Genomic DNA, 113,476 nt, shown 5'->3' on the forward strand with positions numbered 1-113,476 from the left:
TTCCCTCCGCATCCCGATACGCCTCCGCCATCCGCCGCGGGGCGGAACTCGGCGCGAGCGACCTCGACGACGAAGCGGCAGTGGATGCGCTGCACGCGGAGTTCGGGCACCTCCACTGGGTGCACGTGCTCGGCAACTCCGCGCTGCTCGCGTTCGCGCTGACGCGCGGCGACGGCGACTTCGAGCGCACCATCACCCTCGCGGTGAGCGGCGGCTGGGACACGGACTCCGTCGGCGCGACGGCGGGCTCCATCGCGGGTGCGCTCACCGGCGCCCGCGAGCTCCCGGCACGCTGGATCGACCCGCTGCACGACACGCTCGCGACGAGCGTTCCCGGCTTCTCCGACGTGCGGTTCAGCGACCTCGCTGCGCGCACGCTCCGCCTGGCGGAGGGCGCGGGCGCCCAGCCGGTCGAGGCAGCGTCCCGATGAGCATCGTCGTGGTCGGCAGCGCCAACCTGGATCTCGTGTACCGGGTGGAGCGCATCCCGCCGCCGGGTGAGACCGTGCTGGCGGTCGGATCCGACTCCGCTCCCGGTGGAAAGGGCAACAACCAGGTGATCGCCGCGGCTCGCGCGGGCGCGCGGGCGACCTTCGTCGCGGCGCTCGGCAGGGATGCGGCGGCCGAGCGGTTGATCGCGAGCCTGGAGGACGCCGGGGTCGACCTGCGGATCAGGCGGGTGGACGAGCCGACGGGCACCGCGATCATCACGGTCGACGACTCCGCCGAGAACGCGATCGTCGTCGATTCCGGCGCCAACCGGATGCTCGACGGCCTCGACGATTCAGAGCGCGAAGTCGTCGCTGCGGCAGACGTGCTGCTGCTGCAGTTGGAGACGCCGCTCGCCACGGTGACGGAGGCGGCTGCCGTCGCGCACGCATCCGCGACCACGGTCGTGCTCAACGCCGCCCCCATCCAGTCGCTCTCCGCCGCGTTCCTCGCTGACGTGGATGTGCTGGTGGTGAACGAGCACGAGGCGGCGCACCTCGCAGCCGAGCTCACCGGCGAGGCCGTGCACGAGGCGAGCGGCGAAGATCTCGCCGCGATCCTGAGCAGGCTCGGCCTGGCGGTGATCGTGACGCTCGGCGCTGACGGCGCCGTCGTCCGGGTGCCGGACGAGCCGCCCGCGCACGTCGCGGGGCGGGTGGTCGACGCCGTCGACACGACCGGCGCAGGCGACACGTTCTGCGGCGCGCTCGTCGCAGAGCTCGACCGCCGCCGCGGTACGAACGGCAGCGCGGGCAGTGGCCGCCCCGACCTCGGCACGCTGGTGCGCGCCGCAGAGTTCGCGACTGTCGCCGCCGCCATCTCGGTGCAGCGCGCAGGCGCTGTGCCCTCCATCCCCAGTCTCGAGGAGATTCACGATTTCAACTCGGCCAGCTGACCAGGCTTCCGTCACCACGTTCGACCCGGACGAGGAGAACACCAACGACTTCGATCCCCTGGTGCCCAGGGCGATCGACCTGCCGACGGTGCTGCCGCGCGGCGGCGTCATCGATCCGGCTGCCGGCGACATCGCGAAGATCTTCGCCGCGCCGGAGGACCCGGCGGAGTGGCCGGCCTGGCGCGCCGACCTCGCGGCCTGGCGAGAGGAGGCGCGCGCTCGCCTGAACTACGACGGCGCCGTCTACGAGCGTGCGGAGACGGAGTGGGCGCGTGCGGCGTACAGCGTCGCCCAGATCTGGCTGTGGGATGAACGGCTGTTCGACCACGAGCGTCAGGAGTTCACCGTCGACGCCTTCCTCGACGCGACGGCCGACCACGGCGGCTTCGACGGCATCGTGCTCTGGCACGCATATCCGGTCATCGGGATCGACGATCGCAACCAGTTCGACTTCTACCGCGACGTCCCCGGCCTGGATGCGGTGGTCGCGGCCTTCCACGCCCGCGGAGTGCGCATCTTCATCGACTACAACCCGTGGGACACCGGCACCCGTCGCGCACCGGACGCGGACCCGGAGGAACTCGCAAAGGTCGTCGGAGAGCTCGGCGTCGACGGCGTCTTCCTCGACACGATGAAGGAGGGCGACGCCCGCCTGATCGACGCTCTGCTGCAGGCGACCCCGCCGCAGGTGCTCGAGGGGGAGTCCAGGGTGCCGAACCAGCGCATCCAGGACCACCAGCTGAGCTGGGCCCAGTGGTTCTCCGACTCGGCAGCGCCCGGCGTGATGCGGGCGCACTGGTTCGAGCGCAGACACATGATGCACTCGACGCGCCGCTGGAATCGCGACCACAGCGACGAGCTGCAGTCCGCGTGGATGAACGGCACCGGTCTGCTGGTCTGGGATGCGGTGTTCGGCGTCTGGGTCGGCTGGAACGAGCGGGACAAGGCGACGCTGCGACGGATGCTGCGGGTGCAGCGTGCGCTCTCCGACGTCCTGGTGGACGGGGAGTGGTCGCCGCTGCTCGGCGCGTCGGAGGAGGCGCTGGCAGCCGGGGTGTACGTCTCGCGGTTCGCGGCAGACGGAGCGACCCTGTGGACGGTCGTGAACCGGGGAGACCAGGACTGGACGGGAGACCCGCTGGCGGCACCCGCCGCCGACGGTGCACGCCGTCACGACGTGACCGATGGACGGGCGGACGTGACGGCGGTGCGCGTTCCCGCGCGTGGCGTCACGGGCATCCTCGAGGTGGTGGCCGGGGGAGCGCATCCCGCGTCGCTGCTGCGCGAGGCGGCGGACGACACAGCGGCGGACGACGCCCGGTTCCCCGCGCGGGAGGCCGTACGCACGGTGCCCCCGCGCACCCCGGCTGCGACCGCGCCGGTGGATGCGGTGGTCGTGGAACAGGGCGAGCGCGAGCTCGCTGTGACCTTCCGCCGTCGCGAGACGGGCTTCTACCAGGGCGCGCCGTACGTGGAGGAGTGGAAGCCGCTGCCTCCGCGGCTGCACGACGATCGGCGGGAGACGCTGACCGTCACGATCCGCGGGCGCGTCGCCGTAGCCGCACGGGAGGTCACCGCTGCCGAGTTCGCGGGCTTCGTGGCGGCCACGGGGTACCGGCCGGTCGCCGGAGCGCGCTTCCTGGTGGGCACCGCATCCGGTGACGCCCCGGCCGTCGGGGTCTCGCTCGCCGACGCGCGCGCATACGCGGCCTGGGCGGGGGCACGGCTGCCGGACGAGTTCGAGTGGCAGCTCGCCGCGGAACAGCCGGGCTTCGCCAGGTCGGAGCCCGCCGTCTGGAACTGGACGGAGAGCGAGCACAGCGACGGCGTCACCCGGTTCGTCATGCTCAAGGGTGGGAGCGACCATGTCGCCTCCGGCTCGGACTGGTACACGGACGGCGGACGGCGAGACGCGTCGTTCAGCCTGAAGTTCCTGCTTCCCGGACTGGGCGTCGAGCGGTCCAGCAGCATCGGCTTCCGGCTCGCATGGGACCTGTCGAGCGCGGACGAGCTGACTGTGGGAGAGCGGACCGCGGACACGCAGGCCGTGGACGGGGGAGTCCAGCGATGAGCGAGTCCGCCCTCCGCGGCATCCGGGTGCTGGATGTGTCGACCCTGTTCGCCGGGCCCCTCGCGGCGACCTTCCTCGGCGACTTCGGCGCCGACGTGATCAAGGTCGAGCATCCCACCCGGCCGGACGCGGCCCGCGGGCACGGACCGGCGAAAGACGGTGTGAACCTGTGGTGGAAGACGCTCGGACGCAACAAGCGCACGGTCACCATCGACCTCGGATCTCCGGACGGCGCAGAGCTGCTGCTCGCGCTCGCCGCGGACGCGGACGTGCTGATCGAGAACTTCCGCCCTGGCACCCTGGAACGCTGGGGGCTCGGGCCGGAGGCGCTGCACGCCGCCAATCCGCGCCTCGTGATCGCGCGCGTGACGGCGTTCGGCCAGTTCGGGCCGTACTCCGCGCGTCCCGGCTTCGGCAGCCTGGCCGAGGCGATGAGCGGATTCGCAGCGCTCACGGGCGAACCGGACGGGCCGCCGACGCTCCCGCCGTTCGGACTGGCGGACGGCATCGCCGCTCTGTCGACGGCATACGCTGTGATGGTCGCGCTGCGCGCAGCGGAGCGCGACGGGCACGGTCAGGTCATCGACCTCGCGATCATCGAGCCCATCCTGATGCTGCTCGGCGGCCAGATCACCGCGTACGACCAGCTCGGCGCCGTCCAGCCGCGCACAGGGAACCGCTCGGTCAACAACGCGCCGCGCAACGTCTATCGCACGGCGGACGGCGACTGGGTCGCGGTCTCCACCAGCTCGCAGTCCATCGCCGAACGGGTGATGCGCCTGGTCGGCAGACCCGATGTGATCGACGAGCCGTGGTTCGCGACAGGGCACAGCAGGGCAGAGCACGCCGACGAGCTGGATGCGGCGGTCGCGGCCTGGATCGCAGCTCGCCCCACCGAGGAGGTCGTCCGCGGGTTCGAGGACGCGCAGGCCGCCATCGCGCAGGTCTACGACGTGCGCGGCATTCTCGCCGACCCGCAGTACCAGGCGATCGGCACGGTGCAGACGGTCGACGACGACGAACTGGGGCCGGTGAAGATGCAGAACGTGCTGTTCCGTCTCTCCGACACCCCCGGTGCGATCCGCTGGGCCGGCCGGCCGCACGGACGGGACACGGACGACGTGCTCGCCGAGATCGGCGTCACTCAGGAGCAGGTCGAGGCGCTGCGGGCGAAGGGGGTCGTGCGATGAGCGCGATCGTGACAGGGCTCTACGTGCCGGGCGACCGCCCGGACCGGTTCGACAAGGCGGTCGCGACGGGCGCCGACCTGGTGATCCTCGACCTCGAGGACGCCGTGGCCCCTGAGGCGAAGGCCGGAGCCCTCTCTGACGTCGCGGGGTGGCTGAACGGGCGTGTGTCGAACGGCTCGGCATCTCGTGGCACGCTCATCCAGGTGCGCGTGAACGCGGGAGCGGACCACGAACTCGTCGCCCTCCGCGCGACGGGCGCCCCCATCGAACTGCGCGTGCCGAAGGTGGAGAGCGCAGCCGATGTCGAGCGGATCGTCGCTGTCGCTGGCGACCTTCCGATCACCGCCCTGGTCGAGTCCGCGCTGGGGGTGGAGAACGCCGCGGCCATCGCCGCGCATCCCGCTGTCGCACACATCGCGCTCGGCGAGTCCGACCTCGCAAGCGACCTCGGCAGCAGGGATGCGGTCGTCATCGACTACGCGCGCACGCGCCTGCTCTTCGCGGCACGCGCGGCAGGTCTCCCCGCGCCGATGCTGTCGGCGTACCCCGACATCCGCGACCTCGACGGTCTCCGAGCGGACACAGAACGCGGAGCGCGACTCGGCTGGTTCGGGCGGACGGCCGTGCACCCCAGCCAGCTCGCGGTGATCGCCGCCGTCTTCGCGCCCACTGATACGGAGACGGCCTGGGCGCGCGCGGTGCTCGCCGCGGTCGAAGGTGGTGGGGTGGCGACGCTGCCGTCCGGCGAGATGGTGGACCCGGCGATGCTCGGCCGAGCCCGCGCCATCCTCGCCGCCTGTGCTGATTGACGCGCTGGAGCCGGCCGACTGATGCTGGAGCAGCGATCATTCATCAGCAGGGCGATCGGCGACGACCTGCGCTACACCCTGATCGTGCCGGACGATGTGCCGGGGCCGCTGCCGGTCGTCTACCTGCTGCACGGCCGAGGCGACTCCGCTGCGTCGTGGGAGCCGGTGCTCGACGACCTGCGCGCGCTTCCGGTGATCGCGGTGCTTCCGGATGCGCCGTGGAGCGAGCGCGCGAGCTACTACGTCGACTCGGCGCACCGGGCCGGCCGCCAGGTCGAGACGGCGCTGACCGGCGACCTGGTGGATCACGTCGAGGCGCGGCTGCCAGAGGGGCGAGCTGCGGCGGGGCGCGCATCCCGCACCGTCGCGGGGTACTCGATGGGCGGGTACGGTGCGCTGCGGTTCGGGCTCGCGCATCCACAGTTGTTCGGCCAGGTCGTGGCGCTGAGCCCTGCGGCGTACGATCCTGAGCCGCCTGCCGGATCGTCGGCGCGCACGTTCGGCGCGTTCGGCGTCGGCGACACCGTCTACGAGGCCGACCGCTACCGCACGCTGAGCATCCGCGCGGCGCTCGACGGCTACGCAGGGATGCCGCTCAGCATCGACCTCGCCGTCGGCGACGCGGAGCAGCCGCACCCCGGCGCGCCGGACGCACTCTCCCTCGTCAGTCAGACCGCCGCCATCGCGCGCCTGGCAGCAGACACCCGCGGCATCACCGTCCGGGCGCGCACCTACCCCGGCGCTCACGACTTCACTGTCTGGCGTCCCGCTCTGCTCGACGCCCTGAGCGGACTGCTGCGCTAGGCCGGCGGCCGCCGCTCGGCTGCTCGTTGCTCGGCTACTCGCTGTTCGCCTACTCGCCTCTCGCCTGCTCCGCGGCGCGGCCCCTGGCGACGTGCTCGAGGCGACGCAGCGTCTCCACGTTCCGGATGTGCAGCATGAGGTCCGCGAGCGGCTTCGGGATGAGGCGGGCCGGGCCGCTGACGGGGTACTCCTCCATGCGCACGACGCAGCCGGCGCCGCGGGGCTTCACGTCGATGATGACGCGCTCCTTGCCCACCGGGCGGGTCTTCGCCTCGAGCACCATCCGCCGTGGCGGATCCCAGGTCTCGACAACGGTCTCGTCGTCGAGAACGAACGGCCAGACGCCGATGGAGTGGTGCAGCTTGGAGCCCGGCCGGGGGTAGCTCGGCTCCGCGGCGCGCAGCCGGGACGCCCCGACCACCCAGGTCGGGTAGACCCACGGGTCGGCGAGGGCGACGAAGACCTGCTCTGGCGTGCAATCCAGTTCGCGGACGGTCACGGACATGTGCTCACTGCTCCGGAAGGCCGTCGGGGCGCAGCGACGCCTCGGCCTGGTCGATGGATGGATGCGCGCCTGCGCCGGGGATGGCGCGCGCGTCCGCGTCCGGTGCGAGCGACGGCATCGCGCGCATCCCGAACTCGTGCCGCAGCGCGCTGCGCGCCGCGTAGTAGCCGACGAGCCCGTGCACTCCTGGGCCAGGCGCGGCGGAGGCAGAGGCGAGGTACAGTCCGCGGCCGGGCATCCGCCACGGGTCGGCGGACGCAACGGGTCGCGCGATGAGCTGACGGAGGCTGGGCGCCCCCGCCGAGATGTCGCCGCCGACGTAGTTGGGGTTGTACGCTGCCATCTCCACGGCCGTCTTGTGGGTGCTGGCGAGCACCACATCCCGGAAGCCGGGCGCGAAGCGTTCGATCTGCCGCGTGATCGCCTCCGTCTGGTCGACGGGGGAACCGGCCGGCACGTGCGTGTACGCCCACAGAACGTGCTTGCCTGCCGGTGCCCGCGTGCCGTCGAAGAGCGATGGCTGGGAGACGAGAACGTACGGATCGTCGCTGTGACGCCCAGCGGCGACCTCGCGCTCCGAGCGGGCGACGGCCGCTCGGGTGCCCCCGAGGTGCACGGTGCCGGCCTCCAGCAGTTCCGGATTCGACCACGGCACGGGGCCGGAGAGGGCGAAGTCGACCTTGGCGACCCCGTTCCCGTTCCGGAAGGCGGAGATCCGCCGCAGGTAGGAGGGCGGCAGCCGGTCCTCGCCGAGCCGGGCGGCGGCCTCGGCTCCCGTGTCGAACAGGATGACGCGCGCATCCGGCAGCTCCGCGAGGGAGGTGATCTCCGTCCCCGTCACCACTTCGCCGCCGTGCGCGACGATGTCGGCCACCATCGCGTCGGCGATGGCCTGGCTCCCGCCGACAGGGATCGGCCAGCCGCGGGCGTGTGCGTATGTGGCGAGGGTCAGTCCCGCCGCTGCCCCCGCGATGCTCGGCAGGGCGAGCGTGGTGTGCGCGAACACCCCGGTGAGCATGGCGCCCGGGGCCTCCGTGCGGAAGAACGCATCCCACCAGGGGCCGCCCTGGGCCAGCATGGTCGCCCCGAGCCGCGCCGCGACGAGCGGGTGCCGCGGCACCTGGAAGAGTTGCGAGCCGGTGAACTGGGCCACGGCGTCCGCGTTCCGCACGAGCGGACCGAGCATGCGGAGCCACGCCGGCCCGTCGACGCCGAGGGCGTCGGCCGTGCGGTCGAGGTCGCGGTAGGCGATCGCCGCTCTCCCGCCGTCCAGGGGATGCGCGTACGAGGCGGTCGGGACGACGAACGGCACCCGCTGCTCGATACCGAACCTCTGGAAGAACCCGGAGGCGAAGGCCAGGGGATGCACGGCGGAGCAGATGTCGTGACGGAACCCCGGCAGCGTCACCTCTTCTGTGCGGGTGCCGCCGCCGACGGTCGCGTTGCGCTCGTAGACGCGCACGGAGAGCCCCGCGCGGGCGAGGGTGACAGCGGCGGACAGCCCGTTGGGGCCGGAGCCGACGACGATCGCGTCCGGAGTGGTGGAGCTCATGCCTCCCTGTATACCCCGTTATCGTCCGATTCGACCGGGATGCTCAGAGCTGGGCGACGCTGTCGGAGAGAGCGCCTGCCCCGTGCAGGGCGGCGGCGATGGCGTTCGCGGTCTGCTGGAACGCGCTGTCGGTCTTGGCGGCTCCGATGGCTCCGCCCTTGAGCGCGGCTCCCGCCATGTTCCTGTTGAGGCGCGCGACGAGCCGTCCGTGCTGGTCGACCATGAAGTCGACGAGGAAGGTCTGCTGGAAGTTGTTGCCGGCCAGGCCGCCGAGCAGCACGGTCATGGCGGTGCTCCCGCGCTTGGCGAGCAACCCGCCCGCCGGGGTCGCTGTGACCGCGAACCCCTCGCTCTGGAGCGCCGACGCGACGATGCGCCTGCCGTTCTCGTGGTCGCCGATGATGAAGAAGTCGTGCGCTTTGGCCATGCGGTCAGCGTATCGCCTGAGGTTAACGAGTTGTGAACAGTTGTTTCATGACTCAAAAAAGTATGAACAGAGCGTTCATGAACGCATAGGCTGCACTCGTGAACGACCGCCAGACCTCCAGCAGACCGACCATCGTCCTCGACTTCGACGGGACCGTGTGCGTCGGCGACGCCCCCGTGTGGGAGTACGCGGAGGCGGTGATCGCCGGCATTCTCGACGCCGGATCGACAGGGCGGACCGACCTCGATGCGTCGCTCCGCGCCAGGCTCGGCGCGTTCCTCGACGGGGAGCCTGGCTCACCCGCATACATCGACGGCTACGCGGCCGTCGCAGCGCTCGCAGCAGGGCACGCAAGCGACGACCTGCTGCAGAGCGCGTACCAGACCAGCCGGCGGGCGCTCGCCGGGGGAACCGTCGCGGTGTCGGCGCCGGCCGGGCTCGCCGACTTCCTCGGCAGCCTGGGGGGAAGCGTCGAGCGCGTGCTCGTGACGAACGCGCCGCTCGACGGGGTGCGGGAGACGCTCGCGGCCATCGGGGTGGCCGACGCGATCGACCGCATCGTCACCGACGCGGACAAACCCGCCGGCTGGACCAGCCTTCTTCCCGTGCTGCTCGACGGCAGGGAGCCGTCGCAGCTGCTGTCGGTGGGCGACATCTGGGGCAACGACCTCGCCCAGCCGCTCGCGGCCGGGTGCGCCACCGCCCTGATCGACCGCTTCGGCCACCGCGCTGGTCCTGCGCACCTGGTCGCGGCGGACTTCCCCGGCCTGTACGACGGCATCCGCCGCTGGGCGGCCGACCCCGCCGGCTTCACCGCCGCGCACCAGCCGACGACGGCCGCGGCCAGCGCTCCGGCCTGACCAGCAGCCGACCTCACCCCTCCACACCCCCACCCCACGACCTCTCTCTCCACAGATCAGCACCACCCACCACTCGCAGTCCTCACCTCCGCACAGAATGGGAACGTCATGAAAATCCGGAAGATCGCCGTCGCGAGCGCCTCTGGCCTCGCCATCCTCGCCGCGCTCGCGTTGAGTGGATGCGGTGTGCAGCAGCAGACCGCATCCGGCTCCACCGCATCCGGCACGGCGGCCCCCTCCGCCTGCACGGGCACCTCGGACGACTCGGCCAAGGCTCCCACCTCGCTCACCCTCGCGCTCGTCCCCTCCGGCGACGCCGCCAAGCTCGTCGAGACGGTCAAGCCGCTCGAAGAGGCGCTCACCTCGCGTCTCGGCATCCCGGTGAAGGGTGTCATCACGCAGGACTACCAGGCCGCCGTCGAGGCGATCGGCAGCAACCAGGCCCAGATCGGCATGCTCCCGAGCCTCCAGATGAGCCAGGCCTGCGACAAGTACGGCGCCGTCCCCGCCCTGCAGACGCAGCGCAACGGCAAGAGCACGTACGCCGCTCAGTTCTTCACCAACGACCCCAAGAAGTACTGCTCAGACACTCCGGTGAAGGGCGCGAACGGGATGCTGTACTGCAACGGCACCGAGAAGGGCACCGGCCCTGCCGGGCTCGACAGCATCACGAAGATCAAGGGCGCGACGGTCTCGCTGCTCCAGGCCGCATCCCCTGCCGGCTACATCTTCCCCGTCGCGGCGATGAAGAAGGCAGGCCTCGATGTCGACAAGGACATCAAGACCGTCCAGGTCACCGCCAACGACGCCAGCGTGCTCGCCGTCTACAACGGCGACGCCGAGGTCGGCACCAGCTACTGGGATGCGCGCTCCGTCGTGCAGAAGGACACCCCGGATGTGGGTGAGAAGGTCGTGGTCTTCGCTCTGACCGACGAGATCCCGAACGACGGCGCCTCGATCAGCAGCAAGCTCAGCAAGACCTGGCAGACCAAGATCGCCGACGCGATGAAGGACTACGCGGGCACCCCGGAGGGCGTGAAGGCGCTCACCGCGATCTACCAGATCACCGGCCTGGTCGACGCCGACCCCGCGAGCCTGAAGAAGACGCAGGACGCGGCAGCATCCATCGGCCTCGGCTGATCGCACGACCATGAGCGGGGTGGCGGGCACAACATGCCTGCCGCCCCGCATCGACAGTATCGACGGCAAGGAAGGACAGACGAGATGACGGAGTCGTCAGGAGCGCGCATCCGATTCGAGAACGTGGGCGTCACGTACCCCAACGGATTCTCCGGGCTGCGGGACGTGAGCCTCACCATCGAGCCCGGCGAGATGGTCGCCGTCGTCGGGCTGTCCGGCGCAGGCAAGTCGACGCTCATCCGCACGATCAACGGGCTGGTCCCGATCACGTCCGGCGAGATCACCGTGGGCGACTACCAGCTCTCCGGGCTGCGCGGCAAGCGGCTGCGCACCCTGCGCAGCGAGGTCGGGATGGTGTTCCAGAGCTTCAATCTCGCCAAGCGCACCACGGTGCTCAACAACGTGCTGATGGGCCGTCTGCACCACACCTCGGCCTGGCGGACGCTGCTCGCGGCGTGGTCGGCCGACGACGTTGAACTCGCAATGCAGGCGCTCGAGCGCGTGGAGATCGTCTCGAAGGCGTACTCCAGCGCCTCCGAGCTGTCCGGCGGTCAGCAGCAGCGCGTCGCCATCGCGCGCACCCTGGCGCAGCGGCCGAAGGTGATCCTCGCCGACGAGCCCGTCGCCTCCCTCGACCCTCCGACCTCCCACGTGGTGATGCGCGACCTGCAGCGGATCAACGCCGAACTCGGCATCACCGTCGTCGTCAACCTGCACTTCCTCGACCTCGCCCGCCGCTACGGCACCCGCCTGATCGGGCTGCGCAACGGCGAGGTCGTCTACGACGGCCCTGGCGCCGGCGCGGACGAATCCGTGTTCGAGTCGATCTACGGCCGCTCCCTCACCGCGGAGGACGTGCTCGACGCCCCGGCGGTGCTGCCGTGACGAGCGTGACCACCGGTTCGGCGCAGAACGCCCGCCCCGTCAAACCGCGCTCGGCGTGGAAAGTCGTCGTCACCATCGCCGTGCTCGCCGCGATCACGGTCTGGTCGGCCATCGCCGTGCAGGTGGACGTCGGCGCACTCTTCGCCAACGCGCAGAACGCCTCCAACACCCTCATCCAGCTCTTCCAGCCGGACTACACGTTCTTCCCCGAGACGCTGCCGTGGCTGCTGCAGACCGTGCAGATGGCCGTGATCTCCACGGCCGTCAGCGTGATCATCGCGCTGCCGCTGTCGTTCCTCGCCTCCCGCGCCACCAACCCGAACAGCGTCGTCCTCGGCATCGTGCGGTTCGTGATGAACGTCGTCCGCAGCGTGCCGGACCTGCTCTACGCCTCCCTGTTCGTGACCGTGGTCGGCACGGGGGCGCTGTCCGGCATCCTGGCGCTCGTGCTCTTCAACGTCGGCATCATCGTGAAGCTCATCTCCGAAGCGCTCGACGGCCTCGACCGCGGTGGCCAGGAGGCGGCGCTCGCCGCGGGCGGCACCTGGTTCAAGGCCAACCGCGCCGCGATGGTGCCGGAGGTCGCGCCCACCTACCTGTCGCAGGCGATCTACGTGCTCGAGCTGAACATCCGCGCATCCACCGTCATCGGCCTGGTCGGCGCCGGCGGTCTCGGGATGCTCATCGACAAGGTGCGCACCTTCTACCAGTACCACTACCTCAGCATGATCATCTTCGAGATCCTCATCCTCGTCGTGCTGCTCGAGCTGCTCAGCTCATACACCAGGCGGAGGCTGATCCGATGACCGCGCCCACCATCGCCGACCGCACCAGCCCCGCCACGCGCATCCCGAGCCAGTTGCGGCCGCGCAAGCCGCTGCGGATCGCGCGCACGGTCGTGTGGGTGATCGTCACCGTCGTGGTGGTCGCCGCCTTCTGGGGCGTCGACATCTCCTGGGATGCACTGTGGCAGCTCCCGCAGAAGCTCGCCCACTACCTCGGCCTGATGTTCCTGCCTCCCGCCTGGGACAAGCTGCCGGATGCGCTCTCCGCGACCATGCTGTCCGTCGCGATGGCCTGGTTCGGCACCGTGATCGGCGTGATCGTCTCGTTCCCGCTGAGCCTGCTCGCCGCCAGAGGGCTGACCCCGGCGGTGGTGCGCTGGCCGCTCCGCGCGGTGTTCGCCGTGCTGCGCGCTGTGCCGGAGGTCGTGATCGCCGTGCTGATGCTGTCGGTCACCGGGCTCACCGCATACACCGGTGCGCTCGCCATCGCGATCGGCTCGATCGGCACGCTCGGCAAGTGGGGTTACGAGAGCTTCGAGTCCGTCGACCGCGGCGCCATCGAGGCGGCGACAGCCGCGGGCGGCTCGCGGGTGCAGATCATGCGCTGGGGCGTGTGGCCGAACGCGAAGCCGGACGTGCTCGCGTTCTGGCTGTACCGGTTCGAGATCAACGTGCGCGCGTCCGCCATCCTCGGCCTGATCGGTGCGGGCGGCATCGGCAAGATGCTGGTCGACAACATCCAGTTCCGCATCTGGGACGTGGTGGGGATGCTGATGATCGTGGTCATCGTCGTCACCATGATCATCGACCAGCTCTCGGGCCTGGTGCGCCACCGCATCATCTCCGGGCACTGGGAGCTGCCGGTGGTCACGGCCGTTCGGCGTCGTTCGGCGCGTCGGGTGCGCGCGGAGAGCATCGAGCTGAAGGCGACGGAATAGGGTGACGTCGTGAGCTTCCCTGCCGAGCGCGGCCTGCGCATCCTGCACATCTCCGACACCCACCTCTTCGGCGACGGCAGCCTGCACTACGGGATGGTCGACACGCTCGCCGCGCTCGACCGTGTCCTCGCCCGCGCGTCCTCGCTCGGTGTCGTCGACCTCGTCGCGGTGTCAGGCGACCTGTCGGACGACGGCAGCGCGGAGTCGTACAGGCTGCTCGCCGGGCGGATCGCTCCGTGGGCCTCCGAGCACGGAGCCGCCGTTGTCTACGCGATGGGCAACCACGACCTCCGCGACGGCTTCGAGAGCGTGCTCGGCGCCCGCGAGACGGTCGTGGAGGTCGCCGGTATCCGGGTGGTCACGGTCGACACCTCCGTGCCTGGCGCCGGTTACGGGGCGGTGGATGCGGCTGCTCTCGACCGCCTGCGCGGCGTCGTCGAATCCCCGTCCGCGCACGGCACCGTCGTGGTGTTGCATCATCCGCCCATCCCCGCCGCGAGTGCGCTGCTGGCCGCTCTGGAACTGCAGAACCCGTCCGGGGTGCTGGAGGCGTGCGCATCCGGCGATGTGCGGCTCGTGCTGGCAGGGCACTACCACCACGCCATGAGCACGGTCGCGGAGGGCATCCCGGTCGTCGTCGCCCCTGGCACGGCGAACAGCTCAGATCCCATCGCCGCCGCCGGAACGGAGCGCGCGACCGTCGGCTCCGGCTTCGCGGTGATCGACCTCCCGCTGGAGGGTGACCCGACCGTCATGTTCGTCGCCGCGCCCAGCGCGGAGGACGGCACGGAGATCTTCGACCTGGACGCGGCGGAGGTCGAGCGCATCGCCGCGGCGGCCGGCCCGAAGGAGCCACGATGACCGACCACCGTCCCGGCGAGGTCATCGCGACCATCCGCTCCGTCCTCCCCTCCCTGCTGCCGACGGAGCAGGCCGTCGCGGCCGTGCTGCTGGAGCGTTCGGCGGAGATCGTGGAGCTCAGCTCGCAGCAGGTCGCCGAGCTGGCCGGCGCCTCCCGTGCCACCGTGGTGCGCACCTGCCAGAGCCTCGGCTTCACCGGCTACCAGCAGTTGCGCGTGCTGCTCGCCAGGGACGCGGGCTACCGCCCCGTCGCAGCAGAGGCCGCCGCGCCCGTCGGGTCGGCCGGCATCGTCACGCAGACCTTCACCCACATCGCAGGCAGGGTGGACGACATGGTCGCCCTCCTCGACGCGGACGCGGTGGAGCGCGCCGTCGAGGCACTCGTCTCCGCCCGCCGCGTGGTCGCGGTGGGCAACGGACTCTCTGCCCCTCTTGCGCTGGATGCGGCCGCCCGCCTCACCAGCGTCGGCCGGGCAGCGGAGTCCCCGCTCGACGTGATCGGCCAGCAGATCACCGCGCGGCTGCTCTCGCCAGGCGACGTGCTGCTGGCGGTCAGCGGGAGCGGCTCGAACGCATCCACTCTCCGCACGGCCGGCGCGGCGACGGCGGCGGGCGCGACCGTGATCGCGGTGACCGCGTTCGTGCGCAGCCCGATCGCGCAGGCCGCCGACGTCGCACTGGTCGTGACCATGCCCGACCTGACCTTCCGCGACGAGATCACCCTCGCCTCCCGGCTTCCGCAGGCCATCCTCATCGAGGGGCTGGTCGCTGCGGTGACGCAGCGCCTCGGCGACGCTGCGACCACGGCGAAGTCGCTGGCGCTGGACGCGATCAGCGACAACCTGGCGGAGTAGGGCGCTGCCATCCCCTGGCGCGGCAGAATGAGGGGACCAGGACACGAGGAGGCTCACATGCCCGTGACAGGAATCGGCGGACTCTTCTTCCGCAGCGGCGACCCGGATGCGCGGGCCGCCTGGTACAAGGAGCACCTCGGCATCGACGCAGGGCAGGCATCCGTCTGGCAGCAGGAGGCAGGGATGACCGTGTTCGCCCCGTTCCCCGCCGACAGCGACTACTTCGCCGCCGACCAGGCGTTCATGCTCAACCTACGGGTCACCGAGCTGGATGCGCTGGCGGCGAGCCTCGAAGCGGCGGGCATCCAGGTGGAACGCAAAGACGAGTGGACGAACACGGAGTACGGGAGCTTCGCGCGCATCCACGATCCGGAGGGGCTCGCGATCGAGCTGTGGCAACCTCCGAACTGACCATTGCTCAACAGCGGGCCGAGGACTACCGTGCGACGGGCTGGGTCTTCGCCGACCAGCGTCCGTGTGCAACATCGACGTTCTAGGAGAGAACACCATGAGTGATACCACCCCACCGGCCAGCTACCCCGCGTCGTCGTCCCCGGCGGGAAGCGGCGCACCCGTCGCTCCGCCGCAGCAGGTGAACATCGCGTTCTGGCTGTACATCGTCGGCGCCGCGCTGAGCCTCATCGCGCTCATCGTCTCGCTCGCGACGGTCGGATCGCTCAAGGACGACGTGCAGAAGCAGCTCGCGAACCAGGGCCAGCAGATCTCCGACGCGACGCTCAACGCGACGGTCGGCGTGTCCGTCGCGCTCGCCGTGGTGTTCGGCATCCTCTACATCGCGGCGTACGTGCTGTTCGCGTTCTTCATGCGCCGCGGCGCGAACTGGGCGCGCATCGTGCTGCTGATCGTCACCGTGCTCTCGCTCTTCGGCATCCTCGGCGGCTATGGTCTCGGCGCGGCCCGCGTGGTCGTCGGCGTGATCGCCACCGTGCTGATCTTCCTCAAGCCGGCAAACGAGTACTTCGCCGCAGTGAAGGCGAGCAAGCGGGTCTGATCGCACCGATGAGCCTGAGCGTGGACGGTGGCGAAAAGTCACCGCCCACGCTCAGGCTTGTTCCTGTATCGTAGATAGGTCGGCTCTTGACACCGCACGTTCGTGCGGATGGGTTTGTAAGTCAGGTGGGCCGGTTTCGCCGCCGTTCGGCAGGCGAATGATCACTGTATGTGAACGGCCCCGGCCAAAGACTGCCCGGGTTCTCCTTTGAAGCGCGGTAACGATCCGCGTGCTTCGTCATGCATAACGAGAACAACCCAGGAAGACATCCATGCCCGGATTCAAGAAGCACGGAAACAACAGCGCTCCTGGCGCCCGCAAGGGTGCCCCCAAGGCAGGCAGCCGCAGCCCCAGCCACCGCGGATACCGCGCGGCGGAAGAGGGCGCAGCCCCGAAGAAGGCCCGCTGGTCGGAGGACGAGCGCGCGGCCCGCGGTCGCGCAACGTACGGAAGCCGCGATGGCGGAAGCCGCGATGGCGGGCGCGAAGGCGCAGGCTCGACCGGCGCCCGCAAGGAGCGCCCGAACTGGGAGCCCCGCGGCAAGGACGCACGCCGCACCTGGCAGCCGGACGGCGACCGCTCGCGCGGCCGTGACGACCGCGCTCCGCGTCGCGACTTCGACAACGACCGTCCGCGTCGTTCGTTCGATGGCGACCGCGCTCCGCGTCGCGACTTCGACAACGACCGTCCGCGTCGTTCGTTCGATGGCGACCGCGCTCCGCGTCGCGATTTCGACAACGACCGTCCGCGTCGTTCGTTCGATGGCGACCGCGCACCGCGCCGCGACTTCGACAACGACCGTCCGCGTCGTTCGTTCGACGGCGACCGCGCACCGCGTCGTTCGTTCGACGGCGACCGCGCACCGCGCCGCGACTTCGACAAGGACCGCGCTCCGCGTTCGTTCGACAAGGACCGCGCTCCGCGTTCGTTCGACAAGGATCGCGCTCCGCGTTCGTTCGACGGCGACCGTGGACCGCGTCGCGATTTCGACAACGACCGCCCGCGCCGTGGAAACGACGACCGCGCTCCCCGTCGCGACTTCGACAAGGACCGCGCTCCGCGCTCGTTCGACGGCGACCGTGGACCGCGTCGTGACTTCGACAACGACCGACCCCGTCGTTCGTTCGATGGCGACCGCGCTCCGCGTCGCGATTTCGACAACGACCGCCCGCGTCGCGGAAACGACGACCGCGCTCCCCGTCGCGACTTCGACAACGACCGTCCGCGTCGTTCGTTCGACAACGACCGTCCGCGTCGTGACTTCGACAACGACCGCGGCCCCCGCCGCTCGTTCGACGCCGACCGCGCACCGCGCCGCGACAGCTCGTCGTCGTTCTACCCGTCGCGCGACGAGAAGCCCGCGTTCACGGCGAATGACGACGTCGTGCTCGAGCGCCTCGAGGCAGACGCCATCGAGGCGAAGGACGTCGACGGCGTGACCTTCGGCGACCTCGGCCTCGGCGGCAACATCGTCCGCGCGCTCGCCGAGCTCGGCGCCGACCGGCCGTTCCCCATCCAGGCTGCGACGACCCCGGATGTGCTGGCAGGCAAGGACGTCCTCGGCCGCGGCCGCACGGGCTCCGGCAAGACCATCGCTTTCGGCGCCCCCATGGTGGAGCGACTGATGACCCTCTGGGCCGAATCGGGCAAGTCGGGCGGCAAGCGCCAGATGGGCCGCAAGCCGCGCGCCCTCATCCTGGCACCCACCCGCGAGCTCGCCCTGCAGATCGACCGCACCGTGCAGCCGATCGCCCGCAGCGTCGGCCTGTTCACCACGCAGATCTACGGCGGTGTGCCGCAGGCCCGTCAGGTGGGAGCGCTGCAGCGCGGCGTCGACATCGTGATCGGCACCCCCGGCCGCATCGAGGACCTCATCGAGCAGGGGCGTCTCGACCTCAGCGAGGTCGTCATCACCGTCCTGGACGAGGCGGACCACATGTGCGACCTCGGCTTCCTGGAGCCGGTGCAGCGCATCCTGCGCGAGACGTCGGAGGGCGGCCAGAAGCTGCTGTTCTCCGCGACCCTCGACAAGGGTGTCGCCCAGCTCGTCGACGAGTTCCTGGTGAACCCGACCGTGCACGAGGTCGCCGGCGAAGACCAGGCGTCCTCCACGATCGACCACCGCGTGCTGGTCATCGAGCACCGCGACAAGGCGGCGATCATCGAGCAGCTCGCCGACCGCGACGGCAAGACCCTGGTCTTCGCCCGCACCCGCGCGTTCGCCGAGATGCTCGCCGACCAGCTCGACGACGCCGGCATCCCGGCCGTCAGCCTGCACGGCGACCTCAACCAGTCCCGCCGCACCCGCAACCTCGGCCAGCTCACCAGCGGCCGGGTCAACGTGCTCGTCGCCACCGACGTCGCCGCCCGTGGCATCCACGTCGACGACATCGATCTGGTCATCCAGGCCGACGCGCCCGACGAGTACAAGACCTACCTGCACCGTTCCGGCCGCACCGGCCGCGCCGGCAAGCAGGGCACGGTCGTCACGCTCATCCCGCGTCAGCGTCAGCGCCGCATGACCGAGCTGCTCGGTCGCGCCGAGATCGAGGCCGAGTTCGTGCCGGCGATCCCCGGCGACCAGCTCATCACCGACCTGGCCCAGGCGGCAGCGCAGGCGTAACTCCGCGGCGAGCAGCACGACAGCGACGCACGACATGGCCGCACCGGATGCATCCGGTGCGGCCTTCGTCGTCTTCTGGCTCGATCGGGCCGGCGCGGGGTAGTGTCTGGCCATGACCAACGGTTCGCTCGTCTTCGCAGGCGGCGGGGTGGCGGGGATCGCGTGGGAGGTCGGCGTGATCGCCGGCATCGCCGACGCCGACCCGCAGCTCGCCGAACACCTCCTCGCGCCGGAGGTCACGTTCATCGGCACATCGGCGGGTTCGGCGGTGGCGGCGCAGCTCGCCAGCGGCGTCGACCTGGACACGCTGTACGCAGCGCAGGTCTCCGACGACACCGCAGAGTTCGACCCCCGCGTCGACCTCGCCGCCCTGATGGAGCGGTTCATGGCGGCGGCGCAACCGGACGCATCCACAGCGGAGAGCCTGCAGGCGATCGGCCGACTCGCTCTCGACACGCAGACCGTGGCCGAGGCGGAACGCATGGTGTCGATCGACGCGCGCCTGCCGTACGAGGAATGGCCGGACAGACGCCTGCTGATCACGGCAGTGGATGCGGTCAGTGGCGAGTTCCGCGTCTTCGACGCCGCGTCAGGGGTGCGCCTCGGCGCGGCCGTCGCTGCCAGCTGCGCCGTGCCGGGGGTGTGGCCGCCCGTGACCATCGGAGATCGTCGATACATGGACGGCGGGATGCGCTCGCTCGCGAACGCCGATCTCGCCGCCGGTTCGGACTGGGTGCTGGTGGTCGCGCCCATCCTGGACGGCGTTCCCGGCTTCGGCCAGATCCCTCCCGGTGAGCTGGAGTCGCTCGCTCCGGCTCCCGTGCACGTCGTCTACGCCGACGAAGCCTCCTTCGCCGCCTTCGGCGTCAACCCGCTCGACCCGGCGACCCGCCCGGCCTCCGCCGCGGCTGGGCGCTCCATCGGCGCTGCCTCCGCCCACCGCATCCGCGCCGCCCTCGACCGTACCCACTGACATCGAGTCCGAACCTCTTCAGGCGACACGCCGATTGAGGATGTGAACAACTTCGGACTCGATTATGCGGGGGTGAGCTGGGCGAGGGCGTGAGCTGCGAGGCCGGCCATGCGGGGGTTGTCGTCGGAGTTGGCGGCGAGGGCCGTGGCCATTGTGACCGCCCAGCCGCGGGCGCGGCGCCAGGCGGCGTCGTCGACGAGCGCAGCGGGGGAGAGACGGGTGAGCTCTGCGCGGAACACGGCGCGCGCATCCTGGTCGAAGGTCAGCCACGCGGTCGCGAGGTCGGTGGCCGGATCGCCGGCGGTCACGTCGCCGAAGTCGATCACCGCGGCGAGCCGGGCGAGGTCGGGCGTCAGCACCAGGTTGCCAGGGTGCAGGTCGCCGTGCAGCCAGATCGGCGGCCCATCCCACGCCGGCGCCTCGAGCGCATCCCGCCACGCGTCAGCGAGGTCGGCCACCTCCATCCGCTCCGACAGGTGGCGCAGCCGTTCCTGGACTGCCGCATCCCTGGTCGCCAGGGGTACGCCGCGCACGGGGTTGGCCGGGACGTCGCCGCTCGCCGGTTCGTGCAGTGCTGCGACGAACGCCGCCAGCGGCAGGGCGATGGATGCGCGCTCCTCCGCCGTCACCTCGGCCCCGTCGATCCCGTCGACCCACGGCACGATGCTCCACGCGAACGGGAACAGCTCCGACGGCACGCCGATACGCACGGGAGCGGGGATGCCGACCCCGACGCGCGCCGCGAACGCGGGCAGCACCTGCTGCTCGTGCTCGATCAGGTGCGCGGCGACCTCACGGCGCGGGATGCGCACCGCGTACGCATCGCCGAGCCGGTAGATCAGGTTGTCCCAGCCGTCGGAGACGAGCGTGAGCGGACCGGCGAGGTCGGGGTGCTGCGTGGCGATCAGCCGCGCGACGAGGTCGGCGTCGCTGGCGATGTCGGATTCCGGGGTGTTGTGCACTGCTCGACGCCCTGCTACGGCGTCCGGACGTACGACGACACGGCAGGTCCAGGGTGCAGGACGCCGTTCACTATCGCCTCGATGGCGAACTCGCTGGCCTTGGCGAGGTCGATCGCTGTCGGATCGAGCAGCCACTGAAGCTGCAGTCCGTCCATGACCGCGAGGATGGACGCCGCCGCCTTGTCGATCGTGTCCGGATCCGTCACGTTCTCCTGCGCGCAGAGCTCACGGAAGGCATCGTCGATCTCGAGCCGGAGCGTGTGGTAGCGGTCGAAGAAGTACGACTTCGCCGGGTGGTCGTCTGTCACGGACTCGGACGAGAGCACGGTGTACACCTGCACGATGCCCGGCCGCTGGGCGTTGCGCAGCGCCGTGTCGACGAGGTGGGCGAACAGTGCGGGACCGCCGGGGATGTGGCGGTCGGCCAAGTGGGCGACGTCGTCCTGGTCGCGGAACTCGAGCACTTCGAGCAGCAGGTTCTGCTTGGTTCCGAAGTGGTGCAGCACACCGGCGTGGGTCATCCCGACCTGCTCGGCGATGTCCGTCAGGGTGCCGTTTGCCGAGCCCTTCGTGCCGAAGGTCTCGATCGCCGCGCGGAGGATCTTCTTGCGTTTGCGCTCGGTCTCCGGGCGCGGACTGGTGCTGCCGCCCGTGGTGACCATTCGTGCCGTCCTCTGTCTCGTGCTGCTTGCATGCGAGCTTACCACTCAGTAACCTCGGACCGACTTGCTTTCTGACCAGTAAGCAAGTTATCGTCGGCCGACAACACGCACCAAGAGGGCACAGCGAATGTGCCCGTCATGAAGGAGAAGCAATGAGGCTTAGGAAAACCCTGATCACGGCATCCGCGATCATGGCCATCGGCGCACTCGCGCTCACTGGCTGCTCATCGAGCGGCTCATCAGGAGCGAACAGTGCGAGCGGAGGCTCGCTCACAGTCGCGAAGCCCGACGGCGCAGCCGTCCTCGCGACCCAGATCAACAACCCGTTCATCACCACAGGCTCCGGCATGTCGCTCGGATACGACCGGATGATCTACGAGCCCCTCGCGCTCGTCAACCCGGTCGGCAAGAACGAGACCACCCCGTGGCTCGCCTCGAAGGTCCAGTGGAACTCCGACTACACGCAGCTCACGGTCACCCCGCGCGCGAACGTCAAGTGGAGCGACGGCAAGCCCTTCACCGCGGACGACATCGTCTTCACGTACAACCTGATCAAGAGCACCCCGGCACTCGACCTGGGCGGCCTCAAGCTGACCGAGGTCAAGAAGGACGGGGACAACGTCGTCCTGAACTTCAGCGAGTCGAAGTTCGTCAAGCAGGGCGACGTGCTGCAGGTCGGCATCGTCCCGGAGCACCAGTGGAAGGGCATCGCAGACCCGACCAAGGATGCGGTCAAGGACGCGATCGGCACCGGCCCGTACACGGTCAAGACGTTCTCGTCGCAGGGCGTCGTGCTGAAGGCGCGCACCGACTACTGGGGCGGCAAGGTCCCGGTGGGCGAGCTGAAGTACCTCGAGTACAACGACAACACCGGCCTCCTCCGCGCACTGCAGAGCGGCGAGACCGACTGGGCGCAGATCTTCATCACGGACTACCAGAAGAACTACGTGGACAAGGACCCGAAGCACAACGTGTTCTGGGGCGCCAACGTCCTGAGCCCGGACATGATCCTGGTCAACAACACCAAGGCTCCGTTCAACGACGTGGCGTTCCGCAAGGCCGTCAACATGGTCATCGACCGCAAGGCGCACGCAGAGAAGGCGCGCAGCAACGCCGGCCCGGAGCTGACCAACGTGACGGGCATCCCGCAGCCGACCGGCGACCAGTACATCGCTCCCGAGTACAAGGACCAGACGTTCAAGATCGACGTCGACGGTGCCAAGAAGGTGCTCACCGACGCCGGGTACACCTGGAAGAGCGGCGCGCTGATCGACCCGTCTGGCAACCCTGTCTCCTTCACGCTGTCCGACCCTCAGGGCTGGAACGACTACGTCACCGGCATCCAGCTGGTCGCGACGCAGATCAAGAACACGCTCGGCGCCGACGCGAAGGTCGCCACCCCTGACGCCGACACCTGGACCGCGAACGTGGCCTCCGGCAACTTCGACGCCGTGCTGCACTGGACCGGCTCCGGCTCGAACCCGTGGCACATCTACGACGACGTCATGAACGGCGCATACCTCGAGCAGGCAGCGGACGGCAAGGTCGCGGACAACTTCGGTCGCTACAACAACCCGGAGGCGACGGCGCTGCTCAAGGAGTACGCCCAGTCCTCCGACGACTCCGCACGCACCGCTGCGCTGAACAAGCTGCAGAAGATCTTCGTGGAGGACGTCCCGGCGATCCCGATCGGAACGCACCCGCAGCTCGCCGAGTACAACACCCGCAAGTTCACGGGGTGGCCGAGCGAGAGCAACCAGTACGCGACTGCTGACCCCACCCAGCCGTCGGCCGTCCAGGTGCTCATGAACCTGAAGCCGGCAAGCAAGTAAGCAACCTGCGCGTCCGGGGTGGACGAGGGCTCTCCGAGCCCGAGTCCACCCCGGATCGTCCGCGGTCAGCGTGAAAGCGACATCCCTATGACAGACTCCCTTCTTTCCGTGCGCGATTTTTCGGTCGTGTACGACGTCGACCCGCCCGTCGAGGCGGTCAAGAACGTCACCATCGACATCAAACGTGGTGAAATCGTCGGCCTCGCCGGTGAGAGCGGGTGTGGGAAGACCACGCTCGCCTACGGCGTGCAGCGACTCCTCAAGCCCCCGGCCGTCATCAGCAGCGGCAGCGTCATCTTCCACGACGAAGGCGGCGACGACATCGACATCAACTCCCTCGACGCGGAGGAGATGCGCCGGTTCCGCTGGAACAAGGTCTCCATGGTCTTCCAGGGAGCCATGAACGCCCTCAACCCGGTGGCCACCATCGGCTCTCAGCTCGAGGACGTGTTCCTGGTGCACCGCCCGGGGATGAGCAAGGCCCAGCGACGCGCGGAGGCAGCCGAACTCCTCGAGATCGTGAAGGTGGGCGCTCAGCGCCTGCGCTCGTTCCCGCACGAGCTCTCCGGCGGTATGCGCCAGCGCGTGATGATCGCCATGGCCCTCGCGCTCCGCCCGCAGCTGATGGTGATGGACGAGCCCACCACCGCACTCGACGTGCTCGTGCAGCGTGAGATCCTCAAGCAGATCTCGCAGCTCCGCCACGACTTCGGCTTCTCCGTCGTCTTCATCACCCACGACCTCCCGCTGCTGCTGGAGATCAGCGACCGCATCGCGATCATGCGCGAAGGGGAGATCGTCGAGCTCGCAGACGCAGAACAGATCTGGACGAACCCCCAGCACGAATACACGCGCCAGCTGCTCCGATCGTTCCCACGCCTCACGGGCGAGAGAGGAGTGGTCGTCCGATGACCACGCTCGAGTTCAAGAACGTCACCAAGATCTACAACGTGCGCGGAGCGGGACAGCTCAAGGCGCTCGACGACGTCAGCTTCACCCTCGGCCCCGGCCAGACCATCGGTCTGGTCGGCCAGTCCGGCAGCGGCAAGTCGACCATCGCGAAGATCCTCACCCAGCTCGAGACGCCGACCAGCGGAGAGGTGCTGCTGGACGGCACCCCTGTTCCCCGCTCCGGCAAACGGCTGCGGAAGTACCGCCAGCAACTGCGGATGGTCTTCCAGGATCCCTTCGCCTCCCTGAACCCGTCGCACTCGATCCGCCACCACATCGAGCGCCCGTTGCGCCTGGACAACGTGGTCCCGAGCAAAGAGGTGGACGGAGAGGTGCGGCGGCTGCTGCAGCGCGTCCGGCTGGATGCGGACGCCGTGATCGACCGTCGCCCGCACGAGCTCTCCGGCGGTCAGCGTCAGCGCGTTGCCATCGCCCGCGCGCTCGCATCCCGCCCCGCACTGCTCGTCGCCGACGAGCCGGTGTCGATGCTCGACGTGTCGATCCGCCTCGGCGTCCTGAACCTGCTCGCCGAGCTGCAGAGCCAGGAAGGGCTCGGCGTCCTCTACATCACCCACGACCTGGCGACGGCCAGGCACTTCAGCGACGAGATCATCGTGCTCAACCAGGGCAGGATCGTCGAGCACGGAACGGCGGATGACGTCATCCTCCGGCCGAAAGACCCATACACGCGCGAGCTTCGCGCCGCGTCCCCCGACCCGGAGAAGCACTTCGGATCGCTGGCCGCACAGACGTCAGGAGGTGCGCTGTGAGCGTCGAGACTCCCGTTGATCCCACGCTTGTCGGCACGATGGCGGCCAGGGCGGAGCGCCGCGGCGTCCGCATCCCCTGGCGTTTCATCGGCGGACGAGCCGCCTTCTACGCGTTCACCCTGTGGGCGGCGATCACCATCAACTTCTTCCTGCCTCGCATGATGAAGGGCGACGCCGTCTCGTCGTATATGGCGCGCAGCCAGGGCCAGCTGACCCCGGATGCGGAGAAGGCGCTGAGGGCCATGTTCGGCCTGGACACGTCGGTGCCGCTCTGGCAGCAGTACCTCGACTACTGGAACATGCTGTTCCACGGCAACCTGGGCGTCTCCATCTCCACGGGCATGGCGCCGGTGGGAGAGGCGATCGCCTCCGCCCTGCCCTGGACGCTCGGCCTCGTCGGCTTCGCCACCGTGATCTCCTTCCTGATCGGCACGAGCCTGGGCGCGGTGATCGGCTGGAAACGCGGCGGACGACTGGATGTGTTCGTCCCGATCACGACGTTCCTCGGAACCGTTCCGTACTTCTGGGTCGGGCTGATCCTGATCGCGGTGTTCTCGACGACGCTCGGCTGGTTCCCCGCGGGGCACGCATACGAGTTGGGCGTCGAGCCGGGCTGGAACGCCGACTTCATCGGCGAGGTGATCTCCCACGCTGCGCTGCCGATGATCACCATCGTGATCGTCTCGATCGGCGGCTGGGTGCTCGGCATGCGCAACATGATGCTCACTGTCCTCGACGAGGACTACATCACCGTCGCGCAGGCCAAGGGGATGCCGAACCGCCGCGTGCTCTGGCGCTACGCCGCGCGCAACGCGGTGCTCCCGCAGATCCAGAGCTTCGCGCTCGCCCTCGGCTTCATCGTCAGCGGCACGATCGTAATGGAGATGGTCTTCTCCTACCCCGGCATCGGCCTGCTGCTGCTCAACGCCACCAGTGCGAAGGACTATGCACTGATGCAGGGCATCTTCCTCGTCCTGGTCCTGGCAGTGCTGGTGGCGAACATCCTCGCGGACATCGCCTACGCCATCCTCGACCCACGCACCCGTCAGACGGAGGCTTGATCATGACAACCCCCGCACAAGAATCGCAGACCGTCACGCAGGACGCGCAGACGCTCGCGCAGCCGGCAGGCGTCGGCGCTCCCGAGACCCTCGCGGTCGCGGTCGCCGACCGGCAGCGTCCGACGAAGGCCACCTTCTGGTCGCAGCTGAAGGCGTCGCTCGCGATGTTCAGCAACCCCAAGTCCGCGACCGGCCTGATCATCATGGCCGTGTTCATCCTCGTCGCGATCTTCGCCCCGTGGATCGCCCCGTACGACCCGAACGCGCAGAACCTGAACGAGACCCTTCAGCCGCCGTCGTTCGAGCACCTCCTCGGCACGACCCACATCGGTCAGGATGTGTTCAGCCAGCTCGTCTTCGGAACGCGCGGCGTGCTCGTGGTCGGGTTCCTGGCGACGATCATGGCCACCGTGGTCGCGATCATCGTCGGCGTGACCGCCGGCTACCTGCGCGGCTGGAAGAGCGAATCGCTGTCCGCGCTGTCGAACGTGTTCCTGGTCATCCCGGGACTGCCGCTGATGATCATCGTCGCCTCCCAGTTCGACGACCCTCCGCTGTGGCTCATCGCCGCCGTGCTCGGTCTGACCGGCTGGGCCTGGGGCGCACGCGTGCTGCGGGCGCAGACCATGTCGCTGCGCAACCGCGACTTCATCCAGGCGGCGCGGGCGAACGGTGAGCCGTTGCACCGCGTCATCCTGGTGGAGATGCTGCCGAACCTCCTCGCGATCATCGCGTCGAGCTTCGTCGGCACGATGACGGCAGCGGTGCTGGGGCTCACCACCCTCGCGTTCATCGGCGTCATCCCGGTGTCCAACCTCAACTGGGGCACCATCCTGTTCTGGGCGCAGCAGAACAACGCGTTCCCCGAGTACTGGTGGTGGTACGTCCCCGCCGGCCTGTGCATCGCACTGCTCGGCGTCGCCCTGTCGCTGATCAACTTCGGCATCGACGAGTACGTCAACCCCCGCCTCCGCTCGGCGGGCGAGCGCGCCCGTGCGATGAAGCGCAAGGGCATCAACATCAACAACGCCGTCACCCAGGTGCGCACGGATACCTCTGCCGCCGGTTCGGCCGAACACACACGGGAAGTCAAGACCGAATGACCTCAACACTGCCATCAGCATCCCCGGTTCTGGCATCGGGAACCCTTCCGTACCAGGACCCATCGCTGACGACAGCCGAACGTGTCGCTGATCTCCTCGCACGCATGAGCGTGGAGGAGAAGGTCGGGCAGATGCTGCAGCTCGACGCCCGCGACGACCTGCGCGACCACATCCTGCGACGCAACGTCGGCTCCATCCTGCACACCTCGCCCGAACGCATTCTGGAGGCCAACCGGCTCACGCAGGAGACCAGGCTGCGCATCCCCCTTCTCGTGGGGGAGGACTGCATCCACGGGCACTCGTTCTGGCCGGGGGCCACGATCTACCCGACCCAGCTCGGCATGGCGGCATCGTGGGATGCGGACCTGATCGCGCGGGTCGCCCGCGCCACAGCAGAAGAAGTCGCCGTGACCGGTGTGCACTGGACCTTCTCTCCTGTGCTGTGCATCGCCAGGGACCTCCGCTGGGGACGGATCAGCGAGACCTTCGGTGAGGACCCGTTCCTCATCGGAGAGCTGGCGAGCGCCATGGTGCGCGGTTACCAGGGCGACGGGCTCGACGATCCGACGGCGATCCTCGCGACCGCGAAGCACTTCGCCGGCTATTCGGAGACGCAGGGCGGCCGCGACGCGAGCGAGGCCGACATCTCCCGGCGCAAGCTCCGGAGCTGGTTCCTGCCGCCATTCGAGCGCGTGGCCCGTGAGGGCTGCCGCACCTTCATGCTCGGCTACCAGAGCACGGACGGCGTGCCGATCACGGTGAACGACTGGCTGCTCAGCGAGGTGCTGCGCGGCGAGTGGGGATACACGGGCACGCTCATCACCGACTGGGACAACGTCGGCCGCATGGTCTGGGAGCAGAAGGTCCAGCCCGACTACGCGCACGCCGCGGCCGCCGCGGTGAAGGCGGGCAACGACATGGTCATGACCACGCCGATGTTCTACGAGGGCGCGCTGGAGGCCGTCGAGAAGGGGATGCTCTCCGGCGACGACTTCGACGCCGCCGTCGCGCGCATCCTGACGCTGAAGTTCGACCTCGGACTGTTCGAGAACCCGCGCCTCCCCTCTGCGGAACTCGACGCCGTCGTCGGCAGCGCTGAGCACGCCGAGCTGAACCTGGAGATCGCGCGGCGCTCGATCGTGCTGTTGGAGAACGACGGGACGTTGCCGCTCGCCGCCGAGCCGCTCAGGGTCGCGCTCGTCGGCCCGCTCGCCGCCGACGCCCAGAGCCAGCTCGGCGACTGGGCGGGCGGATCGGGGCAGGCGGGCTGGCTGGACGGCCAGCCCCGCGAGATGATCACCACCGTGCTCGACGGCCTGAGCGCGATCGACGGCTGGAGCGTCCAGCACGCCAGGGGCGCGGAGATCCTCACGCTCGAGGACGACCCGCGCGGAAAGACGTTCCAGGACGGACAGCCGCGGCCCTCCGTGGTCGTGCCTGCCGCTCCGGACGCCGCGCTGATCGCCGAGGCCGTCGCGGCCGCAGAGGCATCCGACGTGGTGGTGGCCGTGGTCGGAGACAGGATCGAGCTCGTCGGCGAGGGGCGCTCGACCGCGACCCTCGAACTGATCGGCGGCCAGATCGCACTGCTCGACGCGATGATCGCGACGGGGAAGCCCGTCGTGGTGGTGCTCCTCGCCTCGAAGCCGCTCGTCCTCCCGCCGTCGGTCGCGAACGCCGCAGCCGTGATCTGGGCGGCCAACCCGGGGATGCTGGGCGGGCAGGCGCTCGCCGAGATCATCGCAGGCCGGATCGAGCCGTCCGGCCGCCTGCCGATCTCGTTCGCCAGGCACGTCGGCCAGCAGCCGACGTACTACAACCAGATCCGCGGGCAGCACGGCGACCGCTACGCCGACCTCACCCAGGAGTCCGCGTGGGCGTTCGGCCACGGGCTGTCGTACACGACGGTGGAGTACGCCGACCTGGCGCTCGTGCGCACCGAGCTCGGTGCGCACGACGACATCGTCGCCGAGGTCACCGTGAGCAACACCGGCGCACGTCCTGTCCGCGAGACGGTCCAGGTCTACGTGCGCGACACCGTCACGAGCGTGAGCTGGACGGACAGGGAGCTGAAGGCGTACCGCCAGCTCGACCTCGCCCCTGGCGAGTCGGTCAGGGTGCGCATCGAGCTCCCCGTCAGGGACTGCTCGATCGTGGACGCCGCGGGAGTCCGCCGCGTGGAAGCGGGGGACTTCGAGCTGCTCGTCGGTCCGTCTTCCCGTGAAGCTGCGCTGCTCTCGGCCGGGTTCGAGGTCGTCGCGACCTCCTGATCGCGTGCGCGGGCGGCGTGCGCGTCGCCCGCGTGCCGCGTGCCGCCCGCGTGCGCCTCAGGCGCGTTCTCGTGTCAGGTGCGGTCGTGGAGGGTGATCTGGTAACCGTCCGGGTCGGCGAAGGTGAAGGTGCGCCCGAAAGGACCGTCGATCGGCGCGGCGACGATGGTGTGACCGTCGGCGACGAGCGCGTCGTGGATGGCCTGGACGTCGGTGGCGTGCAGCCAGAGGGCGGCTCCGATGCCCGGCTGGGCGACGGCGTCGAGGTCGGTGCCTTGGACGACGTCGCGGAGGGCGAACGCGATCGGCGTCGTCTCGAAGACGACGGCGTGCGGCGGGCCGGCCTGCGAGCGGACCAGTCCGAGGTACTGCTCGTAGAACGCTCGCGAAGCGTCGAGATCGCGCGCCTGCAGGGAGATGAAGTCGGGGCCGGTGACGGGCATGGTGATGCTCCTTCGTGATGTGTCAGTTATCTGACACGCATCAACCTATGTCAGACTACTGACATGAGTCAAGACGGAGCGGGCGTGGACCTGGAGACCTCGCTGGGCTACCTGCTGAAAGAGGCGTCCAGCGCGCTCCGCGCCGCCATGGAGGCCGTGCTGCGCCCGCTCGGGATGACCATCACGCACTACTCGTGTCTCGAATTGCTTGCACAGCGCCCCGGCCTGTCCAACTCCGAGCTCGCCCGGGGAACCTTCGTGACCCGGCAGTCGATGAACGTGCTGCTCCAGAACCTCGAGCGCGACGGCTCCGTGGTGCGGCCGGCGGAGGCGTCGGTCGGGAAGGTGCTCCCCACGCGGCTCACGGAGCGCGGACGGCGAAGCCTCGAGGTGGCGACGGTCGCTGTCCGCGGTGTCGAGCTCAGGATGCTGGGCGACATGACGGAGGAAGAGCAGGCGAGTGCGTTCCGCATCCTGCACGGCATGATCGAGCGGCTGCGCTGAGCCGAGGCTCTGTGCCGCCGGCGGGGCTCGGTCAGCCCACCATCGCCAGGATCGCCTCGGCCACCTGCCTCGGCGACGCGCTGGTGGTGTCCACGGTCGGACCGGGGACGCCCGCGGAGGCGAGCACCGCATCCAACTCCCCGTGGCGGTGCAGGTGCCAGGCGAGACCCGCCGCGTCCTCGCGGTGCCTGGCGCGCAGCCTGGCCGCACCGACCTCTGGGTCGACGGTGAGCCGGACGACGGTCAGCGGGATGCTGCCGACCGCGTCTTCGTAGAGCCGCACCGCCGCCGCGTCCTCGATCACCCCGGCGAGCACCAGGACGCGCGCCCCGGCTGCCAGGTGGTTCGCGGCGACAGCGCGGAGGTTCGCGAGCTCCAGCGCGTTGTTGAACGGATCGCCCGCCGGGGCGGGCCACGCGCTGCGGAGGGCGTCGAGGTCGACGATCGCGTGCGGGACCCCGCGCTCGATGAGGAGCGCGCTGAGGGCGTCGGCGGTAGCGGTCTTGCCGACGCCGACGGTACCGTTCACGAACAAGGCTTGGTCGCGCATCCGACCAGTCAACCGCACGAGGGTGCGGCGAAGTGTTGCGACAAGCTCGGTGGATGCGCGGGATCGTTGCGCGCAGCGGCGAAAGAATGCCGAAGTGTTGTGAGAGTCTGCTGTGGGCCCGAGAGGAAAACATGGATAACCGCAAAGCCGACGCCACGCCGACCAGGATGCACGCCGTCTCAGACGAGACCCGCGGTCTCGTCGACCTCGTGCTCGAATACTCGCGGCGGCGCATCCTGAGCACGGACACCCCGCTCGACAAGCCGCTGTCGGAGGCCGAACTGAACCGGCTGGCCGGGCAGACCGTGGTCGAGGGCGGGATCGGCGCCGAGCGCGCGCTGGCGCTGTTCGAGCACGTCCTCGCTCCCGCCTGCATCACCACGGACCACCCGCAGTATCTGTCGTTCATCCCGACGGCGCCGACCAAGGCGGCCACCGCGTTCGACCTGGTCGTGTCCGCGAGCGCCGTCTACGGCGGCTCCTGGCTGGAGGGGTCGGGGGCGGTGTTCGCCGAGAACCAGGTGCTCGCCTGGCTCGCCGCCGAGTTCGGTCTCCCGAAGACCACCGGCGGGGTGTTCGTGCAGGGCGGCACGCTCGGCAATCTCTCCGCCCTCGTCGCCGCCCGCGAGCATGCGCGCGCGGAGCGGGGCGACCAGCTCGGGCACGGCCGCTGGAAGATCGTCTGCAGCGCAGAGGCGCACTCCTCCATCGCGTCCGCGGCACAGGTGATGGATGTGGAGGTCGTGCCTGTGCGACCCGACGACAGCGGGATGCTCACCGGCGCGAACGTGAGGGAAGCACTCGACGAGCACGGCGCATCCGTGTTCGCCGTCGTCGCCACGGCAGGGTCGACCAACTTCGGCATCGTGGACGACATCGCATCCATCGCGGCACTGAAAGACGAGTACGAGTTCTGGCTGCACGTGGACGGCGCGTACGGCCTGGCCGGGATGCTGTCACCGGCCGCCAGGCACCGGTTCGCCGGGGTGGAACGAGCGGACTCGGCGATCGTCGACCCGCACAAGTGGCTGTTCGCGCCGTTCGACGCGTGTGCGCTGCTCTATCGCGACCCCGAGGCAGGACGCAGGGCGCACACCCAGCACGCTGAATACCTGGACACGCTCACGGAGACCACCGAGTGGAGTCCGTCAGACTACGCAGCGCACCTCACCAGGAGGGCGCGCGGCCTCCCGCTGTGGTTCTCGCTCGCCACTTATGGGGCGGCGGCGTACCGCGAGGCGGTGACAGCATCTCTGGACGTGGCGCAGCGGATCGCGCGCGAGATCGAGTCTCGCGACGGCTTCCGGCTGGTGCGCGAGCCTCAGCTGTCTGTGGTGGTCTTCGAGCGGGATGGCTGGACCCGCGACGACTACGCGCGCTGGTCGGCCAGGCTACTCGACGAGCAGCGTGCGTTCGTCACGCCCAGCTCGCACGACGGACGTCCGAACACCCGGTTCGCCATCGTGAACCCGACCACCACCTTCGCCCATCTCACGTCCATCCTCGACACCATGTAGACGCAAACGAGTCCGGAGTGATGCACGCGACGCGCCGGGCGCGAGCGTGCATGACTCCGGACTCGATTGTTCAGACGATGGGGTCGTCTGTGTCGCTGGTGCGACGGGTGACGCGCTCGCCTGAGGCGGGGTCGACAGCCGTGCGCGTCGTCGCAACCGACTGGCGGCGGCGGGTCAGCAGCACGATGCCGATGATGATGCCGATCGCGCCGGCGGCCATCAGGATGTAGCCGACCAGATGGAGGTCGATCCAGGCCACCTGCAGGTTCAACGCGAACGCCAGGATGGCGCCGATGACGAACAGGACGATTCCGGTTCCGAGACTCATGGTGTCTCCCTCCCGGTCAGACGCGTCGGCTGCCGGTGAGCATCCTCACGAGCCAGACGATCACGGCGATGACGAGCAGGACGATGCCGACCCAGAGCAGGAAGTTCAGAGACTGCACGAATCCGCCGGTCAGCAGAAGAATGATCGCAATGATGGCGATCACGATGAGCAGGATGTTCATGGCAGAGGTGTCCTTTCCTTGACGACACCACAGAACTACTAGTTCAGTTGCCTAGCAATCCCCTTGACTTGACGAAAATTCCTGCTTTACTCGCGCGCGCAGTTCGGGGGAGGAGAGTTCAGGAGTGCCGGGGCTTGGTCGAGATGCGGTCGACCGTCTCGCGCATCTTGGTGAGGAAGCGCGTGATCGTCGCGGCCTCCTCGGGGCTGAGCTCCGCGGTCGCCGCTTCGATCTGGGTCTGCGCGGCTTCGAGCATCGGCCCTGTGTCCCCGAGCGCGGCGGCGGTCGGCACGATCTCGATGGAGCGCTTGTCGACGGTGCTGGGCTTGCGCTCCACGAATCCGCCCTTCGCCAGCCGGTCGATGAGGGCGGTGGTGGATGCGCTGGAGATGCCGAGATACGCGCTGACGTCTTTGGAGGCTGTCACCCTTCCCACCGCGCGACGATCGAGGATGAACCGGAGCGCGAGCAGGTCGCTGTCTCCGATGCCCATCGCAGCGCCGGTGCGCCGACGCATCGCGGCCTCCGCGGCCCGGTAGACCTGCAGCGCCTCGAGGACGCCCGTCTCTGGGCGGTCCGGCACCTCGGTCTCGTCACTCACAGCACTCACTCAACCCACGTTCGCCGATCTGACAAGGGAGGAACCCGACACTTTCGGCTGATTCACGGCCAGGGCGACGACGACGAGGGCCGCGCGTATGCTCGCACGGTGGACGATCGTGTGCTGCTGGACCGCTACGAGCTGAAGGACGCGCTCGGTCGCGGAGGGATGGCGACGGTGTACCGCGCGTTCGACCGCCAGCTCGGCCGGTTCGTCGCCGTCAAGCTCTTCGCGCCGGGGACCGCCGTCGACGACGCGCGCCGCCGCGGAGAGGCGACGCTGCTCGCCCGGCTCAGTCACCCGAGCCTGGTGACCCTGCACGACGCGCACCTGGCCGTCGAGGGCGACGAGACGCCGAGCTTCCTCGTCATGGAGCTTGTCGCGGGAACCGACCTGCGCACCCGCCTGGACGACGGACCCCTGACCGGTCCGGAAGCGGCCGAGCTCGCCGCCGAGATCGCGGAGGGGCTGGTGGTGGTGCACGACGCGGGAATGGTGCATCGGGACCTCAAGCCCGCCAATATCCTGCTGCCGGACTCGACGGTGCCAGGAGGGCGGCTGCACGCCAAGCTCGCGGACTTCGGCATCGCCCACCTGATCGGTGCGGAACGTCTCACCACGGACGGGACGGTCATCGGAACGGCGGCGTACCTCAGCCCGGAACAGGTGGCGGGAGCCGAGCCAGGAGCGCCGGCCGACATCTACTCTCTCGGCCTTGTGCTGCTCGAAGCGCTCACCGGTCGACGTTCGTACCCCGGCACCCCCGTCGAGTCGGTGAGCGCCAGGGCGGCTCACGACCCGCGCATCCCGAGCACACTGCCGGAGGACTGGCGCGGGATGCTCGCCGCCATGACGGCGCGCGACCAGGCGCTGCGGCCGACAGCGATGGAGACAGCGGTGATGGCGAGGGAGCTCGCACCGCAACTGGCAGGGTGGGATGCGGGTGCGGCCGGTTTGGCGCCGGAGGATGAGCCAACGGTCGCGATGATTCGCCAGGACGCTCAGGTGCCGCCGGAGCCTCTGGCGCCGACCGTGGCGATGCACGGGAGCGCTGCCGCAGCGGACGCCGCCGACGCAGCCGACGCACCGACCACCGTGCTGACCCCCACGAAGCGTCGCCGCGGACTCGTCGCGGCGGTGATCGCCGTCGTGGTGGTGGTGCTGGTCGCCGGGGGCATCGGCCTCGGCGCGCTGCTCGCGCCGTCCGGAACGTCGCCAGGGACGGGCCCGGCCACGCACACCCCGGCGACGTCGACGACTCCGAGCCTCGCGCCGACCGTCGGGCCGGTCACCACCCCCGATCCGGCGTCCCCGCCTGCCACACCGACCACGCCTCCGCCGCCGACCACGTCCGCTCCAGCGACCACTCCTGCGCCGACGCCGAGCAACAACGGGAACGGCAACAAGGGCAAAGGCAACAACAACGGGAACGGCAATGGGAACGGCAAGAACAAGTAGCCGCTAGCCGGCCCGACGCCCGATCGAACCGCGTGCCGCTCAGCGCGGGCGGCAGACCAGGATGCTTGCCCTGCGTCGCCGCTCGAACCCGAGCGCTTCGTACACGCTGGTCGCGCGCTCATTCGTCGTCTCGACGTGCAGGAAGGGACGCTCGCCCCGCGCGATGATGCCGCGCATCACCTCGACCATCGCCGTCGCGGCGAACCCGCGCCCGCGGAAGTCCGGGTCGACGCACACCGCACTGACCTCGCACCACCCGTCCGGCCGCATCCGCTGCCCCGCCATCGCCGCAAGCCGTCCTCCGACGCGGATGCCGCGATACCCGCCGAACTCGATCGTGCGGGGGAGGAACGGCCCCGGCCTGGTGCGGTCGACCAGGTCGAGCGCATCCGGAACGTCGGCGTCGCCCAGCTCCACCAGCACGGCGTCGTCGCCGAGCGGCCGCAGCTCCGGCACGGTGTCGTGCTCGTAAGTCAGCTGCCAGCAGTCGTACACGCCGAGCGTCTCCCAGCCGTCCGGGCCTGTGGATGCGCCGAACACGCCGAGAGCGTCGTCTGCGTCCGCGTCGCTCGCTGCAGGCAAGATCAGGCCGGCCAGCGCATCCAGCGGCCCGTCAGGGTCGGCGACGGCCGCGAACGGTGAGACGTCGGGACGGAAGCGTTTCGCGTCAGCTGGTCCGATGGCCAGGGAGCGCTGCGCACCGGTGAGGGCGTGCCAGGCGGGATTGTCGAGAACGTGCATCCCCCCAGCTTTTCATGCCGTGGATGTGCCGTGCGCCGGTTCCGTCAGGCCCCGTGCGCCAGTAGTGTCTCGCGTGACCCGTGCATTCGGCGTGGCCCATTCGAGGAGGACTCCCTGAAGACCGCTGCCATCGTCGTGAATCCGATCAAGGTCGACCTGCCCGCCGTCCGCGCGGCCGTCGAGGAGGCCGAGTCCCGCTACGGCTGGGGGGAGACGATCTGGCTGGAGACGACGGAGGACGACCCGGGTACGGGGCAGGCGAAGCAGGCGCTGGAGCGCGGGGCGGATGTGGTGATCGCGGCGGGCGGCGACGGCACGGTCCGCACGGTCGCCGAGGTGCTGCAGGGCTCGGGGACGCCGCTCGCCCTGCTCCCGTCCGGCACGGGGAACCTGCTCGCCCGCAATCTGAGCCTCACCCTCGACGACGTGGAGAACGCCCTGCAGTCCGCGTTCGACGGCGACGACCGCCCGATCGACGTCGGTGTCGCCGACCTCCGGGATGCCGACGGTACGGTGAGCAGGCACTCGTACCTGGTGATGGCAGGTCTCGGCATCGACGCGAAGATGCTCGCCGCCACCGACGACGACCTCAAGGCGAAGGCCGGGTGGCTCGCGTACGTTCGGGCGATCGGCACCGTGCTGCGCGACAAGAACGAACTGCACCTGCGCTACCAGCTCGACGGCGGACGGGCGCGCTCGCTACGCGCGCACACCGTGATGATCGGCAACTGCGGCTCACTGCCTGGCAACATCCTTCTGCTGCCGGACGCCGCGGTCGACGACGGCGAGTTCGACATCGTGGTGCTGCGCCCGGAGGGTTTCATCGGCTGGGTGCAGATCCTCGCGAAGGTGTTTTGGGAGAACGGCGTGCTGCGCCGCACATCGGCAGGGCGGCGGCTGCTGAGCATGTCGAAGGAAGTGCGCGCCCTCAACTACCTGAAGGGCAGCGAGTTCGTGCTGCGCCTGAGCCGCCCGGAGGACGTGGAACTCGACGGCGACCTGTTCGGCCGCGCGGTCGCGATCAAGACCTGGATCGACCCGAAGAGCCTGATCGTGAAGGTGCCAGCGGCGGAGTGACGCTGCCGGCCTGCGCGGCTGTGGACCACCCAGGGCCGGCCCGCCCAGGCTCGGCCCGCCCCGACTCGGCCCGCCCCGGCTCGTCCCGCTCACCCCCGCTCGCCCACCGCCGCGACGATCTGCACCAGCGCGGCGCGCAACGCATCCGGATCGTCGACGGCCGGGAACACGTCCCGCTCCAGGTCCTTCGCCCCCGCGAACGCCTCGCGCCCGGCGTCGGTGATGCTGAGCGCGTGCCTGCGTCTGTCGCCCGGGTACGGGGAGCGCGTGACGAGTCCTTCGCGTTCGAGCCTGTCGACCGTGCGCGACATCGTCTGCGCCTCGACGCGCGCGAGCCGCGCGAGGTCGGCCTGCGAGGTGATGCCGGCATCCAGGAAGTGCAGCACGATCAGCCCGGCGTGGGTGAGTCCGCGCTGTTCGAGCGCCTGCGCCCAGGTCCGCTCGACCGCGCGCGACGCGACGCCGAGCAAACGGCCGATCGGCCAGTTCTCCGGACGCTGCTCGTCGGCGTTCACGGTCTGCTCGTCCATCGGTTCATCCTAAGCGCGCCGCCTGCGCCGCAGAGCCCCGATTCTCTCATCGTGCCAGTGGTTTCAGCGTGACGGAGGCCGGGCTCGACGGACACGCGGGGGTACGGTTGAGCCTGTTCGAACCGGATGGGAGCACGCATGGAGTACGTCAACCTCGGCAGCACAGGTCTGAAGATCTCGGCGGTCGTCCTCGGCTGCATGAGCTACGGCGTGCCGGAGCGGGGTGCGCATCCCTGGAGCCTCGACGAGGAGGCGAGCAGGCCGTTCATCCGGAGCGCTCTGGAGGCCGGGATCACGACGTTTGACACGGCAGACGTGTACTCCGACGGCACCAGCGAGGAGATCGTGGGGCGGGCGCTCGCCGACTTCGCGGAGCGCGACGACGTGGTCATCGCCACCAAGGTGCACGGCCGGATGGGGCAGAGCCCGAACCGTGCCGGCCTGTCGAGGGCGCACATCCTGTCGGCCATCGACGACAGTCTCCGCAGGCTCGGCACCGATCACGTCGACCTGTACCAGATCCACCGGTGGGACCCGTCGACGCCGATCGAGGAGACGATGGAGGCGCTGAACGACGTCGTCCGCTCCGGCAAGGCCCGCTACATCGGTGCGTCCTCGATGTGGGCGTGGCAGTTCGCGAAGGCCCAGGCCGTGGCCGAGGCCAATGGCTGGGCGCGGTTCGTCTCGATGCAGGACCAGTACAACCTGCTGCAGCGCGAGGAGGAGCGGGAGATGCATCCCCTGTGCGTCGACCAGGGCGTCGGTGTCATCCCGTGGTCGCCGCTCGCCCGCGGGGTGTTGACGCGCGACTGGGGCGAGACGACCGACCGTTCGGCGGGAGACGCGTTCGGCGCGACTCTGTACCGCGGCGACGATGAGTCCAACCGCGGCATCGTCGACGCCGTCGCCCTGGTCGCCGAGGCGCGCGGCGTCTCGCGTGCGCAGGTGGCGCTCGCCTGGGTGCGTCAGCAGAGCGCGGTGACGGCGCCGATCGTCGGCGCGACGAAGCAGCAGCACCTGGTGGATGCGGTCGCCTCGGTCGATCTGACGCTCGCGTCGGAGGAGTGCGCGCTGCTGGAGCGCCCGTACACGCCGCGACGGCCGGAAGGCTTCTAGACGAGGGAACTACCCTGCGGACCCCAGGAATGCCGTGAGCGCGTCGGTCACCTTCGTGCGGGCCTCGTCGTCGCTGATGCCGGGCGCGTTGTCGCCCGACTGCGTTCCGTAGTCGCCGAACTGGGCGTGGTTCATCCCTGCGATCTCGACCATTGTGGCGTCCGCCGGCAGCAGGTGCCTGGCCGCGTCGATCTTCGCGGGCGTGCTGAGGCCGTCGTCGCTGCCGCCGATCGAGAGCACCCGCAGGTCGGTTCCGCTGAGGTCGTTCGCGCAGTAGCTGCCGAACAGGATCAGTCCGTCGACGGCCGGGTCCGACGCGAGCTGGCACGCACGCACACCGCCGAGCGAGTGGCCGCCGGCGTACCACGAGGTCACGTCTGGGGCGTGCGCGGTGAACGTCGACAGCGGCCGCTGGTCGAAGAAGGCCAGGTTCAGCGTCGGCTTGGTGACGACGACCGTCAGCCCGGTCTCCTCCACGGCTCCGGCGAGCTTCGAGAGGTAGGCGTACGGGTCGACGAGCGCGCCGGGGATGAACACCAGGCCCTGCCCGGACGGGGTGCCTGTCGGCGCGAGCAGCACGGAGTCGCCCTCGTCGGTGATACTCACCGCCGGGTTCGTCCACACCTCGATCGCTGCGGCGCGGTCTCCCATCATCGGCGTGTTCGCCCAGGCGAGGAAGCCGACGAGCACGAGCACGAGGACGGCGACGATCGAGACCAGGATGCGCACGGTGCGGCGCCTTCCGCGGTGCGGTGGTCTGGGCATCGGGACTCCTCCGGTCGGCGCGGGTTGCACCGATTATAAGCAGGCTTACTATCCGCGCGTCCCGGTGGCAGGGTGTACAAAGCAGGAGTGACCAACGACGCGCAGAGCGCCCCACCCCGTCAGCAGGCGAACGCCGTCGTCACCGTCGACACCGGTTCCGGAGACACCACGTACCTCCTCGTCCACGGCATCGGGGTGAGCTCCCGGTCGTTCGAGCGGCTGGTCCCCGTCCTCGCCAGGAGCGCGAGGGTGGTCGCCGTGGATCTGCCGGGATTCGGCAGGAACCCGAAGCCGGGCCACCCGATGGGTGTCGAGGATTTCGCTGCGGCGGTGGCCGCGGTCGTCGACGACCTCGGCCTAGCGGGGTGCGTGGTGCTCGGCCACTCGATGGGTGCGCAGGTCGTGACCAGGCTGGCCATCGACCGGCCGGATGCAGTGAGCGCCGTCGCCCTGATGGGTCCCGTGATGGATCCCCGCGACCGCACCCCGTTCCGCGCTGCCGCCCTGCTGGCGCTGGACACCGTCGGCGAGAGCCCCAGGGCGAACGTCGTGGTGCTGACCGACTACATCCGGTGCGGTCTGCGCTGGTATCTGACGGTGCTGCCGTCGATGCTGACCTACCGCATCGAAGATGACGTGCCGCGCCTCGATCAGCCCGTGCTGGTACTGCGTGGTGAGCGCGACCCGATCGCACGCGTCGGCTGGGTGTCGGTGCTCGCCGCGTCGGCCAGGCGGGGCGGGGCTCGCTCCATCGGCGGGTCCCGCCACCTGGCGATGCATGCGAAGCCGGAGCAGACGGCTGCGCTGCTCGCGGCGCTCGCCGGTGTCGCGCGGTGAGCGAGCCCGGGTCCCGGTCGCCCCGCCGGGCGGAGGGCGTCCTCCGCAAGGCGGGGATCTGGGCGCTCGACTATCTGTACGCGGCACGTCACCAGGTGCGCGCGGCCTTCAGCCGAGACGACCCGGGGATGCTCGCGGCGGGTCGACCGGGCGCATCCACGGTGCTGCTGCTGCCCGGGATACTGGAGACCTGGCGGTTCATGCTCCCGCTCGCGCGGCACCTGCACGCGCGCGGCAACGCCGTGCACGTGGTGGCCGCTCTCGGCAGGAACGGCTCGACCATCGGAGACGGGGCAGACCGTGTCGCCGCGTATCTCGCGGAGCACGACCTGACAGGGGTGACCATCGTCGCCCACAGCAAGGGCGGCCTGATCGCAAAGCAGCTGATGGCGTCCAGTCTGGAGGGCGCCCGCGTGCGCCTGGCGGTCGCGGTCAGTACACCGTTCGCCGGGTCGGTCTACGCGCGCTATCTGCCGACGCGCAGCCTGCGCTCGCTCGCCCCGACCGATGCCGCCCTCCTGAGGCTGGCCGCGGAGAGCGCGGCGAACGAGCGGATCGTGTCCGTCTTCGGCTGGTTCGACCCGCACATCCCCGGCGGGAGTGCGCTCGCCGGGGCGCGGAACGTGGAGCTTCCGGTCGGCGGCCACTTCCGGATCCTGGCGAGCAGGGAGCTGCTGGAGGTCGTGGACGCGTGCGTGGACGGCGGCTGAGCGGACGGGCGTGACGGCGTGCCGGACGCGGAGCAGCGTGTCGGTCACGCCGCGCGCGTCTGCGGGGGAGCGCGGCATGGTCATGAGCCGAGCGAATCAAAGAATTATGGGGAGCACCAGCGTCAGCTGCCGCTTGATGAAAATGATTTTGCACGCGTTGTGAATGAAAACCGGCTTGCAAATAAGTATCAAATTGGTCACGCAAACTCCCAGCCAGTGCAAATCATTTGACAAGCATCGGTAACGCATGCGACTCTCTACTCCAGCACCACGGCCCCCCGGCCCGCACGGATAGGACTCCCATGACGACGATGTCGAGCACGGCACCGACGACGACGCTGCAGACGCGTCGACGTCGGCCGCGCCGCTCTTGGATCGGCTGGGCCTTTGTCGCACCGTTCACGATCGCCTTCGCTTTCGTGCTCATCGCGCCACTGGCATACACGATCTACCTCAGCCTCTTCCAGCACAGACTGATCGGCGGCAATGCCTTCGTCGGATTCGGCAACTACGTCGAGCAACTCACCAGCCCGGACTTCTGGGATGCGCTCACCCGCGTATGCCTCTACCTCGTCGTGTTCGTCCCGGTCATGCTGGGGCTCGCACTGCTGACGGCACTGGCCCTCGACTCGGCCAGGCTGCACGCACCTCGACTCTTCCGCCTCACGATCTTCCTGCCGCACGCGGTGCCGGGAGTGGTCGCCGCCCTGCTCTGGGGATACATGTACGGCACCCATTTCGGGTTGGTGGGGAACATCAACCAGTTCTTCGGCATCACCATCCCGGACCCGCTCTCCAGCAATCTGGTGCTGCTCTCGATCGGCAACATCATGGTCTGGCTCACGATGGGCTACAACATGCTCGTCTTCTATTCAGCGCTGCGGGTGGTGCCGGGGGAGCTTTACGAAGCCGCCGAGATCGACGGGGCGGGAGCGTGGAGGGTGATCGCCGCGATCAAGCTTCCAGCCATCCGTCCCGCCCTGGTGGTGACCGTGATGTTCTCGACGATCGCGGCCTTCCAGCTGTTCAACGAGCCGAACATCCTCAAGGCGCTGGCGCCGAACGCCATCAGCTCCCACTTCACGCCCAACATGTACGCGTACAACCTCTCGTTCGCCGGCCAGCAGTTCAACTCGGCGGCGACGGTGGCGATCGTCATGGGGGTCATCACGATGATCGTCGCATACGTCATCCAGCGCGTCGGAAACCGAAAGGGCTGAATCATGGCCATCGCCACTCTCCCGCGCACGTCAGAGACCGGGACCCTCGCAACCGAGGACGGCCAGCGTCCCTCGCGCAGACGGAACGGACTCAAGCCCCGCAAGTCCTGGCTTCTCACGGCGCTGATGTCCGTGCTGTTCGCGTACAGCATGCTGCCCCTGTTCTGGCTGGTGATCAGCTCGACCAAGACTCAAGGCGCGCTGGTGTCGAGCTTCGGTCTGTGGTTCTCCGGCCCGTTCGCGTTCTGGGACAACGTCGTTCAGGTCTTCACCTACCAAGACGGCACCTTCGGCAGGTGGGTGCTCAACACCCTCCTCTACACGGTGGTCGGCGCGTTCGGCTCGACATTCCTCTCCACCCTCGGCGGCTACGGGCTCGCCAAGTTCGACTTCCCCGGCAAGCGCGTGTTGTTCGCCGTGATCATCGGCGCTGTCGCCGTTCCCGGCTCGGCGCTCGCGGTCCCCACCTTTCTGCTGTTCAGTCAGCTCGGGCTCACGAATACGCCCTGGGCGGTGTTCATCCCGTCGCTCGTCTCGTCGTTCGGGTTGTTCCTGATGTGGAGCTATTCGCGGGAAGCAGTGCCGAACGAACTCCTCGAGGCGGCACGCATGGACGGCGCAGGGGAGTTCCGCACCTTCTTCACGATCTCGTCGCGGCTCCTCGCCCCCGGTGTGGTCTCCGTGCTGCTGCTCGACATCGTCGGCACGTGGAACAACTACTTCCTTCCCCTGATCATGCTGAGCGACCCCAAATGGTACCCGCTCACGGTCGGGCTCAACCAGTGGAGCGAACAGGCCAACACCGCGGGCGGCGAGACGGTCTTCAACCTCGTCATCACCGGCTCGCTGCTCACCATCGTGCCGCTCATCGTCGCCTTCCTCTTCCTGCAGCGGTTCTGGCAGTCCGGCCTTGCGGCCGGAAGCGTGAAGGCCTGAAACGTCCGGTCTCTCCCCGGCAACCAAGAAAGGTGAACTCCCGAATGATCAAACACAGCCGCTGGCGACTTCGCGCGAAGAAGCTCGTCGTCGCCGCCTCCGTGGGCCTCGCCGTCACGGCCGGCCTCGCGGGCTGCTCCGGTGCATCCTCGGCCGGCGACACCCCCACCGCGAGCGTCACCCAGGCGCAGATCGACGCAGCCATGAAGAAGAAGACCACCATCACGATCTGGACATGGGCCACCACCCTGACCGGCATCGTCGACGCGTTCGAGAAGAAGTACCCGAACGTCACGGTGAAGCTGGTCAACGTCGGCACGGGTGCGGCGCACTACCAGAAGCTGGAGAACGCCATCAAGGCGGGCTCGGGCGCCCCCGATCTCGCGACCGTCGAATACCAGACGATCCCGCAGTTCGCTCTCGAGGGCAGCCTGGTCGATCTGAACACCTTCGGCTACGGGAAGTACAAAGATCTCTTCACGCCGGCGATCTGGAACTCGACGAATCTCAACGGCGGGCTGTACGAGTTGCCGCACAACGCGGGCCCCATCGCCATGTTCTACAACAAGACCGTCTTCGACAAGTACGGCCTCGATGTTCCGAAGACGTGGGCAGAGTACGCGGCGGACGCCAAGACGATCCACGACGCCGACCCGACTGCGTACATCGCAGCAGACACGGGAGACGCGGGGATGGTCTCCAGCATGCTCTGGCAGGCCGGCGCCAAGCCCTTCCAGGTGAAGGGAACGTCCGACGTATCTGTCGACTTCTCGGGCGCCGCCGCAGACACATTCACCGACTTCTATCAGCCGCTTCTGGACGGCAAGCTCCTCATGCCGGCCTCTGGATTCAGCAATGACTGGTACCAGGGCCTCGCCAACGGCAAGATCGCCACCGTCGTCAGCGGTGCGTGGATGGCCGGGTCGCTGAAGTCCAGCGTGCCGACGGGTGCGGGACAGTGGCGCGTCGCCGCAATGCCGCAGTACGAGGAGAGCCAGACGGCGAGCGCCATGAACGGCGGTGGCGGATACGCGATGCTCAAGCAGAGCTCGAAGCAGCACCAGCTCGTCGCGGCCGAGTTCTTGAAGTTCATGGAGACCGGCCCAGGAATCCAGCTCTCCATCGCGGCCGGCCAGTACCCCGCGACAGTGAAGGAACAGAACTCCAGTGAGTTCCTCGACGCCAAGAACGACTACTTCGGCGGCCAGCAGATCAACAAGATCTTCTCCCAGTCCGCTGCAGACGCCATCAAGGGCTGGCAGTACCTGCCGTACCAGTCGTACGCGAACTCGGTGTTCAGCGACACCGCCGGCCAGGCCTGGGTCGGCAAGACGACGCTGAAAGAGGGCCTGAAGGCGTGGGGCGACAAGCTCGTCACCTACGGCAAACAGCAAGGTTTCACCGTCAACTAGTGCGAAGGAGCGGCCGGTGCGCAAGCGCCGGCCGCTTCTCTCTGCCGCCACTCCACCCATTCCCTGCCCTTTTCGAGGAGTCCCATGACCACCTTTGCCATCGGCGAACGCGACTTCCTACTCGACGGTGAGCCGTTCCGCATCCTCGCGGGGGCGCTGCACTACTTCCGCGTGCATCCCGAGCAGTGGGAGGACCGCATCCTCGCTGCGAAAGAGATGGGGCTCAACACCATCGAGACGTATGTGGCGTGGAACGAGCACGAGCCCGAACGCGGATCCTTCCGCACCGATGGTGCACTCGACCTCGGGCGCTTCCTCGACCTGATCGCCGACGCAGGGATGCACGCAATCGTCCGTCCGGGCCCCTTCATCTGCGCGGAGTGGGACAACGGCGGTCTCCCCGGCTGGCTGACGCGTGAGTGCGGCAGCAACATCCGCTGCAGCGATCCGACCTTCCTGCGCGCGGTGGGCGACTACCTGGCCTCGGTCCTTCCGATCCTCGTCCCGCGTCAGGTGGATCGAGGGGGTCCCGTCATCCTGCTGCAGGTCGAGAACGAGTACGGGGCGTATGGCTCTGACAAGGAGTACCTGACCACCCTGGTGCGCTGGATGCGGGCCGGGGCCGTCACTGTTCCGCTGACCACCGTCGACCAGCCGGAAGACAGGATGCTCGAGAACGGCAGCGTCGCGGGAGCTCACCTCACCGCATCATTCGGGTCGAACGGGATCGAGCGCCTCGGCCGATTGAGGAAGCACCAACCGGATGGCCCGCTCATGTGTGCGGAGTTCTGGGACGGCTGGTTCGACCACTGGGGCGGCCGGCACAACACGACAGACGCCGCGACCGCCGCGCGCGAGCTCGACGAGATCCTCTCGACCGGGGCGTCGGTCAACATCTACATGTTCCACGGCGGCACCAACTTCGGCCTCACCAACGGGGCCAATCACAAGGGATACTACGAGCCGACGACGACCTCGTACGACTACGACGCCCCGCTCAGCGAGCACGGCGCGACCACGGCGAAGTATCTGGCGTTCCGCGAGGTCATCGGGCGGTACGCGCGCCTGCCGGAGCGCGTACGTCGCGAGCCGTCTGCCTCGCCGGCCTTCTCCTCCCCGTTCGACGCCGCTGCCCGCCTGCTGCCGGCCGTACCGCTCGAGAGGGGCAGCGAGTTCTCATCCGTTCCGAGCATGGACGATCTGGGCGTGTACCGGGGGCTCGTGCTCTATCGGGCGAGGGCGACCGCCGGCGTCCTGCGCGTCGGTGAGGTGCGCGATCGCGCGCAGGTGTTCGCAGACGGTCGTCCGATCGGCGTTCTCGAACGGGAGCACAACGATGTCGGGATCGAACTGCCGGACGGCATCCGGTTGCTCGAGATCCTCGTCGAGGATCAGGGACGTGTGAACTACGGGCAGAGGCTCGGCGAGCCCAAGGGGCTGATCGGGCTGGTCACGGTGAACGGGCGCGAGCTGCGGGGCTGGTCTGCGACCCCCATCGACCTCGACCGTCCCGACCGCTACCTGGACACCGAGCACGACGGCCGCACGGGGGCCCTCGGTCCTGTCGTCGCCCGATCCACATTCCTGCTCGACGAACCCGCGGACCTGCAGCTGGCCACGCGAGACCTGGGCAAGGGCTTCGCCTGGGTCAACGGCTGGCCGCTCGGTCGCTATTGGAGCCGAGGGCCGCAGCATTCCCTCTACGTGCCTGGACCCGCGACGCGAACGGGCGAGAACGAGCTCGTCGTGCTCGCGCTCGGCGGGGTCCTCCCGTCCCGTGCGAGGTGGCTCGCTCAGCCGGATCGCGGGCCGCTCGAGGCGTGAGTTCTCCGCCTGCGCTCAATCCGACGTCACGAGAAGTACACCGAATGGCGCGAGCACTGGGCCGTCGACACGGTCGCCCGTCAGCCGGTCGATGCCGGCGACGTCGACGCGGGCGGAGACACGGCTGTGGTTGACCACGAAGGTCAGCGCTCCCCTGCGCACCACCTCGACCCCGTCCGGAGTCTCGTGCAGCGCGACACCGGCGTCGGCGAGAACGGACGTCAGCACTCCGCGGACCCCCTCGTCGTCTGGGTCTGCCGCCAGATACCATCCCGATCCGTCGCCGACGGCTGCACGCGTCAGCGCGGGGCCGCCGTCCGCGAGACCGCCGGAGAAGCCGGCGACGACCTCGGCGCCCCGTGCGTGGACGACCTCGGCCCATTGCGTGACAGAGCAGTCGAGCGCTCCCACCAGTCGGACGGCGTCCGCTGGACCGTGCGGTGCGTACTCCTCGACCTCGATGCCGAGGAGGTCCGCCAGCCGCCCGAGGTGACCGCCCTCCGGTAAGGCCGCATCCTGGTCGACGACGCCGGTCGGTGCGGCGACCAGCAGGGTGCCTCCGTCGTGGACGAAGCCGCCGAGCCGATCTGCGTCCTCGTCACAGACGACGAACAGCGCAGGCGCGATCACGACCCGATACGCAGACAGCTCGCCGCCACGGGCTACGAAGTCCGCGTTCACTCCGAGGTCGAGGAGCGCGTGGTGCCAGCTGGCGATGACCTGCGCGTAATCGATGCGGGCGGGCGTCGCCTGCTGCTCGATGCTCCACCACGAGTCCCAGTCGACCACGATGGCGACGTCTGGTCGTTGCACCCTGGTGCCGACGAGATCGTCGAGGCCGCGCAGTTCGGCGCCGAGCTCGCAGACCTCGCGCCAGATGCGTGTGTCCGTGCCGGCGTGCGGCACCATCGCGGAGTGGAATTTCTCGCCGCCGCGCCGGGATTGACGCCACTGGAAGAACATCACGCCGTCCGCGCCGCGGGCGATGGCCTGGTACGACAGCGCGCGCATCTGGCCTGGCAGTTTCGGGGCGTTGAGGTCGCGCCAGTTGACAGCGCTCGTCGACTGCTCCATCAGGAGCCAGGGGCGGCCGTCGCCGAGCGACCGCATGAGATCCCTGTGCAGGGCGGCGTCCTTCCACGACCCTGGATGCGCGGGGTCGGGATACGCGTCGTCGCTCACCACATCCACCTCGCCCGCCCAGGACCAGTAGTCCGCCGGCTTGAACATCCCCATGAAGTTGGTGGTGACCGGGATGTGAGGTGTCGCCTGCCGCAGCACGGCGGCCTCCGCGCGGTACCCGTCGAGCAGAGCGTCCGAACCGAATCGGTCGAAGTCGAGAAGGTGGGCCGGATTGCGGAAGGTGGGGGCAGCGCGCGGAGGGAGGACCTGGTCGAACGACGAATAGCGCTGCGACCAGAACGCGGTGCCCCAGCGGGCGTTCAGCTCGTCGATGGACCCGTAGCGGCGCCGGAGCCAGTCGCGGAAGGCCAGCGCGGTCTCGTCGCCGTAGTCCCTGGGATTGTCGTTGCCGAACTCGTTTCCGACGTGCCAGGCCACCAGGGCAGGGTGGTCGCCGTAGCGTTCTGCGATGGCGCCGACGAGGCGGAGGGCCAGCCGTCGGTACGTCGCCGAACTCGGGTTGACGTGCTGGCGACTGCCCGGCGAGAGCACGTGCCCCCACTCGTCCACCAGCAGGGTGTCCGGGTGGTTCAGGGACAGCCACTGCGGCGGCGTCGCGGTCGCGGTCGCGAGGTCGGCGCCGATGCCGGCCGCGTGCAGGCGGTCCAGCACGCGGTCGAGCCACTCGAACTCGAATCGTCCCTCCTCCGGTTCCAGGAAGGCCCACGAGAAGACGCCGACGGTCGCGACGGTGACGCCGGCCTCCACCATGAGGCGAATGTCCTCCTCGTGCGTCGCCTCCGGCCACTGCTCAGGGTTGTAATCGGCTCCGTACCAGAAGCGCATCCGGCATCCTCTCGTGTAATTTATTTTCAGTAGGTGCTTCGCGCCGCACAGTGAGGGAGGCCTTCTTGACCACCGCAGCAGAGCCCAGCCCGCTCGAACTCGTCCGACACGCGCTGCCGACGCTGTCCGGCGCGCGCAAGCGCGTCGCCGAGATCGTGCTCACCGACCCGTTCGAGGCCGGGCGCAACTCCATCACGTGGCTTGCGTCGCAGGCAGACACACAGCCCGCGACGGTCACGCGACTCTCCGTCTCGCTCGGATACTCCGGGTTTCCCGCGTTCCGCGCGGCGGTCGCGAACGAGGCGGGGCGCGAGTCGCAGGCGGGATGGGCGAGCGACATCGGGCCGGACGTCACCCCCACGGATTCGCCGGAGCAGGTCATGAACGTGCTGGCGGGCCACGAGTTCCGTGCGCTCCGCAACGCGCTGTCGAACGTCGACCTCGGCCTCCTCGGCCAGGCGGCGGAGAAGATCGCTGCTGCGACGCGCGTCGAGATCTTCGGAGAGTGGGGCGACCGTCCGCCCGCCGACGAGCTGTCCATGCGGCTCATGCGGCTGGGCGTTCCGGTCTGGATGCACGAGGGCGCGTACGCCGCGAAGGTGGGTGCGAGCCTGCTCGACCGGAAGGGGGTAGCGGTGGCGGTGTCCCGCAACGGCGACAGCGCGATCGTGGAGTCCTTCCTGCACGAGGCCTCCGCCCACGGAGCGACCACGATCGTCATCACCGGTGTGCCGGACGGGCGCGTCACACGCGAGGCCGACCTGGTGCTCTACACCGGCACAGGCGGCGGGCGCACCTGGACCGAGTACTTCGCGGGGCGGGCGAGCGACGATTTCGTCGGGGCCGTGCTCTGGATGCTCGTGGCTCAGCGGCTGAACGCGTCGTTCGCCCTGCCGGCCTGACCCTGTCACTCGAACACGCGGACGGCGACGACGCTCGCCCACGCCGACCCGTTCGTCGCCTCGACGACGAGCCTTACGGCATCCGTGGTCACTCCGCCGAGGTCGTGGACGCGACGGCGGCGGCGGTTGCCGGCCACCACGTCGAGCGTCACCCAGCCATCCGCGGTCGCGGCCTCGATGCGGTAGTCGCGCACGAGTTCGGGGATCACGGCGAACGGGGTGCGATGGTGGTGGAGGTTCACGAGGTCCTCGTCCACCTCGTCGTTGAAGATCACCTCGATGCGCCCGGCGCCGATCGGTCCTGGCCAGCGCAGCTCCAGGGACTCCTCTCGCCCTGACGCGATGCGTTCGGACGACCACAGATTCGGGCCGCCGTACGGACGGGCGTACCCGCCGACGGCGTGCTCGGGTTCGTAGGCCAGCGTCGCCGGAGCAGCCTCGAAGACCGGAGAATGCCTCCGCAGCTCGGCCGCAGACCACGCGTTGGACTGGGGCCGGTTGAGATCGGTCGCCGGCGTACGGCTGAGCAGCCCGAGCACGCCGGATGGCGCAGCCCCTGCGTTCACGATCACCGAGAGTCCTGGTGCTCGGCGGATCACCACGACGACGTCTTCCGGTGTCGTCGGCGCGTAGCCGAAGTCCGCGCCGACCATGCTGCGGCCGGCCTCGACGTGCAGCGTCCGTCGATCGACGAAGCGCACCGGGATGTGGTTCTCGCCGCCCTCGGTGCTCCACAGCTCGACGGTCACCTCCGTCGGGCCGGCCGCCTCGACGAGGATGCCGACGCTGTCGAGCACAGGGTCCACGGGCAGGTGGAGGCCGAAGTCGTGCTCGTCCAGGGCGTACGGCACGGCGTCTGGTGCTTCTTCGACGCGAAGCGTGGTCAGGGTGCTGGAAGCGGTGATGTCGGCCGCGAAGGCACGATCGTCCTCCGAGGTCCACGGCACGCCGAGCAGAGAGGCGTCGCTGCGCAGCAGCAGCTGCTGGAGCTCGGCCATCCGCTCTGTCGCGACCCGGCGCGGAGTGATTCCCTGCAGCGCCGCGAGAGCCGCACCGGCCCCGGCGGCCTCTCCGGTGACAGCGCAGGTCGCCATGACACGGGTGGTGCCGAAGGCGACGTGGCTGGCGGAGATGTCGCGCCCGGCCATCAGGAGATTGCGGGTGTTCCTGGAGTACAGCGAGCGGAAGGGGATGTGGTAAACCCCTGACGTGAACAGGTGCTTGGAGCCGTGGTCGGTGGAGTACATCCCTCCCGGCGGGTGCAGGTCGATGGACCAGCCGCCGAAGCCGATCCGATCGTCGAAGCGCGTCTGGTCCATGATGTCGCTCTGGGTCAGCACGTGATCTCCCAGGAACCGGCGATACTCGCGCTTGCCCGGCACGGAGCCGACCCATTCCAGCGTCAGTGTCTCGGCGTCGAAGCGTCCGGAGTTCTTGATGTGGTCCCAGATGCCGTAGACGACGGCCCACAGCTCGTCGCGAATGCGCTCGTTGTCGGCCACCGCGTCGAGTTCTCCGCCCCACTCGATCCACCAGTAGTCGCAGCCGTTGGCGCTGGTGTCGATCCTGCGATGGACCAGGATGCTGGTCTCCGCGATGTCCTTCGCGATCGACGGCGGCACGTAGCGCACAGGCTCACCGAGGTCCTTGGTGTAGAAGAACAGCGTGCTGCCGAGCATGTTGCCGTCGGGGACCTCCGGCGCCCATTCCTCCTGGTAGACACTCGCCGCCTCCCGACCGGACGCGTACCAGGCTCCTGCGAGCTCGCCGACGAGGCCGTCGCCACTCGCGTCGATGAACACCGGCCCCGCGAAGGTGAGACGCCGTTCGGAGCCCTGCTGCCAGCCGGTCACGTCGATGATCCGGCGATCGTCGTCGTCGCCGTCCGCGTTGACCGCTGTCACGTCGGTGTTGAGGAAGAGGGTGATGCCGGTCTCAGCGCGAACCGCGTCCAGGACGACCTGATCCCAGAAGTACGGATTGCCTTCGGGGTTGCGGTACTGGTTCTCCAGGTAGAGCTCTCCCATGATCCCGGTCTCTCTGGCGTACTTCTGCGCACCGTGCGCCGTCGCACCGCACACCCAGACCCGGATCTCGGAGCTCGAGTTCCCGCCGAGGACCGGGCGGTTGTTGATCAGCGCGACTGTCGCGCCCGCCCGGGCGGCGGCGATGGCTGCCGCGACACCGGCGAGGCCGCCTCCGATGACCGTGACGTCCGAAGTGACCGTCTGTTGCTGCATGGTCGCGCTACTCCTTCGTACCGCAGAGGCTTCCTTCTCGTGCGGAAAATTATTTGCCTTTACGCTCGCACATGTCGCGAGAATTCGCAAATAATAATCGGGCAGCATTTTCGGGCGCTTCCACGCGCATCCATCGAGTTATATAGTTAATGCATATAAACCAACTCGAAGGACGCACTCTTTTGCCTCGCACCGGCATGTTCAGCAAGGACCACCCGCACTACAAGTGGGTCGCGCTCAGCAACACCACCCTCGGGATGCTCATGGCGACGATCAACTCGTCGATCGTCATCATCTCCCTCCCCGCCATCTTCACCGGCATCAAGCTCAACCCGCTCGAACCGGGCAACGTCTCCTACCTGCTCTGGATGCTGATGGGCTACATGCTCGTCACGGCCGTGCTCGTCGTGATGTTCGGGCGCATGGGCGACCAGTACGGCAGGGTCAAGATCTACAACGCCGGGTTCGTGATCTTCACCGTCGCCGCCATCGCGCTCTCGCTCGACCCGTTCACCGGGGGACCGGCCGCCATGTGGCTGATCGTCTGGCGGTTCGTGCAGGGCATCGGCGGAGCAGCGCTGTTCGCGAACTCGACCGCCATCCTCACGGATGCGTTCCCCGCCAACAAGCGCGGGTTCGCCCTCGGCCTCAACCAGGTGGCCGCCATCGCCGGAAGCTTCATCGGTCTGATCGTCGGCGGCATCCTCGCCGAGATCGACTGGAGGGCCGTGTTCTTCGTGTCGGTGCCGATCGGCATCGTCGGCACGATCTGGTCGTACAAGTCGCTGCACGAGGTCGGCCAGAAGAACCCTGGCCGCATCGACTGGCTCGGCAACGCCACCTTCGCTGTCGGCCTCATCGCCCTGCTCACCGGCATCACGTACGGCATCCAGCCATACGGCGGCAGCTCGCAGGGCTGGGGCAACCCGTGGGTGCTCGGCGCGATCATCGGCGGCATCCTGCTGCTGGTGGCGTTCGTGCTGATCGAGCTGCGCGTGAAGTCGCCGATGTTCGACATGCGCTTGTTCCGCATCCGGTCGTTCTCGTCGGGGATCTTCGCCGGGTTCCTCGCCGCGATCGGTCGAGGCGGTCTGCAGTTCATGCTGATCATCTGGCTGCAGGGCATCTGGTTGCCACTGCACGGCTACAGCTATGAGTCCACGCCGCTCTGGGCGGGCATCTACATGCTGCCGATCACGATCGGCTTCCTCATCGCCGGCCCCATCTCCGGCGCGCTCTCCGATCGGTTCGGCTCCCGCGCGTTCGCGACGGTCGGTCTCTCCCTGGTCGCTCTGACGTTCATCGGGTTGCTGTTCATCCCCGTCAACTTCGAGTATTGGCAGTTCGCCGTGCTCACCGGGCTGAACGGCATCGGCTCCGGCCTGTTCTCGTCGCCGAACCGCACCGCCATCATGAACAGCGTGCCGGCGAACGAGCGAGGGGCCGCATCCGGGATGGCGGGCGTCGCGCTCAACGCGGGAAGCTCGCTGTCCATCGGAATCTTCTTCTCGCTGATGATCGCCGGCCTGTCCGTCGCCCTCCCGACCGCGCTGACGAACGGGCTCACCACCCACGGCGTGCCGCACGCTGTCGCGACGCAGATCGGTGCGACGCCCCCGGTCGGCAGCCTGTTCGCCGCGTTCCTCGGCTACAACCCGATCGCCAGTCTGCTCGGGCCGACCGGCGTCCTCAGCAGCCCCCACGTGGATGCGGCGACCCTCACCGGCAAGGAATTCTTCCCTCAACTCATCTCCGGACCGTTCCACGACGGCCTGGTGGTCGTGTTCGTCGCGGCCGCCGTGATGAGCATCATCGGAGCTATCGCCTCATTCGCAGGCGGCGGCAAGTATGTTCATGAGGAGAAGATCGCCGAATCGCAGGCGATCAGCGAAGAAGGCGAGGAAGTCGGTGCGAGCCGCGCATAGCGTTCAGGAGCGTTCACGGTGACAGACGGCGACGTCGGAGACGGCCGCTCCTCGCTCGAGGACGACGATCTGGCCGGACGACTGGCGCTCGCCGTCGGCCGCCTCAACCGCAGGATGCGCTCATCCACCGGCGACCTGAGCCACGGCCAGCTCTCCGCTCTGTCCACGATCGTGCGCCGTGGGCCGCTGCGCCCGGGCGAGCTCGCCGCCATCGAGGTGGTCGCCGCCCCGACCATCACCCGCGTCGTCTCAGACCTGGAGGCCCGAGGGCTCGTCCAGCGCGAACCGGACCCTGACGACGGCCGCTCCTCGTTCGTCAGCGGCACGGAGGACGGAATCGAGCTCCTGCTGCGCGCCCGCTCCGACCGAGCCCGCACGGTGCAGTCGATCCTCGCCGAGCTGACGCCTGAGCAGGTCGCGGCGCTCGCCGCGGCGCTGCCGGCCCTGGAGTCCGCCGCGCACGTGTCCTAGGGAGCCGCGCGAAACGACTCGTGCGATTTGTGCGGTCGCGGGTACCTGAACCGCCCGTTCGGCACGAATCGTGCGACGGGTGTCGCGACTCAGAGCGCGAAGACGGCCACGGTGACGAGGACGGCGACAGCGACGAACACGGAGTCCCGCACCCGCCAGCGCGACGGCGTCCGCTCGGTTCGGGTGGGATGCGCACCGAACGCCCGCGACTCCATCGCCAGCGCCATGCGCTCCGCGTGCCGGATCGACGACGCCAGCAGCGGCACCACGGCGGCGAATGCGCGCCGGACGGCCGCGATGGGACCCCATCCACCCGCCACGCCCCGCACCCGCTGCGCCTGTCTGATCAGCATCAGCTCGCTGCCGAACCGGGGCAGGAAGCGGTAGGCCGCGATGGCGGTGTACCCGATCCGGTACGGGATGCGGAGCTGCGCCACGAGCGCGCGGGCCAGGTCGGGACCCGTGGTCGTCAGCCCGCCGACCAGTGCGAGCGTCACCAGGGCGCCGAGCCGCAGCGAGGTCGCCAGCCCCACCGCGAGCGCGCCGACCGTGTAGTCGTACGCCCCGATCGAGAACAGGATGCGCTGGTCCGCGACCCTGGATGCGTCTGTCCAGAATCCGAAACTCACCGCCATCACCAGCACGATCGCCGGGAGCACGACGAGTAGGCCGACGACGATCGCCGGCCGCAGCCGAGCGCCGACCAGGATGAGCGCGACGCCGAGCACGACGAACACGAGCGGCGTGATGATGTCGCGCGTGAACAGCAGCGCCACCCACGCCGGAAGCACGGCGGCGACCTTGGCCAACGGGTTGAGGTGGTGCAGGAACCGGGAGCGGGGCACTGGCGCGGAGGTGCCGTACGGGTCGGGGGAGAGGAAGGTCATGCGCGGCCCCTCCCTGCGCCGTCGGCCTCGCGCCCGTCTGTCCCAGCGCTGTCGGGTTCGGCGTCGCGCTCGTTTCTGCCCGGAAGATCGGCCAGCCTGGTCACGTGGCCCCAGCCGGGCACCCCGCCGAGGGCGGCGGCGAGCGGGGGCTGCCGGAGTCCGCTGCGCTCCAGCAGAGAGACGTCGCCGAGGATGTCCGCGGTCTGGCCGTATGCGGCGAGCGTCCCGTCCGCGAGCACCGCGGCGTGGGTGGCGTACTCGGCGACGAGTTGCAGGTCGTGGGTGACGATGACGACCGTGGTCCCTGCGTCGTTGAGGCGGGCGAGCATCCCGAGCAGTTCGGTGGCGCGTGCTCGGTCCTGCCCGAACGTCGGCTCGTCGAGCACCAGCACGGGTGCTCCGGCGATCAGCGCGGTCCCGACCGAGAGCCGTCGCTTCTGACCGCCGGAGAGGAGGTACGGATGCGCATTGCGCTGTCCGGAGAGGTCGAGAGTGTCGAGCATCGCGTCGACACGGCGGCTGATCTCGTCGGCAGGGATGCGCCGAACCCGTAGATCGTACGCGAGCTCGTCTTCGACAGAGTCGGCCACGAACTGGTGCTCGGGATTCTGGAACACGAAGCCGACGGCGGCGGTCAGCGCTGCGACGCTCGCCCGCGCAGGGTCGACCCCGCCGACCGACACCGTCCCACGTGGCGGCCGCACCACACCGGCGATGGCCTGAACCAGGGACGTCTTCCCTGCCCCGTTCGCCCCGAGCACGGCGACGAAGTCGCCCCGCCCGACCCGCAGGCTCACGTCCCGCAGCACCACCCGCTTGCCGCGCAGCACCTCCAGGTCGCGCACCTCTACGGCGGCCGCAGCGTCGGCGGCGCGGCCACCCGCATCCGGCCTCGCCTCCACCACCACGCCCAGCCCGGCCGCGACCTCCGCCAGCTCCTCCATCGTCACCGGCAGTCGCTCCACCGCCCACCCGGCATCCCGCAGCCGCAGCCCGGCGAGCGTCGCGACCGGCAGCCACACGCCCAGCGCAGCCAGCTCCTCCGCACGCTCCCGGAACAGCTCAGCGGCGGGGCCGTGCGCCACCTGCCGCCCGTCACGGTCGAGCACCAGCACCGTGTCCACCACCGGCAGTGCCGCATCCAGGTTGTGCTCCACCAGCACCACCGACCGCGTCGAGCCAGGGCCGGTCAACGCACCGAGCACCGCGTAGACCTCCTCCGCGCCCGCAGGATCGAGGTTCGCGGTCGGCTCGTCCAGCACGAGCACGGGAGCCTCCAGCGCCAGGGCGCAGGCGATCGCAAGGCGCTGCTTCCCTCCGCCGGAGAGCGTGTCCGGGTTGTCCGCCCTGCGCTCCCACAGCCCGACCGCCCGCAGCGCCGCTTCAGCGCGCTGAAGCACGGCAACCGGGGGCACCAGCTGGTTCTCCGGGCCGAAGCAGACCTCGTCGAGCACGGTCGCGGTGACCAGCTGCGCATCCGGGTCCTGGAACACCGTGCCCACGTGCTCGCTCAGCTCGGCGACCCTGGCGTCCGCGGTGTCGACGCCCGCCACCCTGACGGACCCGTCGAGGCTCGCGGGCACCGCGTGAGGCACCAGCCCGTTGAGCGCGAGCGCGAGCGTCGACTTGCCGCAGCCGCTCGGGCCGAGCACGAGCAGCACATCGCCCGGTGCGAGATCGAACGTCACGCCGTCCGGCGTCCACTGGTCTGCGCCATCGTGCCGGATGCGCACCCCGCGCACCGAGAGCGGCGCGGGAATGGCGGCCACGGCGTTCAGGGCTGCAACGTCGGCGCCGCGAGCATGGGCAGCGCATCGGAGCCGGCGCCGCCGTCTCGCCCGCGCCTGGTGCGCACGATCGGGAGCTGCAGGCCGCGCCCGGCGCCCGTACGGTCGAGTCCCGCAGCGACGGCGCGGCCGGCCCAGGTGAACAGGATCGGCGACGCCACGAACAGCCCGATGTGCACCACCTGCACCCAGGGCTGCGTCTGCTCGGCGCCCTGCGCGACGAACACCCCGATCCCGAACACCAGCCCGGCGATCGTCACGGCGGCGTAGAACAGCCACGCCCGCCAGTAGCGATACAGCGTCACCGCGAACGGCAGCTCCTGCAGCAGCCCGATCGACCCCGCCGCCATCACGGCGGCGAACCCGATCGGCTGGAACGGCACGGACACCAGGCCGGCGATCACCGAGGTGATCAAGGCGACTCCTCCGCGACGCAGCAGCGCCTGCGCGATGACGCCCGGCAGGAAGTACACGCCGATCACAGCGCCGTAGAACATCGGAGCAGCAGCGGCGAGCGTGCCGGAGATGTAAGCGCTGATCGAGAACACGATGCCACCGGCGACACCGATCGCGGCGCAGGTGAGGAGGAGTCGGGTGCTGGTGTTCTTCATGTCCCCACCAGCGTAGATGGGTAAGGGTTGCCTTACAAGCGCGCCGCCGGTCGGGAGAACAGGTTGACGACGTTGCCGTCCGGGTCGCGGATCAGCGCAGAGCGGTTGCCCCACGGCATGGTCGTCGGCTCCAGCACGATGTCGGCGCCGTCGCCGATGGATGTGCGGATTCTGGCGAACTCCGCATCCACGTCCGCCACGAGGAATTCGACGATGACGGAGTCGTTCCTTCCCGGTTTCGGGGCGCGCTCGCCGAGCATGGCGACGGTGGCGGTGCTGCCGATGGCGAGCGTCGCCGACGGTGTGCGGAACTCGGCGAACACCGGCGCCGGCCGCACAGCGTCCGAGCCGGTGACGAGTTCGTAGAAGCCGGCGAGGCGGTCGACGTCGTCGGTGATGATCCTGATCGAGGCGAAGTCCATCGGTGGTCCTTTCGGAGGGTTCGGGCGGCCGTTCCGCCCGCTGACCCCATGCTCGAACCCGTGCGCGACACCGTCCTGTCGGTGTTTAGCGATTCACCGCCCGATGCTCACCGCCCGATGCTCACCGCCCGCAGCTCTCCGTACGCGATGTCCAGGTCCTCCGGCCGCAGCTCCCGCTGCGGCGCCCGCTCGCCCGTCGCCTCCGCGCTCACGATGCGATCGCCGCGGAACGCCCGCACCCCCGCGCGCAGCCGGCACCACGCGATCAGATACCAGTCCGTCCCCTTGCCGACGTAGCCGAGCGGCTCCACGTCGCGCACCGTCTCCGCCCCCGACCGGTCGCGATACGCGATGGTGAGCACCCGGCCGGAGCCGAGCACGCCGCCGAGCGCGGCAGGCGCATCCCGTGCCTGGCCGTCGTCGAGGAAGTGGATGCGCGCTGCCAGCTCCGCGGTCGTCTGCAGACTGCGCGCATCCATCACAGCGGTCACCTTGCGCACGGCGGACGCCGCAGCCTCGCGGAACGGGCTCGACGCGAGCATCCCGAGCCCGACCGTGACCGCGAGCGCTTCATCCGGGGTGAGGCCGAGCGGCGGGAGGGTGTGGGAAGGGTCGATGGAGTAGCCGCCCGTGCGCCCTGGCTCGGCCCAGATCGGGACGCCGGACTGCTGCAGGGCGGACAGGTCGCGCTCGATCGTCCGCGAGCTCACCTCGAACCGCTCGGCCAGCCACCTGGCGCTCCTGGGCCGCGGCGACACCGCGCGCAGCTCCTCCACGAGCGCGTACAGCCGGTCAGTGCGGTTCATCGTCCTCTGGACGCTTGGCGGAGTCGAAGCCGGGACGCGCGGCGATCACCGGATGCGCGCCCGTGTATCCCTGCCTCTGCTGCGCGATGGCGAGGATCTTGGTGCGGCTCGCGAACCAGCCGATCACCAGCAGCGGGATGATGATCACGAGCGAGGCGATGGTGAAGGTCCCCGTCGGGTAGTCGAACGCCATCAGCACCAGCACGGCCGCGAGGAACGCCAGGGTCAGGTACGCGGTGAACGGCGCCCCGAACAGCCGGAACGCCGGTCGTTCCAGCTTGCCCTGCAGCGCCCACCGGCGCAGCTGCATCTGGCAGATCACGATCATCCCCCAGCTCGTCACGATGCCGAGCGATGCAACGTTCACCACGATGTTGAACGCCTCCTCCGGCACGATCAGGTTGAGGAAGACCCCGAGAACGCCGATGCAGCCGGTGAGCAGGATGCCGCCGTACGGCACGCCGCGCCTGTTCATCCGGCCGGTGAAGGTCGGCGCCGCTCCCGTCTGCGCCATCGAGTGGAGGATGCGCCCCGTGGAGTACATCCCGGCGTTGAGGCTGGAAAGGGCGGCCGTGAGCACGACGAAGTTCATCACGGAGCCGATGACAGCGCTCAGCTCAGGAGACCCGAGGTGGCTGAAGAAGGTCACGAACGGGCTCTCGTCTCCGCTGTAGACATCGGAGGGGAGCAGGAGGGCGAGCAGCAGGACAGATCCGCAGTAGAACACCGCGATGCGCAGCACCACGCTGTTGATGGCGCGCGGCATGATCTTCTCCGGGTGCTCCGTCTCACCGGCGGCGATGCCGACCAGCTCGACGCCCGCGTACGCGAAGACAACACCCTGCACGAGCACGATCGCCATGCCGATGGTCGCGAAGCCGTGGGGGAGCAGGCCGCCGTTCGCCTGGAGCATCGCGATCCCGGTCGGCCCCTGGTCGGTCGGCCAGCCGAACGCGAGCACCACGATGCCGACGACGAGGAACAGCACCAGCGCCGTCACCTTGATCAACGCGAACCAGAACTCCATCTCGCCGAACACCTTCACGGAGATGAGGTTGAGACTGACCACCACCACGAGGGCGATCAGCGCGAGCAGCCACTGCGGCGCTGCGGAGAAGATGCTCCAGTACTTCACGTAGAGGGCGATGGCGGTGGAGTCGACGATGGCCGTCATGGCCCAGTTGAGGAAGTACATCCACCCGGCGACGTATGCCATCTTCTCGCCGTAGAACTCGCGGGCGTACGAGACGAACGAGCCGGACGACGGCCGGTGCAGCACCAGCTCGCCGAGCGCGCGCAGCACCAGGAAGGCGAAGAACCCGCACAGCGCGTAGACGAAGACCAGGATCGGGCCGCCCTGCTCGAGGCGGCCGCCTGCCCCGAGGAAGAGGCCGGTGCCGATCGCGCCGCCGATGGCGATCATCTGCACCTGCCGGGGCTTGAGGCTCTTGTGGTAGCCCTCCTGCTCGCTGGCGAAGTCCTGAACCGCCTGGCTCATGTCTCCGACGTGCTCGCGGCTGTTCTCCAGATCGTCGGCCGGATCGTGCTGTGTCATGTCAGCCCCCTCGTGTTTCCAGTTGTTCACACTAGTGAAGGATGCGCGCTCAGGCGATAGCGAGCATGCCGGCTGCCGCGACGGCGAGCGCCAGCCCCACCCACTGGATGGGCGCGATGCGCTCCCGGAGGACGATGGCGGCGAGCACGATGGTCCCCGCCGGATACAGCGCGATCAGCACGGAGAACGCGGCGAGGTCGCCGAGGCGGAGCCCGAACAGCATGACGATGTTCGCCGCAGCGTCGAGCACCCCGCAGGCGATGGCGAACGGCAGCCCGGGAAGCCAGGCGGATGCGCGGGACTGTGTCTGGTGCACCCGCCGTGAACGCAGCGCGAGCACCCCGACCACCGCCAGCATGATCACGCCGTTCACGGCGCGGTTCAGCACCAGCGGCACGAGCCCGGACGAGTCGGGCGTCTGGTCGATGATGATGAGGAACGCGCCGATCATCGCGCCGGAGCCCACCGCCATCAGGATGCCGCGCAGACTCGGCCGCACGGCGCCCTTCTCCGGCACGAACCCGACGAACACCACAGCCACCAGCGCGAGGCCGAGGGCGACGTACCCGATCGGCGCGAACTGCTCGCCCCCGATCAGTCCCCACGTCATCGGCACGACGGCCGAGACGACGGCGGTCAGCGGCGACAGGATGCTCATCGGTCCGATCGCGAGGCAGGCGTAGAGCAGCGAGATGGCGACAGCGCCTGTCACGCCGGAGAGCGCGCCCCAGCCGATAGCGGAGGCCGACCACTCCCCTCCGGCGAACGGCAGAGCGACGAACAAGAGCACCAGCCCGGACAGGGCGCCGATCGCTGTGACCTTGATCGCGCTGATCTTGCGTGCGGCGATCCCGCCGAGGAAGTCGGCAGAGCCGTAGACGAACGCCCCGACCAGCCCGAGGACGGCGGTGAGCATCAGCTCCCTGCGAGGCGGTAGACGTGCAGGACGGCGCCGCTGTCGAACCGTTCCAGCTCGGTGAGCTCGAACGACCACTTCTCCCTGTCGTCGGGGAAGATCCGCAGGCCGCCTCCGACCATCACCGGATAGGTCAGCAGGCGCAACTCGTCGACGAGCCCCCAGACCAGCAGCGAGCGCACGAGGGTGGCGCTGCCTGCGACGAGGATCGGGCCGCCGTCTCCCTCTTTCGCGTCGGCGACGGCTACCCGCACATCCCCGTGGATGCGCGTGGCGTTCCAGCCGAGGTCGCCCGTGCCCTTCGCGGCGACCAGCTTCGGCATCGCGTTCATCTTGTCGGCGAACTCGCCGTCGCGCTCCGGCCACGCGGCACGGAAACCCTCGAAGGTCTTGCGTCCGAGGAGAAGGGACTCCGCCTCCATCGTCTCGCGCAGCTTGAACGCGTACAGGGCGTCCGTGCCGTACGGCATGGTCCATCCGGCGTGCGGATGCGTCGGCTCCCCGCCCGGCGCCTCGACGACGCCGTCGAGGGTCATGAACTCGGTCACGATCAATCGGCGCATGTCGCTGATGGTACCCGTCCACAGGTCGCGCGTGCTCGGCCGTTCTCCACAGATCGGGGACGGCCAGGTATTCGTCGGTCCCGCTCGTTACGATCGAGGGATGAGCTGGAACGCGGAACACCCCTGGGAGCCCGACGAGCGAGACGCGCCCCCGGCCGACGATGAGCCGCCGTTCCCGGAATACCCGAGCGACCAGGAGGAGCTGTTCCCTCCGGACGACGCGTACCGGGGCGGGGCTGTCGACTTCGGCGACGCCGGCGCTGTTCCGGGTTCCGCCACGCCGGCATCGCGCGGCGCGGCGACCGCAACGGCTGTACGGCGCGAACTCCGCGCATCCACGGCCAAGTTCGCGAGCCCGGCCGAGGCGCTGCACACGGTGTTCGGCTACGACTCGTTCCGCGGGGAGCAGGCCGAGATCATCGACCAGCTCGTCTCAGGCGGAGACGCCGTGGTGCTCATGCCGACGGGTGGAGGCAAGAGCCTCTGCTACCAGATCCCGTCGCTCGTGCGCGAGGGCACCGGTGTGGTCATCTCTCCGCTCATCGCGCTCATGCAAGACCAGGTGGATGCGCTCACGGCGGTCGGCGTGCGCGCTGCGTTCCTCAACTCCACGCAAGACCAGGCAGAGCGCGCCAGGGTCGAGAACGCGTACCTGGCGGGCGAGCTCGACGTGCTCTACGTCGCGCCGGAGCGCCTGTCGTCCGAGGCGACCAAGCGGTTCCTGTCAGGGGGGAAGATCGCCCTCTTCGCCATCGACGAAGCGCACTGCGTGTCGCAGTGGGGCCACGACTTCCGGCCGGACTACCTCGCCCTGTCCGAGCTGGGGGAGCGCTGGCCGGACGTCCCGCGCATCGCCCTCACCGCCACGGCGACGGAGGCGACGCACCGCGAGATCACCGAGCGGCTCGGGATGCAGAAGGCCGCGCAGTTCGTCGCAGACTTCGACAGGCCGAACATCCAGTACCGCATCGTTCCCAAGGTGGAGGTGCGCAAGCAGCTTCTCGACTTCATCACCACGGAGCACCCGAACGACGCAGGCATCGTCTACGGACTGTCGCGCAACACGGTCGAGCGCACGGCGGAGTTCCTGAGCGCCCGCGGCCTCAACGCCCTGCCGTATCACGCCGGGTTGGATGCGCGGCTGCGCGCCCAGACGCAGGCCCGCTTCCTCCGCGAGGAGGGCGTGATCGTGGTCGCCACCATCGCGTTCGGCATGGGCATCGACAAGCCGGATGTGCGGTTCGTCGCCCACATCGACCTCCCCAAGTCGGTCGAGGGCTACTACCAGGAGACCGGCCGTGCCGGCCGAGACGGCCTCCCGTCCACGGCCTGGCTCGCCTACGGCCTGCAAGACGTGGTGCAGCAACGCCGCATGATCGACGACTCGCCTGGCGACCTCGCCCATCGCCGCCGCATGACGCAGCACCTGGATGCGATGCTCGCTCTCTGCGAGACGGTCCAGTGCCGCCGCGTCAACCTCCTCAACTACTTCGGTCAGCGCGCGGAGCCGTGCGGCAACTGCGACACCTGCCTCACGCCGCCGGAGAGCTGGGACGGCACGGTCCCCGCGCAGAAGCTGCTCTCGACGGTGGTGCGACTGAAGCGTGAGCGCAACCAGCAGTTCGGCGCAGGTCACCTCGTCGACATCCTGCGCGGCAAGCGCACCCCCCGCGTCGACCAGTACGGTCACGACGCCCTCGCCACGTGGAGCATCGGCGCCGACCTGAGCGAGAGCCAGTGGCGCGGTGTCATCCGCCAGCTCATCGCGCAGGAACTGCTCAAGCCGGAGGGCGAGTACGGCGTCCTCGCGATCACGCCGGAGAGCGCAGCGGTGCTGGCAGGCGACCGTCCCGTCGTGCTCCGCCGCGAGCCGGATCGCCCTGAGCGTCCCGCCCGCGCCTCCCGCTCCGCGGCAGCGGTCGCCGACCTCGAACCGGCAGACCACCCGCTGTTCGAGGCGCTCCGCGCCTGGCGTGCAGAGGCCGCGCGGTCGCAGGGCGTGCCCGCATACATCGTCTTCGGAGACGCCACCCTGCGAGCGGTCGCCGCGGCCAAGCCGGCCACCCTCGGCGACCTGGACGGCATCACCGGCATCGGCGCCAAGAAGCGCGAGGCATACGGCGAGGCCTTGCTCGAAGTGGTGGCGTCGGCGTAGCCGCCCCATCCCCCGCCCGCCCCTAACGCAGGAAGTCCCGCGCCGCATCCGCTGCGTTCTCCGTCGGAACGGAGGCGGCAACGGCGTGGCGCGGGACTTCTCCTGCTGAGTGCTACTTCTGGCTGGGCCCTACTTCTGGCTGGCCGGGCGGCGCATCCTGAGCAGCAGCATTGCTGCGCCCACGATGGCGGCCGCGAGGGCGGCGAGGAGCGGGACCGTCACCGACGAGCCCGTCGCGGCGAGCCCGGCCGGCGTGTTGTCCGCCGGGGTCGTGCCTGCCGGCGTGGTGCCGGGCGGGGTCGTGCCGGGCGGTGTGGTGCCAGGGTCCGTGCCGCCCGGGGCGGCGGCTGCGGTCACCGTGATGGCGATCGAGCCGGTGACCCCCGAGGTCAGGCCCGTCGCCACGACGGTGTGCGTGCCGGCAGGCGTGCTGCTCGGGATGCTCACCGTCGCGCTGATCGTGCCGGCACCGGACGCGGTCAGCGTCGCCAGCTTCACCGGCGTGGAGTGCAGCCACACCTCGACGGTCTCGCCCGCCGTGAAGCCGGACGCGTCGACGCTCACCTGACCGCCGACGGCGACGGTCCCGGCCGAGAGGGTCACGGTCGCCGGGGTCGTGCCAGGCTCGCCGGGTCCGCCGGGCTCGCCGGGTCCACCGGGCTCGCCGGGTCCACCGGGCTCCGTCACGACCGTGCACTCGATCGTGCCGGTGCGCAGTGCGTGGCCGTCGTCGTTCGTGTCGTCCGACCAGATCACCGGCTTGTGGCCGTCGACGCACTCCGCCTGCGGGGCGATCGCGAAGCCCTCGTTGTTGAGGTTCGGCATCCCGGCCGGGCGCGCGAACGTCGCGTCGACCGTGAAGTCGCCGGCGTCCGCCCCCGTGGATGCGATGGTCAGCGTCTCGTGCTGACCGTTGCAGGTGTCGTCGCAGACCGCCCAGAGCTTCTGGGTCTCCTGGTCGAACTGGAGCTCCATCACGCCGGTCATGCCGCTGGAGATCGTCGCGACGCGCGTGTATCCGGTGCCGGACTGGTCGAGCGCGTACGCGTAGATGTCGCCGTTCGCCTCCAGCCCGGTGAAGAACAGGCCGTCGCCGTGGCCGGGGTACGACGCGGGGTCGTATGCTGCGCCTGTGTGCTGGTCGGCGAAGCCGTGGGCGGTGAGGTACGCATCCGGAATCCAGGTGACGGCCTCGAGGCCCAGGTTCGGACCGACGACGGGCAGGTCGGCGGTGAGGTTCCAGTCGGCGGTGGCGTTCAGACTGGTTCCCGCGGCGTTCGCGTCGAACCGGAGGATCGCCGGGCGGCTCACTCCGTTGTTGGAGTTGTTGCGCTCGGTGGAGACGAAGATGCCGCCGTCAGGGCCGGCGCCCGCGATGGTGACGCCCTCCGAGTCGGGGTCTCCCGTGCCGTCCGCGTAGTGCAGCGCCTTGCCCGCGCCCCAGCCGTTCGCGGTGTCCGGAGCCCAGACCGTGCCGTTCCAGAGCAGGCGGTAGAGCGTGCCTGGTCCGTTCTTCACGGCCCAGAGCACGCCGGGCGCGCTCGTGCCGGACGCCTGGTAGTAGAGGCCGCTCATGTTGCCGCCGAGCAGGTTGGCGTCGTCGGCCGTCGCGACGGTCGAGCCGCCAGGCCACGGGGTGAGCTGCACGTCGCCCGCGCAGGCGTTCGGAGCGTTCTTGGTCGAGGCGGCGGTGGTGGCGAAGTCGCCTGTTCCGTTCGGGCAGCGACCGTATGTGGTGGCCGCGTGGGCCGTCCACTCGTACGAGTCGATCAGCGTGGTGCCGTTCGGTGCGAACAGGCGGGCGGAGTCGGCGGCGCCGAGGCCGAACTCCGCATCCACGTCTGCCGTGTAGTACCCGCCGGCCGCGACGACGGTGCCTGCCGGGATGGGGAACGCGTCGCTGTCCTTGTTGTCGCGCAGGATGTAACCGGACAGGTCGACCGGCGCTGCGCCGTTGTTGATGAGTTCGATCCAGTCCGTCGCGTCGCCGTTCGACTCGACCTCGTTGATCGCGACGGGAACGCTGCAGTCGTTGGCGGCGCCCTTCGTCGACGACGTGGTCGTGGTGAACGCGCCCGTGCCGTCCGGGCAGCGGCCGTACGTCGTGGTGGCGTGCGCCGTCCAGCTGTACGTGTCGATCAGGGCGTGCGACGGGTCGTAGAGGCGGGCGGAGTCCGCTCCGCCCAGCCCGAAGCCGAGGGTGGACTCGTCAACAACGAAGAACCCGCCGGCCGCGATGGTCGAGCCGGAGGGAAGCGGGACGGCGGTGTGCGTGTCGTCGTTGTCGAGCAGCGACCAGCCGGCGAGGTCGACCGCCGTGCTGCCGGTGTTCATGAGCTCGATCCAGTCGCCGGGGGTTCCCCCGCTCGACTCGACCTCGTTGATGACGACGGACGACGGCGCAGGGACCGCCGACGCCGGGGCCGCTCCTGCGACCAGGGAAGCTGTGGCGAACGCTGCGGCCACCAGGGCCGCCACCGTTCCTCGCCAATGAGTGCGCAAGCGTGTTCTCCTTCTGCGACGACGGGGGAGCGCGCGCATCGCAGGCTGCCGATCCGGTGGATGCGGTGCGCCGACCGGGTAGATGCGGCGCTGACGACGCGGCGACCCGGCAAAGATGCGAACACTCGCAGCTTCGTGACGCAACGGGAACGCGCGGTGAACGGCGCGCGAACGGCGGATGACGCGCATCCATCGAGTCGCGCTGGGTGCGGGTGCGGGTGCGGCGCATGTCGCGTCAGTGGATGGTCTCTCCGCGGGCGAGCTGGTCGACGAACGCAGCGATGCGGCGGGCGCGCGTGTCCGCCCGCTTGGCCGTGGTGGTGCGGAAGATGATCGCGAACCGGTTCTGCCCGCTCAGCGTCTCGAAGAACGCCGCCGCCGCAGGATTGGCGGCGATGGCCGCGGCGAGGTCGTCCGGCACCGTCTTGTCCGACTGGCGCTGGTATGCCGCCTCCCACCTGCCGTCCGCCTTCGCGCGTTCGATCTCGCGCATCCCTGCGTCGGTCATCGCCCCCGACTCGATCAGCGCTGCGACCAGCTCGCGGTTGCGCTGCGACCAGATGCTGCGTGCCCCGCGGGGCGTGAACAGCTGCAGGAAGTGTGTCTCATCCAGGCTGTTGCGCCGCCCGTCGATCCAGCCGAAACAGAGCGCTCCGTCGACCGCCTCCGCGTAGGTCGGGCTGGAATGGCCCGAGTTCTTCTTCGCGATGGCGAGCCGGACGCCGACCTCGGTGTCGTGGTGCTGCTCCAGCCACGCGCGCCAGGCCGCCGCGTCGGGGAGGTACAGGATGCTGTGTTCGGCCATACCTCGATCTTGCCCCGAAAAGTACGGGGTGGATGTAACGAAAACGACGGTGTACCGTCACGGTTCTGCGGGACGATCAGGGAATCTTTTTCCCCCGTCTCGCGTTATCGAAATATGGACATTTGCGACGATCTCGAAGGAGGACGCGATGGCACGAATGATCGAAGAGCTCGAAGATGAGACCGGCGCCGTAATCAAGTACAAGAGGCACGCCAACGGGCGGGGCCTAGTCGCACCGACTGCGCGTGTGGCGGAGTCCGCGTTCATCGACGCGACCGCATACGTGGAGAAGGACGCCCGTGTCGGACTCGACGCATACGTCGGAGCGGGAAGCTGGATCGACACAGGCGCGACGGTCGGGGACCGCACGTTCGTGGGCGCCAACGTCCACATCGGAGCCGGCTCCGTGATCGGCAGCGGCGTGCGCATCGGCAGCAACGCCAAGCTCGGCCGAGCGGTGATGGTGGGCAACGGCGCGCGCATCGAGCGCGACGCGCAGGTGGAGCAGGGTGCGGTGATCGAACTGCGCGGCTCCGCGGCGGCCCGCGCTGCACTCAGCGCCCCCGTGCGCCCTGCCGCGCAGCACGCCAGGCGCGACGCGTCGCGTCGCGCTGCCTGACGTCCCACGCCGGAAACGTAACGCCCTGAGCCGGTTTCGGCTCAGGGCGTTCGTGCATCCAACGCACGCGCGGCGAGCGACGAGATGCCAGCATCTGTCGCGCATCCCGGGCGTTTCGCGACAGTTACTGGCATCTCGTCAGCTGGTCAGTTTTCGACACTGCCGCGGGATGCGGGCAGCTCGCCCGGGGCGGAGGCCGCGGTGGGGGTGGTCCCGTCCTCCTCGGCGATGGGATGCGCATCCACGTGGCCGACCGCATCCACGTGGCCGACCGCATCCACGTGGCCGACCGTATCCACCTGGCCGCCCGAATGTACGGGGTGCGTGCTCGCCTCCTTCAGCGTGCGGGTGCGCGTGCTTGCCGCCAGCACGAGGACCCCGGCGACGGCCGCGCCGACCGCGAACGCCGTGGTCGTTCCCGCGTGGTCGACCAGCAGACCGGCCACCGCAGCGCCGACCGCGACGCCGAAGTTGACGGCGGTGTTCGTCCAGGTGGTCGCCTCCGTGCGGACGTGTTCTGCGGTGAGTGCGTCGGCCAGCAGGTACGCCGTGATGACGGTGGGGGCGAGGAACAGGCCGAGCCCGAACAGGACGACCCCCAGCGTGATCTGCTCCGGCGCGAGCGCGGCGATGGCGCTCACCGCCACGAACGCGATGCTCAGCACCACCAGCCGGATCGCGAGCGCTGGTTTCCAGGTGCGGTGGCCGTAGACGAGTCCGCCGACGGCGCTTCCCGCGGCGAGCAGGGCGAGCAGGATGCCGGACACCGCCGCCATCGACCGCTCGGCCGCGAACGCAGGGACCGCGGTCTCGACGGTGCCGATCACCAGGCCGACACCGGTCAGCGCGACCAGCACCGTCGGGAACCCGCGCTGCCGCAGCGGACGTTCGTGGGCGTGCGCCGTGGTGGTCGCCGGGCCTTTCGCGCGTACGTGCCTGTGCAGGCAGAACAGCACGGTCCCCGCCAACGCGACGCCGGCGGTGGTGAACAGCGCCGCCACCGGGCTCGCGACGAGCACGATCAGGCCGACCAGCAGGGGGCCGGTGGTGAACAGCAGCTCCTCTGCGACTGCATCCAGGCTGTATGCGCGGGGGAGGATGCGCGCGTCCGGTGCGATCGCGGCCCACATCACGCGCATGGTCGAGCCGAGCGGGGGCGCGAACACGCCGGCGACGGCGGCGAGGCCGATCAGCAGCCACGCCGGGGCGCCCGCGAGGCAGCCGATCGCGGTGGAGACAAGGGATGCGGCGAACAGCACGCCCATGACCAGCAGCGAGCGTGTCGGCCCGAACCGGTCGACGGCGCGCGCACGGGCGGGCGAAGCGATCACGTTGGTGACGCCGAACGCACCCGTCGCCGCGCCGGCGGCAGCGAACGTGCCCGTCGCCGCCTGCACGCTGAGCAGCAGCGAGAGCGAGACGGTCGCGAACGCGAGTCGCCCGATCAGCGCGGAGCCGAACAGCGCGGCCGCGCCGGGGATGCGCAGGACGTCGGCGTACGACTCGCGCTTCACGATGCCGCTCCGGATGCAGCGGATGCGCCGGATGTTCCGGACGCGCCGGATACGCCGGAACCACTCGCCGCGCTGGCCCCTGCCACCAGCTCGAACAGCGCCAGCGTCGCGGCGACCCTGTGGGTGCCGGGCGTTCCCGCCGGTTGCGCGGCGTCGGCGAGCAAGATGCCCGCCTGCCGCACCAGCCCCTCCACCTCGTGGAATGCCGCTTCGTCGATGAAGAACTCGGCGTCCGTGAACGTCAATCGCGTGCCAGGCGCCTGCAGTGCCGCTCTCCTGGCCAGCTCAGAGCTCATCGCGACGAACAGCTCGGGCGCCCCGGACATCCCGAGTCTTTCGCCGCTGGCCGGATCGTGCCGGTAGCGCTTCGCCTTGCCGCCCCGGATGGCCACCTCCTCGACCACATCCACCAGTCCTGCCTCGTGCAGGCGGCGCAGGTGGTAGCTCACGTTCGCCTGGCTTTCACCGAGCTCGCGGGCCGCCTCAGCAGCGCTCAGTGCCGAGCCGCCGAGCAGCGAGAGCAACTGCAACCGCAGGGGATGCGCGAGCACGCGCAGGTCGCGCAGGTCCAGCGGTTCGCGCTCGCGCGTCGGTGTGGTCTGTTCCGTCACGGTCCCAGTGTGGCGGGAGCCGGTGGAACTGTCAAACGTTCCTTTGGGAGTCGAAGTGCACACCGAGACGGGCCAGGCAGTCCTCCCAGCCTTCGACGTGGTCGGCGGCCGCCTCGGCCGTGCCGAAGCCGTCGTGCACGACGGTGAGGACCGTGCCGGGGACTGAAACCCGCTCCGCCCCGGGTGCCGACTCCGTTGCCGCCTCCGCGAATCCCACCGTCACCCGCGTCTCGTCGTCCTCGCCGTCCCACCGCCAGGTGAGCACGATCCGCGACGGCTCGTCCGCCTCCACCACCACGCCGGATGCGCCCATCGCGGTCGGCGCGGACCGGATGCTCCACGCGCTCCCCGCCGTCGCATCCACGGTCGCGACGGTCTGGAATCTCGGCGGCCAGAACCACGACGCCAGCTCCTCCTGCGAGACGAACGCCCGCCAGACCCGCTCCCGATCCGCCCCGAGCGTCCGCGTCACCCGTGCCGTGTGCTCGCCCATGCCATCCGCCTTCGCTCGCCGTGCCTGTCGTACTTGTGGACAGGGGCACACTCACCACCCCCGCGATTGGAGCATTCCGCAAACCGTCCGGCGTGCATCCGGGAATGGTTTGTAGGCCGCGCACCGCTGACTTCGCGAACCCGGATGTGCGTCGTAGCGTGACGATATCCCGCACGAGAGCGAAGAGGAACCCTGATGGTCGATACCGCCGAGCGCACGCCTCCGACGAAGAAAACCCCGTCCGCCTCCCTGGCGGAGACCCGATCGACGACCACCCCGCCCGGTGACGCGCGGGCGCGCATCGACGTGGAGGCGCTCGGGCGCCAACTGCTCGGGGACTGGGCGGAGATCCGGCTCAAGTCGCGTGAGCTGTCGAGCCGTCCGGAGATGCAGAAGGTCGAGGGGCTCAGCCTCGACGATCAGCGCGCCCGCACCTTCGAGCAGTTGAAGCTGCTCGTGGAGAACGGCCAGGTGCACCGCGCGTTCCCGAAGAGCGTCGGAGGCGAGGAGGACAACGGCGGCAATATCGCCGGCTTCGAGGAGCTGGTCGCCGCCGATCCGTCGCTCCAGATCAAGTCGGGGGTGCAGTGGGGGCTGTTCGGCGCCGCCGTGCTGCAGCTCGGCACCGCCCCGCACCACGAGAAGTACCTGCCGGGCATCATGTCCCTCGACGTGCCGGGCGCGTTCGCGATGACGGAGACAGGGCACGGCTCTGACGTCGCGAGCGTCGCCACCACGGCCACCTACGACGAGGAGACGCAGGAGTTCGTCATCGACACCCCGTTCCGCGGGGCGTGGAAGGACTACCTCGGCAACGCGGCGAAGGACGGCATCGCCGCTGTCGTGTTCGCCCAGCTCATCACCAAGGGCGTCAACCACGGCGTTCACGCGTTCTACGTTCCGATCCGGGATGCGGACGGGGCGTTCCTGCCCGGCGTCGGCGGAGAGGACGACGGTCTCAAGGGCGGCTTGAACGGCATCGACAACGGCCGGCTGCACTTCACCGGCGTGCGCGTGCCGCGCACCGATCTGCTGAACAAGTACGGTGACGTCGCAGAGGACGGCACGTACTCGTCGTCGATCAGCAGCCCGGGCCGCCGCTTCTTCACCATGCTCGGCACGCTCGTGCAGGGTCGCGTCTCCCTCGACGGCTCGGCCGTGAACGCCGCCAAGATCGCTCTCAAGATCGCGATCACCTACGGCAACGAGCGCCGCCAGTTCACCGCCGGCAGCGACACGGACGAGGAGGTCATCCTCGACTACCAGCGCCACCAGCGCCGCCTGCTCCCCCTGCTGGCGACCACGTACGCCGCCGGGTTCGCGCACGAGGTGTTCCTGCACAAGTTCGACGACGTGTTCAGCGGACGAGCAGACTCCGACACCGACCGCCAGGACCTCGAGACCATCGCGGCGGCGCTCAAGCCGCTGTCCACCTGGCACGCGCTCGACACCCTGCAGGAGGCGCGAGAGGCCTGCGGAGGCTCCGGCTTCCTCACGGAGAACCGGCTCACCTCGCTGCGTCAGGACCTCGACATCTACGTCACGTTCGAGGGCGACAACAACGTGCTGCTGCAGCTCGTCGCCAAGCGTCTCCTCACCGACTTCTCGCGCAAGTTCGCCAAGGCGGACGCCGGGGCGCTCGCCCGCTACGTCGTCACCCAGGCAGCGGGCAAGGCGTATCACGGCTCCGGGCTCCGCTCCGTCGCCCAGACCGTGAAGGACTTCGGTTCGACCGGCCGCTCCGTCAACTGGCTACAGGAGCCGAGCACGCAGCGCGAACTGCTCACCGACAGGGTGGAGTCGATGATCAGCGAGGTCGCCGGCAAGCTGCGGCCGGCATCCAAGCTGGGCAAGAAGGCCGCTGCCGACCTGTTCAACTCGCAGCAGAACGAGCTCATCGAGGCCGCCCGTGCCCACGCGGAGCTGCTGCAGTGGGAGGCATTCACCGACGCCCTCGACAAGGCGCCGGACGCAGGCACCCGTCAGGTGCTCACCTGGCTGCGCGACCTGTTCGGCTTCGGACTGATCGAGAAGCACCTGGCCTGGTACCTCATCCACGGTCGCCTGTCGCCGCAGCGCGCGCAGGCCGTGACGGCGTACATCGACCGGCTGCTCACGCGCATCCGGCCGCACGCTGTCGACCTGGTGGATGCGTTCGGCTACGGCCCAGAGCTGGTCCGCGCCAAGATCGCGACCGGTGCAGAGGCCGCCCGCCAGGCGGAGGCCCGCGACTACTACGCCGCCCAGCGCGCCTCCGGCACCGCCCCCACCCCCGAAAAGTCCCTCAAGTCCCCCAAGCGCTGACCCCCGCCCCCAAGCAATCGAGCCGGGACTTATGCACGCGACACGCCGTGGTCGGGTGTGCACAAGTCCCGGCTCGATTGCTTGGGGCGGGGCCGGGCGGGGAGGCTAGAGGAGGCCGAGAGAGCGGACGGCGTCGCGCTCGGCGCGGAGCTCGGCGACGGAGGCGTCGATGCGGTCGCGGGAGAACGCGTCGATGTCGAGACCGTCGACGATCCGCCAGGCGCCGTCGACCGAGCGCACGGGGAACGACGAGATCAGCCCGGCGTCCACGCCGTACGACCCGTCCGACACGACACCGGCCGACGTCCAGCGCGACCCTGTGCCGTCTACCCAGTCGCGCACGTGGTCGATCGCGGCGCTCGCCGCCGACGCAGCGCTCGACGATCCGCGCACCTCGATGATCTCGGCGCCGCGCTTGGCGACCCTGGGGATGAACTCGTTCGCCAGCCACTCCTCGTCCACCAGCTCGGTCGCCGGCCGGCCGTTCACGGTGGCGTGACTGAGGTCGGGGTACTGGCTGGCCGAGTGGTTCCCCCACACGATCACGCCGTCGATCGCGGACACGGGCACGCCCAGCTTCACCGCGAGCTGTGCGACGGCGCGGTTGTGGTCGAGCCTCGTCATCGCCGTGAACCGGTCGGCCGGCACGTCGGGAGCATGGGAGCTCGCGATCAGCGCGTTCGTGTTGGCCGGGTTGCCCACCACAAGCACGCGCACATCGGATGCTGCGCCCGCGTTGATCGCCGCGCCCTGCGGCCCGAAGATGGCGCCGTTCGCCTGCAGCAGGTCCGCGCGCTCCATGCCGGGGCCGCGCGGCCGAGCCCCGACGAGCAGCGCGATGTTGACGCCGTCGAAGGCGGCGGTGGCGTCCTCGGTGACGGTCAGGTCGTGCACCAGCGGGAACGCGCCGTCCTGGAGTTCGAGGGCCGTCCCCTCCGCAGCGGCCCTGCCCTGCGGGATCTCGAGCAGCCGCAGCCGCACGGGGACGTCCGGCCCGAGCAGCTGCCCTGATGCGATGCGGAACAGGAGCGCGTAGCCGATCTGCCCTCCCGCCCCGGTGACGGTGACGGTGACGGGCGTGCGTGCGGTGCTGCCTGCCGTGGTCTCTGTTGTGCTGTCGGCGCTCATGCCGCCAGCCTATGACGGGGCGCGGAGCCGTACTACCGTGTCGGGCATGACCTTCAACCCGAACGCCGACATCAGCGTAGGCAAGGCCAAGCGACGTGGCCGCACGGCCGGGATCGCCGCGGGCGGCGTCGGCCTGGGGGCCATCGTCGTCCTGCTCGTCTCGCAACTCTTCGGGGTGGACCTCAGCGCGTTCGTCGACGGCGGTGCCCCGCAGAGCCAGACCCAGCAGATCGGGACAGGAGCCGAGCTCACCGACTGCCTGACGGGCGCGGACGCGAACGCGAACATCGACTGCAGGATGAAGGGGGCAGCCGCATCCATCGAGGCGTACTGGGCGACCGAGATGCCCGCCCTCGGCGGCACGTACTCGTCGCCGCAGTTCGTCCTGTTCACCGGCCAGACCAGCACCGGGTGCGGCACGGCGTCGAGCGCGACCGGCCCGTTCTACTGCCCGCCGGACGAGACCATCTACGTCGACACGGCGTTCTACGACGAGCTGCGCAGCCGCTTCGGGTCGAGCGGAGGGCCGCTGGCCGAGATGTACGTGGTCGCGCACGAGTGGGGTCACCACATCCAGAACATCGGCGGGATCATGGATGCGCACCCCAGCAGGGCCACCGGCGCCGCCTCCGACAGCGTGCGGCTGGAGCTGCAGGCCGACTGCTTCGCCGGCTCCTGGGCGGCTGCCGCGTCCAGCACGAAGGACGAGAACGGCGTGCCGTTCCTGCAGCCGATCACCCAGCCGCAGATCACGGATGCGCTCAGCGCGGCCTCGGCGGTCGGCGACGACCGCATCCAGCAGGCATCCACCGGCGGCATCCGCCCAGACACCTGGACCCACGGCTCCTCCGAGCAGCGGCAGCGCTGGTTCCTCACCGGGTTCCAGAACGGCGCGGGGGCGTGCGACACGTTCTCGGTGCGTGCGGGGTCGCTGTAGCAACTGTGCCCGCACCGCACCCGCCGGGTAGCCTCGGGCGTATGCGCACTTTCTATCCCGAAATCGAGCCGTACGACTCCGGCATGCTCGACGTCGGAGACGGCCAGCAGCTCTACTGGGAGACCAGCGGCAATCCGGAGGGCAAACCGGTCGTGTTCCTGCACGGCGGCCCAGGCGGAGGAACGAGCCCGAACCAGCGGCGCGCGTTCGACCCGGAGAAGTACCGCATCGTGCTGTTCGATCAGCGCGGCTGCGGCAGGTCGCTGCCGCACGCCAGCGAGCCGGAGGCCGATCTCAGCACGAACACCACCTGGCATCTCGTCGCCGACATCGAGAAGCTGCGCGAGCACCTCGGCGTGGAGAAGTGGATGGTGTTCGGCGGTTCCTGGGGGAGCGCGCTCGCCCTCGCGTACGCGCAGACGCACACCGAGCGGGTGACGGAGCTGGTGCTGCGCGGAATCTTCACGCTGCGGCCGGAAGAGCTCGACTGGTTCTACGAGGGAGGCGCTGCCGCGTTGTTCCCCGACCTGTGGGAGGGCTTCGTCGAGCCGGTGCCCGTCGCGGAGCGGGGGAGGCTCATCCGGGCGTACAGCAGGCTGCTCAACGACCCGGACCCTGCCGTGCACGTCCCCGCCGGTGTCGCGTGGTCGCGCTGGGAGTCGTCGACGATCACCCTGTTGCCCCGGCCGGAGGTGGTGGCGAGCTTCACCGAGCAGCAGTACGCGGTGGCGTTCGCGCGCATCGAGAACCACTACTTCATGAACGGCGGCTGGTTCGAAGAGGAGCAGCTGATCCGGGATGCGCCGAAACTCGCCGGCATCCCCGCCGTGATCGTGCAGGGCAGGTACGACGCGTGCACTCCGGCGATGACCGCCTGGGACCTGCATCGCGCCTGGCCCGAAGCGGAGTTCCGGCTGATCCCCGACGCCGGCCACGCTTTCGACGAGCCAGGCATCCTGGATGCGCTCATCGAGGCCACCGACCGGTTCGCGGAGTGAGCGCCATGCAGACCGTTCTTCGCAACGTGCGGCCGTGGGGAGGCTCCCCGGCCGATCTGCGTATCGCCGACGGCGTGATCGTCGCGATCGAGCCGCACGATCCGTCCGCCGAAGCGGTGTCAGGCGACCCGGGCACCCGGTTCATCGAGGGCGACGGGCTGCTCGCCCTCCCCGGCCTGGTGAACGCGCACGCGCACCTCGACAAGAGCTGGTGGGGCAAGCCGTGGGTGTCGTACGGCGGAGAGGCCACCACCCAGGGCCGCATCGAGCACGAGCGTGCGCACCGAGGCGAGCTGGGCATCCCGAGCGGTGACAGCACCCTGGCGCTGTTGCGCGCGCTGGTGGCGCAGGGGACCACGGCGTTCCGCTCGCACGTGGACGTGGACCTCGGGGTGGGGCTCGACGGCATCCACGTGGTGCGGGATGCTGTGGCGGCGCTCGGAGTGCCCGTCGCGCTGGAGATCGTGGCGTTCCCGCAGGACGGCGTGCTGCGGCGGCCGGGCGTGCTCGACCTGCTCGACCGCGCGGCGGCGGAGGGCGCAGAGCACATCGGCGGGCTCGACCCTGCGTCGATCGACCGCGATCCCGTCGGTCAGCTCGACGCGCTGTTCGACATCGCAGACCGGCGCGGCGTCGGCATCGACATCCACCTGCACGACGGTGGGGAGCTCGGCGCGTTCCAGTACGAGCTCATCATCGAGCGCACGCGTGCCACCGGCCTCGCCGGGCGGGTGAACGTGGCGCACGGCTTCGCCATCGGGGAGCTGCCGGAGGCGCGGCGCCGCGCGCTCATCGACGGGATGAGCGAGACCGGCGTCTCGATCACGACCGTCGCGCCGATCAACGCGCCGCGGCTGCCGCTCGCCGAACTGCGCGCTGCCGGGGTGCCCGTCGGGCTCGGAACAGACGGCATCCGCGACCTGTGGGGCCCGTACGGCGACGGCGACCTGCTGCGCCTGGCTGCGCGCCTCGCCCAGCTCTCCGGCTTCCGGCGCGACGACGACCTGGTGGATGCGGTGCGCGTCGCCACGAGCGCCGCCGCCTCCTTCGTCGGCCGCGCCTCCCACGACCTCACCGTCGGCTCCGTCGCCGACGTCGTCCTCCTCGACGCCGAGAACGTCCCAGAGGCGCTCGTCGCCGCTCCGCCCCGCGCCCTCGTCCTCGTCGCCGGCCACGAGTTCCCCGCCTGACCCCCCCCACATACTCGAGCCGGGACTTGTGTACGCGACACGCCGGGCGTGGGCGTACAGAAGTCCCGGCTCGATTGCTGGGGGAGGGAGGGGTCAGCCGGCGAGGGCGGCGAGGGCTCGGCGGAGGGTCGTGGATGAGGTGGTCATCGTGTACGGGAAGTAGACGACCTCGACGCCGACCGCGGCGAACTCGCGCTCGAGCCGCAGCCCCTTCTCGGTGCCGCGCCAGTCGTCGCCCTTGAAGAACACGTCGAACTGCAGCTCGCGCCAGGTGTCCAGCTTGTCGGGGACCGTCTCCGCCACGGCCTCGTCGACGAAGCCGATGTTGCGCACGATCTCCAGGCGCTCTGCGAGCGGGATGACAGGGTCGATGCCCTTCACCTGCCGCAGCATCTCGTCCGAGACGACGCCGGCGATCAGGTAGTCGCACTGGCTCTTGGCGTGTTTCAGGATGTTGAGGTGTCCGATGTGGAACAGATCGAACGCCCCTGCTGCATAGCCGACGCGTCGGGTCACGGGCTGCACCTTTCGGGGTTGAGATATCCTCACCTATTCTGTCGAATAAGTGAGAATTTGTCACCCCTTTGGCGAGAACTGCGAGAACTGCGAGAACTCCGAGAACTCCGAGAACTCCGAGAACTCCGAGAACTCCGAGAACTCCGAGAACTCCGTCGGCTCTGGCGCGCGCCGCCGCGCCGTCTACGGCTTCGTCGCGAGCAGTACCGCGGCGATCCGCGCCGTGAGCGGCTCGATCTGCCCGAGCGAAGCCACGTACGCCGACCGTCCGCGCCCATACGGATCGAGGATGTCTCCCTCCACGTACCCGCGCCTCGTCGCCGCTCCGCGGTTCGCGACAGCGGCGCTCGGGCGGTGCGATGCCGCCCAGGCCGTCAGCTCGCGCGCGGTCAGCGCAGCGGGCTCTGGGTGCGCGGCCACCGCATCCGCGAACTCGGTCAGCGTGAACGCCCTCCTCACCACCCCCGGCGCCGTGCCGACTGCCCACTCGCGGTGCTCGCGGGTGGCCGTGAGGACGAGATCGGAGCCGGAGAGCATCCGGTGGTCGGCCTGGCGCGACACGAACTGGTCGCTCTCGATGCCGCGCTCTGCCAGCAGCTCGTCCATCGGCGAGGAGATCCCCCATCCCGTCATCGCGTGCGTGCCTGCCGAGCTCACGGAGAACCGCGCGTCGCCGGAGAGGGCGTGCGCTAGCAGCAGGTCGGCGGCGGGGGAGCGGCAGATGTTTCCCGTGCAGAGCGTCAGGATGCGGAAAGTTGCGTGAGGCACTCCGCCATTCTCCCGGACGACGCTGATGGATGCGCTTACTCGCGGAACCGGTCGCGCTGAGCCTGGCAATCCTCTGAGAGGGGGTCGCTGATCGAGCCCGCTTTGAGAGCGCTTTCAACCTGTGTTTTGCTCAAGATCACGGGTGTTGGCCAATCTGTGTGGCGCGCCATTATGCGGAAAGTGGCACCCGAATGGGGGGTGGCTGTCGGAGAAAAGCCCAAGCAGACGCGCGGTACGCTTGTCGATTTATGTTTCGCGACCGGGTAGTCGGTCTGCTAGCGTGCTCACAGCATTTCAGTAGTCGTTGGTCTCACCTACTGTTCCACCCCCGCAACGACGAAAGTTTGGACAGACGTATTTATGGTTCGTCAGCCCGCACATAGAAACGAAACCCCCAAGAAGAACCACAAACTCGGATTCGGCATTGCCGCAGGCGCCACCGTGGTGGCTGTCGCGGCCTTAGGTCTGCCCGCTCTCGCGGCGACCGCTGCCCCGATCACCTATCAAGTCGGTCAGCGAATCGTGACCGACTCCCTCGACCGCACACAGCCGAACGGCTGGGGCGCAGCCCAGGTCGGCGGCACCTATTCGCTCAGCAGCAGCAAATCCTTCTCCGCGGACGGGAAGACGGGCGTCATGGCGCTCCCCCGTCCTGGAGCGTCGCTCACCGCATCCCTTCCGGCGGTCAGCGCATCAGACCTGACGGCGTCGACGACCATCGACGTTCCGCGCATCCCGACCAGCGGCAACGGCGTCTTCGCCGGCCTGCAGCTCCGGGTCGCGACCGGGTCGTACTACCAGGCGAACGTTCGTGTCGGAGCAGGGGGCAACCTCACGCTCACCATCGTGCGCGTCAACGGCTCGACCGCCAACCAGACCACCGTCGCACCGGAGATCCGCGTCGCCACCGGTCTCAAGGCGGGCGCAAGCGTCCAGCTCGAGTTCCAGGCGACCGGCAGCAACCCCGTCGCCCTGTCGGCACGCGCGTGGCAGAACGGTGCGGCGAAGCCGAACTGGCAGGCGACGGCGAACGACGCGAGCGCTCAGCGCATCCAGCGTTCAGGAGCCATCGCCGCGTGGTCGTACCTCTCTGCTTCGACCGCGACGCAGAACGTCGCGTTCGACAACCTGACAGCGAGCACGCTGGTGCCCGTCACAGCGACGACTCCGGCGCCGGCGCCCACGAAGCCGCCCGTCGCGACGCCCACCCCGGCGCCGACGACTCCTGCTCCGAAGCCCACCGCGCCGACGACTCCGGTCACCCCGACGCAGCCGACGACGCCGGCCCAGCCCGCTCCAGCGGCTGACCCGTCGATCGACACCACGGGGATGCGCGTCGCGGCAGGCGCCGCGGCCATCGGCACCACGCAGTACGCCGTGCCGGCGAACGCCATCGCCGTGTCGCCGTCCGGGTCCGACTCGGCGGCCGGATCGGTCGCCGCCCCGTTCCGCACTGTGCAGCACGCACTCGACGTCGCCCCCTCCGGCGCCACGATCGTCCTGCGCGGCGGCAGCTATCACGAGTCGCTCAACGTGCCTTCCGGCAAGGCCGTGACCATTCAGTCGTACCCGAAGGAGGCTGCGTGGCTCGACGGAAGCTCCGTGGTCGGCGGCTGGGCGAAGTCCGGCGCCACCTGGGTAGCCTCCGGCTGGAACCACGTGTTCGACTCGAGCCCGACGTACACGCGCGGTGCTCCTGACGGCACGTCGGCGGGCTGGCAGTGGCTGAACCCGGACTACCCGATGGCCGCGCATCCCGACCAGTTGTTCATCGGCGGGGTCGCGCAGACGCAGGTCTCGAGCCGCGCCGCTGTGAAGCCAGGCACGTTCTTCTACGACACGGCCGCCAAGCAGCTCGTGATGGGTTCTGACCCGACCGGCAAGGAGATCCGCGCAAGCGACCTGCAGAAGGCGATCTCGGTCGGAAGCGCCGGCTTCACCCTCAAGGGCGTCGGCGTGCGCCGCTACGCTCCGTCGGTCCCCGACATGGCTGCGGTCACCGACTACAAGGGCGGCGCCACGTTCGAGAACGTCTCGTTCCTCGACAACGCGACCACCGGCGTCTCGGTCGGCGGGTCGGGCAACACGCTGCGCCAGGTGACGGCGGCCCGCAACGGCCTCCTCGGCATCCACGCCAACAACTCGGACAACCTGAAGCTGTCCGGCGTGCTTGCGGCGAACGACAACAGCGAGCACTTCAACACCTCGCCGGTCAGCGGTGGCGTGAAGATCACCCGTTCGCGCGGCATCGACGTGCAGTCGAGCGCGTTTCTTAACAACGCCAGCCACGGCCTCTGGTTCGACGAGTCGGTGTACGGGATGACCGTCGCGAACAACGACTCGCTGAACAACGCGGGCAACGGCATCGTGATCGAGATCTCGTCCACGGCGAACATCGTCAACAACGTGGTCTCCGGCAACGCGAAGTCCGGCATCAAGCTGAACGACGTGAGCTCGGTGCAGGTCTGGAACAACACGATCGCGAACAACGTGCGCAACCTCGACATCACCCAGGATGCACGCCGCGGGGCGAACGCGTCCGATGCCGGCCACGACCAGCGCCAGGCCTTCCCCGACCCGACGATGACCTGGATCACGGGCCCCATCCAGATCAGCAACAACGTGATCTCGGGCGGAACGGGCAACTGTCTGCTGTGCGTCGAGGACTATTCGCACCAGTTCTCGGCGGCGCAGATGAAGATCACGTCGGACCACAACCTGTACCGCCGTCCATCGGCCAACGCGCCGTCCTGGGCAGTGATCTGGTCGCGCGGCGCGGGTGACCCCTCCATCTACCCGACCTTCTCCGCCTTCACGGCGGCGACCGGCCAGGATGCGCACAGTGTCCTCCAGGAGGGCGCGGCAGCCGCTGCTCCCACCCAGTTGAGCGGCATCGCCTCCGCCCTGAGCAGCGTACCGACGGCCATCCCGTCGTCGCTCGCCTCGCTCACGGGCAAGGCAGCGGGCACCGTCCACCTCGGCGCCTGGTAGGGCCGGACAGCCACACGAGCGCGAGCGCCGGGACCGAAAGGTCTCGGCGCTCGCGCTCGTTTGCGTGGTCCGGCGCTACAGCGTCGCAGGTGCCGGGTCGGGGTCGGCGGCGAGCTCCGCGCGGCGGCGGCGGAGGTCGCGGGAGACGAACCAGAGGTTCGGGATGACCTGGCAGAGCAGCACGCTGACCGCCGAGCCGATGATCGGGCCGCCCGCGCCGATCACGCCGATCAGCCACCAGGAGAGCCCGAGGTTGAGGGGGATGCTGGCGAGGATCGGCCAGACCTGGAAGGTGAGGCCGCGCTGGTCGGTCATGTACATCCCGACCGGGTATTTCGCCGCCTGCAGCGCCACGAACACCACGAAGCCGCCGATCAGCCACGGGTCGAGGGTGAGGGCGTTGCCCGCGATGAACTTCGTCAGCCACGGTGACAGGATCGCCAGCGCCAGGCCGATCGCCAGGCCGCCGGCGAGGAACCAGATCGTCGGTTTCAGCGGGGACTCCACCCGGCGCTCCGAGCGGGCGCGCGCGTAGATCGGCCAGAGGGCTACGCCCGCCGCGGCGATCGTCTGCACCGCCAGGCCGAACAACTGGGATGCGAGGTTGTACTGGGCGAGCTCTGTGCCCGTGGTCAGGTGGCTGAGCAGCAGCCGGTCAGTCTGCATCGCGATGGGCAGCGCCACCATCTGCACGAGCATCGGCCAGGCCACCCCGATCGCGGGGACGCCGGGGTAGCGGCGGGGGAACGGCACCTCGCGCAGCGCGGCGCCCACCTGCGGCTTGATCATGCGGGCGGCCACGAGCAAGCAGATCAGCGAGGCGAGGCCGTTGGCGATGTACGACAGGATCGCGATGAAGCTGCCGGCGGGCGCCGACAGGGCGACCAGTGTGGCGATGCCGAGGAACATCGCAGGCGCGACGACCGCCTGGCTCGCCACCTGCGTGCTCGTCTTCCCGAGCCCGACCAGGATGCGCGACCCGACGCTCAGCGGGAGCACCAGCCCGAACGTGCCGAGGCAGAGCATCGCGGCCAGGCTTCCGCCGTCGGGGAGCAGCCCCTGGCCGAGCAGCAGCGGCCACCAACCGAGCAGAGAGATCACGATGCCGATGCCGATGATCGTCGCGCCGGACAGCAGCAGGATGCGGAACGCCGTCGTCAGCGTGCGCCGAACCACCGGGTCGCTGCGCGGCTCGGACGAGCCGGCGACGGCGTTGATGGCCACCGCGGCGATGCCGAGGTCGGCGAACGGCAGCAGGGCGGGCAGCGCCGCCAGCAGGCCGTACTGCGCGTACGCGTCCGTGCCGAAGTTCTGGATGATGAGCCGGCTGTTGACGATGCCGATGATGCCGGAGACGCCCATGACGAGCACCTTCATGACGGCCGTCGACCCGACCGATCTGAGCATCCCGCCGCGCGCCGCCCGTGCGTGACTCATGAGGCGGCCACCGGATGCGCGGCGTCGTCGAAGAGGAGCCGTCCTGCGGCGATCCGCCCGTCGACGGCGGGCAGCGTCGCGAGGATGTCGGCGAGGGAACGCTCGTCGTCGACGGCGGAGACGATCGCGCCGGCAATGCGGGCGGGACTCGCGTCCGACGGCAGCACCCTGTGGCGCTTCTCGCGCAGCCAGTCGGCGATGCCGGTCTCGTCCGTCGTGACGATCTCGCAGCCGTGCGCGAGCGCCTCGACGATCGGGAGGCCGACCTGCTCGCGCCAGCCCGGCATCCTGCGCGAGGGGAGCACGAGCGCGTGGGCGGTGCGGAGGTGGTCGTGGATCGCGGAGCGCGGCGGGTCGACGACGAGGGTGATCGTCGGGTCCTCCGCTGCTGCTGCCCGCGCGTCGTCGAGCTGGCTGCCGGTGCCCAGGAGCGTGAGCCGTGCATCCGGCCGGCTCTCCCGCACGAGCGGCCAGGCGGCGAGCACGTCGCTGAAGCCTTTGCGCGGGCCGAAGTTGCCGAGGAACACGACGCTGTTCCGGTCGCGGGCAGAGCCGGGAGCATCCGTGGTGCACGGGCACGGGCTCGGCAGCGCCTCGACGGTGGAGTGCCGCGGCGGCTGGTTGCGGAAGGACTGCGCGTACAGGCCGTGCGCACCCGCCGTGCCGAAGACCGCGTTGTCGACTCTGCGCCAGACATACTCGGCCAGGAGGCGTTCGATGCGGCGGCGGATGCGCGTCTTGAATCGCGTCGGCGTCGTCTCGAACGGGCCGAGGTTCTCGATAGCGTACGTCGCGACGGTCACGCGAGGGGCGCCGACGACGCGGCGCAGGCCGATGGCGAAGAGGGTGACCGCGGTGCGCGGGAGCGCATCCAGGTAGAGAGGTTCGTTGATCTCGAGGTGGGTGATCCTGCTGGTGAGTGCGAGGCGGGCGGCGGCGAGCGTGCCCGCCTGGGCGAGTTCCAGGCCGTCGGTCAGGTTCTCGTCGAAGTCGTATCGTTTGCTTCGGAAGACGATCGCGGCGGGTTCGAGCTCGCGCGCACGCTCCAGGTGCACGCTGCGCACTTGGTCGTAGAGCCGCACGCGGGGGTGCTGCAGGCTGGTTGCGGTGGCCATCTCGTCGAACGTCCTTCAGCCCGCGAGGGTCGGTTCGCTGGCTCTGTCCATCGAGCTTAGGGCGAAAATCAAGCAATAACGAGTATTTCTCATCAAATGCCCCCGGTTGTGGGGGCCAGGTCGCCGCGGGCCTATCCTGGGTGGCACCATGACAGCCGCAGAGCGCATCGTCGTGCAGCAGTCGTTCCCCGACCCGCGGCCGACCACGAACCCGTACATCATCATGCTGCGCGACAGCCTGCTCTCCACCCCCGGCGTCGAGCTGCGCACCTTCTCCTGGAGGAGGGCGCTGCTCGGCCGCCACGACGTCTTCCACGCACACTGGCCCGAGATCCTCGTGGCCGGGCAGAGCAGACTCAAAGCACTCGTCCGCCAGGGGCTCTTCGTGCTGCTGATGTGGAAGCTCACGCTCACCAGGACGCCGATCGTCCGCACCGCCCACAACCTCCAGCTTCCGACGGGCATCTCCCGCCGCGAGCGCGCCCTGCTGCGCTGGTTCGATCGCAGGACGACCCTGCGCATCCGGCTGAACCCCACCACGGAGTTCGCGCCGGGCGTCGAATACGCCACGATCCTGCACGGCCACTACCGGGACTGGTTCGCATCGTACCCGAAGCGCGCCCCGCAGCAGGGCAGGATCGGCTACTTCGGCCTCATCCGCCGCTATAAGGGGGTCGAAGAGCTGCTGGACGTGTTCCGCTCCGTCCCCGGAGACGATCTCCGCCTCGACGTCGCGGGCAAGCCGTCCACCGGCGAGCTCGCCGCTTCCCTCCTCCAGCGCGCCGAGCGCGACCAGCGCGTCGCCGTGACGCTCGCCTTCCTCGACGACGCCGAGATCGTCGACCTCGTCACAGGGTCGTCGCTGATCGCCCTCCCGTATCGCGAGATGCACAACTCGGGAGGCGCGCTCACCGCGCTCTCGCTCGACCGGCCCATCCTGGTTCCGGACAACGCAACGACCGAGGCGCTCGCCGACGAGGTGGGGCACGCCTGGGTCCACAGGTACTCCGGCGACCTGACCCCGGATGCGCTGGCCGCGGCGGTCGAGAGCGTCACGGCGTCGGCGCCGACCGGCCGACCGGACCTGAGCGACCGCGACTGGGCGAAGGCGGGGGAGCAGCACGCGGAGGCGTATCGCCTCGCCATCGCGCTCGCCGGAGGTACGGCGGCGCGAAGGCGCGCGCGACAGCACCACGCGCGCGCTGGCGGCTAGCGCGTGAAGCGCGCCTCGCGCACCGGCTTCCCGCTCGCGGCGACCTCGCCGAGCGAACGCAGGCGCAGTCCCTTGTCCGCGTAGCCGGAGATCACCGCATCCACCAGGCCGCCCTTGTCGAGCACCGGCGCCGGGCCGTCGTCGACGCCGTCGACCGCGTCGGCGAACCCGTCGTGCCCGAGGATGATCGCGCCGCGTTCGCCCTGCAGAGCGAGCCGCAGCCGCTCCTCGGTGGGCGCAGTGCGCCAGTCGGCGAGCGTCGGCCCCCACAGCACGGGTGTCATCCCTGCCGCCCTGGTCGCGCGCCAGACGCGCAGGTTCTGGACGCCGTACGGTGGCCGGAACCAGTGGATGGGGACACCGGCCGCGTCTTCGAGCTCTGCGCGGCCGTCGCGCATCCGGGAGCCGAGGCTGTCGGGCGGGAGGTCGGTGAGGCGTCGGTGATCCTGACCGTGCAGCGCTATCTCGTGGCCGGCTGCCACGACCTCCGCCAGCAGCGTCGGGTTGCGGCGCACCCGGCTGAGCAGCACGAAGAACGTCGCGGTCGCACCGGCGTCGCCGAGCGCTGCGAGGATCTTCTGGGTGTCGCCATCGGCGGGCCCGTCGTCGAAGGTCAGCGCGACGAGCGGAGCATCCGTGCGCACCCGCATCACCGAGCCGAGCGGGGAGCCGGCGCGCCGCGCCGCCGTGACAGCTCTGTTGCGCAGCCGTCGCAGCGCGGTCACGCTGCCGTCTCCGTCCGTGCGTACTCCTGGTAGACGCCGCCGAACGCCGCCCAGATCATCCCGAGCCCGCGGTACGCGGCGCGCGAGCCGCGCGCCTGGTGGCGCAGCGAGCCGGTGACGAGCCCGAATGCGACCCGGAGCACGCCGCCGGCCACGCGCGCGGCGCCGCCGCCGATCGCCCAGGCGCGGGCCTCGAGCGTCCCGAGCGTTCCGTCGGACAGCCGGAGGCGCACCACGGCCGCGGAGTTGCCGTGGCTCCACGCGCGGCGAAGCACCCACCGCCTGTTCTGCCTGGCGGGAGGCACGAGGTCGGTGATCACGGACTCGTCGCACCACACCATCCGGAAGCCGGTGCGATGCAGCTGCCTGCTGAACAGGGTGTCCTCGCCGCCGCTCAGTCCGAGGTCGAGGGCGAAGCGCACGCCGCTCGCCCGCACCTGGTCGAGGTCGAGCAGCAGATTTCCCGCGGCGGCGACGTCGATGAGCGTCCCGGTCGGCAGCGACCGCCGCGTGAAGAAGTCCCCGGCCTTCAGCCACGGGTCCAGCGGCCGCTCGAACGCGGCCACCACCCGCCCGGACACGGCAGAGGCGCCCGACGCCTCCCACACCCGGACCAGGTGCTCCAGCCATCCGGGATGCGGTCGCTCGTCGTCGTCGATGAATGCCAGCAACCGCGAGCCGGCAGCCTCGTCGATGGCCCTGTTGCGCACGGCGGCGATACCGGGGCGCGGCTCGACGACGTACCGCACGCCGTCCACCTGCGCGGCCGCATCCCGCCCGCTGCCGTCCGGATCGTTGTCGACCGCGAGGACCTCGACGGTGTAGTCGCTGTCTGCCTCGTCCGCGAGGGCGCGGCCCTGTGCGACGAGCGCGGGCAGCAGCTCGCGCAGATCGTCTGGGCGATGGTAGGTGGGCACCGCGATCGTCAGGTTCGGCACATGCACAACCTACCCACCAGGGGCGGCTGCTGCGCAACTCGGCGGAGGCAGGGTGCGTGATAACATCCGCGGATGGTCGGAGAGCTGGCGGTCGTCGTCGTGAACTACGGCTCGTCCGGGCTGCTGCGCGCGAATCTCGCGCCGCTCGCCGACGCGCTGCCGGAGGCTGGCATCGTGGTGGTCGACAACTTCTCCGGCGATGCCGAGCGCGCCGCGGTCGTGGCGCTCGGCGCGGAGCGCGGCTGGGTCGTCGTCACGCCGGACGACAACCTCGGTTTCGGTCTCGGGATGAACGCCGGGGTCGACGCGGCCGCAGCGAACGGCGCCACCCGCTTCCTGCTGCTGAACCCGGATGCGACCATCGAACGGGATGCGGTCGAGACGCTGTCCGCCGCCGTCGAGGTCGAGCCGCTCGCGCTGCTGGCCCCGCGCATCCTGAGGCCGGACGGGTCGGTGTGGTTCGACGGGTCCGACCTGAACCTCGACGACGGGCGCATCACCGCGACGCGCAAGCGCGCTGTCGCGGACGACCCGCGGCTGGAGCAGTGGCTGTCCGGAGCGTGCCTGATGGTGTCCGCCGAGCTGTGGGAGCGGATCGGCGGCTTCGGGGACGGCTACTTCCTGTACTGGGAGGATGTCGAGCTGTCCTATCGGGCGCGGCGAGCGGGGGCGAGCGTCCGGGTGGTGGATGCGGCGAGCGCCGTGCACGCGGAGGGGGGCACCCAGGGAGACGGCCTCGAGACGGCCGGTGCGGCGAAGTCCGAGGGGTACTACTACTTCAACATCCGCAACCGGCTGGTGTTCGCGGCGCGCAACCTGGACGCGGCGACCGTGCGCCGGTGGAGGCGGGCGAGCCTGCCGATCGCGTGGGAGGTGCTGCTGCAGGGCGGGCGGCGGCAGTTCGCGCATCCCGTCGCTCCCGTTCGCGCGGCGTTCACCGGAGTGCGGGACGGATTGCGCGCGTCGCGGAAACGCTAGGGAAACGCGCGCCCCCGAAAGAGGGGGCATTCAGTGAGGATTTCTCGGATTAGACTGGCGGGGCAGCAGTACCCGACGCTGAAGCGATCCTCTCCACCCTGGTGCGTCCCGACTTGGTCCGGTCGGAGCGCGGACCGTGCCGACGTCGGCTGACCGACGGCCGGACACACGGCCCGAGAGACGGGGAGTGGAAATCCGATGGGCGCAGGGGGAAAGCAACTCAGCATCGCACTGGTCGGTACGCGTGGCGTGCCCGCCAGGTACGGCGGGTTCGAGACCTGCGTCGAAGAAGTCGGAAGCCGGCTCGCCGACCGCGGCCACAACGTCCGCGTCTACTGCCGCCGCATCGAGACCGCGGATGGTGTCGCGCCGCAGGAGGAACTCCCAACGTACAAGGGCATGACGCTCGTGCACCAGGGCGCCATGCGCCGCAGGTCGCTGGAGACGCTCAGCCACACAGGGCTCTCTGTCGGCCACCTGCTCGGTCACCGCACCGACGCCGCGATCGTCTTCAACGCGGCGAACTCGATGTACCTCCCGATGCTGCGCGCAGCCCGCATCCCGGTCGCCACGCACGTGGACGGCCTGGAGTGGCAGCGCGCCAAATGGGGCGCCATGGGCAGGCGGTACTACCGCTTCGCCGAGTCGGCCGCAGTGCGCTGGTCGGACGCCCTCATCGCCGACGCCCAGGGCATCGCCGACTACTACACGACCGAGTTCGCGGTCGGCACCAGGCTCATCGCATACGGAGCGCCGACCGTGCCGTCCACCACCCACCGACTCAGCGAGCTCGGCCTCGAGCCGCACGGCTACCACCTGGTCGTCGCCAGGTTCGAGCCGGAGAACCACGTGGACACGATCGTCGACGGTTACCGCAGGAGCGACGCGAAGCTGCCGCTCGTCGTCGTCGGCTCCGCTCCGTACGCGGAGGAGTACACCCGCAGGGTTCGTGCGCTGGCGGACGACAGGGTGCGGTTCCTCGGCGGCGTGTGGGATCAGGAGCTCCTCGACCAGCTCTACTCGTCCGCGTTCACCTACCTGCACGGCCACTCCGTCGGCGGCACCAACCCGTCGCTGCTCAGAGCAGTCGGTGCAGGTACGCCGACGATCGCGTACGACGTGCCGTTCAACAGCGAGGTCCTCGGCGACGCCGGCCTCTACTTCACGGCCGCAAGCGATCTGGCGAGCACCATCGGATTCGCGGAGGCGGCCGTTGAGCAGCACGCCGCCCGCAGCACTGCGACGCGGGAACGCGCGAAGGATTACGACTGGGACGCGGTCGCCGACGCGTACGAGACGCTCTGCGCCGACCTGGTGGAACACAGGGCGGTCAAGCCGAAACGGCCGTTCTTCGGGCAGCGCGTGAACGGGCAGAGCGGACTGGCCGCCGTGCCGGTCGCAACCGAGCGGACAAGCTGATGAGCACCGGATCGGCAGGCGCGGCAGGAGCCGCGGCAGGCGCACCGACGGGCGCACCCGCCGCCCGCGAGAGCTACCTCGACGTCGTGCGCCGCCTCGCCGCGGCGCAGAAGCCGGCCGCCAGAAGCGCGCCGGCGTACTCGCGCTACGTCAACCGTCGCATCGGACGCTACTTGGCTGCCTGGGCGTACCGCGCCGGTCTCAGCCCGAACGCGGTCACCGCGATCAGCGCGGTGTGGACGTTCGCTGCCATCGCCATCCTCGTCGTCCTCCCGCCGTCCTGGTGGTCGGGGATCGCCGCGGCCGTGCTGCTGCTCGTCGGCTACGCGTTCGACAGCGCGGACGGCCAGGTCTCCCGGCTCGCCGGGCTCAGCAGCCCGGCGGGCGAATGGCTCGACCACATGGTCGACTCGCTCAAAGTAGTCACGATGCCGCTGGCGCTCGCCGTCGGCTTCTGGCTGCACGACTCTGTTCCCACCTGGTGGCTGCTGATCCCCGTGGCGTTCTCGATCGTCTCGTCCGTGCTGTTCTTCGGCATGATCCTCACCGAGCAACTTCGTCGTCAGCGCGGGCGCGCGTCCATCGCCGCGGATGCGCCGGGACGACCATCGTGGATGCGCGCCATCGCCGTGCTGCCGATGGATTACGGCGTGCTCTGCCTCTCGTTCGTGCTGCTCGGTGCGCTGCCCGTGTTCCTCGTGGTGTACACCCTGCTCTTCGCGGCGACGACCGCGTTCCTGCTGCTGGCCGCCGCCAGTTGGTTCCGGGAGCTGCGCGCCCCGGCCACCCCCGACACCCATCTGGCGACCGACCAGCGCCAGAGCACCGAAGAAGGACGATCATGACCGAAGCAACAGAGGCTCCTCGCGGCCCCGACCACCACGTCCGCAACCGCATCCTGCTCATCGTCGTCGGCAGCGTCGCCGTCGCCGCGGTGGCGGCAGGGCTCATCGTGGCCGGGATCCACGGCGCGAAACCCGGAGGCCCCGTCCCGAACGCGCTGCAGCCCGTGGCCACGCAGCAGGCGGCGCCGTCCGACAGCCCTGCGAGCAGCGGAAGCAGCGCGAAGCCGACGCCCGGCACGAAGAGCGAGACGCCCGCCGAGCGAACGGACGCGGTCAAGTACGGCCAGCAGGTCGCCGCGAGTGTCAGCACGAAGCAGGAGGCGAAGACGCCGGCCGGGCTGACGGCTGCCGTCACGACGTTCGCGTCGTACACGGCGACGGCGACCCGCGCGGGAGAGGTCAGCGGGCCCGCCGTGAAGGCGACCCTCACCCTCACGAACGGCACGGGATCGTCGGTGCCGCTGACGGCGGTCACGGTCAACGGATACTACGGGGACGACGCGACGCCCGCATCCCGTGTCGACGGCGACAAGGCCACGAAGCCGTTCGCCGCCGAGCTCGCGCCCGGCGCCACGGCGACGGCCACGTACGTGTTCACCGTGCCCGCTGACGCGAAGTCCGTCACGATCACGCTGGCCGACGCGGCGGGTGCGAAGCTCGTCACGTTCACCGGCGCTCCCTGAGCCGGCGCGCTCCCTGAATCGGTTCACCCCCTGAAAGGGGTGGACCGCGAGAATGAAACCGGGCGTACTGTTTGCTTCATGAGCAAACCTCACAATCGCATCCAGGGTCTGGATGCCCTCCGAGGGCTCGCGATTCTGCTGGTCATGCTCCGACATTCCTGGGGGGACACCTTCGGCGGCGCCGGGATCGTCGGCGTCGTCGCGTTCTTCACACTGTCCGGGTACCTCATCACCGGGCTGCTCGCCAGCGACGTCCGGACGTACGGCCGGGTCAGGTATCTGCGGTTCTACAAGAACCGGGCAATCCGGCTCCTCCCTGCGCTCGTCTTCGCCCTCGCCGGGTTCGCCGTGGTCGAAGGACTCCTCGACCTCGGCGGCCACCCTGCTCAGGTGCTGCGCACCGTCGAGGTGGCGCTCACCTACACGGCGAACGTCCCCGGGCTCAACCACGGTTCCGACGACATGTCCCACCTGTGGACCCTGGCCAACGAGGAGCAGTTCTACCTCGTCTGGCCGATCTTGATCCTCCTGGCCGTCCGGTTCCGCAAGGAGTGGCTGACCGTGACGATCGCCGCGGCGGCCATCGTCGCGGTCCTCGGCGCGACGATCCTCTTCACAGAACCACTGGTGAAGATCTATACCTGGCCGTCGACCTGGACGATCGCGATGGTGGTCGGCGCCGCGTGTCAATTGGGGCGCAATCGGCTCTCGCTGGTGCTCAGGGGCGTCGTGGCGCGCATCGGAGGGGTGGTCGGGCTGGTCGGCCTGGTGGGCCTCTCCTTCCTCCCTGACGCGAAGAGCAATCCGTTCGTCTACCTGTTCGGGGGCGCGGTCATCGCGGTGCTCACCATGCTTGTCGTCTGGTGGTGGAAGGACATCGCCGTGATGCCTGCGTGGTCGCGGCCCCTCGTCTGGCTGGGGACGATCAGCTACGCCGCGTACCTCTGGAACTATCCGATCGGCTGGTGGCTGCGCGACCTCGGGGTGACCGACTGGCAGGCGCCGGCCATCCTGCTCACCGTGGCAGCGGCGGCAGTGTCCTGGTTCGCCGTCGAGCGACCGTTCAACCGGCTCAAGAACCTGAGGACCTCCCCGGCCGACCAGGCGGACGTCGCCCGCCCGAAGCTCCGGCCCCGAGCAGGCAGCGCATCCCACCACCGGGGCACACCGGCGATCGAGCCGGACACAAAGCGGTGACGGCCGAGGGCTGACGCCGGCTACTTGTGCGTCGGAACGGACTCCGACGACTGGGCGGCGCCCTCGTCGTCCTGGCTCGGCGCGGCCGCAGCGCGGTTCGGCAGGCCGAAGCGGCGCGGGGGCTGCTTGGAGGCCGGGTAGTACACGTCGCGGTTCTTCTGGGCGCTGACCCTGTTGAGGACGACGCCGAGGACCGTGACGCCCGACTTCTCGAGGGAGTCCATCGTCTGGCTGAGCTGCTGGCGGCGCACGTGCGTGCGATCGACCACCACGATCGCGCCTCCGACCTGCCTGGCCAGGATGGCCGCGTCAGCCACCGCGATCAACGGCGCCGTGTCGATCACCACCACGTCGTAGTCGGCGATCAGCCTGCCGAGCAGTTCCGTCATCGCGCGCGACGACAGCAGCTCGCTCGGGTTGGGCGGGATCGGTCCCGAGGTGAGCACGTCGAGGCTGCCCTCTCCCCACCGCTGCACCACATCCGAGAACTCGGCGCGGCCGGCGAGCACGGAGGTGAGGCCGGCGTCTCCGACGAGGCCGGAGTACGAGGCGACCATCGGGCGGCGGAGGTCGGCGTCGATGAGCAGGGTGCGCTGTCCCGTCTCCGCGAGCGCGAGGGCGAGGTTCGTCGCGATCATCGACTTGCCCTCCGCGGGAATGGAAGAGGTGACGACGATGCCTCTGGATGCGGACCCCAGCGTGACGAACTCCAGATTCGACCTGAGCTGCCGGTAGTTCTCCGCCGCGTTCGAGAGCGGTTCGACGGCGAGGACGGGCCGTGGATGCTTGCCCTTCTCCTTCTGGATCGAGCCGAGCAGCGGCGCCTGGGTCACGGCGGCCGCGATCTCCGCGCTGTGCACGCGGGTGTCCAGAGTGGCCCTCAGCACCAGGAAGAGGACGCCGACGATCAGGCCGAGGAGGAGCCCGGTGACCACGTTGAGACGGGTGTTCGGGGAAGACGGGTCCTTGGGGACGCTCGCGTTCTCGATCACGCGCACGGAGACCGTGGTCTGGCCCTCCGCGTTCTTCGGCGCGATCTGCTCGACCGTCTTGCTGAGGCTGGCGGCGACCGCGTTGGCGACCTTCGCGGCCTGCGCAGGGTCAGGGTCGGTGACCGCGAGCTCGAGGATGACGGTGTTCTGCGGCGTGCTCACGGTGATCGCGTCTGCCAGGCCCTTGGCCGTCACATCGAGGTCGAGGTCGTCGACGACGGGCTGCAGCACGACAGGCGACTCCGCGAGCTGGGCGAACGACAGCATCTGGTTCTGGGTGTACGTCGAGCCCTGGCTGAGGTCGCTCGCCGACCCGCCGAAGTTCAGCGAGAAGTAGAGGCCGGAGGTAGCCGTGTACACCGGCTTCGCGATCTGTGACAGACCGAAACCGGCGACGCCGCCGACAATGGTCGCGATCAGGATCACGTACCAGAACCGCCGGAAAGCGGTGAGGTACTGGTGCGTGTTCATGGTCGGGCCTCCCGTGGAGTCGGATGTTGTGGCAGGCGCCGGTCGTTCGCCGGGCAGCGAGCGGTGGATCGCTCGGATGTCGGGCGTACGGCGGACGCGGTCGGGCGTCGTTGAAGGCATTCTAGGCGGCACTCCTCACCGGAGGACGCGCGTCACTGCGAGTGTGACGAGGGTGCTCCACGGCGCGGGTGTTCAGCATCACACCCGCCGTGCTGAGCGGGATGAGCTGCGTCGTGGCTGCGAGCCCGGCGACGAACCACACGAAGATCGAGTACTGGGTGATGAGGGCGACGGTCGCGAAAGCGGGGATCTGCGCCACGAGCGCGATCGTCGCCGGGCTCGCCTTCCTCCGCACGAGCAGGATGATGCCGCCGGCGAGGGCGACCAGGATGCCGATGAGAACAATGGTGCCGTTGGTCAGGCCGGTGAGTATGAGCTGGCTGTCGATCGAGCGGAAGTCGCCGAAGTACAGGTTGCCTGCCGAGTTCTTCTCGGCGGACGACGCGACGCCGATCGGGTTCATCGTGCCGATCAGGGACACCAGGTCGCCGCGGTAGTTCGCGCTGTCGCTCGCCTCGGACCCCGCGTCGTCGAAGACGGCGGTGACCAGGGGGAACACGACGGCGGAGACCGCGAGCATCGCGGCGACGAGCGTGATGCGGGCCTTCTTGGTGATGGCGTCTCGCATGAACAGGATGCTCAGCACGAGACCGAGGAGCGCGCACACCATCCCGATGCGGCTGAACGTGTAGACCGTGCCGACCAGCATGAGGAGCACCATGCCGGCGCGCACCCAGAGCCGGAACGGCGCGGCGAGGGTGAGCGGGATGGCGAGGGCGAGGCTTGAGCCGAGGGCGATCGAGTGACCGAAGGCGCCTTCGGCGCGCGGGACGCCCCCGCGCTCCTGGATGCTGCCCCAGATCGTGTACATGGCGTTGCTCGCGTGGATCTCGACGAAGGGGTTCCAGTGCGTCAGCCCCTCGATGATGGCGAGCACGGCCACGCCCGTGAAGACGATGGCGATCGCGCCGTGCAGCCACCGCGCATCCACCCGCATCGGGGCGAAGCGGCCGATCAGGTAGGCGATGACGTAGTAGGTGACGATGCTGAACAGCGCGCTCATGGCGATGGAGGCGCTGCCCGTGTAGAGCGAGCAGATCGCGGCGACGACCACGAGAACGAGCAGGCCGTCCAGCCAGCTCAGCCGCATCCGGGGAAGGGGGATCAGCGCGGCGATGACGAGAAGCCCTGCGGCCGTGGCGGGAGGGAGATAGTAGTTGCCGTTGAAGCCCACGTTGACGCCCAGCCAGATCGGCACGAACGCGAGCACGCAGATCCACACGGACACCGCGAGCTTGGGGGACCGCCTGAGCACGAGGAAGCCCGCGAACGCGAGCACGACGGCGAGGATCAGCGGAAGCGTCTTGTCGACGGCCGGGCCGGTCAGCGTTAGCGTGTGAAACATCCTCATCACCCCCTTCCGCCCATGTTAAGCCAGCGGGCGGCCCGGAGACCGTTCCTGTTCAGAGCGGCCGTCAGCGCGTACGCGCGTTGCTGCGTGCGATGGCCGCGATCCTTCGGCGGTATGCGTCAGGGCTGTGCCTGCGCTCGGCCGCCGCGACGTCGGAGCCCACGTTCGCCCTCGTGCCCTCCCACTCGGCGATCGTGCCGACCAGCGCATCCGCGAGCGATGCCGAGCTCCCGGGCTCGACGGTGGTCGCCGACGCGTATCCTGCCGTCGCCTCCAGCAGACCGCTGGTGGCGCTCGCGATCACCGGACGGCCGCTCAGGATCGCCTCGACAGCGGTGTTCCCGAACGGCTCGTCGGCGCGAGACGGCACGAGCACGACGTCTCCGTCGTGCACGTACTCCCACACGGACGGCTGGAAACCGCGGAAGCGGACCTTCTCGCCGAGATTGTTCTTGGTGACCTGCTCGCGCAGCGCCTCCTCGTACCACTCGTAGCCGGGGAAGACGGCTCCGACGAGGTCGAGGCTCGCTCCGATGCCGCGCTGGTCGAGCTCGGCGATCGCGTCGATGGCGACGTCGACGCCCTTCCTGGGCGACAGGCGCCCGATGTACGTCACCCGCAGGTCGCCGTCGATGTGCGAACGGACGGGCTGCGGCTCAGGCGGACCCGGCACCGCGTTGTACACGACCTCCGCGCGACGCTCCAGCGACGGGAACGACCCGCCGAGAACGCCGACGCTGAACCTGCTGTTGGCCACGATGGTGTTCGCGAGCAGCAGCGGCGTCGCGAGGATGCGCCGCAGCAGAGGGGATGCGGAGCTCTCGCCCTCGTGCACGTGACAGAGCACGGGCACGCGGGCGAGGCGTCCGAGGCCGATCCAGAGCGGCACGGTGACCGTGTTCACGTAGACGAGGGCCGGACGCTCCTGGCGGAGCAACCGCATCCCGTCGACGAGGCCGCGGACGGCCGTGCCGATGAACCGCACGAAGCCGAGGGGACGGAGGGCGCTTTTGCGCACGACGGGCGCTGCGCACCTCCTGACCCTCGCCCCGCGGGCGACGACCTCTGGCAGCAGCGGGCCGTCGTCCGGCACCGTCACCACCACATCCCAGCCGTCGTCCACGAGGGCGGTGACGCTCTCGAGGAGCACCCGGTCGGAGCCGTACAGCTCCGAGCTCGGGTGCGCCACGAGAACCGTGCGCCGCGTGCGGTTCATTCGGTCGTTCACTGTGCGGGCACCACCACGAAGTCGTCGAACCTGGTGGTGACCGGGATGTCGGTCGCCGTGCCGGAGACGTAGGTGCGGAGTCCGGTGAACCCGGCTGCCTGGAGGGCTGCCGTCGCATCCGTGGTGCTCAGCTGCCAGGCAGCGGGCTCCGTGGTGGATGCGGACCACACCTTGGCCCTGATGGTCGTCGGCGACGTGCCGAACACCTGCAGGTGGATCTTCAGCTTGTCACCGGCGCCGACCGTGAGGTTGGCGACATTGAGGGCGGACAGGGTCGTCGAACCCTGCATGAGCTGGAGCTGCACGGCGCCGGTCGACTTGACCCACGCCCTGGCCTCGTAGTCGTTCGACCCGATCATGCGGCCGATCGCCGAGTAGTAGATGCCGCCGCCCGTCGCCGCCTTGTCGGCGGAGACGGTCACCGTCACATCGGCACTCGTCTGGGTGATCGTCTGCAGTGTGGCCGTCTTCGTCATTCCGGCCGGCGTGACCTGCTGGCCGACGCCGCTGGCGACGTTGAAGCTGGTCGCGCCGCCGGACAGCGTCCACGCCCCACCCTTGTCGGCGGAGCCCCAGCCGTTCGCCACGGAGCGTTCGAACGCATCCTGCGCGAGGGCGTTGGGAGCCGGGTTGGTCGCGGTGATCGCCTTGGTGGTGCTGGCGGTCGCGCCCTGGTTGTCCGTCACGGTCAGGGTGATCGTGTACGGGCCGGCTGCTGCATAGGTGTGGGTGGTGGTCGCTCCCGTTCCTGTCGCTCCGTCTCCGAAGTTCCAGGCGTAGGAGGCGATCGTGCCGTCAGGGTCACTCGACGCCGACCCGTTGACCGACACGCCGAGGTTCGTCACCGTGGCGGTGAACGACGCCGTCGGCGGCTGGTTCGGCGGGACGGTGGTCGTCACCTGGTGCTGGATCGACGTGGTCGCGCCCTGGTTGTCCGTCACGGTCAGGGTCACCGTGAAGGTGCCTGCCGATCCGTACGTGTGGGTCGCTGTCGCTCCCGAGCCCGTCGCTCCGTCTCCGAAGTCCCAGGCGTACGAGGCGATCGTGCCGTCCGGGTCGCTCGAGGTCGAGCCGTCGAACGATGCGCCGAGGTTCATCACCGACGAGGTGAACGCTGCCACGGGCGGCTGGTTCGGCGGTGCGGCCGTCACGGCGACACCCTTGGTGATGCTGGCGGACGCGCCCTGGTTGTCGGTCACGGTCAGCTTCACCGGGTATGTGCCGGTCGCGGGGAACGAGTGCGTCGCCGTCGCGCCGGTGCCGGTCGCTCCGTCTCCGAAGTCCCATGCGTACGAGGCGATCGTGCCGTCGGGGTCCGACGAACCGGATGCGTCGAAGCTCGCGTCGAGGAACGTCGCAGTGGACGTGAACGCTGCCACAGGCGGCTGGTTCGGCGGTGCAGCCTGGACGGCCACGACCTGCGTCACGGTCCCCGTCCCACCCTGGTTGTCCGTCACGGTGAGCTTCACGGGGTAGCTCCCACTCTGGAGGAAGGTGTGGGTGGCCGTGGCTCCCGTCGCGGTGTCACCGTCTCCGAAGTCCCAGGCGTACGAGGCGATCGTGCCGTCCGGGTCCGTCGAAGCCGAGCCGTCGAAGCTCGCGTTGAGGAACGTCGCGCTGGACGTGAACGACGCTGTCGGGAGCTGGTTGGGCAGCGTTCCCGAGGTTCCGAGCGAGTAGTGGTTCGCCACATCCTGAGCGCTCAGCACGCTGGAGTAGACCGCGGCCTCGTCCAGCGTTCCGCTGAAGTACGGCCCGGTGGAACCCCAGGTGTTGTCGCCGCCGATGCGCCAGTATCCGCTGTATGCCTGAGCCTGCGTCTGCGGGTTGGTCCCGATGAGCTGGCCGTCAACGTACAGTTTCATGCCGTCAGGACCCTGCGTCGCCACTGCCTGGTGCCACTGGTTGTTGTTCAGCGGGTTGGGCGATGTGATGGTGTTGGTCTGGCCGGTGTACGTGCCGAACACGATGCGTCCGTCGTCCTGCATGTAGATGTGACGGTCGTAGTTGCTCGACAGACCGGTCTGCTGGTCGCCGAAGCCGATCAGCTTTCCGCCCTTGGTGGTCGTGGTCTTGAACCAGATCTCCTCGGTGTAGACCGTCGGGTTGGCGAACTGCTGGTTGCTCGACACGATGCCGCCGGAGGACCCGGAGTTGTTCGTGTTGAACCGCACCGCCTTGTCCGCAGTGCCGGGCAGGACGCCCGACTGGTTCTTCGTGGTCGCGGTGCCGGAATACGTGCCGTTGTTGGTGTAGGCGTCCGCGCTGTTCGCGACAGAGCCGCTGGTCTCGTCGAGGCGCCAGAAGATGTCCGGGTTGCCGTTGTAGACGGCGGCTCCGTACGCATCCGCTGGTGCGGGGGCGAGCGGCGACGGACGACCGGAGGCCACGAACTGGTTCACCACGGTGGTGCGGTCCAGGACCGTCGGGTAGATCGACACCTGGCCGATGTCACCGGCGAAGAAGTTGCTGGCCGGCTGGTTCGGCCAGCCGCCCAGGTTGTCTCCGCCGACGCGCCAGTAGCCGGCGTACGACTGACCGTTGGTCACGTCGGTCCTGCTGCCGATCTGCTTGCCGTCGATGTACAGCCGCATCCCGTTCGCGCCGAGCGAGGTGACGACTTGGTGCCACTGCCCGTCGTTGTACGAGCTGGAGCTGTTCAGCGTCGCGACGCCGCCCGGGTAGACACCGAACCAGATCTTGCCGCTGTTGTCCATGTAGACGTGGCGGTCGTAGCTGCTCGACGTCCCGGTGTTCGTGTTGCCGAAGCCGAGGATCTTGCCTCCGCTTGTCGACGTGGTGCGGAACCAGGCCGATGCCGTGTACGTGTCAGGCGCCTGGATGGCCGTCGGCGTCACCGCGAGGCTCGTCGATCCGTTGAACGTGGATGCGGTCGTTCCGGTGATCGGGCCTGCTGCGCCCTGCGTGACGGCGGTCTCCTGCAGGTCGTTGAATCCGACGTGGTCGAATCCGACTGTTCCGCTCGACTCGTCCAACGGCCAGTAGCTGGATGCTCCCGCCTGCGTCACCGAGTCGGAGTACGCGCCTCCGCTGTTGGTGGCAGCGACGGTGACCGCGTTCGTGTCACGGGACGTGGTGTTGCCGAACGGGTCGTAGACCTTCACGTGATAGATCGGGTGCGACCCCGGTGTGAGCCCGCTGTCCACGAAGCCGATCATGGGCCTGGTGTAGAAGTTGGAGCGCACGGTGGTCTGGTAGACGGGCGTCGTGCCCGCATCCCGGTACACCTTGTACGTCAGGTAGCCGTTGTCCGCGTCGTAGGTCGCGGCGAAGCTCACGCGCACCTGGCCGGCGTTGAACGACGCCGCGGTCGGGACGAGCGGGATGCCGGCAGGGCCTACCTTGTTCGGAGCGGAGGTCGACAGCGCGAACCGCGTGAGGCCCTGCTGCTGGATGCCGTTGACGGAGGGGAACTCGCCGCCGTAGACGACGTACTTGTCGTTGCCGGAGACGCTCCAGGTCGCCTGGCTCTGACCGGTGAAGGTGCCGACCGTCCAGGTCGGGAACCAGTCGAGCAGCGACGGGGACGGGTTGCCGGCCCAGTTGAAGTAGCCGTAGGGGTCGTTCGTGATGGTGCCGGTCGCCGCCCTGCTGAAGGCGATCGAGTTGTGGAACGTCCAGGTCGGGCTGGTCTGCGGGAAGCCGCCGATGTTACCGCAGTAGTGCGGGTGACCCGCCACGTACAGCGGCCCGTTGTTCTGGGCGAAGATCGAGTACGTGTCGCCGTGGCAGTCCTCGATCCAGTTGATGGCTCCCGTGTTCGGGTCGGCGGAGAAGCTGCCCTCGAGGTTGCCGCCCGCGCCGAAGACGTAGCCGGAGCCGTAGACGCGGTCGGCGGTCGTGTACAGCGAGGTGATGCTCGCCTGCGTCCCCGCGTTGCGAACGGTCTGGTTGGCGGCGAACGGCAGGATCGCCGCCGTGCTCGCATCCACGGCGCCGAGGCCGTAGTTGGCGACGCCGCCGAGGTTCTGGAAGCGGCCGCCGACGATCAGCTTGGAGCCGTCCTTGGTGAGGGCCAGCGCATCCACGGGGGCGTCGGCGTCGGCCTGCCAGTTGAGGGTCGATCCGTCCGCCGCGCTCACCGCTCCGACGTATGCGCGGGCGACGCCGTTGATGCTGGAGGCGTCACCGCCCATGTAGACCGTCGTGTTGCTGGCGGCGACCGCGCGGGTCTCGCTCTCCATGATCGGGCGGAACGCCGTCACGATGGTGTTGGTCGCCGTCGAGAACGCCGCGAGCCGGTAGTAGCCCTTGCTGTCGATCGAGGTGAAGTCGCCGACCACGTAGATGCGCGATCCGTCGGGGGATGCGGTGATCCCGAGGGCCTGCGCGTTCAGGTTCGGTGCGAACGGGAGGAGGTTGCCCGTTGTGATGTCGTAGGCGAGGAGGTTGTTTCGCGGGGTCTCGTTCGTTCCGGCGGGCGAGCCGTACGGCCGCGCCGAGGTGAACTTGCCAGCGACGTAGACGGTGTTGCCGACGACGACCTGCGCCCACACGACGCCGTTGATCTGCGGGGTCGGGAGGACGTCGTCGGTGACGGTGGTCGGGGTCGCCGGGTTCGTCGGGTCGGGTGGCGCGCTGTCCGCGGAGGCGGGCGATGCGATCGCCAGGCCTCCGAAGACCAGGCCCACCGCGGTGATGATCGCGGTCAGGATGCCCAGCGAGCGAGCGCGAGGGCGGAGTTCTGTGGTCATGACAACCTCGGTGTCTGTTCGGGTCGGGGTGGGGGTTGTTGTGAGAGCAGGTCGGGGACGCATCAGTACGCCCCCACGGGATGCGTGAGCACTTTGACCGTCCGCCACATGATCACCAGGTCGCCGGTGAGCGACCAGTTCTCCACGTAGTAGAGGTCGAGTCGGACGCTTTCCTCCCAGGAGAGGTCGGAGCGCCCGTTCACCTGCCACATCCCGGTGAGTCCCGGTTTGATGTAGAGGCGGCGATGGACGTGGTTCTCGTAACCCTCGACCTCGGAGCGCAGCGGGGGCCGCGGTCCGACCAGGCTCATGTCGCCGAGGAAGACATTGACGAGCTGGGGCAGCTCGTCGAGCGAGTACTTGCGCAGGACGCGGCCGACGCGGGTGACGCGCGGGTCGTCCTTGAGCTTGAAGAGCACGCCGTTGCCGTCGCTCTTCGCCTGCAGCTGGGCGAGGCGTGCTTCGGCGTCGACGCACATGGAACGGAACTTGAACATCCGGAACGTCTCGCCGTTGCGGCCAACGCGTTCCTGGGTGAACACCACCGGTCCCTTGTCGTCGAGCTTGACGAACAGGGCCACGGCGAGGAACACGGGGGAGAGCAGGGCGAGGGCGATGCCGGAGGCGAAGAAGTCGAACGCGCGCTTGAGCACGTGCTTGCCGCCCTCGAACTGCGGGATCTCCACGTGGATGAGCGGCAGCCCCTCCACGGGGCGGAAGTGGATGCGCGGACCTGCGACGTCGGTGAGGCGCGACGCGAGCACGAGCTCCGTCGCCGTCCCTTCCAGCTTCCAGGCCAGCGTGCGCACGAAATCGCCGCTGGTCAGCGACTGACCTGCGACGATCACGGTGTCGACGCCGAGCCGCGCCGCGGCGTCTGCCACACCGTCCAGATCGGAGACGACAGGGACCTCGCGGTCGGGCGCTGCGATGCGCTTCTTCATCGCGGCGTCCTTCTTGGCGCCCTTGCGCTTGCCCGTGTCGAGGGAGGCGCCGACCACGTGGTACGCGGCGCCCGACTTGTTGTGGATCTGCCGCACGACATAGTCGACGTCGGAGAACCCTCCCACAACGAGAGCGCGGGAGAGGTAGTGGTCGAACATCCGCTGCCGGATGAGCCACTGCCGCCACAGCCACCGCGAGAACAGCACGCCCACGACGCCGAGCGGCAGCGCAAGCACAAAGTAGCCGCGGGCGATGTCGACCTTGGCGACGAGGAAGACGATCGCGAGCAGACCGAAGGTGAGCGCGCTCGCGTTGACGACCCTCTTGTACTCCGCGACGCCGACACCGACGACGCGCGGGTCGCGCGAGTGGTTGACGGCGAGGGCGAACATCCAGGTCACCGCGATGAGCATCGAGAGCGTGAAGTAGTCGGTGCGGAAGCCGGCGAACTGCGTGCCGGAGTCGTCGAGGCCGAAGCGCAGGAACATCGCGCACAGGGTCGACGCCAGGATGATGGCGGTGTCGGTGATGAACAGGCGCGCACGGTACTGACGAGCCCAGGTGCGCTCAGAGCTGCGGGGATGCGTCGGTGCGGCCGGATGGCCGATGGCGGCGGCCGGATGGCCGATGGTGGCCAGGCGTGGTTTGATGACGGTCATCGGAGCGCCCTCCCCGCGCTGCTGATGCTGGGTCCGACCGAAGAGCCGACGACGGCTGGGGGAAAGCCGTGGTCTCGAACGGCTTCACCGCCGCCGGCCCCGCTGATGAGGGTCGTCCCATTGCTCCGCGCACGCCGGGTGACCCTCGGGTCAAGGGGGTTGAGCGAACGGGTCGCTCGACGTGGCGGATGCGGGTTCACGGGTCGTCCCTGCGTGTGTCGGGATGGTGCTTTTTCGGGTGGCGTGAACCGGAGAGACGCACTCGCGAGACCGACGAGCTGTTCAGCGAACGGAAAGTGACTGTTTCTCACCTATTCACAAAAGTGAGATTACATCGTTTTCTCAGCTAAGCGTGAGCCCTCTATGGGGGTGATTATTGCTCACTTTTGATTCGAGGGCGATTTCGGCGCGCCGAAACGCCGCGGCATCCACACGCTTCCGCTGACGAGACACCAGTGCCCGTGCCGCATCCCGGGGGTTTGCGACAGTTGCCGGCATCTCGTCGCGGCCGCTGTGTGCGTCGGGGGTGCGCAGTATGGTCGGGATATGTGTGGACGGTTCGCGATGGACAAAGAGACGGACGACATGATCCAGGAGTTCGTGGCAGAGGGCGGTGACTTCCGGGAGTGGCGGCCGAGCTGGAACATCGCCCCGACAGACGCCATCCCGATCTTCCTGGAGAGCAAGAAGAAGGACGAGCCGAGCGTGCGTCGGATCGAGCTCGCGCGCTGGTCGCTCGTGCCCTCCTGGTCCAAGGAGCTCAAGACGAAGGTCCCCACCTTCAACGCCAGGGCAGAGACCGCGGCGGAGAAGCCGATGTTCAAGGCGTCCGTCGCCTCGCGCCGTGCCATCGTCCCGGCCATCGGGTACTACGAATGGCAGACCGATCCGGTCACCAAGAAGAAGACGCCGTACTTCATCCACCTGCCGGACGGCGAGCTGATGGGGTTCGCCGGGCTGTACGCGTGGTGGGCCGATCCGGCGAAGGAGCACGGCGACCCTGAGCGCTGGCACCTGACGGCCACGATCCTCACGGCGGATGCGGTGCAGACGCTCGAGCACATCCACGACCGCAACCCCGTGCCGCTGCCGCGCGAGCTGTGGGACCACTGGGTCGACCCGACCGTCGTCGGCGACCAGGCACTCCTCGACGAGGCCGTTCGCGCGGCCGTCGGCGTGGCCGAGTCGCTGGCGTTCGATCGCGTCGGGCCGGTGACGGGCGACGGGCCGGAACTCATCCAGCCGATCGACTAACGCCTCCCGTCCGGCCATGGAGAGCCCGGCCGCAGGATGCGGTGGTATCCCTAGACTTCGCCTCGGCGCGCTCCCGCCCAGAGGTCGACGCCCGCATCCACGGCCAGCTCGTCGATCTCGGCGAGTTCGGCGTCCGTGAACGACAGGTTGTCGAGCGCTCCGACGTTCTGCTCGAGCTGGGCGACGCTGCTCGCGCCGATCACCAGCGACGTGACCCGCTCGTCGCGGAGCGCCCAGGCGAGGGCGAGCTGCGCGAGCGACTGACCGCGGCGTCGCGCGATCTCGTTGAGCGAGCGGAGCCGCGCGACCGCGTCGTCGGTGAGCCAGTCGGCGTCGAGTGAGCTGCCTGCCGCTGCGCGGGAGTCCTCCGGGATGCCGTTCAGGTACTTGTCGGTGAGCATGCCCTGGGCGAGCGCGGTGAACCCGATCACGCCGACGCCCAGCTCGCCGACCGTGTCGAGGAGCCCTTCCGTCTCGATCCAGCGGTTCAGCATCGAGTACGACGGCTGGTGGATGAGCAGCGGCGTGCCGAGGTCGCGCAGGATCTCCGCAGCGCGGCGCGCATCCTCCGCCCCATAGGACGAGATGCCGACGTACAGCGCCTTGCCGGAGCGGACGGCGGTGTCGAGCGCCTGCATCGTCTCCTCCAGCGGCGTGGACGGGTCCGGGCGGTGCGAGTAGAAGATGTCGACATAGTCGAGCCCGAGCCGCGCGAGCGACTGGTCGAGGCTGGCGAGCAGGTACTTGCGTCCTCCGCCGCCCTGACCGTACGGTCCTGGCCACATGTCCCAGCCGGCCTTCGACGACACGACGATCTCGTCGCGGTACGGCTTCAGGTCGTCGCGCACGATCCTGCCGAAGTTCACCTCGGCCGAGCCGTACGGCGGGCCGTAGTTGTTGGCGAGGTCGAAGTGCGTGATGCCGAGGTCGAACGCGCGCAGCACGATGTCGCGCTGCGTCGTGAACGGACGGTCGTCGCCGAAGTTGTGCCAGAGGCCGAGGGACAGGGCGGGGAGGTCGAGCCCGCTGCGGCCGGTGCGACGGTACTGCATCCGGTCGTAGCGCTCGGGGAGGGGTTGGTACGCCATGTCTCCACCCTCCCGCGTCCTGCCTGTCCTGTCCAACAGGCGGCGGCGATCCGATTCAGGGATGCGGCAGTTGAATCAGCGCTTCGCGCGCCGCGCTGCCCTGTTCCTGGCGAGCACCCACCCCACGACGCCGCCCACCAGGAACACCGCGACCACCAGCAGCCAGGTCGGCATCCGCAGTTGCGCCCAGAGCAGGTAGATGGTCGCCTGGTCGTTGCCGACGCCGTTCTGGATCGCGACGATCAGCAGCAGGACCACCAGGACGATGGCCAGCCATTTCCGTTTCAGGAACCGGACGACGGCGTTGTCCTGGCCCCCAGCATCCTCAGCACTCATGCGCTCAGTATGCCGCCAGCCGGCTCATCCGCGCAGCGCGTCCGACACCTTCACCCTGGCCCCCGTGCGCAGCAGCGAGTTCGAGTACACCCGCGCACCGAGCACGATCACCACGGCAGTGGATGCGACGAGCACCGCGAGCGACAGGATCGGCTCCCACCACTCCGCCGTTCCGAGGAAGATGCGCACGGGCATCCCGACCGGCGCGGAGAACGGCACGTAGCTCATGATCGCCATGACAGTGGGGTTGTCGTTGAAGAAGATGACCAGGAAGTACGGCACCATGATCAGGATCATCACCGGGGAGGTGACAGAGCCGATGTCCTCCGAGCGGGAGACGAGCGACGCAGCGGCGGCGTAGATGGCCGCGAGCAGCACGAAGCCGATCACGAAGAACACCACGAACCAGGCGACCGCTGGGCCGACCGTTCCGAGCAGCACCTTCTGGCCCGTCACCATCATCCCGACGACGGCGGCGATCGCGATGGCCGCGATCTGGCCGAGCGCGAGCAGGCTGTTGCCCACGACCTTCCCTGCGAGCAGCACCCGCGCGCTCACCGTCGACAGCAGGATCTCGACGATTCGGGTCTGCTTCTCCTCCACGACGCTCTGCGCGATCATCGTGCCGAACGTCAGCGCGGACATCATGAACACGATCCCGAAGCCGAGAGCGACGATGTAGATGAGCCCTGTCGGCTGCGACGCCGGGTCGAGCAGCTCGACGTCCGGCTGGATGCTCAGCGCGGCGAGCACGCCCTGCGGTGGACTGTCCAGGCCGACGACCGTGACGGGCGGGGTGCCGGAGGAGGGAAGGACGATCGCCGAGACGTCACCGGAGCGAAGCAACTCCTCGCCCTCCGCTCTGGTCGCGACGTCGACGGACTCGAGGCCCTCCGTCGATCCGACGACCTGCGCAGCCGAACCGACCACCGCGACCTTGGTGCTCTCCGTGCTTCCACCGAAGATCCCGCCGAGGAGCACGGCGGCGAGCACGCCGAGCACGAGGATCGCGGCCGAGATCGTGAACGACTTGCTGCGCAGCCTGGTGGCCATCTCGCGCTGAGCTACGAGCCAGACACCGGATGCGAAGCTCGGCGCAGGAGGAGTGGTGCTGGCGGGGACGGTGTCGTGCGACGGTGTTGCGCTCATTTGCCGATGGCCTCTCGGAAGATCTGTGCAAGGGACGGGTTCTGTGGGCCGAAACTGACGACGCCGCCGTCTGCGGTCGCCCGGCGGAGCACGGCCTGCGCCGTGGCGTCGTCGGCCTCGAACAGCGCGTAGCCGCCGTCGAAGTCGAGGACGGAGACCCCGTCGACCGCGCGGAGCCAGCCGGCGTCGCCTGCGACGAGCAGCTCGTAGCGCTCTCCGCCGTGCTCGCGCCGCAGAGCGTCCGTGCCGCCGGCGACCCTGACCTCTCCGTCGGCGATGATCACCAGCTCGTCGCAGAGCCGCTCGACGATGTCGAGCTGGTGGGAGCTGAACAGGACGGGAGCACCGGATGCCGCGTGGTCGCGCAGCACGCCGACCACCACATCCACGGCCAGAGGGTCGAGACCGGAGAACGGCTCGTCCAGCACCAGCACCTCCGGGTCGTGCACCAGCGCGGCGGCGATCTGCGCCCGCTGCTGGTTGCCGAGGCTGAGACTCTCGACGAGGTCGTTGCTGCGCTCGCCGAGGCCGAGCCTGTCGAGGAGGGCGTCCGCGTTCCGGCGGGCAGTGGCGGGTGTGAGCCCGTGCAGCCGTGCCAGGTAGACGAGCTGCTCTGCGACCTTCATCTTCGGGTACAGCCCGCGCTCCTCCGGCATGTAGCCGAACCGGCGGCGGTCGTCTGCGGTGAGCGGGTCGCCGTCGAGCAGCACCGTGCCTCCGTCTGCGGCGAGCACGCCGAGGATGATGCGCATCGTCGTGGTCTTCCCCGCGCCGTTGCCGCCGACGAACCCCGTCATCCGCGACCTCGGCACCGTGAAGCTCACATCGCGCAGCACGGTGCGTTCTCCGTAGCGTTTCTCGACGTTCTGGATCTCGAGCATGGTCGCGGTCCCCTTTCGTGGTGGTCTCAACGCTACGGACGGCGACGCGCGCGGCGCATCCACCTGCTGACGTCCGCCGAGAGGGGGATGCTCAGCGCGGGGTGGCTCAGCGCGGCGAGGCTCAGCGCCCGGCGAGCCCGTTCTCGTACGCGAAGATGACCGCCTGGATGCGGTCGCGCAGCCCGAGCTTCAGCAAGACCTTCGAGACGTGCGTCTTGACCGTCGCCTCTCCGAGGTAGAGCCTGGCCGCGATCTCCCCGTTGGAGAGGCCGGCGGCGAGCAGGCCGAGCACTTCGCGCTCCCGGTCGGTGAGGTCGTCGACGGGGCCGCCTTCCGCCGCGCCCCGCGTGGCCGCCTGGGCGTGCGCATCCGCTGGCGCACTGAACCGGCTGATGACCTGCCTGGTCACGTCCGGCGAGAGGAGCGCGTCGCCTCTGGCGAGCACGCGTACGGCGTTCACCAGTTCCTCCGGCGACGAGTTCTTGAGCAGGAAGCCGCTCGCGCCCGCCTGCAGGGCGGTGAAGAGGTAGTCGTCGCGGTTGAACGTGGTGAGGACGAGCACGCTCGCCGCCAGGTCGTCTCTTGCGACGATCTGCCTGGTGGCTTCGAGTCCGTCGACGCCCGGCATCTGCACGTCCATGCAGACCACATCCGGCTGCAACTCCTCGCAGAGCCGCACGGCGGCCTGGCCGTCCCCTGCCTCGCCGACCACCTCGATCGACGGGTCCGTCTCCAGGATGATCCGGAATCCGGCGCGCACCAGCTCCTGGTCGTCGGCCAGCAGCACGCGGATGCTCATCGCGCCTTCGCCGAAAGTGGGAAGCGGGCGCGCACCAGGTAGCCGCCGCGGCTGCGAGGGCCGATGTCGATGCTGCCGCCGACGGAGGCGACGCGTTCGCGCATCCCGAGGTGACCGAGGCCTGCACTGGGTGCGCCAGGGCTGGGATGGCCGAGCCCGGTGTCCGACGCCTCGACCTCCAGGCTGTCGTCCTCGTACCTCAGCCGAAGCTCGGCCGTCGCGCCTGCGCCGCCGTGCTTCCTGGTGTTGGTGAGTGCTTCCTGCGCCACGCGGTACACGCAGAGCCCGATGGTCGCGGGCACGGTCCTCGGGGTCCCGATCACCTGCAGGCTGGTGGGGAGCCCGGCGTCCGTCGCATCTCCGACGAGCTCGGGCAGGTGTTCGACGCCGCGCGTGCTCGTGGTCCTGTCCGTCGGCGCGTGCTCGTCGTCGCGCAGGGCGCCGAGCAGCAGCCGCAGCTCGTCGACCGCCGTCCGCGCGCTCGACTCCACATTCAGCAGGGACGCGCGCGCCGCATCCGGATCGCGGTCGAGCACGAGCCGGGCGGCACCGGCCTGCACGCCCATCACGGAGACGTGGTGCGCCACCACATCGTGCAGCTCGCGGGCGATCCGCACCCGTTCCAGCGCGATCGCCTGCTGCTGGGTGCGCTCTCGCTCCTCCGCCAGCTCGCGGGTCAGCGTCTCCAGCTCGAAGCGTCCGCGCGCCGACCGGTACGCGGCCTCGCCGAAGTAGTACGCGCCGCCGAAGTAAAGCAGGTTGATGATGATCTGGATGAGCCCGAACGCCACATACGGCGACAGCGTTCCCTCGCGCGACAATTCCGGCACGAGCGAGGTCATTCCCGCCGTGACGATCAGGTTCCAGAACAGCCAGACGAACATCGCGGCGATGATCGCCAGCCGCAGCGCCGTCGCCACGGTGCGCCTGCGACCCCAGGCGCCGAGCGTGTAGATGGCGATGAAGAGCGCGATGTTCGAGAACAGGTACTCCCCGACCCGGAACTCCCCGCCCCACCAGAACGCGATGGCCGACCCGAGCGCCACGGCCTCCGGCCAGCGGCGCCGCACCGCGAGCATCCCGCCGCTGACGACGGCCCACAGGATGCTGACCCAGACCTCGGCGGTCCCGTACAGCCCGGTGCGCTGATAGAGGAACACCGAGCCGATCATGGCGAGCGTCATCACCCCGGCCAGCAGGATGTCCCTGCGGCGTCCAACCGCATCGGGGGCGGGCCGGTGCCACTCGGTCACAGGGGCGCTGGTCATCCCCCAACGCTAGTGGTGGATGTGCGGGCGCGGATCCGTCGCGCGGGGGAGGCGGCTCAGCGGCGCTCGACGAGCGCCGCTGCCGTGCGAATCCCCAGCCGCAGCCCGTCGTCCGGTGCTGACGGCAGCGGTGCGAACCCCAGCCGCCGGTAGAAGGCCTGCGCGCCGGTGTTCCGCTCGCCGACCCCGAGCTGCACGCCGGGGACGCCCGCATCCCGGAGCTGCCGCAGCAGGGTGCTGATGAGCCTCCTGCCCCAGCCGGCGCCCTGGGTCTCCGGGAGCAGGTCGATGTGCAGGTGCGCCGGGTACAGCGCGTGGTCGGGTCCGACCAGGTGCGCCGTCGAGTGGCCGAGCCGGACGAGGACCTGCGTGGGGGTGACGGCCGGCTCGACCAGTGGATGCGCGGCCGCGAACCCCGGAAGCCACTCCCGCTCGTAGCGCTCGGCGAACGCCGCGCTGTCCGGGGTCGCGACGAGGTAACCGACCGCACGCCCGCCCAGCTCGAGGACGTGGGCGTACGCCGGTTCCAGCCGGAGGTACGGCAGGAGGAAGATGTCCGCAAGAAGGGTGTCGTCCTCGTACTTCCCCGTGGCGTCGCCGCCCGAGTCGCCGGTCAGGAGGCAGACTCTGGACAGCGACGCCACGTCATCAGGGCTGAACGGCCGGATCACGCACGCTCACCCGTCGGCACGGCGCCCGTCGGCAGCGGTGCGATGACGTTCCCCAGGCTGACCCCGGGGCGGTGCGCGTCGAGCATCGCTCGCAGCACGCGGACGAGCGTCGCCACGGTCAGGCGGCGCCGAGGGCGGCGCGGAGGCTCGGCGCCGTCTCCATGGAGGCGCGGGCGTCGTCGGCGCTGAGTCCGCGCAGCAGCATCAGGATGGCGATCTTGACGGAGCCGTCGCTCTGGGCGAGGGTCTCTGCGGCCTCCGCCGGGCTGCAGTCGGTGACCAGCATCACGGTGCGCTCTGCGCGGGCGCGGAGCTTCTCATTCGTGGCGCGCAGGTCGACCATGATGTTGCCGTAGGTCTTGCCGAGACGGACCATCGCGATGGTCGAGATCATGTTGAGCACGAGCTTCTGCGCCGTGCCGGCTTTGAGCCTCGTCGATCCGGCGATCAGCTCTGGGCCGACGACCACCTCGATGGCGTGATCGGCGACGCCGCCGATCGTCGAGTTGCTGTTGCACGCGATCGCGACGGTGAGGGCGCCGAGGCCGGACGCGTACTCCAGCGCGCCGACCACGTAAGGGGTGCGACCGGAGGCGGAGATGCCGACGACGATGTCGAGCGGCGTGAGGGCGATGCCGGTCAGTGCGTCTGCGCCGCCCTGCGGATCGTCCTCCGCGTTCTCCACGGCGGTCCTGATCGCACCGTCGCCTCCGGCGATGATGCCGACGACGAGGGACGGGTCGACGTTGAAGGTGGGCGGGCACTCGCTGGCGTCCACGATCCCGAGACGTCCTGGGGTGCCTGCGCCGATGTAGATGAGACGGCCGCCCTCGCGCATCCGGTCTGCGATGCCGTCGATGGCTGCAGCGATCGTCGGCAGCACGGCGGCGACGGCGGGCGGAACGCTCTCGTCGTGGTTGTTCATCAGCGCGACCAGGTCGGCCGTGCTCAGGGTGTCGAGGTCGCGCTCGTCGTCCACGACCGCTTCGGTCGTGAGCGTGGAGAGCTCGGCGCGGAGGAGATCGCGCGGGCGTCTCTCTCTGTTGAGGATGTCAGACACGGATGGCATACCTTTCGTGGGGAAGGTCGCGGCGGACGGCGAGGGTCGCCGCTCCGTCCAGCGACGATCCGGCTGGACGGCGCGGGGACAGGTGGCGGCTGGTCAGCTCGTCGAGCAGCAGCCGGAGGAACTCTGGGTCGTCGGTGAGGCCGCCGATGACGCTGACCGGCGAGCCGGGAGCGGCGACAGAGGATGCGGTGGTCGCCAGGTGGTCGACGGCGGCGTCGACGATGCCATGCGCGACCTCGTCGCCCGCTGCCGCGCGTCTCAGCACGGTGGGGGCGAAGGATGCGAGGGACCTGGCGACGTCGTGGCCGCCCATGATCGCGCTGGGCAGGCCGGTGAGGTCGCCTGCGATCGCGCGCGCGTCCTCTTCGAGTGCGGTGCGCTGACCTCGGCGGTCGGAGGCCCGGAGCGCGGCGACGAGTCCGGCCTGGCCGATCCAGCGACCGCTGCCCTCATCGCCCAGCCACGGACCCCAGCCGTCCGACCGCTGGGCCGCTCCGTCCGCGGCCACGTGGAAGGCCACGGCTCCCGTCCCGGCGATGAGCACTGTTCCCGTCTCCCCGTCGAACGCTCCGATGTGTGCGGTGAGCACGTCGGAGGCGATGGTGACGCCGAATCCCCAGAGCTCGCGGGCGCGCAGGGCGGCGGTTCTGGCCGCGTCCCGGCCGGAGTCCGCCCCTGCCGCGCCGATCGCCAGCTCGGCGACCGCGGACAGCCTTTCCTGACCGAGAGAGGAGACCAGCGGCGCGATCGCGTCGATGGCGAGCTCGGCCCCTCCGGCTGCCGCGAGTCCGGGGAATCCCGCACCGCGCAGCTCCGTGGATGCGCGGCCGTCGTCGATCCGCACCCGGCAGTTGGTCTTGCCGAGGTCGACCGCAATGTGACTCGGTACGGCTTCTGTGCTCACGTGATCCTTATCCGTCGGTGATAGAGACAATTTACATGGATCATCAATCCAAAGTAAATGATTGACAAATGGATCGGCGCGTCGATAGCGTGACTCGCCAAGCACCAAAACGAGCGGAGGGAGCCGACATGGCGAACGGTGTCATTAGTGTCTTCCCTGTGAGCATCCAGACCAACATCCAGGCGCACGTCGAATCGTTCCCGCCGACCATGCGTCGCGTCGCAGACGCGATCCTCGAGCGGCCGCAGATCGTCGTGGAGAACACGATCACCGAACTCGCCAGGGCGTGCAACACCTCGGAGGCGTCGATCGTGCGCTTCTGCCAGTCGCTCGGCCTCACCGGGTACCCGCAGCTCAAGCTGCAGCTCGCCGCCGAGCTCGGCAAGGAGTCCGCCGAGTTCGGCGGCAACGGATCGGGCACGTACGGTGCGGACATCAGCCCGACGGACACCCTCGCCGAGATGGTGTCGAAGATCGCCAGCAGCGAGATCCTCGGGATCAGGGAGACGGCGGACAGCATCGACGTCGACGTGCTCGAACGCGTCGTCCGCAAGGTCGAGCGCGCCAAGCGGGTCGTGGTCTTCGGCGTCGGGGCGAGCAACGCCGGCGCCCAGGACCTCGCTCAGAAGCTGCTGCGGATCGGGCACATCGCCCTCGCATTCACCGACGCGCACGACGCCCTCGTCTCCGCGGCGCTGATCGGCAGCGGGGATGTGGCGATCGGGTTCTCGCACAACGGCAAGACCAAGGAGACCAACGCCTTCCTGCGCGGAGCGCACAACGGAGGGGCGTACACGGTCGCCATCACCAACGTGCCCGATTCGCCGCTCTCCGAGCACGCGGACGACGTTCTGCGCACTGCGGTGCGCGAGACGACGTTCCGGTCGGGCGCCATGGCGAGCAGGATCGCGCAGCTCACGCTCGTCGACTACATCTTCGTCGGCGTCGCCCGCGGTCGCTACGACCGCACGGTGCAGGCGCTGAAGAGCACGTACGAAATCGTCAGGGAACTCCGAGAGGAACACTGAGCGCCGGCTCCACCCGGTGCGCGTCAGCGCGCCGGTGCGATGCCGCGCGCCCACGGAAGGATAGGCATGGCATCGCAGCGCGCCCGCACGGGCATCGACATCGTCGCGGAGGAGCCTGGGCTTCTCGGCGGGAGCAGGATCGGCCTGCTCACCAACTTCACCGGGACCACGCGCGACCTCGGCCGCAGCGTCGACGCCCTGGTGGACGCCGGTGCTCCGATCACGACACTGTTCGGCCCTGAGCACGGACTGAACGGCTCCGTGCAGGCCGGCGAGACGGAGACCAGCACGCACGACGCGCGGACGGACCTGCCGATCGTCGAGACGTACCTGAAGAGCGGGGTCGAGCTCGACCGGCTGATCGAGGACTCCGGCGTCGACACCGTCGTGTTCGACATGCAGGACCTCGGGGTCCGGTACTACACGTACGTGTGGTCGCTCTACGACTGCCTGCAGAGCGCTGCGCGCACGGGCGTGCGCTTCGTGGTGCTCGACCGCCCGAATCCACTGGGCGGCGCCGTGGTCTCCGGGCCCGGGCTGGACGTCGCCGGATTCGGCAGCTTCGTCGGGCGCAGCGACGTGAACCAGCGCCACGGTCTCACCGCCGGAGAGCTGGCGCGCTTGTTCAACACCCGCGACCTGCCAGCGGACGGCATATCCGCCGACCTCGACGTGATCCGGATGACCGGCTGGGATACGACGGCGGACTTCGACGCCACCGGTCTGCCCTGGGTGCCGCCGTCGCCGAACATGCCGACGCTGGACACGGCGTACGCGTTCACGGGCACCGGGATCTTCGAGGGCACCAACGTCAGCGAGGGCAGAGGGACGACGCGACCGTTCGAGATGCTCGGGGCGCCGTATGTCGACGGAAGGCTCGCAGCGCGGCTCAGGGATGCCGGCATCCCTGGCGTGCTGTTCAGGGAGATCTGGTTCACGCCCACCTTCCACAAGTACGCGGGGGAGACCGTGCGCGGAGTGCAGCTCCACGTCGTCGATCGCTCGGCGTTCGATCCCGTGTCGACCGGGCTGGCGGTGCTCGACGCCTTCGCGGAGCTGTATCCAGACCGGTTCCGTTTCCTCGAGCCTGGCCAGCGGGTGGAGTCCGGAGAGAACGGCTACGCCATCGATCGGCTCTGGGGGTCGAGCGCCTTGCGCGACGCCGTGCGCGCAGGGGAGCCCACCGCGGCTCTGAACCCCGGCGTCGTGCCGGTTCAGGACGTCTACGGGGACGACGTTCTGCTGTACCCGCGCGTTTCCGCCGTGTAACGGACGCGTAAATGATTGCCGCAGCCATAGCGGCGGTTGAAAATACTTGACATAGTTCGATCAATGAAGGTAATTTCGGTCCAAGGCCAGGATGCGCCAGCACACCGAAGT

General features: G+C 69.4%; 102 protein-coding genes (1 of these 102 cut by a window edge). 53 read left to right on the top strand and 49 right to left on the bottom strand.

Translation table 11 applies throughout. The features are described from left to right. From ASE16_RS18265 to ASE16_RS18290, 6 genes are all read left to right on the top strand, one after another. Positions 1–431: the final stretch of an ADP-ribosylglycohydrolase family protein gene (locus ASE16_RS18265; protein ID WP_055898473.1), read on the top strand. Its footprint begins 988 nt before the window's first position; the window shows 431 of its 1,419 coding nt (coding positions 989–1,419); its start codon lies beyond the left edge, outside the window; the stop codon is at positions 429–431. After that, positions 428–1,384 (top strand): ribokinase, encoded by a 957-nt coding sequence (locus tag ASE16_RS18270; protein WP_055898475.1) that lies wholly within the window; start codon positions 428–430, stop codon positions 1,382–1,384. The genes ASE16_RS18265 and ASE16_RS18270 overlap by 4 nt, the downstream gene beginning before the upstream one ends. 61 nt (positions 1,385–1,445) lie before the next feature. Continuing rightward, positions 1,446–3,455, top strand: coding sequence for an SUMF1/EgtB/PvdO family nonheme iron enzyme (locus ASE16_RS20195; RefSeq protein ID WP_235500633.1), 2,010 nt, complete (start codon positions 1,446–1,448; stop codon positions 3,453–3,455). Then, positions 3,452–4,645: a CaiB/BaiF CoA transferase family protein gene (locus ASE16_RS18280; RefSeq protein WP_055898478.1), complete on the top strand. Its 1,194-nt coding sequence runs from the start codon at positions 3,452–3,454 to the stop codon at positions 4,643–4,645. Before ASE16_RS20195 ends, ASE16_RS18280 begins: the two co-directional genes overlap by 4 nt. Next, positions 4,642–5,454, top strand: coding sequence for an HpcH/HpaI aldolase/citrate lyase family protein (locus ASE16_RS18285; protein ID WP_055898481.1), 813 nt, complete (start codon positions 4,642–4,644; stop codon positions 5,452–5,454). Before ASE16_RS18280 ends, ASE16_RS18285 begins: the two co-directional genes overlap by 4 nt. Positions 5,455–5,475: 21 nt before the next feature. After that, a complete protein-coding gene (locus ASE16_RS18290; RefSeq protein ID WP_055898483.1) occupies positions 5,476–6,258 on the top strand; it encodes an alpha/beta hydrolase in 783 nt (260 codons plus the stop codon). A 49-nt stretch (positions 6,259–6,307) separates the two neighbouring features. Here ASE16_RS18290 and ASE16_RS18295 read toward each other — a convergent pair whose 3' ends face one another. From ASE16_RS18295 to ASE16_RS18305, 3 genes are read right to left on the bottom strand one after another with little or no spacing between them, the layout of a single operon-like run. Further along, positions 6,308–6,763 carry an SRPBCC family protein gene (locus tag ASE16_RS18295; protein ID WP_055898486.1) on the bottom strand — a complete coding sequence of 152 codons (456 nt, stop codon included), beginning with the start codon at positions 6,761–6,763 and terminating at the stop codon, positions 6,308–6,310. Positions 6,764–6,767: 4 nt separating this feature from the next. Then, positions 6,768–8,315, bottom strand: a complete 1,548-nt coding sequence (locus tag ASE16_RS18300; RefSeq protein ID WP_082581569.1) for a phytoene desaturase family protein — start codon at positions 8,313–8,315, stop codon at positions 6,768–6,770. A 43-nt stretch (positions 8,316–8,358) separates the two neighbouring features. Next, the gene (locus ASE16_RS18305) at positions 8,359–8,742 is read right to left on the bottom strand and encodes a hypothetical protein (protein WP_055898489.1); all 384 of its coding nucleotides are present in this window, start codon (positions 8,740–8,742) and stop codon (positions 8,359–8,361) included. 98 nt (positions 8,743–8,840) lie between these two features. Between ASE16_RS18305 and ASE16_RS18310 the strand changes: the two genes are divergently transcribed. From ASE16_RS18310 to ASE16_RS18360, 11 genes are all read left to right on the top strand, one after another. Continuing rightward, a complete protein-coding gene (locus tag ASE16_RS18310) occupies positions 8,841–9,602 on the top strand; it encodes an HAD family hydrolase (protein WP_055898493.1) in 762 nt (253 codons plus the stop codon). A gap of 108 nt (positions 9,603–9,710) precedes the next feature. After that, positions 9,711–10,742: a phosphate/phosphite/phosphonate ABC transporter substrate-binding protein gene (gene phnD, locus ASE16_RS18315; protein WP_055898496.1), complete on the top strand. Its 1,032-nt coding sequence runs from the start codon at positions 9,711–9,713 to the stop codon at positions 10,740–10,742. Positions 10,743–10,826: 84 nt separating this feature from the next. Further along, on the top strand, positions 10,827–11,627 hold the full coding sequence (gene phnC, locus ASE16_RS18320) for a phosphonate ABC transporter ATP-binding protein (protein WP_055898499.1): 801 nt from the start codon (positions 10,827–10,829) through the stop codon (positions 11,625–11,627). Continuing rightward, positions 11,624–12,433: a phosphonate ABC transporter, permease protein PhnE gene (gene phnE, locus ASE16_RS18325; protein WP_055898502.1), complete on the top strand. Its 810-nt coding sequence runs from the start codon at positions 11,624–11,626 to the stop codon at positions 12,431–12,433. Before phnC ends, phnE (ASE16_RS18325) begins: the two co-directional genes overlap by 4 nt. Then, entirely contained in the window at positions 12,430–13,350 is a 921-nt protein-coding gene (gene phnE / locus ASE16_RS18330) for a phosphonate ABC transporter, permease protein PhnE (protein ID WP_082581570.1), read from the top strand. Before phnE (ASE16_RS18325) ends, phnE (ASE16_RS18330) begins: the two co-directional genes overlap by 4 nt. 9 nt (positions 13,351–13,359) lie before the next feature. Next, positions 13,360–14,211 (top strand): metallophosphoesterase, encoded by an 852-nt coding sequence (locus ASE16_RS18335; protein WP_200949693.1) that lies wholly within the window; start codon positions 13,360–13,362, stop codon positions 14,209–14,211. After that, entirely contained in the window at positions 14,208–15,065 is an 858-nt protein-coding gene (locus ASE16_RS18340; RefSeq protein ID WP_055898505.1) for a MurR/RpiR family transcriptional regulator, read from the top strand. The genes ASE16_RS18335 and ASE16_RS18340 overlap by 4 nt, the downstream gene beginning before the upstream one ends. Before the next feature lie 57 nt (positions 15,066–15,122). Then, on the top strand, positions 15,123–15,476 hold the full coding sequence (locus ASE16_RS18345) for a VOC family protein (protein ID WP_055898508.1): 354 nt from the start codon (positions 15,123–15,125) through the stop codon (positions 15,474–15,476). A 97-nt stretch (positions 15,477–15,573) separates the two neighbouring features. Continuing rightward, the gene (locus tag ASE16_RS18350) at positions 15,574–16,077 is read left to right on the top strand and encodes a hypothetical protein (protein ID WP_055898511.1); all 504 of its coding nucleotides are present in this window, start codon (positions 15,574–15,576) and stop codon (positions 16,075–16,077) included. A gap of 271 nt (positions 16,078–16,348) precedes the next feature. Further along, positions 16,349–18,700, top strand: a complete 2,352-nt coding sequence (locus tag ASE16_RS18355) for a DEAD/DEAH box helicase (RefSeq protein WP_055898513.1) — start codon at positions 16,349–16,351, stop codon at positions 18,698–18,700. A gap of 112 nt (positions 18,701–18,812) precedes the next feature. Further along, positions 18,813–19,673, top strand: coding sequence for a patatin-like phospholipase family protein (locus tag ASE16_RS18360; RefSeq protein ID WP_055898515.1), 861 nt, complete (start codon positions 18,813–18,815; stop codon positions 19,671–19,673). Positions 19,674–19,735: 62 nt separating this feature from the next. Here the strand turns inward: ASE16_RS18360 and ASE16_RS18365 are convergent, their stop codons facing one another. Both ASE16_RS18365 and ASE16_RS18370 read right to left on the bottom strand, forming a co-directional pair. Beyond that, positions 19,736–20,635, bottom strand: a complete 900-nt coding sequence (locus ASE16_RS18365; RefSeq protein WP_055898517.1) for an aminoglycoside phosphotransferase family protein — start codon at positions 20,633–20,635, stop codon at positions 19,736–19,738. A 14-nt stretch (positions 20,636–20,649) separates the two neighbouring features. Next, the gene (locus ASE16_RS18370) at positions 20,650–21,297 is read right to left on the bottom strand and encodes a TetR/AcrR family transcriptional regulator (protein WP_055898521.1); all 648 of its coding nucleotides are present in this window, start codon (positions 21,295–21,297) and stop codon (positions 20,650–20,652) included. Positions 21,298–21,449: 152 nt separating this feature from the next. Here ASE16_RS18370 and ASE16_RS18375 point away from each other — a divergent pair, with 152 nt between their 5' ends. The 6 genes from ASE16_RS18375 to ASE16_RS18400 all read left to right on the top strand — a co-directional run bounded on the left by ASE16_RS18375 (position 21,450) and on the right by ASE16_RS18400 (position 29,284). Continuing rightward, positions 21,450–23,129 carry an ABC transporter substrate-binding protein gene (locus ASE16_RS18375; RefSeq protein WP_055898524.1) on the top strand — a complete coding sequence of 560 codons (1,680 nt, stop codon included), beginning with the start codon at positions 21,450–21,452 and terminating at the stop codon, positions 23,127–23,129. A gap of 87 nt (positions 23,130–23,216) precedes the next feature. Further along, positions 23,217–24,041 (top strand): ABC transporter ATP-binding protein, encoded by an 825-nt coding sequence (locus ASE16_RS18380; protein WP_055898527.1) that lies wholly within the window; start codon positions 23,217–23,219, stop codon positions 24,039–24,041. Next, positions 24,038–24,850, top strand: coding sequence for an ABC transporter ATP-binding protein (locus ASE16_RS18385; RefSeq protein WP_055898530.1), 813 nt, complete (start codon positions 24,038–24,040; stop codon positions 24,848–24,850). Before ASE16_RS18380 ends, ASE16_RS18385 begins: the two co-directional genes overlap by 4 nt. Before the next feature lie 38 nt (positions 24,851–24,888). Next, a complete protein-coding gene (locus ASE16_RS18390; RefSeq protein ID WP_055899066.1) occupies positions 24,889–25,911 on the top strand; it encodes an ABC transporter permease in 1,023 nt (340 codons plus the stop codon). 2 nt (positions 25,912–25,913) lie between these two features. Further along, positions 25,914–27,014 carry an ABC transporter permease gene (locus tag ASE16_RS18395; protein ID WP_082581571.1) on the top strand — a complete coding sequence of 367 codons (1,101 nt, stop codon included), beginning with the start codon at positions 25,914–25,916 and terminating at the stop codon, positions 27,012–27,014. Next, positions 27,011–29,284, top strand: a complete 2,274-nt coding sequence (locus tag ASE16_RS18400) for a glycoside hydrolase family 3 N-terminal domain-containing protein (RefSeq protein WP_055898534.1) — start codon at positions 27,011–27,013, stop codon at positions 29,282–29,284. The genes ASE16_RS18395 and ASE16_RS18400 overlap by 4 nt, the downstream gene beginning before the upstream one ends. 74 nt (positions 29,285–29,358) lie before the next feature. Here ASE16_RS18400 and ASE16_RS18405 read toward each other — a convergent pair whose 3' ends face one another. Beyond that, complete coding sequence (locus ASE16_RS18405) at positions 29,359–29,727, bottom strand: VOC family protein (RefSeq protein ID WP_055898537.1); 369 nt, start codon at positions 29,725–29,727, stop codon at positions 29,359–29,361. Between the two features lie 63 nt (positions 29,728–29,790). On the opposite strand from ASE16_RS18405, the gene ASE16_RS18410 reads away from it, so the two are divergent. Beyond that, entirely contained in the window at positions 29,791–30,231 is a 441-nt protein-coding gene (locus ASE16_RS18410; protein WP_055898539.1) for a MarR family winged helix-turn-helix transcriptional regulator, read from the top strand. A gap of 31 nt (positions 30,232–30,262) precedes the next feature. On the opposite strand, the gene ASE16_RS18415 is transcribed toward ASE16_RS18410, so the two are convergent. Next, entirely contained in the window at positions 30,263–30,781 is a 519-nt protein-coding gene (locus ASE16_RS18415; protein WP_055898542.1) for an AAA family ATPase, read from the bottom strand. 131 nt (positions 30,782–30,912) lie between these two features. On the opposite strand from ASE16_RS18415, the gene ASE16_RS18420 reads away from it, so the two are divergent. Next, positions 30,913–32,298 (top strand): pyridoxal phosphate-dependent decarboxylase family protein, encoded by a 1,386-nt coding sequence (locus ASE16_RS18420; RefSeq protein ID WP_055898545.1) that lies wholly within the window; start codon positions 30,913–30,915, stop codon positions 32,296–32,298. A gap of 70 nt (positions 32,299–32,368) precedes the next feature. Here the strand turns inward: ASE16_RS18420 and ASE16_RS18425 are convergent, their stop codons facing one another. From ASE16_RS18425 to ASE16_RS18430, 3 genes are all read right to left on the bottom strand, one after another. Continuing rightward, positions 32,369–32,626 carry a DUF6458 family protein gene (locus ASE16_RS18425; RefSeq protein ID WP_055898548.1) on the bottom strand — a complete coding sequence of 86 codons (258 nt, stop codon included), beginning with the start codon at positions 32,624–32,626 and terminating at the stop codon, positions 32,369–32,371. A gap of 16 nt (positions 32,627–32,642) precedes the next feature. After that, a complete protein-coding gene (locus ASE16_RS20030; protein WP_168690344.1) occupies positions 32,643–32,807 on the bottom strand; it encodes a hypothetical protein in 165 nt (54 codons plus the stop codon). A 118-nt stretch (positions 32,808–32,925) separates the two neighbouring features. Next, complete coding sequence (locus tag ASE16_RS18430; RefSeq protein WP_055898551.1) at positions 32,926–33,408, bottom strand: MarR family winged helix-turn-helix transcriptional regulator; 483 nt, start codon at positions 33,406–33,408, stop codon at positions 32,926–32,928. Between the two features lie 108 nt (positions 33,409–33,516). On the opposite strand from ASE16_RS18430, the gene ASE16_RS18435 reads away from it, so the two are divergent. Beyond that, on the top strand, positions 33,517–34,866 hold the full coding sequence (locus ASE16_RS18435) for a serine/threonine-protein kinase (RefSeq protein WP_055898554.1): 1,350 nt from the start codon (positions 33,517–33,519) through the stop codon (positions 34,864–34,866). A gap of 39 nt (positions 34,867–34,905) precedes the next feature. On the opposite strand, the gene ASE16_RS18440 is transcribed toward ASE16_RS18435, so the two are convergent. Beyond that, the gene (locus ASE16_RS18440) at positions 34,906–35,607 is read right to left on the bottom strand and encodes a GNAT family N-acetyltransferase (RefSeq protein ID WP_055898558.1); all 702 of its coding nucleotides are present in this window, start codon (positions 35,605–35,607) and stop codon (positions 34,906–34,908) included. A 135-nt stretch (positions 35,608–35,742) separates the two neighbouring features. On the opposite strand from ASE16_RS18440, the gene ASE16_RS18445 reads away from it, so the two are divergent. After that, positions 35,743–36,684 carry a diacylglycerol/lipid kinase family protein gene (locus tag ASE16_RS18445; protein WP_055898561.1) on the top strand — a complete coding sequence of 314 codons (942 nt, stop codon included), beginning with the start codon at positions 35,743–35,745 and terminating at the stop codon, positions 36,682–36,684. An 89-nt stretch (positions 36,685–36,773) separates the two neighbouring features. Here the strand turns inward: ASE16_RS18445 and ASE16_RS18450 are convergent, their stop codons facing one another. Next, positions 36,774–37,214, bottom strand: a complete 441-nt coding sequence (locus ASE16_RS18450) for a MarR family winged helix-turn-helix transcriptional regulator (RefSeq protein ID WP_055898564.1) — start codon at positions 37,212–37,214, stop codon at positions 36,774–36,776. 138 nt (positions 37,215–37,352) lie between these two features. On the opposite strand from ASE16_RS18450, the gene ASE16_RS18455 reads away from it, so the two are divergent. Next, positions 37,353–38,330 (top strand): aldo/keto reductase, encoded by a 978-nt coding sequence (locus tag ASE16_RS18455; protein WP_055898567.1) that lies wholly within the window; start codon positions 37,353–37,355, stop codon positions 38,328–38,330. 9 nt (positions 38,331–38,339) lie between these two features. Here the strand turns inward: ASE16_RS18455 and ASE16_RS18460 are convergent, their stop codons facing one another. Further along, positions 38,340–39,095 carry an alpha/beta hydrolase gene (locus ASE16_RS18460; RefSeq protein ID WP_055898571.1) on the bottom strand — a complete coding sequence of 252 codons (756 nt, stop codon included), beginning with the start codon at positions 39,093–39,095 and terminating at the stop codon, positions 38,340–38,342. Positions 39,096–39,182: 87 nt separating this feature from the next. Here ASE16_RS18460 and ASE16_RS18465 point away from each other — a divergent pair, with 87 nt between their 5' ends. From ASE16_RS18465 to ASE16_RS18490, 6 genes are all read left to right on the top strand, one after another. Beyond that, on the top strand, positions 39,183–39,932 hold the full coding sequence (locus tag ASE16_RS18465) for an alpha/beta fold hydrolase (RefSeq protein WP_055898573.1): 750 nt from the start codon (positions 39,183–39,185) through the stop codon (positions 39,930–39,932). After that, on the top strand, positions 39,929–40,642 hold the full coding sequence (locus ASE16_RS18470; protein ID WP_235500635.1) for an esterase/lipase family protein: 714 nt from the start codon (positions 39,929–39,931) through the stop codon (positions 40,640–40,642). Before ASE16_RS18465 ends, ASE16_RS18470 begins: the two co-directional genes overlap by 4 nt. Positions 40,643–40,944: 302 nt before the next feature. Further along, positions 40,945–41,862 (top strand): carbohydrate ABC transporter permease, encoded by a 918-nt coding sequence (locus tag ASE16_RS18475; RefSeq protein ID WP_055898577.1) that lies wholly within the window; start codon positions 40,945–40,947, stop codon positions 41,860–41,862. 3 nt (positions 41,863–41,865) lie between these two features. Further along, the gene (locus ASE16_RS18480) at positions 41,866–42,798 is read left to right on the top strand and encodes a carbohydrate ABC transporter permease (protein WP_082581573.1); all 933 of its coding nucleotides are present in this window, start codon (positions 41,866–41,868) and stop codon (positions 42,796–42,798) included. A gap of 44 nt (positions 42,799–42,842) precedes the next feature. Continuing rightward, a complete protein-coding gene (locus ASE16_RS18485; RefSeq protein WP_055898580.1) occupies positions 42,843–44,210 on the top strand; it encodes an ABC transporter substrate-binding protein in 1,368 nt (455 codons plus the stop codon). A gap of 84 nt (positions 44,211–44,294) precedes the next feature. Beyond that, positions 44,295–46,034: a glycoside hydrolase family 35 protein gene (locus ASE16_RS18490; protein WP_055898583.1), complete on the top strand. Its 1,740-nt coding sequence runs from the start codon at positions 44,295–44,297 to the stop codon at positions 46,032–46,034. Positions 46,035–46,049: 15 nt separating this feature from the next. Here the strand turns inward: ASE16_RS18490 and ASE16_RS18495 are convergent, their stop codons facing one another. Beyond that, complete coding sequence (locus ASE16_RS18495) at positions 46,050–48,002, bottom strand: beta-galactosidase (RefSeq protein WP_055898586.1); 1,953 nt, start codon at positions 48,000–48,002, stop codon at positions 46,050–46,052. Between the two features lie 65 nt (positions 48,003–48,067). Between ASE16_RS18495 and ASE16_RS18500 the strand changes: the two genes are divergently transcribed. After that, positions 48,068–48,904, top strand: coding sequence for a MurR/RpiR family transcriptional regulator (locus ASE16_RS18500; RefSeq protein ID WP_055898589.1), 837 nt, complete (start codon positions 48,068–48,070; stop codon positions 48,902–48,904). Positions 48,905–48,909: 5 nt separating this feature from the next. Here ASE16_RS18500 and ASE16_RS18505 read toward each other — a convergent pair whose 3' ends face one another. Beyond that, positions 48,910–51,144 (bottom strand): FAD-dependent oxidoreductase, encoded by a 2,235-nt coding sequence (locus ASE16_RS18505; protein WP_055898590.1) that lies wholly within the window; start codon positions 51,142–51,144, stop codon positions 48,910–48,912. A 197-nt stretch (positions 51,145–51,341) separates the two neighbouring features. Between ASE16_RS18505 and ASE16_RS18510 the strand changes: the two genes are divergently transcribed. Beyond that, positions 51,342–53,069 (top strand): MFS transporter, encoded by a 1,728-nt coding sequence (locus tag ASE16_RS18510; RefSeq protein ID WP_235500636.1) that lies wholly within the window; start codon positions 51,342–51,344, stop codon positions 53,067–53,069. A gap of 18 nt (positions 53,070–53,087) precedes the next feature. After that, entirely contained in the window at positions 53,088–53,540 is a 453-nt protein-coding gene (locus ASE16_RS18515) for a MarR family winged helix-turn-helix transcriptional regulator (RefSeq protein WP_055898599.1), read from the top strand. An 89-nt stretch (positions 53,541–53,629) separates the two neighbouring features. Here ASE16_RS18515 and ASE16_RS18520 read toward each other — a convergent pair whose 3' ends face one another. The 8 genes from ASE16_RS18520 to ASE16_RS18555 all read right to left on the bottom strand — a co-directional run bounded on the left by ASE16_RS18520 (position 53,630) and on the right by ASE16_RS18555 (position 61,087). Beyond that, entirely contained in the window at positions 53,630–54,427 is a 798-nt protein-coding gene (locus ASE16_RS18520; protein WP_055898601.1) for an energy-coupling factor transporter transmembrane component T family protein, read from the bottom strand. Continuing rightward, a complete protein-coding gene (locus ASE16_RS18525) occupies positions 54,424–56,196 on the bottom strand; it encodes an ABC transporter ATP-binding protein (protein ID WP_082581575.1) in 1,773 nt (590 codons plus the stop codon). The genes ASE16_RS18520 and ASE16_RS18525 overlap by 4 nt, the downstream gene beginning before the upstream one ends. Positions 56,197–56,201: 5 nt before the next feature. Then, the gene (locus ASE16_RS18530; RefSeq protein WP_055898604.1) at positions 56,202–56,825 is read right to left on the bottom strand and encodes an ECF transporter S component; all 624 of its coding nucleotides are present in this window, start codon (positions 56,823–56,825) and stop codon (positions 56,202–56,204) included. A 32-nt stretch (positions 56,826–56,857) separates the two neighbouring features. Continuing rightward, on the bottom strand, positions 56,858–57,247 hold the full coding sequence (locus tag ASE16_RS18535; RefSeq protein WP_055898608.1) for a VOC family protein: 390 nt from the start codon (positions 57,245–57,247) through the stop codon (positions 56,858–56,860). Between the two features lie 107 nt (positions 57,248–57,354). Beyond that, positions 57,355–58,053, bottom strand: coding sequence for a helix-turn-helix transcriptional regulator (locus tag ASE16_RS18540; protein ID WP_055898610.1), 699 nt, complete (start codon positions 58,051–58,053; stop codon positions 57,355–57,357). Continuing rightward, a complete protein-coding gene (locus tag ASE16_RS18545; protein WP_082581576.1) occupies positions 58,040–59,608 on the bottom strand; it encodes an amino acid permease in 1,569 nt (522 codons plus the stop codon). The genes ASE16_RS18540 and ASE16_RS18545 overlap by 14 nt, the downstream gene beginning before the upstream one ends. Positions 59,609–59,657: 49 nt before the next feature. Continuing rightward, a complete protein-coding gene (locus ASE16_RS18550) occupies positions 59,658–60,524 on the bottom strand; it encodes an EamA family transporter (RefSeq protein WP_055898612.1) in 867 nt (288 codons plus the stop codon). Next, positions 60,524–61,087 (bottom strand): dihydrofolate reductase family protein, encoded by a 564-nt coding sequence (locus ASE16_RS18555; protein WP_055898615.1) that lies wholly within the window; start codon positions 61,085–61,087, stop codon positions 60,524–60,526. The genes ASE16_RS18550 and ASE16_RS18555 overlap by 1 nt, the downstream gene beginning before the upstream one ends. 100 nt (positions 61,088–61,187) lie before the next feature. On the opposite strand from ASE16_RS18555, the gene recQ reads away from it, so the two are divergent. Next, positions 61,188–63,242, top strand: coding sequence for a DNA helicase RecQ (gene recQ / locus ASE16_RS18560; protein ID WP_055898618.1), 2,055 nt, complete (start codon positions 61,188–61,190; stop codon positions 63,240–63,242). Positions 63,243–63,371: 129 nt separating this feature from the next. Here recQ and ASE16_RS19905 read toward each other — a convergent pair whose 3' ends face one another. Together ASE16_RS19905 and ASE16_RS18570 are read right to left on the bottom strand one after the other, a co-directional pair. Next, positions 63,372–65,744, bottom strand: a complete 2,373-nt coding sequence (locus ASE16_RS19905) for a lamin tail domain-containing protein (RefSeq protein ID WP_162255992.1) — start codon at positions 65,742–65,744, stop codon at positions 63,372–63,374. Between the two features lie 235 nt (positions 65,745–65,979). Beyond that, positions 65,980–66,549: a YdeI/OmpD-associated family protein gene (locus ASE16_RS18570; RefSeq protein WP_055898621.1), complete on the bottom strand. Its 570-nt coding sequence runs from the start codon at positions 66,547–66,549 to the stop codon at positions 65,980–65,982. Between the two features lie 148 nt (positions 66,550–66,697). On the opposite strand from ASE16_RS18570, the gene ASE16_RS20200 reads away from it, so the two are divergent. After that, positions 66,698–67,168, top strand: coding sequence for a DapH/DapD/GlmU-related protein (locus ASE16_RS20200; RefSeq protein ID WP_235500638.1), 471 nt, complete (start codon positions 66,698–66,700; stop codon positions 67,166–67,168). A gap of 146 nt (positions 67,169–67,314) precedes the next feature. Here the strand turns inward: ASE16_RS20200 and ASE16_RS20205 are convergent, their stop codons facing one another. From ASE16_RS20205 to ASE16_RS18590, 3 genes are read right to left on the bottom strand one after another with little or no spacing between them, the layout of a single operon-like run. Continuing rightward, positions 67,315–68,682 (bottom strand): MFS transporter, encoded by a 1,368-nt coding sequence (locus ASE16_RS20205; protein ID WP_055898624.1) that lies wholly within the window; start codon positions 68,680–68,682, stop codon positions 67,315–67,317. Then, positions 68,679–69,293 (bottom strand): ArsR/SmtB family transcription factor, encoded by a 615-nt coding sequence (locus ASE16_RS18585; protein ID WP_235500640.1) that lies wholly within the window; start codon positions 69,291–69,293, stop codon positions 68,679–68,681. Before ASE16_RS18585 ends, ASE16_RS20205 begins: the two co-directional genes overlap by 4 nt. 31 nt (positions 69,294–69,324) lie before the next feature. Then, positions 69,325–69,786 (bottom strand): SRPBCC family protein, encoded by a 462-nt coding sequence (locus tag ASE16_RS18590; RefSeq protein WP_055898626.1) that lies wholly within the window; start codon positions 69,784–69,786, stop codon positions 69,325–69,327. A 195-nt stretch (positions 69,787–69,981) separates the two neighbouring features. Between ASE16_RS18590 and ASE16_RS18595 the strand changes: the two genes are divergently transcribed. After that, positions 69,982–72,090, top strand: a complete 2,109-nt coding sequence (locus ASE16_RS18595; protein ID WP_055898628.1) for an acyl-CoA dehydrogenase — start codon at positions 69,982–69,984, stop codon at positions 72,088–72,090. A 105-nt stretch (positions 72,091–72,195) separates the two neighbouring features. On the opposite strand, the gene ASE16_RS18600 is transcribed toward ASE16_RS18595, so the two are convergent. Further along, positions 72,196–73,218, bottom strand: coding sequence for a malate dehydrogenase (locus ASE16_RS18600; protein WP_055898630.1), 1,023 nt, complete (start codon positions 73,216–73,218; stop codon positions 72,196–72,198). A gap of 46 nt (positions 73,219–73,264) precedes the next feature. On the opposite strand from ASE16_RS18600, the gene ASE16_RS18605 reads away from it, so the two are divergent. From ASE16_RS18605 to ASE16_RS18615, 3 genes are read left to right on the top strand one after another with little or no spacing between them, the layout of a single operon-like run. Further along, the gene (locus ASE16_RS18605; RefSeq protein ID WP_055898632.1) at positions 73,265–74,155 is read left to right on the top strand and encodes a neutral zinc metallopeptidase; all 891 of its coding nucleotides are present in this window, start codon (positions 73,265–73,267) and stop codon (positions 74,153–74,155) included. A 41-nt stretch (positions 74,156–74,196) separates the two neighbouring features. After that, on the top strand, positions 74,197–75,153 hold the full coding sequence (gene pip, locus ASE16_RS18610) for a prolyl aminopeptidase (protein WP_055898637.1): 957 nt from the start codon (positions 74,197–74,199) through the stop codon (positions 75,151–75,153). 5 nt (positions 75,154–75,158) lie between these two features. Further along, complete coding sequence (locus tag ASE16_RS18615; RefSeq protein ID WP_055899076.1) at positions 75,159–76,343, top strand: amidohydrolase; 1,185 nt, start codon at positions 75,159–75,161, stop codon at positions 76,341–76,343. Between the two features lie 93 nt (positions 76,344–76,436). Here ASE16_RS18615 and ASE16_RS18620 read toward each other — a convergent pair whose 3' ends face one another. Beyond that, positions 76,437–76,859, bottom strand: a complete 423-nt coding sequence (locus ASE16_RS18620; protein WP_055899079.1) for an adenylyltransferase/cytidyltransferase family protein — start codon at positions 76,857–76,859, stop codon at positions 76,437–76,439. Positions 76,860–77,042: 183 nt separating this feature from the next. Further along, positions 77,043–77,627 (bottom strand): hypothetical protein, encoded by a 585-nt coding sequence (locus tag ASE16_RS18625; protein ID WP_055898640.1) that lies wholly within the window; start codon positions 77,625–77,627, stop codon positions 77,043–77,045. Positions 77,628–78,149: 522 nt separating this feature from the next. Between ASE16_RS18625 and ASE16_RS18630 the strand changes: the two genes are divergently transcribed. Beyond that, positions 78,150–80,618, top strand: coding sequence for a right-handed parallel beta-helix repeat-containing protein (locus ASE16_RS18630; RefSeq protein ID WP_235500641.1), 2,469 nt, complete (start codon positions 78,150–78,152; stop codon positions 80,616–80,618). Positions 80,619–80,693: 75 nt separating this feature from the next. Here ASE16_RS18630 and ASE16_RS18635 read toward each other — a convergent pair whose 3' ends face one another. Beyond that, entirely contained in the window at positions 80,694–82,055 is a 1,362-nt protein-coding gene (locus ASE16_RS18635) for an oligosaccharide flippase family protein (protein WP_055898646.1), read from the bottom strand. Beyond that, positions 82,052–83,170: a glycosyltransferase family 4 protein gene (locus tag ASE16_RS18640; protein WP_235500643.1), complete on the bottom strand. Its 1,119-nt coding sequence runs from the start codon at positions 83,168–83,170 to the stop codon at positions 82,052–82,054. The genes ASE16_RS18635 and ASE16_RS18640 overlap by 4 nt, the downstream gene beginning before the upstream one ends. A 148-nt stretch (positions 83,171–83,318) precedes the next feature. Between ASE16_RS18640 and ASE16_RS18645 the strand changes: the two genes are divergently transcribed. Next, positions 83,319–84,383: a glycosyl transferase gene (locus ASE16_RS18645; RefSeq protein WP_055898649.1), complete on the top strand. Its 1,065-nt coding sequence runs from the start codon at positions 83,319–83,321 to the stop codon at positions 84,381–84,383. On the opposite strand, the gene ASE16_RS18650 is transcribed toward ASE16_RS18645, so the two are convergent. Continuing rightward, positions 84,380–85,108 carry a polysaccharide deacetylase family protein gene (locus ASE16_RS18650; RefSeq protein ID WP_235500644.1) on the bottom strand — a complete coding sequence of 243 codons (729 nt, stop codon included), beginning with the start codon at positions 85,106–85,108 and terminating at the stop codon, positions 84,380–84,382. The two genes, ASE16_RS18645 and ASE16_RS18650, sit on opposite strands and share 4 nt — an antisense overlap. After that, a complete protein-coding gene (locus ASE16_RS18655; RefSeq protein ID WP_235500646.1) occupies positions 85,105–86,046 on the bottom strand; it encodes a glycosyltransferase family 2 protein in 942 nt (313 codons plus the stop codon). The genes ASE16_RS18650 and ASE16_RS18655 overlap by 4 nt, the downstream gene beginning before the upstream one ends. A 72-nt stretch (positions 86,047–86,118) precedes the next feature. Here ASE16_RS18655 and ASE16_RS18660 point away from each other — a divergent pair, with 72 nt between their 5' ends. The 5 genes from ASE16_RS18660 (at position 86,119) to ASE16_RS18680 (ending at position 91,168) form a co-directional block, all read left to right on the top strand. Further along, the gene (locus tag ASE16_RS18660; RefSeq protein WP_055898655.1) at positions 86,119–87,024 is read left to right on the top strand and encodes a glycosyltransferase family 2 protein; all 906 of its coding nucleotides are present in this window, start codon (positions 86,119–86,121) and stop codon (positions 87,022–87,024) included. 198 nt (positions 87,025–87,222) lie between these two features. Then, positions 87,223–88,443 (top strand): DUF1972 domain-containing protein, encoded by a 1,221-nt coding sequence (locus ASE16_RS18665; protein WP_055898659.1) that lies wholly within the window; start codon positions 87,223–87,225, stop codon positions 88,441–88,443. Beyond that, positions 88,443–89,288: a CDP-alcohol phosphatidyltransferase family protein gene (locus tag ASE16_RS18670; protein ID WP_082581578.1), complete on the top strand. Its 846-nt coding sequence runs from the start codon at positions 88,443–88,445 to the stop codon at positions 89,286–89,288. The genes ASE16_RS18665 and ASE16_RS18670 overlap by 1 nt, the downstream gene beginning before the upstream one ends. Continuing rightward, on the top strand, positions 89,285–89,971 hold the full coding sequence (locus ASE16_RS18675) for a hypothetical protein (RefSeq protein WP_055898662.1): 687 nt from the start codon (positions 89,285–89,287) through the stop codon (positions 89,969–89,971). Before ASE16_RS18670 ends, ASE16_RS18675 begins: the two co-directional genes overlap by 4 nt. A 78-nt stretch (positions 89,972–90,049) precedes the next feature. Continuing rightward, on the top strand, positions 90,050–91,168 hold the full coding sequence (locus ASE16_RS18680) for an acyltransferase family protein (protein WP_055898664.1): 1,119 nt from the start codon (positions 90,050–90,052) through the stop codon (positions 91,166–91,168). Positions 91,169–91,188: 20 nt separating this feature from the next. Here the strand turns inward: ASE16_RS18680 and ASE16_RS18685 are convergent, their stop codons facing one another. The 5 genes from ASE16_RS18685 to ASE16_RS18705 all read right to left on the bottom strand — a co-directional run bounded on the left by ASE16_RS18685 (position 91,189) and on the right by ASE16_RS18705 (position 101,649). After that, positions 91,189–92,631 carry a polysaccharide biosynthesis tyrosine autokinase gene (locus ASE16_RS18685; protein WP_082581579.1) on the bottom strand — a complete coding sequence of 481 codons (1,443 nt, stop codon included), beginning with the start codon at positions 92,629–92,631 and terminating at the stop codon, positions 91,189–91,191. A gap of 121 nt (positions 92,632–92,752) precedes the next feature. Further along, positions 92,753–94,096, bottom strand: coding sequence for a hypothetical protein (locus tag ASE16_RS18690; RefSeq protein ID WP_055899091.1), 1,344 nt, complete (start codon positions 94,094–94,096; stop codon positions 92,753–92,755). A gap of 70 nt (positions 94,097–94,166) precedes the next feature. Continuing rightward, positions 94,167–95,318 carry a glycosyltransferase gene (locus ASE16_RS18695; protein WP_055898667.1) on the bottom strand — a complete coding sequence of 384 codons (1,152 nt, stop codon included), beginning with the start codon at positions 95,316–95,318 and terminating at the stop codon, positions 94,167–94,169. An 8-nt stretch (positions 95,319–95,326) separates the two neighbouring features. Next, positions 95,327–100,045, bottom strand: coding sequence for a PKD domain-containing protein (locus tag ASE16_RS18700; protein WP_055898670.1), 4,719 nt, complete (start codon positions 100,043–100,045; stop codon positions 95,327–95,329). A gap of 62 nt (positions 100,046–100,107) precedes the next feature. Further along, on the bottom strand, positions 100,108–101,649 hold the full coding sequence (locus tag ASE16_RS18705; protein WP_055898673.1) for a sugar transferase: 1,542 nt from the start codon (positions 101,647–101,649) through the stop codon (positions 100,108–100,110). 546 nt (positions 101,650–102,195) lie between these two features. Here ASE16_RS18705 and ASE16_RS18710 point away from each other — a divergent pair. Further along, positions 102,196–102,903 carry an SOS response-associated peptidase gene (locus tag ASE16_RS18710; protein WP_082581580.1) on the top strand — a complete coding sequence of 236 codons (708 nt, stop codon included), beginning with the start codon at positions 102,196–102,198 and terminating at the stop codon, positions 102,901–102,903. A gap of 50 nt (positions 102,904–102,953) precedes the next feature. On the opposite strand, the gene mgrA is transcribed toward ASE16_RS18710, so the two are convergent. The 9 genes from mgrA to ASE16_RS18755 form a co-directional block, all read right to left on the bottom strand. Beyond that, on the bottom strand, positions 102,954–103,991 hold the full coding sequence (gene mgrA, locus ASE16_RS18715; protein WP_055898679.1) for an L-glyceraldehyde 3-phosphate reductase: 1,038 nt from the start codon (positions 103,989–103,991) through the stop codon (positions 102,954–102,956). A gap of 75 nt (positions 103,992–104,066) precedes the next feature. Further along, on the bottom strand, positions 104,067–104,327 hold the full coding sequence (locus ASE16_RS18720; protein ID WP_055898681.1) for a LapA family protein: 261 nt from the start codon (positions 104,325–104,327) through the stop codon (positions 104,067–104,069). A 24-nt stretch (positions 104,328–104,351) separates the two neighbouring features. Next, positions 104,352–105,476 carry an ABC transporter permease gene (locus ASE16_RS18725; RefSeq protein ID WP_055898684.1) on the bottom strand — a complete coding sequence of 375 codons (1,125 nt, stop codon included), beginning with the start codon at positions 105,474–105,476 and terminating at the stop codon, positions 104,352–104,354. Beyond that, positions 105,473–106,357, bottom strand: a complete 885-nt coding sequence (locus ASE16_RS18730; protein ID WP_055898687.1) for an ABC transporter ATP-binding protein — start codon at positions 106,355–106,357, stop codon at positions 105,473–105,475. Before ASE16_RS18730 ends, ASE16_RS18725 begins: the two co-directional genes overlap by 4 nt. A 121-nt stretch (positions 106,358–106,478) precedes the next feature. After that, positions 106,479–107,156, bottom strand: a complete 678-nt coding sequence (locus tag ASE16_RS18735; RefSeq protein ID WP_055898690.1) for a response regulator transcription factor — start codon at positions 107,154–107,156, stop codon at positions 106,479–106,481. Further along, the gene (locus ASE16_RS18740; RefSeq protein ID WP_055898692.1) at positions 107,153–108,424 is read right to left on the bottom strand and encodes a sensor histidine kinase; all 1,272 of its coding nucleotides are present in this window, start codon (positions 108,422–108,424) and stop codon (positions 107,153–107,155) included. The genes ASE16_RS18735 and ASE16_RS18740 overlap by 4 nt, the downstream gene beginning before the upstream one ends. Before the next feature lie 56 nt (positions 108,425–108,480). Beyond that, positions 108,481–109,095 (bottom strand): GNAT family N-acetyltransferase, encoded by a 615-nt coding sequence (locus ASE16_RS18745; protein ID WP_055898694.1) that lies wholly within the window; start codon positions 109,093–109,095, stop codon positions 108,481–108,483. A 118-nt stretch (positions 109,096–109,213) separates the two neighbouring features. Continuing rightward, entirely contained in the window at positions 109,214–110,155 is a 942-nt protein-coding gene (gene murQ / locus ASE16_RS18750; RefSeq protein WP_235500648.1) for an N-acetylmuramic acid 6-phosphate etherase, read from the bottom strand. Beyond that, positions 110,148–111,068: an N-acetylglucosamine kinase gene (locus tag ASE16_RS18755; RefSeq protein ID WP_055898697.1), complete on the bottom strand. Its 921-nt coding sequence runs from the start codon at positions 111,066–111,068 to the stop codon at positions 110,148–110,150. Before ASE16_RS18755 ends, murQ begins: the two co-directional genes overlap by 8 nt. A 158-nt stretch (positions 111,069–111,226) precedes the next feature. On the opposite strand from ASE16_RS18755, the gene ASE16_RS18760 reads away from it, so the two are divergent. Continuing rightward, entirely contained in the window at positions 111,227–112,096 is an 870-nt protein-coding gene (locus ASE16_RS18760) for a MurR/RpiR family transcriptional regulator (protein ID WP_055899097.1), read from the top strand. Positions 112,097–112,162: 66 nt separating this feature from the next. Continuing rightward, a complete protein-coding gene (locus tag ASE16_RS18765) occupies positions 112,163–113,365 on the top strand; it encodes an exo-beta-N-acetylmuramidase NamZ domain-containing protein (RefSeq protein ID WP_055898700.1) in 1,203 nt (400 codons plus the stop codon). Positions 113,366–113,476 lie beyond the last annotated feature (111 nt).

It is taken from the genome of Leifsonia sp. Root227 (assembly GCF_001428745.1).
Classification (GTDB): domain Bacteria; phylum Actinomycetota; class Actinomycetes; order Actinomycetales; family Microbacteriaceae; genus Leifsonia.

What these genes read in the sequence shown, in the direction of transcription:
- ASE16_RS18270 (WP_055898475.1), top strand. Translation starts at nt 428, where the DNA reads ATGAGCATCGTCGTGGTCGGCAGCGCCAACCTGGATCTCGTGTACCGG.
- ASE16_RS18280 (WP_055898478.1), top strand. Translation starts at nt 3,452, where the DNA reads ATGAGCGAGTCCGCCCTCCGCGGCATCCGGGTGCTGGATGTGTCGACC.
- ASE16_RS18285 (WP_055898481.1), top strand. Translation starts at nt 4,642, where the DNA reads ATGAGCGCGATCGTGACAGGGCTCTACGTGCCGGGCGACCGCCCGGAC.
- ASE16_RS18290 (WP_055898483.1), top strand. Translation starts at nt 5,476, where the DNA reads ATGCTGGAGCAGCGATCATTCATCAGCAGGGCGATCGGCGACGACCTG.
- ASE16_RS18295 (WP_055898486.1), bottom strand. Translation starts at nt 6,763, where the DNA reads ATGTCCGTGACCGTCCGCGAACTGGATTGCACGCCAGAGCAGGTCTTC.
- ASE16_RS18300 (WP_082581569.1), bottom strand. Translation starts at nt 8,315, where the DNA reads ATGAGCTCCACCACTCCGGACGCGATCGTCGTCGGCTCCGGCCCCAAC.
- ASE16_RS18305 (WP_055898489.1), bottom strand. Translation starts at nt 8,742, where the DNA reads ATGGCCAAAGCGCACGACTTCTTCATCATCGGCGACCACGAGAACGGC.
- phnD (WP_055898496.1), top strand. Translation starts at nt 9,711, where the DNA reads ATGAAAATCCGGAAGATCGCCGTCGCGAGCGCCTCTGGCCTCGCCATC.
- phnC (WP_055898499.1), top strand. Translation starts at nt 10,827, where the DNA reads ATGACGGAGTCGTCAGGAGCGCGCATCCGATTCGAGAACGTGGGCGTC.
- phnE (WP_082581570.1), top strand. Translation starts at nt 12,430, where the DNA reads ATGACCGCGCCCACCATCGCCGACCGCACCAGCCCCGCCACGCGCATC.
- ASE16_RS18340 (WP_055898505.1), top strand. Translation starts at nt 14,208, where the DNA reads ATGACCGACCACCGTCCCGGCGAGGTCATCGCGACCATCCGCTCCGTC.
- ASE16_RS18345 (WP_055898508.1), top strand. Translation starts at nt 15,123, where the DNA reads ATGCCCGTGACAGGAATCGGCGGACTCTTCTTCCGCAGCGGCGACCCG.
- ASE16_RS18350 (WP_055898511.1), top strand. Translation starts at nt 15,574, where the DNA reads ATGAGTGATACCACCCCACCGGCCAGCTACCCCGCGTCGTCGTCCCCG.
- ASE16_RS18355 (WP_055898513.1), top strand. Translation starts at nt 16,349, where the DNA reads ATGCCCGGATTCAAGAAGCACGGAAACAACAGCGCTCCTGGCGCCCGC.
- ASE16_RS18360 (WP_055898515.1), top strand. Translation starts at nt 18,813, where the DNA reads ATGACCAACGGTTCGCTCGTCTTCGCAGGCGGCGGGGTGGCGGGGATC.
- ASE16_RS18370 (WP_055898521.1), bottom strand. Translation starts at nt 21,297, where the DNA reads ATGGTCACCACGGGCGGCAGCACCAGTCCGCGCCCGGAGACCGAGCGC.
- ASE16_RS18375 (WP_055898524.1), top strand. Translation starts at nt 21,450, where the DNA reads ATGAGGCTTAGGAAAACCCTGATCACGGCATCCGCGATCATGGCCATC.
- ASE16_RS18380 (WP_055898527.1), top strand. Translation starts at nt 23,217, where the DNA reads ATGACAGACTCCCTTCTTTCCGTGCGCGATTTTTCGGTCGTGTACGAC.
- ASE16_RS18385 (WP_055898530.1), top strand. Translation starts at nt 24,038, where the DNA reads ATGACCACGCTCGAGTTCAAGAACGTCACCAAGATCTACAACGTGCGC.
- ASE16_RS18390 (WP_055899066.1), top strand. Translation starts at nt 24,889, where the DNA reads ATGGCGGCCAGGGCGGAGCGCCGCGGCGTCCGCATCCCCTGGCGTTTC.
- ASE16_RS18395 (WP_082581571.1), top strand. Translation starts at nt 25,914, where the DNA reads ATGACAACCCCCGCACAAGAATCGCAGACCGTCACGCAGGACGCGCAG.
- ASE16_RS18400 (WP_055898534.1), top strand. Translation starts at nt 27,011, where the DNA reads ATGACCTCAACACTGCCATCAGCATCCCCGGTTCTGGCATCGGGAACC.
- ASE16_RS18405 (WP_055898537.1), bottom strand. Translation starts at nt 29,727, where the DNA reads ATGCCCGTCACCGGCCCCGACTTCATCTCCCTGCAGGCGCGCGATCTC.
- ASE16_RS18410 (WP_055898539.1), top strand. Translation starts at nt 29,791, where the DNA reads ATGAGTCAAGACGGAGCGGGCGTGGACCTGGAGACCTCGCTGGGCTAC.
- ASE16_RS18415 (WP_055898542.1), bottom strand. Translation starts at nt 30,781, where the DNA reads ATGCGCGACCAAGCCTTGTTCGTGAACGGTACCGTCGGCGTCGGCAAG.
- ASE16_RS18420 (WP_055898545.1), top strand. Translation starts at nt 30,913, where the DNA reads ATGGATAACCGCAAAGCCGACGCCACGCCGACCAGGATGCACGCCGTC.
- ASE16_RS18425 (WP_055898548.1), bottom strand. Translation starts at nt 32,626, where the DNA reads ATGAGTCTCGGAACCGGAATCGTCCTGTTCGTCATCGGCGCCATCCTG.
- ASE16_RS20030 (WP_168690344.1), bottom strand. Translation starts at nt 32,807, where the DNA reads ATGAACATCCTGCTCATCGTGATCGCCATCATTGCGATCATTCTTCTG.
- ASE16_RS18440 (WP_055898558.1), bottom strand. Translation starts at nt 35,607, where the DNA reads ATGCACGTTCTCGACAATCCCGCCTGGCACGCCCTCACCGGTGCGCAG.
- ASE16_RS18450 (WP_055898564.1), bottom strand. Translation starts at nt 37,214, where the DNA reads ATGGACGAGCAGACCGTGAACGCCGACGAGCAGCGTCCGGAGAACTGG.
- ASE16_RS18455 (WP_055898567.1), top strand. Translation starts at nt 37,353, where the DNA reads ATGGAGTACGTCAACCTCGGCAGCACAGGTCTGAAGATCTCGGCGGTC.
- ASE16_RS18460 (WP_055898571.1), bottom strand. Translation starts at nt 39,095, where the DNA reads ATGCCCAGACCACCGCACCGCGGAAGGCGCCGCACCGTGCGCATCCTG.
- ASE16_RS18475 (WP_055898577.1), top strand. Translation starts at nt 40,945, where the DNA reads ATGACGACGATGTCGAGCACGGCACCGACGACGACGCTGCAGACGCGT.
- ASE16_RS18480 (WP_082581573.1), top strand. Translation starts at nt 41,866, where the DNA reads ATGGCCATCGCCACTCTCCCGCGCACGTCAGAGACCGGGACCCTCGCA.
- ASE16_RS18485 (WP_055898580.1), top strand. Translation starts at nt 42,843, where the DNA reads ATGATCAAACACAGCCGCTGGCGACTTCGCGCGAAGAAGCTCGTCGTC.
- ASE16_RS18490 (WP_055898583.1), top strand. Translation starts at nt 44,295, where the DNA reads ATGACCACCTTTGCCATCGGCGAACGCGACTTCCTACTCGACGGTGAG.
- ASE16_RS18495 (WP_055898586.1), bottom strand. Translation starts at nt 48,002, where the DNA reads ATGCGCTTCTGGTACGGAGCCGATTACAACCCTGAGCAGTGGCCGGAG.
- ASE16_RS18505 (WP_055898590.1), bottom strand. Translation starts at nt 51,144, where the DNA reads ATGCAGCAACAGACGGTCACTTCGGACGTCACGGTCATCGGAGGCGGC.
- ASE16_RS18510 (WP_235500636.1), top strand. Translation starts at nt 51,342, where the DNA reads ATGTTCAGCAAGGACCACCCGCACTACAAGTGGGTCGCGCTCAGCAAC.
- ASE16_RS18520 (WP_055898601.1), bottom strand. Translation starts at nt 54,427, where the DNA reads ATGACCTTCCTCTCCCCCGACCCGTACGGCACCTCCGCGCCAGTGCCC.
- ASE16_RS18530 (WP_055898604.1), bottom strand. Translation starts at nt 56,825, where the DNA reads ATGAAGAACACCAGCACCCGACTCCTCCTCACCTGCGCCGCGATCGGT.
- ASE16_RS18535 (WP_055898608.1), bottom strand. Translation starts at nt 57,247, where the DNA reads ATGGACTTCGCCTCGATCAGGATCATCACCGACGACGTCGACCGCCTC.
- ASE16_RS18540 (WP_055898610.1), bottom strand. Translation starts at nt 58,053, where the DNA reads ATGAACCGCACTGACCGGCTGTACGCGCTCGTGGAGGAGCTGCGCGCG.
- ASE16_RS18545 (WP_082581576.1), bottom strand. Translation starts at nt 59,608, where the DNA reads ATGACACAGCACGATCCGGCCGACGATCTGGAGAACAGCCGCGAGCAC.
- ASE16_RS18550 (WP_055898612.1), bottom strand. Translation starts at nt 60,524, where the DNA reads ATGCTCACCGCCGTCCTCGGGCTGGTCGGGGCGTTCGTCTACGGCTCT.
- ASE16_RS18555 (WP_055898615.1), bottom strand. Translation starts at nt 61,087, where the DNA reads ATGCGCCGATTGATCGTGACCGAGTTCATGACCCTCGACGGCGTCGTC.
- recQ (WP_055898618.1), top strand. Translation starts at nt 61,188, where the DNA reads ATGAGCTGGAACGCGGAACACCCCTGGGAGCCCGACGAGCGAGACGCG.
- ASE16_RS18570 (WP_055898621.1), bottom strand. Translation starts at nt 66,549, where the DNA reads ATGGCCGAACACAGCATCCTGTACCTCCCCGACGCGGCGGCCTGGCGC.
- ASE16_RS20200 (WP_235500638.1), top strand. Translation starts at nt 66,698, where the DNA reads ATGGCACGAATGATCGAAGAGCTCGAAGATGAGACCGGCGCCGTAATC.
- ASE16_RS18590 (WP_055898626.1), bottom strand. Translation starts at nt 69,786, where the DNA reads ATGGGCGAGCACACGGCACGGGTGACGCGGACGCTCGGGGCGGATCGG.
- ASE16_RS18595 (WP_055898628.1), top strand. Translation starts at nt 69,982, where the DNA reads ATGGTCGATACCGCCGAGCGCACGCCTCCGACGAAGAAAACCCCGTCC.
- ASE16_RS18600 (WP_055898630.1), bottom strand. Translation starts at nt 73,218, where the DNA reads ATGAGCGCCGACAGCACAACAGAGACCACGGCAGGCAGCACCGCACGC.
- ASE16_RS18605 (WP_055898632.1), top strand. Translation starts at nt 73,265, where the DNA reads ATGACCTTCAACCCGAACGCCGACATCAGCGTAGGCAAGGCCAAGCGA.
- pip (WP_055898637.1), top strand. Translation starts at nt 74,197, where the DNA reads ATGCGCACTTTCTATCCCGAAATCGAGCCGTACGACTCCGGCATGCTC.
- ASE16_RS18615 (WP_055899076.1), top strand. Translation starts at nt 75,159, where the DNA reads ATGCAGACCGTTCTTCGCAACGTGCGGCCGTGGGGAGGCTCCCCGGCC.
- ASE16_RS18635 (WP_055898646.1), bottom strand. Translation starts at nt 82,055, where the DNA reads ATGAGTCACGCACGGGCGGCGCGCGGCGGGATGCTCAGATCGGTCGGG.
- ASE16_RS18640 (WP_235500643.1), bottom strand. Translation starts at nt 83,170, where the DNA reads ATGGCCACCGCAACCAGCCTGCAGCACCCCCGCGTGCGGCTCTACGAC.
- ASE16_RS18645 (WP_055898649.1), top strand. Translation starts at nt 83,319, where the DNA reads ATGACAGCCGCAGAGCGCATCGTCGTGCAGCAGTCGTTCCCCGACCCG.
- ASE16_RS18660 (WP_055898655.1), top strand. Translation starts at nt 86,119, where the DNA reads ATGGTCGGAGAGCTGGCGGTCGTCGTCGTGAACTACGGCTCGTCCGGG.
- ASE16_RS18665 (WP_055898659.1), top strand. Translation starts at nt 87,223, where the DNA reads ATGGGCGCAGGGGGAAAGCAACTCAGCATCGCACTGGTCGGTACGCGT.
- ASE16_RS18670 (WP_082581578.1), top strand. Translation starts at nt 88,443, where the DNA reads ATGAGCACCGGATCGGCAGGCGCGGCAGGAGCCGCGGCAGGCGCACCG.
- ASE16_RS18675 (WP_055898662.1), top strand. Translation starts at nt 89,285, where the DNA reads ATGACCGAAGCAACAGAGGCTCCTCGCGGCCCCGACCACCACGTCCGC.
- ASE16_RS18680 (WP_055898664.1), top strand. Translation starts at nt 90,050, where the DNA reads ATGAGCAAACCTCACAATCGCATCCAGGGTCTGGATGCCCTCCGAGGG.
- ASE16_RS18685 (WP_082581579.1), bottom strand. Translation starts at nt 92,631, where the DNA reads ATGAACACGCACCAGTACCTCACCGCTTTCCGGCGGTTCTGGTACGTG.
- ASE16_RS18690 (WP_055899091.1), bottom strand. Translation starts at nt 94,096, where the DNA reads ATGTTTCACACGCTAACGCTGACCGGCCCGGCCGTCGACAAGACGCTT.
- ASE16_RS18695 (WP_055898667.1), bottom strand. Translation starts at nt 95,318, where the DNA reads ATGAACCGCACGCGGCGCACGGTTCTCGTGGCGCACCCGAGCTCGGAG.
- ASE16_RS18700 (WP_055898670.1), bottom strand. Translation starts at nt 100,045, where the DNA reads ATGACCACAGAACTCCGCCCTCGCGCTCGCTCGCTGGGCATCCTGACC.
- ASE16_RS18705 (WP_055898673.1), bottom strand. Translation starts at nt 101,649, where the DNA reads ATGACCGTCATCAAACCACGCCTGGCCACCATCGGCCATCCGGCCGCC.
- ASE16_RS18710 (WP_082581580.1), top strand. Translation starts at nt 102,196, where the DNA reads ATGTGTGGACGGTTCGCGATGGACAAAGAGACGGACGACATGATCCAG.
- mgrA (WP_055898679.1), bottom strand. Translation starts at nt 103,991, where the DNA reads ATGGCGTACCAACCCCTCCCCGAGCGCTACGACCGGATGCAGTACCGT.
- ASE16_RS18720 (WP_055898681.1), bottom strand. Translation starts at nt 104,327, where the DNA reads ATGAGTGCTGAGGATGCTGGGGGCCAGGACAACGCCGTCGTCCGGTTC.
- ASE16_RS18725 (WP_055898684.1), bottom strand. Translation starts at nt 105,476, where the DNA reads ATGAGCGCAACACCGTCGCACGACACCGTCCCCGCCAGCACCACTCCT.
- ASE16_RS18730 (WP_055898687.1), bottom strand. Translation starts at nt 106,357, where the DNA reads ATGCTCGAGATCCAGAACGTCGAGAAACGCTACGGAGAACGCACCGTG.
- ASE16_RS18735 (WP_055898690.1), bottom strand. Translation starts at nt 107,156, where the DNA reads ATGAGCATCCGCGTGCTGCTGGCCGACGACCAGGAGCTGGTGCGCGCC.
- ASE16_RS18740 (WP_055898692.1), bottom strand. Translation starts at nt 108,424, where the DNA reads ATGACCAGCGCCCCTGTGACCGAGTGGCACCGGCCCGCCCCCGATGCG.
- ASE16_RS18765 (WP_055898700.1), top strand. Translation starts at nt 112,163, where the DNA reads ATGGCATCGCAGCGCGCCCGCACGGGCATCGACATCGTCGCGGAGGAG.